We start from the raw sequence: 110,707 nt of genomic DNA, 5'->3' as shown, positions 1-110,707 counted from the left end.
GGGTGCGCTGGGCGGCATCCTGCTCGCGTCCGGGCAATGGCAGGCTCCCGGCTCCGTTTCCGGCTGGACCTATCTTTTCCTGCTGTTGTCCGGCCTTGCCACCGGCGCCTCGTGGCTGTGCTACTTCCGAGCGCTGAAACTTGGCGATGCCGCCCGCGTCGCGCCGCTCGACAAGCTGAGCGTCGTACTTGTCGCCGCGTTCGGCGTTCTTTTTCTCGGGGAGAAGCTGTCGGCAGCCAACTGGCTTGGCGTCGTCATGATCGCCGGCGGCGTCATCCTCTTGACGGTCCGGCTCTGATGGCAGCGGGAGAGCATCTGGCGGCCGGGGCGGAAGCCTTTCCGCATATCCGCATCGTCATGGGCATGGTGATCGGCCTCGGCGTTACGCGGCTGCTCTCCGGTGTCGCCCGCATCATCCAGCACCCGGCCCAGTACCGGCTCTATCCCGTGCATCTGGCGTGGGTGGCTTCGGTGCTTTTGATGCTTGTCCACTTCTGGTGGTGGGAGTTCGGCCTGTTCGGCATCACGCAATGGACCTTCGGCGCCTATCTGTTCATCATCGCCTATGCGGTGCTGCTGTTCCTGCTGGCGGCTCTGCTTTTCCCCGATAGCATGTACGACTATGCCGGCTACGAGGACTTCTTCATCTCGCGGCGGACCTGGTTCTTCGGCGTGCTGGCCGCAACCTACGTGTTCGACATCGTCGACACGCTGATCAAGGGCCAGGCGCATTTCGCGCGTTTCGGTACGGAATATCTTGTCCGCACGCCGGTCCTCGTCGCCCTCTGCATCGCTGCCGCATGGACGAAGAACCGCGCATTTCAGGCCGTTTTCGTCGCCGGAACGCTGCTCTACCAGATCTCCTGGATCCTGCGGCTCTTCGACACGATCGTCTGAGTGGCCCTCGCTTTGCCTACACGTATCATTGTGAAATAGTCTTCCCCTCTGTGGTCAGGAAAGGCAGAGTTCGAATGTACAAAGCCGTTGGTTCGCCCGGTTCCCGTGTCGGCCGCGTCCTGTGGATGCTGGAGGAACTCGGGGTACCTTACGAGTTCGTGAAGGCCGACATCCGGTCGCCGCAGATGTATGCGCTGAACCCGTCGGGAAAATCGCCGGCCCTGGTCGACGGCGATGTCGTCGTGACCGATTCCGCGGCGATCTGCGTCTATCTGGCGGACCGGCATCCCGACAAGGGAATGGGGTCGGAGCCCGGCTGCGCCGGCCGCGCCGCCATGGATTCCTGGATGCATTATGCGCAGTCGGAGTTCGAAGCGCCGCTCTGGAACAAGCTGCGCCATCGCTTCATCCTGCCGGCCGAGCTGCGGGTCGACGTCGGGCCCGCGACGGCCCACGATTTCCGTGAAGAGGTCCAGACCCTGGAACGGCGCCTCGGCGACAGGCAATATGCGCTGGGGGATCGTTTCAGCGCTGTCGACGTGCTGTTGGGCGATATGGGCGCCTGGGCGCGGGGCGGCAAGTTCGCGATCGAGTCCGACAACGTCAACGCCTATTTCGATCGCGTCCTGTCGCGCCCGGCGCGGGCGCGGGCCCAGACCGTTGGGGCAAAGTGATGGTGCATGCGGTAGCTGTCAGGCGCGGGAGCGGAACCCCTCTGGCCGAACCCTTCGACGTCGCCGTGCCCGCTCGCGGCGAAAGGCGGCGACGCGCGGGCATGTTTGGCAGCGGCGGAAAGTGTTCGCCATCACCCCGGAGCGGATCGGATCTGTTTCGAATATGAGCCTGCTGGCCGTCATCATCGCGATCCCGCTCACGGCAATCGCCGCACTGCACGCCTATTGGGGTATTGGCGGCGTCTGGCCGGGCGCCGACCAAAGGTCCTGCGCCCGCGCCGTTGCCGGCTTCAAGGGCATAGACACCATGCCGTCCCCGGCCGCCTGCTTCGCGGTTGCGGGCCTGGTCGTCGCCGTGACACTGGTCGTGCTGGCGTTGGGCGACCTCTTCGCCTCTCCGTTCGCACGGCAATCCCTTGCCGGTGCGGCCTTTTTCGTGGCGCTCGTCTTCCTCTTCCGCGGCCTCCTCGGCTTTACCTCCTACTGGCGGCGGCTCACGCCGGAAATGCCGTTCGCCCGGCTCGACGCGCGCTACTATTCGCCGCTCTGCCTCGTGGTCGGGGCGGCCCTTGCGGTTCTGGCCTTCGAGGGACTCGCAACATCGTGATCGGAACCCCCCGCTTTGCCCGACATCGCCGATCTCGCGCTCAACGTGTTCTCGGGAGCATCACCTGTCGGACCTCCCTCGTCATCGAGAAGAGCAATCAGGCACTTCGGCTTCACCCGCATGTGGCGCGGCAAGGGTCTGGCTGAGGTCGTCGCCTCCATCGTCGAGGATGGCGGCCTGAGGCTGGACAAGCGGCGCGGTGCAGCCGGACGATCGCTTGGTCCAGGCCCCGACGCTGTCGGATTTGGGATTGCGAGACGGCCGAGCGCACTGCAGTGTCGAGGGAAAATCCGAAGCCGCTGCCAGGGAGGTCCCGTGAGCATCGCCCGTCTGCCCGTCCATTCGAACCTTCCTTATTACGAGGAAAGGGTCGATCTCGCCTGCGCCTTCCGCTGGACGGCACGGCTCAACATGCATGAGGCTGTGGCCAATCATTTTTCGCTTGCCGTGGACGACGAGGGCAGGCGGTTCCTGATGAACCCGAACCAGGTCCACTTCTCGCGCGTCAAGGCGAGCGACCTGCTGCTGATCGACGCCGACGATCCGGAGACGATGAACCGGCCCGACGCGCCCGACCCAACCGCATGGGGGCTGCACGGCGCCATTCACCGCAACTGCGCCCATGCGCGCTGCGTCATGCATGTCCACTCGATCCATGCGACCGTGCTTGCCTCGCTCGCGGATTCGAGGCTGCCGCCGATCGACCAGAATTCGGCGATGTTCTTCAACCGCCATGTCGTCGACGGGCTCTATGGCGGACTGGCCTTCGAGGAAGAGGGCGAGCGTTGCTCGAAACTGCTTGCCGATCCGAAGGTCAAGGTCATGGTGATGGGCAATCACGGCGTGCTCGTGATCGGGGATTCGGTCGCCGACACCTTCAACCGCATGTATTATTTCGAGCGTGCGGCCGAGACCTACATCAAGGCGCTGTGGACGGGACGTCCGCTGCGCATGCTTTCCGACGAGATAGCGGAAAAGACCGCGCGCGAACTGGACGATTATCCCGGCCAGGCAATACGGCACCTGGCGGAACTGAAGGCGATCCTGGATGAGCAGGAGCCGGAATACAGGAGTTAGCGAATAGCGAGTAGCCAATAGCGAATAGGGGACGAAAGAGGTTGCGCTGCCAAGCAGCCCCGCGATCCGCTTCGCTACTCGCTACTCGCTACTCGCTATTTTCCCCAACAGCCTCAACAACGTTCCTGCCTCCTTCGGCGACAGCGGCGCCATCGTTTCCGCGGTTATCTTCTGAGCAAGCGGGATCAGCCGCTCGACCGCCTGCCGCCCTTCGTCGGTTAGGCTCACCAGGAGCCGGCGCTTGTCGCCGTCATGCTTGGCGATCTCTACGAAACCGCGCGCCTTGAGCCGGTCGATGACGCCCTTGACCGTCGCGGCGTCCATGGCGATCAGCGCGCCGAGCTGGTTCTGCGAGGTCTCGCCGATGTCCTGAAGCTTGGCGAGTGCGGCGAATTGCGGCGGTGTGAGGTCGCCGATATGTGAGGCGAAGATCGCCACATGGCGCTGATGCGCCTTGCGCAGGATGAAGCCCACCTGATCCTGAAGATGATAGCCGTCGTCGGCCCTGTCGCTTTCGATCCGGCGCAGCATGTTCTCGCCGCTCGTCACCGTAGGCCGTCCCATGCCTTTATATCCTTGGCTTCCAGGCCGCCCATGCGATTGTGGATGCGCGGGCCGCAGCTCATGGCCAGTACGAACAGGATCTCGTCGGGGCGGGGGCCGTCGCTGATGCCGACCTCCATGGCGTCGAAGTGGCTGCGCACATAGGCCGCGTTGATGTGACCGATCGGCACGTCGAGCCGCGCACCGAAGGCGCCGACCTTCTTGGCCGACGGAACGATGGCCTTGGCCTCGCCCAGCCTTTCGCGCATCGCATCGCCGCCCGGCACGTGCCAGAGCGCACCATGCTCGAGTTCGCCCGCCGTTCCCACTATGGCGCCCTTGCCGTAGCCGTCGATGACAGAGGGATCGCCGCCGAGCGCGTCGATCAGCCTGTCCGACAACATGAGGCCGAGTGGCTTGAGGTCTTCCATGGCGCCTTGCACTTCCGCGACATAGCGACCTGCGAACGGGTTGCCGACGAGCGCCATGGCCGCCGCGCGCCGGCGCGGTTGATCTGCTGCCGGCCCACCCTCGTGGAATATCTCTTCCACGAGCATCGCGATCTTGCGGATCGGAAACTCAACCATGGGAAAGCTCCTCCTGCCGGATCCTAGCATTGCCGCGGTCCGACGCATCCAGCATCATCGGGCCGCTGATACGGTTGTCGCCGCACAGGAACAAGGCGGTAGCGACGACAACGTCCTTGTCGCGCATTTCTTCGGCGACGGTCCAACCCCTGTCGAGGGCCTCGGCGATATCTTCCGGCTGAAGCTTGCCGACGCCTCGGGTGACCAGCCGGTCGCCGAGATCGTTGTCCGGGGAAAGGCTGCGCGCAGGCAGGCGGACAATCGCCGGATGGCCGGGCAGATCGACCGCATTGGCGATCACCGTCGCCGCCGCATCGGCTTCTGCCGCACTCCCGGCCAATACTGTCACTGCATCGGCGATGCCCAGCGAGAAACTGCGGCCGCGCCAGCCGCTGGTGGCTATGCCGCGCACCGGATCGGCGTGGCGGATCAACAAGCGGTCGGCGAAGCCATGACCGGTACCGGCGATTGCTGCGCGAACTTCCGATTCCGGGGAAAGATGGAGGGCGATGTCGCCGCCATTGTTGACATAGGCCTTATCGAGCCTTCGTCCGGCGAGCATCGCAGCCATCATCTCGTCGGCCACCGAGCCGGCAACCGCCGCCATCGGCGTTATGAACGAGCATGAATGAGGCGACACGGCCGCCTCCATGCGCCTGGCGGTCGGCCCTCGGAACGCTCGCGGCAGAGGCCCGGCGGGCCGCCGCAACCCGTCGAGTTCCTCGACCAACTCGCCGAGGATGGTCTGGAAGCGCTCTTTGGCCTGCACATAGGCCGCGTCGCGCTCCTCTACTGCCCCAAATGCCTCGATAATGAGGTCGATCGGCCCATGATTGAGATGCAGCCGGCGGCCATCCGGCAGCAGACTTGCCTGGGGGCCTGTCATGGCCGTCGGTCCATGCGGCGAGCTCGGCTCTTCTGCGAGCACCCCTCATCCGTCCGCGCTTCGCGCGGCCACCTTCTCCCACAAGGGGAGAAGAGAAGGCGCTGCCGCAGCGTTTCCGCCAGTCGTCGACGTTGGTGACTTGCACAACCGGCCAAGCCAGGCACCTGTCTTCTCCCCTTGTGGGAGAAGGTGGCCTCGCGAAGCGAGGTCGGATGAGGGGTAATCTTCTCGTCCGTTCTGGAAGCGAAATAACGCTTGCTGCTCATGGCTTCCGCCCATCCACTGCAAAGCGCTGAAGCTGCGCCAGCGGCGGCCATGGGTTCCGTCCGGAAGCAACAGCGCCATGTCTGGGATTGGCGTATTCCCCGCCATGCGCCACGATACCGTCGATGCTTCGGATCTCCGCCGCGTAGCCGCCGAGCCTGACATAGTCGTCGCGGCGCATGGTGAATTCGATCGGCGCGACGAGCGCGGGGGTCGGTACATAGCCAAAGGCATTTTCCGGGACGCGGGTGACGTCGACCATCAGCGTGATGCCGCCGCCCGGCCAGACATAGACCGGCGCTCCCCCGACGGTGACATAGGTCTGCAGCCGCTGCACGGAGCGGGTGAGATTGACGGGATTTTCGGTGACGCCCGCGCGCAGCGACCCGCCCGCGCCGCCGATGAAGAGAACCGTGCAAAGGGCCGGCTCGCAATTGTCCTCGATCAGGCCGACAGACTTGCGCAGCCGTTCGGGAAACGCTTTCTCGACAGGCTTCAGCTGCTCGTCGAGCTCGTAATAGGCGAACTGCTCGCCTGTCGTCGAAACCATCAGCAGGGATAGGCCTGGTCGCGCGCCCTTCTTCGGGTTCCACTCGCCCAGTATCGCAAGCGGGTCGGAGATCGTCGTGCCGCCCCAGCCGAGGCCGGGTTCGGACACCTTGAAATAGCGGCCGGGCGTCGACCGCCGGCCGATGATCCTGATGCCGGTGTCCTCCCAGCCCAGCACCTTGCCGGCCTGGTGCTCGGAGACGACGCCGGTGATGTGGTCGTCGACGACCACCACCTCGTCCACCAGCCCGCGCCATTGCGTTGCGAACATGCCGATGGTGGCGGAGCCGCAGCCGACCCGCATCCGGTGCTCGGCCTTGCCGTCGATGACGGGTGCCTTGCCCGCCTCGACGATCACGGTCGCACCGCCGTCGATCGCAAGCTCGACGGGCTTGCGGTTGCAGAGGTTGAGCAGCGTGTCACAGGTGACGCGCCCCTCGGATTTCGAACCGCCGGTCAGATGGGTGACGCCGCCCAGCGACAGCATCTGCGAGCCGTATTCGCCCGTCGTCACATGGCCGACGGCTTCCCCCTCGGCACGTACTGTGGCGGTCTCGGGGCCGATATGGCGGTCCGTATCGATCTTCACCTTGACGCCGCAATAGCTGAAGATGCCCTCGGTCACCACGGTGACGAGTTCGACACCCTCGACTTCCTGCGAGACGATGAAGGGCGCCGGCTTGTAGTCCGGATAGGTTGTCCCCGCGCCGATGGCCGTGACGAAGCGGGGGCCCGTGTTCAGCAGCGCTCCGTCCCATTCGTCCTCGCCGAGGAAGGGCACGATAGCGCCGCCGGCTTCCTCGGCGTGGTTGAGGATGACGAGCGGATCCGAGCGGACGATCCTGCCGCCCACATTGCCGTAGCGGTCGCAGGCTCCGGTCCGTCCCTCTGCGATGTAGCACATGACCGGGCAGGCGTCGCAGCGGATCTTCTCGCCCGCCTGCTTGGCGCCGGGCTCATGGGTTTCGAAGCGTTCGGCGAGCTCGCTCATGGAGCACTCTCCGCGGTCGCCCGGATCGCCGCCAACACGCGGCTCGGGGTCGCCGGCACCTTGGTCACCAGCACCCCGGTCGCATGGCGGATCGCGTTCAGGATCGCCGGCGCTGTCGGGATCAGCACATGCTCGCCCAAGCCCTTGGCCCCGAAGGGTCCTTCCGGATCCGGAACTTCGACCAGAATGGTTTCGATCGGCGGGATGTCGCCGAAGGTCGGGATCAGATAGTCATGCAGGTTCTCGGTGCGGCCGGGCACATATTCCTCCATGAGCGCCATGCCGATACCCTGCGCGATACCGCCCTCGATCTGCCCTTCGGCAAGCAGGGGGTTGATCGCCTTGCCGACGTCATGGGCGGCGGTGATCTTCACCAACCGGACCGTGCCGAGCGCGATATCCACCTCCAGCTCGGCGATCTGGGCGCCGTAGCCGTAGACCGCGTAGGGGCGGCCCTGTCCCTTCTCGTCGAGCGCCTGCGTGGGCGCGTCATAGGTCTCCTCCGCGACGAAGACGTAGCCCTCACCGTTCCAGGGAAGGGAGGAGAGCGCGATCCGGCGCATCGCCTCGCCTTCGCGGATGATGAGCGCGTCGTTCTCGAACGCAAGCGTCGCCTGCGCCGAGACATTGGCAAAGCGCAATATGTCATCCCGCAGGGCTCGCGCAGCCGTCTCGGCCGCCTTGCCCGAAATGAAGGTCTGCCGCGAGGCCGAGGTCTTGCCGGCATCAGGCGTGACCGCCGTATCGGCGTCCTTCAGCCGGAAGGCCGAGAGCGGCAGGCCGAGCGCGTCGGCGGCGATCTGGGTGATCACGGTGTTCGCGCCCTGGCCGATGTCGACCGCTCCCTGGTGGAGCACGACAGCGCCGTCGGCCGAGATGCCGATCTTGATGGTCGACGGGTTCGGCAGGGCGGTGTTGCCGCAGCCGTACCAGCAGGACGCGACGCCGACGCCGCGCTTGACGCCGTCATGCGAAGTATTGAACGCTTGGGCTTCCGCCATTGCACGACGCCAGTGCGGCGCCAGCGCACCGAGGCACTCGGCTATGCCGACGCCCTGCTCGAGACGATGGCCCGTGACCGTTTCGCATCCGTTGCGAAGTGCGTTGCGCAGGCGAAACTCCAGCCGGTCGATGCCGAGCTGGCCGGCGAGCTCGTCATAGAGCGTCTCCTGCATGATCGTCGCCTGGGGCACGCCGAAGCCGCGGAAGGCGCCGGAGATCGGCCCGTTTGTGTGCACCGCCCGGCCCCGCGCGCGATAGTTCGGCGTCAGATAAGGCCCCGAAGCGTGAACCGGCACCCGGTTTGCTACCGTCGGCCCCCAGCTCGCATAGGCCCCGGTGTTGAAGTCGCCCTCGAAAACCATGCCGGTCACCATGCCGTCGGCATCGGCGCCGATCGTCGCACTCATCGAGGCCGGGTGCCGCTTGGTGGTCGACATCATCGATTCGGCGCGCGTATAGGCAAGCGCGGCGGGGCGGCCGGTCTTCAGCGCGACGAGACCGATGAAAGGCTGAACCGAAAGGTCGAGCTTGGACCCGAAGCCGCCGCCCGTCGCCATGGGCACGATGCGGACCTTGGACGGATCGAGGCCGAGCACTTTGGCGGTGTCGTCGCGGTCCAGATAGGGCGCCTGCGTGCAAGCCCGCACCACGAGCGTGTCGCCCTCCATCTCGGCCCATCCCGCCTCGGGCTCGACATAAGCGTGCTCGACATAGGACGTCTCGATGCTGCCGGTGACGGTTGCCGCCGCGCCGGCCAGCGCCTGTTCGGGATTCCCCTTCTCAACGATGCCTTCGGCCAGCACATTGTGCGGTCGGTGCGGATGAAGCAGAAAGCCGTCCGCAGACCGGGCCTCCGCGGGATCGAGAAGCGGCGGCAGTTCGGTCCATTCGACCGGAAACTCCGAAAGGTCGAGGTCGCGGATCGTGTCGCGCTCGCCGGCGACCACGGCTACGGCCTCGCCGCGGAAACGGACGATGCCCTCTGCCAGTGCCGGCTGGTCGGCGAAGGTCGGTATCGCACCGAAACGGTTTTCCCCCGGCAGGTCGGACGCGGTGTAGACCGCCGTCAGCCCGGGATGTGTCGCGACGAAGGCCTGGAGATCGCCGAAGCGGAAACGCGCATGCCAGTGTGGCGAACGCACGACCAGCACAGCAAGCGCATCCCGGGGAAAGCCGTCGGCGCCGAACCGGTCCGTCCCGGTGACTTTGGCGACGCCGTCGAGCCGGACCGGCGACGCACCGATCGCACGGCCGGCGCCGGGCGTGCGGAGGTCGAGATCGGCAGTGCGGGAGGATGCCAGCATCACCGCGCGCACGATCTTCTGATAGCCGGTGCAGCGGCAGAGAATGCCGCCCAGCGCGTCCCGCACTTCGGTTTCGCTGGGATGTGGCCTGCGCTCGAGCAGCGCCGTGGCGGCCACCAGCAGCCCCGGCGTGCAGATTCCGCACTGGGCCGCTCCGTGCTCCAGAAAGGAAGCCTGCAGGGCCGACAGCCTGCCATTGGCCAGGCCCTCCACGGTGCGCACCTTCCGGCCGGCGGCCGAGGCGGCGGGCATCAGGCAGGCACAGACCGGGTCGCCGTCGACCAGCACCGTGCAGGCGCCGCAATCGCCGGCATCGCAGCCGACTTTGGTTCCGGTCAGCCCCAGCTCGTCGCGCAGAACCTGTGAAAACCGGGCGAGCGGCGGAACATTGAGGCTGACTGGCGAGCCGTTTATCTCGCAACCGATCGAACTGGTTTCGGCGCTCATGCCGCGACGCCTTCGAGAGGTTCGGCGGCGGCGGTCGCAAGCGCGCGTTTCACGATCGCGCGCGCCGCCTGTCGCCGATAGTCGGCACTGCCGCGCACATCGTCGATGGGCGCGAGGGGTGCCAGATGTCCGTCTTCAACGATACCGGGCGCGGCGGCCGCGGTGCGGCCAAGCAGCGCCAGCTCCAGCTGGCCGAGCCGCTGGGCGACCGCCGAGCAGGCTCCGACCGCGACGGCCGCACCTGTGATGGTTCCGTCCGGGGCCGACACGATCCGGGCGGCCGCCATGGCGATCGAGATGACCAGATAGCGTCTGGCGCCGAGCTTCACGAAGGCCGAGCTGCCGGTGGCGGACCCCTTGCCGATGCGGATGGAAGTCATCAGTTCGCCGTCCTTCAGAACCGTGCGCCGGTTGCCAAGGATGAAGTCGGGGAGGCCGACATGCCTGATGCCGTCGCGCGAGCGGAGCTCGACCTCGGCGTCGAGAATCAGCAGCGCCGGCACGCCGTCGGCGGCAGGCGAGGCGTTGCAGAGATTGCCGGCCACGGTTCCGACATTCTGGATCTGCACGGAGCCGACCTCCCGCGCTGCCAGCTTCAGGGCATCGAAGGCCGGCGGAAGCGGCTGGCGCAAGAGCTCCGTCCATGTCGTGCGCGCGCCGATGACGAAATGTTCCGCGGTTTCGGAGATGCCGCGCAAACCATCGAGGCCGTTTATGTCGAGCACATTCTCGCGCAACGGGCGGTTGCCGAGCGCAGGGTAGAAATCCGTGCCGCCCGCCAGGATCCGCCACCGATCCTCGCCGAGGAGCCGCAGCGCTTCATCGATTGCCCTGGGTTTCGCGTAACGGATCACGCAATGCCTCCGGCACCGGAGAATTGTTTGCACGCAAATGATATCAAGGTGGCCGCGCTTGTCAAAGAGGACGTCGTGTTTCCCGGCCGGCAGGGTTCTTGCCGAAAGCGGTTGACGCGGCCCGGCTTTTTCGTTCCCGTGGTTTCGGTCGGTCGAAGCAGGTTTCGGTAAAATGTTCCGCGGTTTTCCGATGAAAACCTGCGGCAAAGGAATAAGCTAGGCAGGTGATGCGTGGGCGAAGCCACGCAGGCCGTTAGCGACTGGAGGCGTCCATGGCCGGTTCTGCTCTCATCATCATCGACGTTCAGAACGATTTCTGCCCCGGCGGCTCGCTGGCCGTGGCAGGCGGCGACGAGGTCGTTCCCGTCATCAACGGGCTCTCGCAACATTTCGAGCATGTCCTGCTGACGCAGGACTGGCACCCGCATCACCATTCGAGCTTCGCTTCCAGCCATCCCGGGCGCCAGCCCTTCGAAACGGTACGGATGGCCTATGGCGAGCAGACCCTGTGGCCCGACCATTGCATCCAGGGGTCAGGCGGCGCCGCGTTCCATCCGGGCCTCAACCGAACCAAGGCCGAACTTATCATCCGAAAGGGTTTTCGTCCCGCCATCGACAGCTATTCGGCCTTCTTCGAGAACGATCACTCGACGCCGACCGGGCTCGCCGGCTATCTGCGCGAACGCGGTATCCGCGACATCACGCTGGTCGGGCTGGCGACGGATTTCTGCGTCGCCTATTCGGCGCTCGATGCCGTCGCGCAGGGTTTCGCCACGATGGTGCGCCTCGACGCCTGCCGGGCTATCGACCTCGGCGGCTCGCTGGACGCGATGCTGGGCCGCATGCGGCAAGCCGGCGTCACGCTCGCCTCGAATTGATGTCGCCGCCGGCCGGATAAGGGTGGACCGGGCGGACCGCATGGGCTAAGCGCCCTCAACCAAACCGCTCAGCCGGCATCTCGCCGGCGCTCGATCCGGGGGATGGACTGCTGATGCTGAAGTCGAGAAGCATCGTGGCAGGTGCCGCGATGATCATGCTGCTGTCGGGCGCTCCGGCGGCTTTCGCCGCCGAGGAACACGCGCTGCCGGGAGCGGCCATGTCGCTCCTGTGGGCGCTGCCTTTCCTCGGGCTGCTCCTGTCGATCGCAACCGGTCCGCTGCTCTATCCTCATTTCTGGGAGCACCACTACGGCAAGATCACCGCGGCCTGGGCGGCGCTGATCGTGCTGCCGCTCGCGGCGTCCTTCGGCTGGGCGGCCGCGTCGGGCGCGGTGCTGCATACGCTGCTGCTCGAATACATGTCGTTCATCATCCTGCTGTTCGGGCTGTTCACGATCTCGGGCGGCCTCCTGGTCGCCGGAAACATCCACGGCACGCCTCTGGTCAATGCGGCACTCCTGGTCATCGGAGCGGTGCTGGCCTCCTTTGTGGGCACTACGGGCGCGTCGATGATCATGATCCGGCCGATCATCCGCGCCAACGACAACCGCCCGTTCAACGCGCATGTCATCGTCTTCTTCATCTTCCTGGTGTCCAACATCGGCGGCTCGCTGACGCCGCTCGGCGACCCGCCGCTCTTCGTCGGCTTTCTGCGCGGCGTCGGCTTCTTCTGGACATTCGAGCACCTCTTCTACGAGATGCTGCTGGTTGGCGGCATCGTGCTCGCGGCTTTCCTCGCGCTCGATACCTTCCTCCACTACCGCGAGGCAGGCCTGCCGAAGGTCAAGGATCCGACCCCGGACTCCAAGGTCCGCATTCGCGGTCTCGTCAACGTGCCGCTTCTCGCCGGCGTGATTGCCATGGTCCTGCTTTCCGCGGTGTGGAAGCCCGGCGTTGCCTTCACCATCCAGGGCGTGCCGGTCGAACTGCAGAACCTGGTGCGCGACGGCGTGATCGTCGTGCTTGCCCTGGTTTCGCTGGTAGCCACGCGCAAGGAGTATCGCCGGGCGAACGGCTTCTCCTGGGGGCCGATCGTGGAGGTCGCCAAGCTCTTTGCCGGCATCTTCATCTGCATCGTGCCCGTTATCGCCATATTGCGGGCGGGGCCGGAAGGCGTGCTCGCGCCGCTGGTCGCGCTGGTCACCACGCCGACGGGTGAGCCGAACAACCTCGCCTATTTCTGGCTGACGGGCATATTGTCCTCCTTCCTCGACAATGCGCCGACCTATCTCGTCTTCTTCGAACTGGCGGGCGGCGATCCTCAGCGCCTGATGACGGAATATGCCAGGACGCTCGCGGCCATCTCGGCCGGCGCCGTCTTCATGGGAGCCAACACCTATATCGGCAATGCGCCGAACTTCATGGTCTATGCGATTGCCCGGGAACGCGGCATCCGCATGCCGAGCTTCTTCGGCTACATGCTGTGGTCGGGAGCGATATTGATCCCGAGCTTCCTCATAGCGAGCTTCATCTTCTTCGGTGGGTGAGGCCGCCGATCAGCCCACGCCGACATAGCGCCGGACCATGCCGGGGTCGGCGCGCAGGGCTGCGACCTCGACGGTCTCGCGGTTGCGGCCGTTCTCGATGAAGGCGACGCGGTCGGCGACGGGCAGGACCGCGTCGACGCGCTGCTCGACGAGAATGGTCGAGACGCCGCGCCTGCGCAGTTCCGCCACCGCCTCGCGGATCCGGTCGATCATCGAGGGCATCAATCCTTCGGTCGGCTCGTCGAGAAGCAGCACCTGCGGTTCGATAGAGAGCGCGCGCGCCATGGCGAGCATCTGCTGCTCGCCGCCCGACAGCGTGCCGGAGCGCTGGCCGAGCCTTTCGCGCAGCACCGGGAAGAGGTCGAGCACCGCGTCGCGCGTCGCCTTGCCGGTGCCCCGCGCCATCAGGCCGATCTCGATGTTCTCGGCGACGGTCAGTTCCGCGAAGAGCCGGCGGCCCTGCGGGACATAGGCGACGCCTGATTTCGGCACCTGATGCGCCGGCAATGCCGTCAACTCGCGATCGCCGAGGCGGATCGAACCCGCGTCGGCCGGCACCAGGCCCATGATCGCCTTGAGCAAGGTGGTCTTGCCGGCACCGTTGCGGCCGAGCAGGCAAAGCACTTCGCCTTTGCGCAGGACGAGATCCACGCCATGCAAGACGCGCACGGCGCCGTAGCTGCAGATCAGGCCGGAGATGGCGAGCGCCTCAGCCATGCGCTCCCGTCCCGAGATAGGCCTCTTGGACCGCGACATCCGCGCGGATCGCCTCCGGCGTGCCTTCCGCCAGCACCCTGCCGGCATTCAGCACGGTGATGCACCCGGCGAGCGCCATCACCACCGGCATGTTGTGCTCGATCAGCAGCACCGTCGCATCCCGGGCGATTTCGCGCACCAGTCCGATGAAATTGTCGATCTCCCCGTCGGAGAGCCCCTGCGTCGGCTCGTCGAGGATCAGCAGCCGTGGCCGCAGGGCGAGGCCCATCGCCACTTCGAGCAGGCGCTGGTGGCCGTAGGACAGATTGCCCGCGACGTGCCCGGCGCGTCCGGCAAGGCCGGTCCGCTCGAGCGCCTCCATCACGCCGGCGCGCAGCGCCTTTGCCCCGGGGCGCTCGCCCCGCCGGTCGAGCAGCCGTCGTTCGACGGCAAGCGCCACATTGTCGAAGGCGGTCAGATGGGAGAAGATACTGGTGACTTGGAACGTGTAGGCGATGCCGCGCCGCACCCGCCGATGCGCGGGAAGCGTGGTGATGTCCTCGCCGTCGAAGACGACCGAGCCCGAACTCGGCTCGATGCGCCCGCAGATCAGGCTGACGAAGGTGGTCTTGCCGGCGCCGTTCGGCCCGATGATGGCGCGGATCTCGCCGGCGGCGAGGCTGAAGTCGACGCCGTCGACGGCACGCAGCCCGCCGAAGCTGCGCCTCAGTTCCCGCGTCGCGAGCAGGGGCGTCACGGCAGCCATGGCAGCCATTTCTCGCGCATCGTGCCCAACAGGCCCTTCGGGAAGAACAGTACAAGCAGGATAAGCGCGACGCCGACGACCAGCAGCCATGCGGTCGTGAAACCGCTGGTGATGTCGACGACGTAATACATGAACAGCGTGCCGACGAGCGGGCCGAGGGTCGTGGCGACCCCGCCGAGCAATACCCACAGCAGCGGCAGGATCGAATATTGCACCGAGGCGAAGGTCGCGCCGACATAGCCGAAGAGCAGCGCATAGATCGCACCAGCTGCCGCGCAGACGGTCCCCGACAAGACCACGGCGATCAGCTTGTTGGCGAAGGTGTCGTAGCCGAGCATCCGCGTCCGCTCCTCGTTCTCGCGGATCGCCACCAGCACGCGCCCGACAGGGGCGCGAACCACAGCGAGCAGGGCGACAAGCACGACCGAGAACAAAAGAAGCGCCGTGAAATACCGGACCGTCGGGTCGGTCAAGTCGAAATGCGTGGCGCCCAGGCTGAACACCCGTTGCTGCTGCGGCAGCACCAGCCCCTCGTCGCCGCGGGTCCATGAGCCGAAATAGAAGGTCGTCAGATAAAGTACCTGGGCGAACATCATGGTCACGATCATGAAGGCGACGCCGGTTGTCCTCAAGGCGAGCAAGCCGATCAGCAGCGCCAGCGCCGCCCCCGCGGCGACGCCCGAGGCGAAGGCCGTCGCGGTGCCCCAACCCAAATGATAGAGCGGCAGGCCGGCCCCGTAGAGGCCGGCGGAGAAGAACATCGCGTGGCCGAGGCTGAGCAGCCCCGCATAGCCGAAAAGAAGATTGTAGCCCATCGCGAAGACCGCCAGCACCATGACGCGGGCGAGCACGCCATGGTGATAGTCGGGCAGGACGAACTGCAGCAGAAAAAGCAGGAGAATGACGCCTGCATGCAGCGCGACGATGCGTCTGTCGCTCATCGCACCGCCGTTCCGAACAGGCCGGTCGGCCGGAAGACGAGCACCAGCGCGACGAGCAGCGTGGCGATCATCTTGGCCAGTGTCGGCTGGAAGAAGGCCGAGATGATGCCATCGCTCAAACCGATCAGGACGGCGGCGACGACGGTGCCGCGCAGCGAACCCAGCCCGCCGATGATCACGACGATGAAGGACAGGAGAAGCGGATCCAGTCCCATCAGATAGTGGGCCTGGCTGATCGGCACGATCAGCACGGCGGCGACCGCCGCGAGCATTGCGCCCAGCGCGAAGACGCCGGCATAGACCTTGTCCACCGGGATGCCGAAGGCCTGCGCCGTCTCGCGGTCATACTGGGTGGCGCGCATCACGAGCCCCAGGCGGGTGCGCGTCAGCACGAACCAGGTTGCCGTGAGCAGCAGCGCCGAAACGGCGATGATCGACAGCTTGTAGCCGGAATAGCCGAACCACGGGAACAGCACCCGATAGCTGAACGGTGCCTGGACCGGCCGCGCATCCGGGCCGTAGAAGGTCAGGGCGAGCTGCTGGATGATGTAGAGCAGGCCAATGGTGGCCACGATGGTGGCCTCGGGATTGTAGTCGAGACGCCTCAGCACCAGCCGTTCGGCAAAAAGCGCGATCGCGCCCACGACCAGGGGGCTTATGACGAGCGCCAGCAGGAAGCCCAACGCCGGATGGCCCGTGGCGAGGGAGGACGCCCACCAGGCGAGCACGGCGCCCAGCATGAAGAACTCTCCATGGGCGACGTTGACGACCCGCATGACGCCGAAGACCAGCGACAGGCCGAGCGCCATCAGCGCCAGCACCGCCGAGGTGACGAGCCCTTCCAGTGCGGCGAGCAGGAGGTGGGGACCAAAGGCCATCCGTCGTCGTTCGGTCCCTTACAGGCCCGCCGGGTCCAGCCGGCTCACAGCGGCTGCGTCGTGTAGTCGCCTTCCGGCTCGTACATGCCGTCCTGGATCGACGTTCGATGGACGACTACCAGCTTGCCGCCTTCGACCTTGGAGATGTTCTGGTGGCCGAAACACTGATGGATCTTGCCGTTGAAGATCTTGTCGCCCTGCGGATGCTCCGGTCCCGAGGCGAAGGCGGTGAGCGCCTCGGTCGCCTCGACGAGCTTCGCGCGGTCCTCCGGTCCCCTGTAGCCGGCATCCTCCATCGCCTTCTTGATGACGTAGAGCGTCTCCCAGCAGCCGAACATGTGAGCCGCGGTCGAGACGTCCTTGGGGTCGCCGATCGCGGCGCCGTTGTCGTCGATGCCGACCGCGGCGCGATAGGCTTTTTGCGCTTCGGTGTCGTCGGGCTGGGAATAGCGCGGCGAACCTTCCCAGAAATGGCTGCCGTCGAGGAATTCGAGGCCCGGGCTGTTGATGTCGACGGCCTCGAGGGAATCGATGAAGCCGAAGAGTTGCGGCCGGTTCGATCCGTAGAATTCGCCGAGCTCCTTCACGAAGGTCAGCACCGCGGGTCCAACCATCACGTGATAGAGCACCTCGGTTTCGGCCGGGATCTGCGGAAAATAGCGCGTGAAGGAGGTTTCCGTCGGCGGGATGGCGATCTGGCCGATCACGTCGGCGCCCTGGGCCTTCAGCGCCGGCGGCAGGTAGTCGCGGTGGTCGTGGCCGAAGGCGAAGTCGGGGAAGATCATCGTGACCTTCTTGCCGACATTGGCGGCGATCCACGGTGCCATCGAGATCACCTGGCTCTTCACGTCGGTGATGCCGGGCTGGAAGCAGTAGCGGTTCAGCTTGGTGGAGGCCACATGATGGCCCTCGCTGACGACATAGTAGGGCAGCTTGAATTCGCCGGCGACCGGCGCGGAACCGATCACGACATGCGAGAAGAGGGTGCCGTAGGCGACGTCGGTCTTGTGCTGGGTGGCGAACTTGCCGACCACCTCCGCGCCGCGCTTGGGGTCGGTGCCATCGTCCTCGACGATGATCTCGACTGGCCGGCCGTTGATGCCGCCGGCCTCGTTGATCAGCTTGACGGCGGCGTTGGTGGTCTTTTCGTACCAGCGTCCATAAGAGGCGCCGATGCCTGTGCGATGAGCCTGGAAACCGATCTTGATGGGTGCCGAGCTCTGCGCCTGGGAATAGCGCACGAAGCCGGGCGCCAGCGCGAGGCCGGCTGACGCGCCGAGGCCCTTGAGCGCGGTGCGTCGCGACAGTTTTCTTGTGAGCAGGCTTTTCCTGGATGGGCTCTGATCGTTCATCCCTGTACCCCTTATCGAACATGGTCCCGGTCCAGCCGCATGCCGCCTGTCCGGGCTGGAGTTTCGTTCCGTGCAAGCTAGACCATCAAACTTTTGCATGGCAATAGGAACTGAAGTCAGGGCTGCCTTGCAACCGAACAGGGGCTCTCGTCATGCTCCGGTCGGCGTCGATAGAAGCCATAGTCCGAACACCGTGTAGCCCATCATCAGCAGCGTCAGAGGCAGTTGGCTTATCGTCGCGATCCGCCCTTCCGGGTGCAGGCGGTACGCCATCATATGCGCCGCCAGGACGGCCAGCATATGCCCCAGCACGATCGCGCCGGCCTGCAGGTTCCAGATCAGCCTCGCCGCCTCGGGTCCCATGGTGACGCCGGTGAATATCTGCATCTGAGCGGTGCCGAACAGGTTCCAGCCTCGGGCGAAAGGGTCCGACAGGGCGACCATCGCATATTGGCCGTTGATCAGGAGCACGGTCAGATAGTGCGCGAAATGGTATGCGAGCGCGATAGGCACGATCGACCAGACGAGCAGGCCGGCCGCCACGACCAGCCGGTGCTTGCCGCGCGCCAGCCATTCGCCCAGCGCCACTGTCGCCAGGAAGACGGCGGACAGTGTTGCGAAACTGAGCAGCAGGCCGGCCGTATTGATGCCGGTCATCGCTGTGCGGCCGGGGAATTCGAGCGGATTGATGCCGTTGGCACCGAGCCACAGGAAGGTGCGCGACAGGCCGTCGAAGGACACCGACGCCAAGGTGAGGAGCAGGAACAGGATGCCACTGAGCGTCAGGGGCGCAGCGTAATTGAGCTTGGCGCCGGGCAGGCAGAGCGCGAACCACGACCGCCCGTCCTTGTCGGACCATTCCGTCACCGAGAAGCGGGCGATCAGGCTGAAGAAGGCGGAAAGGCATTCGCCATGACGGCTCCAGTTCGCATGGCCGAATGCGAGCATCGCGAGCAGGTTCGCCGTGAAATAGACGGTGGCGACGTCAGCCAGGCGAGCCGGGTCGTCAGGGGCCGGATCGATCAGCTCGAACCAGGCGAAGGCGAGGAACAGCAGGACGGCCGGCCAGTACCCGATCGCCGCGGGCAGGGGCAGAAAAGGCGCACCGTCGCGGCGGCCAAGAAGCCGCAGGACGATGCGATATGGTCCGTACCACGGGTTGAGCCATGACCAGGCATTGCCGAGCACGCCCTGGACGATGGTGAGCCCGACCCAGAGCAGGGTCCAGACGGTGAGCGGCAGGGGATTGGAGAGCGGATCGCGGCTTCCCCACCAACCCGCCAGGATGAGCGTCACGAAGACGGCGAAGGAAAACAGGCTGACGGCCGTTCGTCCCCGCGGCGCCAGGCCGGTGAAGAGCGTGAGCCGCCTTTCGGCCTGCCGCTCGACCGCGTCCGGCGGCAGCAGCACCAGCGCCAGGAAACTCGCCGCGACGGCGAGCGCGCCGCCGGCGAAATAGTGCCCGGTCGGCAGGAGCATGACGAAACCACGGTCCGACACATGCGCCGAGGCTTTGCCGCCGAGGCCGCCCAGCATGGCGGCCGCCGGGAACAGCAGCCGGCCCACCGTACTCCGGCGACGCCGTCCGTCGTCAGACATAGACCGCGTGCTCGACCCGATCCTCCTCGCCGAACAGCTTCAGATAGCGCTTGATCTCGCGTTTGTCCCCTGTGGCCTTGGCCGGGTTGTCGGAGAGCTTCACGGCCGGCCGGCCATTGGCGCTGGTCACCTTGCAGACCAGCGAGATGGCTTTGAGCCCGTCAGTATCGACCGGCGCGCAATCCTCGAAATCATTGGTCAGGTTGGTGCCCCAGCCGAAGCCCATGCGTACCTTGCCGCGGAAATGGCGGTAGGTGTCGATGATGGTTTCGACGTCGAGCCCGTCGGAGAAGATCAGCAGCTTCTGCTTGGGGTCGTAGCCGCGCTTGCGCCACCAGTCGATGATGCGCTCGCCGCCCTCGATCGGCGGCGCGCTGTCCGGGCGGAAGCCGGTCCACTGCGCCACCCAGTCGGGTGCGTTGCGCAGGAAGGCTGCCGTGCCGAAAGCATCAGGCAGCACGATCAGCAGGTTTCCGCCGTAATAGCGCTGCCAGTCCTGCAGCACCTTGTAGGGCGACTGGATCAGTTCCTCGTCGGTCCTCGCCAGCGCCGCGAGCACCATTGGCAGCTCATGCGCATTGGTGCCGAGCGCTTCGAGGTCGGTGTCCATGGCGAGCAGCACGTTGCTGGTGCCGGTGAAGGCGTCGCCGATGCCTTCCTTGAGCGCTTCGACGCACCATCGCTGCCACAGGAAGCTGTGGCGGCGGCGCGTGCCGAAATCCGAGATCTTGATGCCCGGCAGTGCCTTGAGCCGCTCGGTCTTGGCCCACATCCTGGCCTTGGCGCGCGCGTAAAGCACATCGAGCGCGAACGGACCGAAGGCCTTCATCGCGGAGCGCGAGCGCAGTTCGTTGATGATGGCGAGCGCCGGGATCTCCCAGAGCGTCGTGTACATCCAGGGCCCGCTGAATTCGAGCTCGTACTGGCCGTCCCGTTTCCTCAGCTCGTATTCGGGAAGCTGGAAATTTGCGAGCCAGGTCAGGAACTCCGGCTCGAAGATCTGCTTGCGCCCGTAGAAGGTGTTGCCGGCAAGCCAGATCATCTCCTTCTTGGAGAAACGCAGCGTTTGGGCATGGTCGAGCTGGGCGCGCAACTCGCCTTCGTCGATCTCGTCCGCCAGTCGCACCGAGGTGGTGCGGTTGATCAGCGAAAAGGTGGCGTCGACCTTGGGGTAGAGGCCCCAGATCATCTGCAGCATCAACAGCTTGTAGAAATCGGTGTCGAGCAGGCTGCGCACGATCGGATCGAGCTTCCAGGTGTGGTTGTAGACCCGCCGCGCAATGTCGGTTTTCGCCATGATATGCCTTTCACCGTCGCGGCCCGTCCGTCCGCCGCCCGCCTATAGCACCGAATCCGGGCGCAAGGCGCAACGGCGATTTATGCTGGCGCGATGAAATGTCCGGCTTGGCGTGATGGGGCATCACGGAAAATCGGTGTCGTCGGCAATCTCGTCCGGCCAGATCTGTGCTCCGTGGAGGACACGCAAGATGCGAATCCTGTCGGACGTCACGACATAGGCAGCGATGTAGGGCGTGCGAGGTACAACCATCTCGCGTGTTCCTGCGACCCGGCCGGGACGTCCGCTTTCGGGAAAATCGAGCAGGCGCCTCACCGCACGAGCGATTTGCTCGTCTACTCGAACCGCTGCCCTCGGATTGTCGGCTTCGATGTGGCCGAAGATTCTGACGCGATCCGTAACGGCAAATTGTGCCCAGACAAGCTTCACTGTTTGCCGGTCTTGCCCAAAGCGGCCAGCCGTCGGGCCACAAACTGCGTCTCCGCTTCGTCGTCGTCCACGTCCGGCCGCGCATCCTCAAGCGCCTGCAGGACCTTTGCGCGGAACCAGGCATCATGGGCCTCGCTGTTGGTGACGAGTTCGAGCGGCAAGGCGCCTTCGTTCGCGGTACGTGTCAGCAGAATGCGGACCGCATCGGAGACCGTGAGGCCCATGTTCTCGAGCACAGCCGTCGCGCGGTCCTTTATATCGGCGTCGATGCGTGTCTGGATCAGTGCGTTTGAAACCATCGTCATGTCTTTCTCGACACCGAATGTAATGCAATTGAATGACCGTTTCCAGCGACCTTCTCATCAGGCTGCGGGGAGGGTTGTGTCGGGTCTCACCCTCCGAAGGGAAGCGCGTCCGGTATCTCGAAACGTTCGGCCTTGCCGATGCGGATCATGTTGAGATCGGCCTCGCGGGTCCAGCTCAACGGCTCCTCTGCATCGGAGGTGTCGGCGCGGCCGTTCCGGAAGCTTATGACGCGCTCGCCGCCGTCGGGCCAGGTCACCGTCACGGTCGCCTCGCCATCGCTGCCGCGTTGCACGATAGCCGCGCACATGCTCATCGGCTTGCCGTAGTAGCGTGAGCAGGGGATCTCGGTCGTCGCGCCATCCGGGGCGAGCGGTGGAACTTCGGCGGGCATAGATGTCACTGCCGCCTGCTGCTCGGGTGTTTCGGTCGGACCCACCTCCGTGCCGGTGTCGGCCGCGCCGACGTCTGCCATGGGCACGTCAACCAGGTAGCGGGCGGGAGCCCAACCGGCCACCGAGGCATCCTCGGCCGATTCCACCTTGCACCACTTCACGCCGTTGGTTTCACTGCAGCCGTGATTGTGCAGCGCCGCGCCGTTCGGCAGGCGGCCGACGAGCTTGCCCGTGGCCGAGGCGGCCTCCCGGATGTTGAGCAGGTCGCCTTCGGCAATGCCCTGCACGACGAAGAAACCGCCTCCGGCGTCGGCCGGAGCAGCCGGGGACTCCGATACGGTCGGGGCGGCAGTGTCCTGAGCCAATGACGGACCGGCCGGAATCGAAAGAATGAGGGTCGCGAATGCCCCCAAAAATAGGTGGCGCATGGCAGTCCCCTTGCGAAACGGCAGCGAAGCTGCCGCCACTTTAAGTCAGCTTTTGGGCACTTCCGAGGGAAAAGGCGCGGCCGGATCCGGGATATTGACAGCGATAGAGCGTCCTTTGCGCGTCCAGGCTGACAGGCGGTGCTCTATGCTATCTCCTCCAGTACCTGTCTCAGCCGGGGGGCGAGCGGCTTTGGCCGGCGGCTCTGCCGGTCGACATAGACATGGATGAAGAACCCTTCGGCGGCGGCCTGCTCCTCGGCGTTGCGGAACAGCCCGACCTCGTATCGCACCGAGGAACTGCCGAGCTTCGCCACACGCAGTCCGGCGGTCACCACATCGGGGAAGGCGAGCTCGGAAAAATAGCGGCAGCCGGTCTCGACCACGAGGCCGATCTGGTCGCCGGCATGGATATCGAGCGCGTTCCGTTCGATGAGCCAGCCATTAACCGCCGTATCGAACAGCGAATAATGCACCACATTGTTCATGTGGCCGTAGATATCGTTGTCCATCCAGCGCGTGGTGATCGTGCGGAAGGTTCGATAGGCGCTTCTGGGCGACGGTTCGGGCCTGCTCATCAAAGCGCGGCCTTGTAGATGGCGAGCGCGTCTGTCTCCGTCACCGGACGCGGATTGTTGACGAGGAGCCGCGTCTGCTTCATCGCGTCGGCCGCCATGCCGGCGAGATCGTCGGCGCCGATGCCGACCTCGGCAAGGCGCGTCTGCATGCCGAGCCGCTTCGAAAGGCCAGCGAGTTCCTCGATGAAGGCGGCGCAGCGCCCCTGGTCGCCGTCTTCCCGCGACAGATGCGGGAAGGCGTCGGCCGCGATCTCGGCATAGAGATGCGCCGCGTCGGGCGCGTTGAAGCGCAGCACATGCGGCAGCACAAGCGCGTTGGAAAGCCCGTGGGGGACGTGGAACGTGCCGCCGATCGGATAGGCGAGCGCATGCACCGCGGCCACCGGCGAATTGGCGAAGGCCTGGCCGGCGAGCATCGAGCCCAGCAGCATGGCGCCGCGCGCCTCGATGTCGCCGCCTTCGAAGACGGCCTTCTCGATGTTGGCGCCAAGCAGCCGCAGGGCCTGGTGGGCGAGCATTTTCGACAACGGGTTGTTGTTGGGGCTCCGCGAGGCATAGGCCTCGATCGCGTGGACCATGGCGTCGACGCCGGTCGCGGCAGTGATCGCAGGCGGCAGGCCGAGCGTGAGGGCTGCATCGAGCACGGCGATGTCGGGCAGGATGACCGGGCTGGAGACGCCGCGCTTCTCGTCATCGCCGACGGTGATGATGGAGACCGGCGTCACCTCCGAGCCTGTCCCCGCCGTGGTCGGCACCAGCACCAACGGCAGCCGGGGGCCCTTGGCCTGGGCGACGCCCCAGGCCTGGTCGAGATCCTCGCCGGAACCGAGGAGCAGGGCTGCGAGCTTCGCCACGTCGAGCGACGAGCCGCCGCCGAAGCCGACGACGCCGGTTGCGCCCGCCGCACGACCGGCCTCCACCGCCTTCATCAGCGTTGCCCGCGAGGGATCCGCTTCGACGGCGTCGAACACCGCCGGCTTCCCGCCTTCCGCCTCCAGCGAGGCGAGTGCGGGTTCGCACAGGCCCAGCCGCCGAAGCCCGGGGTCGGTGACGAACAGGATCGAGGGTCCGAGGCGCCTCCCGGCCAGAGCGCCGAGCCGCGCGGAAGCTTCGGGTTCGAAGACGATCGATGGAGTCGTATTGAAGGTAAAGGGCGTCACCGGCTGTCTCCTCTTGCAGCTTCCTGCCAGTTAGCGCATCGGCCGGAAAATCGGAACGGCTTTTGGAACGCACGTCATGTGAAACAGATGTGTGAATTGCGGATGGTGGAGCGTTTCATCGGTTTCCAGGGCAACGTCTTGCGCGGCGGAAGTCCGACCGTACCAGCCCGCCTATTCCAGGCGTGGCGTCTGCTTGCGCGGCGTGGGCGCGCGCTTCTTGCGGATGGCGATCTGGCCCGCCAGCGGTGCTTCGATCGTGCCGGCCGCCACCTCTTTTTCGGCGAAGATCCAGTCGATGAAGGCCTTTACCACCGGCACGGAGCGCAGGTCGCTGCGGCACACCACATAGAAATCGTCTACGGCAGGCACGGAGAGGTTGAACGGGGACACAAGCTGGCCGCGCGCCAGCAAGGTGCTGGCCGTCACGGTGTCGCCCAGCGCCACCCCGTTGCCGTGCACGGCGGCCTCGACCGACAGGCGCGCATCGGCGAAATGATGTTCCTGGAACCGGCCGAGATCGAGCGCGTCGGCTGCAGCCAGCCAGGTGTGCCATTCGCGCCCGTCGTCGCCATGCAGGATCGTCTGGCCGGCGAGGTCGCGCACGGTTCGGATCGGCCGGTTGTTGATCAGTGTCGGACTGACGACCGGGAAGAGCTCCAGCTCGGACCATTTCTTCAGCCAGCAATCGGTCCAGCTCCCGTTGCCATAGAGCACGCAGACATCGACGTCGGCGGATCTGATGTCGCCGGGATCGTTGGACGCGTTGAGCGTCAGCTGGATGCCCGGATAGAGGGCCGTGAAGGAGCCGAGCCGCGGGATCAGCCAGAAGGAGAGCAGCGCCGGCACGCAAGTGATGGTCAAGGCGCCGGAACTCACAGGCCGGCGCAGGCGCGCGGTGGCGGCCGCGATCCCGTCGAAGGCACTCGACACGGCCGGCAGCAGTTCGGCGCCGTGCGGGCTGAGCTTCACCCTCTGCCCGTGGCGCTCGAACAGCTGGACGTCGAGCGAGGCCTCCAGCGCCTTGATCTGGTGGCTCACCGCGCCATGTGTGACGTTCAGCTCGGCCGCCGCCTTGGACAGCGATCCATGACGGGCAGTGGCCTCGAAGGCGCGCAGTGGATTGAGCGGCGGCAGGCGTCTCGCCATTGTTACTATTTGTGAGATTTCCTCACAGATAACCCTATAACAATATCAATTGTCTTTTCAATATCGCTGCGGCATGAATCTGCGATCGCTGCTCGGCATCGGGAGGGTTCGAAGCATGACATGGGATCCCCGCAAGCTCGACGATCTGCGCCGCAAATTCGGCGAAGCCCATGGCGGAGAGGTTTTCGACCCCAGGTTCCGTCGTGTCGCGGACAAGATCTTCTCCAAGAGCGGAACCCGCCTGGCGCCCTATTCCGGTGTCCCCACCTTCCTGTCGGCGCCGTATCTGGCCGTCGATGCCGACAAGCCCGATTTCGGCGATCTCCAGGTCGCTATCGTCGGCGTGCCGATGGATCTCGGCGTGACCAACCGCAACGGCTCGCGCTTCGGCCCGCGCGCCCTGCGCGCCATCGAGCGTATCGGCCCCTACAATCACGTTCTCGACTGCGCGCCGACCCACGATCTGCGGGTCGCCGACATAGGCGACGTGCCGTTCGCCAGCCGTTTCCGCCTCGAACAGAGCCATGACGACATCGAGCGGCGCATCGCCCAGATCGTCGAGGCCGACGTCGTGCCGCTTTCGGTCGGCGGAGACCACTCGATCACCCATCCGATCCTCAAGGCCGTCGGCAGGCAGCGGCCGGTCGGCATGATCCATATCGACGCCCATTGCGACACCGCCGGGTCGTTCGATCAGACGAAGTTCCACCACGGTGGACCGTTCCGCAACGCCGTGCTGGACGGCGTCCTCGACCCCAGCCGCACCATCCAGATCGGTATCAGGGGCTCGTCGGAATATCTGTGGGAATTCAGCTACGAGTCCGGCATGACCGTGATCCATGCCGAGGAGATTTCCGGCCTCGGCATAGCGGCCGTCGTCGAGAAGGCCAGGCGCGTCGTCGGAGACGGGCCGACCTACCTGTCCTTCGACATCGACAGCCTCGATCCGGCCTTCGCGCCTGGAACCGGCACGCCCGAAGTCGGCGGGCTCACCACCCGCGAGGCCCTGGAGATCCTGCGCGGCCTGAAGGGCGTCAACCTCGTCGGAGGGGATGTCGTCGAGGTCGCTCCGCAGTATGATGCCACGACGAATACGGCCCATGCCGGCGCCCAGGTGCTTTTCGAGATTTTGAGCCTGATGGTCTTCAGCCCCTTCGTGAACGGCGAGCGCGGCTGACGACACGTCCAAGAAAAAGAAAAACGCGAAGCACGGGAACTGCCGGGCGTCCGGCGTCAGTTAGAGGAGAAATAGATGAACAGGATCATCGATAGCAAGTTCAGCCGCCGGGCGGTGCTCGGCGCCGGTCTGGCGACCGCCGGCGTGCTCGCCATGCCGTCGGTGCTGCGTGCGCAGGACAAGTCGCTGAAGGTGGGCGTCTATGGCGGCTACTTCAAGGACTCCTTCGACAAGCACATCTTCCCGGAATTCACCAAGGCTACCGGCATCGCCGTGGAATCGGTGGCCGAACCGACCGGCGAGGCCTGGCTGGTCCAACTGGAGCAGGCCGCCAAGGCCGGGCAGGCGCCGGCCGACCTGTCGATGATGTCGCAGACCTCGACGCTCAAGGGGCAGGCGACCGAATTGTGGACGCCGCTCGACACGTCGAAATTCAAGCATTTCGACAGCCTGCTGCCCCAGTTCGTCAACAAATACCCCGACGGCCGCGTGGCCGGCATCGGAGCGGTGGCATGGTACATCACGCTCGTGACCAACACCGACGTCTTTCCGACCGCACCGGACTCCTGGGCCGCACTCTGGGATCCGGCCAATGCCGACAGGCTCGGCCTGCTCGCGCTCGCCTCGAATTCATTCCTGCTCGAAGTGACCGCGACGACCTTCATGGGCGGCACCAACGCGCTCGACACCGAGGAGGGCCTCCTGAAGGCCTTCGAGAAGCTGGCAGAAGTCAAGCCGAACGTCCGCCTCTGGTATCGTGACGAGGCGCAGTTCGAGCAGGCGCTGAAGTCGGGCGAGATCCCGATGGGCCAGTATTACCACGACGTCACCGGCCTCGCCGCCAAGGACGGCCAGCCGGTCCGCTCGACCTTCCCCAAGGAAGGCGGCATACAGGATTCCGGCAACTGGGTCCTTTCGCGGGCGTCGAAAAAAATCGACGAGGCGCATGTCTTCATCGACTATATGAGCCAGCCTGCGGTGCAGGCCCTGATGTCGCGCAATGTCGGCACCGCTCCGACCCTGAAACGCGACGTGCTCGACCTGAGCGCCGAGGAATTCGCGTCCGTTTCTTCCGAGATCCCGCCGATCATTCCCCGCTATGACCTCTATACGAGCAAGGCGGACTGGATCAATCAGAAGTGGACGGAGCTTATCGTCGGCTGACGGGATCGACAGACGCGCATCCTTGAACGCCGCCGGGCACGGCCCGGCGGCCGTGTGCAACGCTTTTGATCAGGCGGATGAGACATGTCGGGACTGACGCTAAGCGCCGTTACCAAGCAGTTCGGAACCTTCAATGCGGTCGATCATGTCGACCTTGCGGTACCTCACGGCACCTTCGTATGCCTGCTCGGCCCCTCGGGCTGCGGCAAGACCACCCTTCTGAGAATGATCGCCGGGCTCGAGGAGCCGACGGCGGGCACGGTCGTTCTCGACGGCCGGGACATCACGCCGGTTCCCACCCACAAGCGCGATCTCGGCATGGTGTTCCAGTCACTGGCGCTGTTTCCCCATCTCTCGGTCGGCGACAACATCTCCTATCCGCTGCGCATCCGCCGCGCGTCGCGTGACGAGCAGGCGAAGCGCGTGGAGGAACTCCTCAGGATGATCCATCTGCCCGGTTTCGCCGACCGGCCCGTGGCTAAGCTCTCGGGCGGGCAGCGCCAGCGCGTCGCGATTGCCCGGGCATTGGCGATCTCGCCGAAGCTTTTCCTTCTCGACGAACCGCTCTCGGCGCTGGACGCCAAGCTGCGCGAGTCCATGCAGGTCGAACTGCGCCAACTGCAGCAGAAGCTGGGGATCACCACGATCGTGGTCACCCACGACCAGCGCGAGGCCATGACCATGGCCGACCTCGTCGTCGTCATGGGCCAGGGCAGGATACGTCAGGCGGCCGCGCCGATCGAGATCTACCGCAAGCCCGCCGACACCTTCGTCGCCGACTTCATCGGCTCGACCAACCTGCTCGACGTCGAGGCGGATGGCGCCGGCCGCGCCTCCGTGCTCGGCCGCGTCGTTCCCGGCCTGGCGATGCCGGCTGGACTTGCCAGGGCGTCCGTCTCGATCCGGCCGGAAGACATCCGCATCACCGCCCCCGGCCAGGGCACCGTCGACGGGACCGTCACCTTCGTGCGCGACCTCGGCGGTACCATCGAGACCTTCGTCGATGCCGCGGGCACGACGATCATTGCTGTTTCGACCCCGCGCGAGCGCCCCGAGGTGGTCGCCGGGCAGACGGTCGGCGTGCAGCTTCCGACCGAAAGCTGCGTGGTGCTGAAGCAATGAGACGCGAGGTCCCCAAGGCGCTTGCCGACTACACGCCGCTGGTCTTCCCGGGGCTGATGCTGACCGTCTTCTTCGTGGTCCCGTTCTCGATCATGATCGCGGTGAGTTTTTTCAAGCGCAATCCGTCGGGTTTCTACACGCCCGATTTCGTTTTCGACAACTACGCCCGCTTCCTCTCCGCCTTCTTCGGCGGCGTGCTGGCCTTCTCGCTGATGCTGGCGATCGCTGTCGCGGTCGCCTGCGTGGTCATCGCCTTTCCCTTTACCTACCTCCTGACGAAGCAGTCGCGCCGCGTGCAGACCGTGTGGTTGGTCGGGCTCTTGTCGATCCTGTCGCTGTCCGAGGTCATCATCGGCTTCGCCTGGTCGACGCTGTTCTCGCGCACGGCAGGGATCACCAATCTGTTCGTCGCGCTCGGGCTGATGTCGGAGCCGAAGGCGCTGCTGCCGGGCTTCGGCGCGGTTCTGACCGGCATGGTCTACCAGGCATTGCCCTATACGATCCTCGTCCTCTATCCCGCCCTGGTGCGCCTCGACCCGACCTTGCTGGAGGCGGCCCGCACGCTCGGATCCTCGCCCCCGCGGGCCTTCGTCAACGTCGTCGTGCCGGCGCTGCGCAACACCATCGTCGCCACGCTCATCATGGTGTTCGTCTTCGCGCTGGGCTCCTATCTGTTGCCGCAGATCCTGGGCAGGCCGCAGCACTGGACCTTGTCCGTGCTCATCACCGATCAGGCGATCTACCAGTCCAACATGCCCTTCGCGGCGGCGATGGCGGTGTTCCTGGTGCTGATCTCGCTGGGTCTGGTCGGCCTCACCCTCCTCATCGGACGCAGGGAGCACGCCGCATGAGCCCGAGCTTCTTCCGCCGCCTCTATTTCACCGCCGTCGGGCTGTTCCTGGCCGCACCCATCATCGTCGTGCTCGGCGTCTCGGTGAACGAGAAGCAGGATCTGGCCTTCCCGCCGAAAGGCTTCTCCCTCGCCTGGTACGGTCAGATCTTCCAGAATCCCGAATGGCGGAGCGCCTTGATCGCGTCGCTGCTCCTGGCGCTGACGGCCGCCGCGATCGCCGTCGCCATCGCCCTGCCGCTGGCCTGGTTCATGTGGCGGCGCATCGCGCCCTGGGCCAATGTCTTCCAGGTCCTGGGGCTCGCTCCCTTCATCCTTCCGCCCGTCATCACCGCCCTTGGCTTCCTGAGCTTCTGGGCTACGACCGGTTTCTACGGCCAGCCCTGGACGGCGGCGATCAGCCATTCGATCTTTTTCGTGACGCTGCCGCTGGTCACCTTGTCGCTCGGCTTTGCCTCCATCGACCGGTCGCTGGTCGAGGCGGCGTCGACCATGGGCGCCGACGACCGCACCGTGATGCGCACGGTGGTCCTGCCGTTGATCCTGCCCTACCTGGTTTCCGGCTACGCCTTCGCTTTCGTGCTGTCGCTCAACGAATATATCATCGCCTATATGACGGTCGGCTTCACCATGGAGACGCTGCCGATCAAGATCTTCAACGCGCTGCGCTACGGCTATACGCCGACCATGGCGTCGGTATCGGTGTTCTTCGTCGCAATCGCCGCGCTCGTCTTCGGCCTCATCGCCAGATTCGGCGACATCAGGCGGCTGTTGGGTGCGATGTCGTCGGACGGCAACTGATGCGCATCGCGGCCCTCCAGATGCAGGCGGCGGCCGGCGATCCGGCCGCCAATCTCGCGCGCATCGAAAAAGCCGCTGCCGAGGCGGCGGAAAAAGGCGCTTCGATCCTCGTCGCTCCGGAACTCGCCGTGACGGGCTACGGTGCGGGCGAGGCCATCCTCGACCTGGCCGAACCGGCTGACGGGCCGATGGCGGGGCGCCTGGGGGCGATCGCCCGCGCCGCCGGCGTCGCGATCGTGACCGGTTTTGCCGAGCGCGGCGGAAATGCGGTCTACAACAGCGCGCTTTTCGTCGATGGCGCCAGCCTGGCGGTCGTCTACCGCAAGTCGCATCTCTATGGCGACTACGAGCGCGCACTGTTCCGGCCGGAGAAGCCGAGCGCCGGCATCATAGAGCATGGCGGCCTGAAACTCGGCCTGCTGATCTGCTACGACGTCGAATTCCCGGAGAATGTAAGGCGTCTTGCGCAGGCCGGGGCCCAGGCTGTGCTCGTGCCGACGGCACTGCCGGCCAGCGACCATGCCGCCCTGATCGCCCAGAAGATGATCCCGGTCAGGGCCTTCGAGAACCAGATATTCGTCGCCTATGTGAACCATTGCGGCACAGACGAGCGTTTCGCCTATGCCGGCCTTTCGGGCATTGCGGCGCCCGACGGCAACCTGCTCGCCAAGGCCGGTGCCCGAAACGAGGCGCTCCTCCTCGCCAGGATCGAGCCGGAAGCCTATCGAGCCTCGGCTGCCGAGAACACCTATCTGGCCGATCTGAAGGTGTGATCGCGCCGGGCTTTCGGCAGCCTTGGGACATATCGGCGCTCACCGAGCGCTGAAGCCTCGCTTCTGCTGCCCATGTCAGACATCGTTTGAAGCGGCGCTACCGAAGACGGCGAAGACCGGTTGTGGGCTTCGAACATTATCTCCTGCGTCTCGCGCGGACAGGTCCGCAAGAACATCATGCGGCTCTGGCGGTGCCGGACAAGGGCCACCGTCACTGTACCGTCGCGCCGATGATCAGGGCGACCTCGTGTCACCAGCCGAACATTGCCGGGAAAGCGGTCGTCTGGCTACAGCCCGATAAACGCAGTAGCAGATCAAGCATTTGATATCCAATCGCTATCTTAGAAAATGACACCATATCAATTTATATTGACATGGTGTCAAATATGTGGATTCATAGAGATGCGAACAGGATCAGTGATATGCCCGAACAAGCTTTCAAACCCCTGGCCGGCCTGCGGGGCGCGCAATGGAACGAGGATCGTCTTCCCGCAGACCTCGTTGCCACCGTGCACACGCTGACGACCGTCGATGGGGCCAACGCCACGGGCTATCTCTACCGCCGCGGCGGAGAGAGGGCAGTTTGCTGTCTGATGCATCCGCGGGAGATTCTGGCGACCCACTACCTCGTGCCGGAGCTTCTGGAAGCCGGAGCCGCCGTCTGGGTCCAGGGTTCCAGAAGCGCGGGCAACGACCTGCGTCTGGAGCACGAACTGGCGGTGCTCGACGTGGATGCGGGAACGGCGTTCCTCAGGGACGCTGGCTACGACCAGATCGCGCTGGTCGGAAATTCCGGCGGCGGCGGACTCTACGCCTACTATGCCGAACAAGCGAACCTGGCCTCTGCCGACCGTGAAACAAAGACGCCTGCTGGGCGGCCGGTGAAACTTGCCGACGCTCCAATGGCGCGCCCTGATCTCATGATTTTCGTGGCGCCGCATCCGGGGCAGGGATTGCTTCTGATGAATTCTCTCGACCCCTCTGTCACGGATGAAAACGACCCCCTGTCGCTCGATTCTTCACTCTTTCCGTTCGCGGCAGCCAACGGTTATGCGCCGGAAGGCGCGCGCTACGCGCCGGAATTCGTCGCCCGCTACCGCGCGGCACAGCGGGCGCGAGTCGAGCGGATCGACGCGAAAGCCCGCGAAATGGTCCGAGTACGCATGGCGGCGCGCAAGGCCGAAAGGGCTGGCTACTCGGACGAGATCACCCGGCTGGCCGCCGGCTGGCAGCAGGTTTTCGAGGTGCCGCGAACCGACGCCGATCTCAGGAACTGGGATCTCGCGATCGACCCGACAGACAGGAGTTTCGGTTCGCTCTGGGGCCGCGACCCGTTCAAGACGAACATGAACGGCGTCGGCTTCGGCAAGGTCTGCACGCCCGAAAGCTGGCTTTCTACATGGTCCGGTCTCACTTCGAAGGCGGGCGTTCTGCGCTGCGCCCCGACCATCGAGCAGCCGACTTTCGTGATCCGCTATACCGCCGACGCCTGTGTATTCCCCGAGGAGTTGGAGGAAATCTTCGGCGCCTTCGCCGCAACCGACAAAGACCTCGCGGTGGTGCGCGGCACCCATCACGGCCAGCCCATCGCCGCGGGCGAACCGAGCGGTCAGGAGCTGGCGGGAAAGGCGATCCGTAGCTGGCTCAAAGACAGGCTGTTGACCTGACGAGGTCAGAGGGAGGAGAGCATGACATTCGCGCCCAAACATCCCATCGAAGGCGTGGTCTATCCCGATCCGGCGGATCTGGAACGCTGGTACGACGCAGGGGCGCTGAGCTTGGAATCGCTTGGCGACGGTTTCCGTACCGCCGCCCAGGCCCACCCGGACCGCGACGCGATCATCTGGCTCGAGGGCCATATCAGCTATCGCGAGCTGGATGAGACCACCGACAAGGTTGCGGCTGGTCTCCTGGGTCTGGGGCTTGCGCCCCTCGACCGCGTGGTGTTCCAACTGACCAACACACCGGAAACGCTGATCTCGTTTCTTGCCTGCTGGAAGGCCGGGATCATTCCCATCTGCACGCTCGCGGCTCACCGCGAAGCCGAAATCGGCTACCTCGGCTCTTTCGGTGGCGCGAAAGCGCACTTCATCGAAAGCGACGCTGCCAAGTTCGACTTCCACGCCTTCGCAAAGAAGATGCAGGGCGAGGTGCGGGGGCTGGAGTTGATCGTCTCGACCCGGGGGGAAGCGGGCAGGGGTGCCCTGTCTCTTGCCGATCTGATGGCAAGCGATCTGGAAGACGCCCGGCGCAGGCTCTCCAAGGTTCCCCAAGATCCCTGGCAAGTCGCGACCTTCCAGTTGTCAGGCGGCACGACGGGGGTGCCCAAGATCATTCCCCGGATCCACGCAGAGTACCTCTACAACATGCGTCAGGTCATGGCCTTCAAAGGCTGGACGGCCGAGGATCGTCTCTTCGTGCCGATGCCGTTTGCACACAACCTCAACATGGGCTGCGGGTGGGGCCCGTTCATCATGTCGGGCGGCACTGTGATCGCCACGCCGCGCGTCGATCAGGACGCGATGCGCGATGTGCACAACGCGCTGTCGCCCACGGTCATGGGCGCGGCAAAGCCCATCGTCATGCGGATGAAAGCCGAGATCGCCGAAGGCCGGATCCCGACGGGCAATCTGCGCGAGATTTTCTCCACCGACGCCGCCGAGATCGTCAGCAAGGACATGGGCGTGCCTGGTCATCACATCTTCGGAATGACTGAAGGGACGATCATGTTCACCCGCGAGGGCGACAGCGACTTCGTGCGGTTCGAGACATGCGGGACGCCGATCTCGGAGCACGACCAGGTACGGCTGCTCAAGCCTGGCGCCGAGGACGAGGTTCCGGTGGGCGAGATCGGCGAGCTGGCCGTCTTCGGCCCCTACACGATCCGCGGGTACTACAACGCTCCCGAGCGCAACGGCGAGACCTTTACCTCGGACGGCTTCTACCGTTCGGGGGATCTGATGATGTGCCATCTGATCGACGGCGTAAGATTCTACTCGTTCGAAGGTCGCCTCAAGGACGTGATCGACCGCGCGGGCGAAAAGGTGAATTGCGAGGAGGTCGAACGCGCCGTGATGGCACATCCGGCCTTCAGCGACGTCGCCGTCGTCGGTATGCCGTCGCCCACCCATGGCGAGCGCATCTGCCTCTACGCCGTAGCGCGGCCGGGCGCGACGCTGCCGGATGTCAAGGAACTGGGCGCGTTCCTCAAGGACGCGGGCCTCGCGATCTTCAAGTGGCCCGAGCGGATAGAGCGCATCGACGCGCTGCCGCTTACCAAGGTCGGCAAGCTCGACAAGGGCGCGCTCAGACAGCGGATCGCGGACACTCTCATGGCCGAGGAAGCTGCGGCAAACGGCTGAACCGCACCCATCGGCAAGGAGCACTGGCATGAAGATCAATATTCTAGGCGGCGGGCCGTCGGGACTCTATTTCGCCTATCTGGCGCGCAAGCAACTGGGCGACATCGAGATAAACGTCCACGAACGCAACGCGCCCGACGCGACCTTCGGTTTCGGCGTGGTCTTGGCGGGCGCTGGTCTCGCGCGGCTTCAGGCGGCGGATGGTGAGAGCTTCGACCGGCTTCAGGCAATCACCAAGGTTCTGGGCAACCAGGAGATCATCCTGAACGGCAAGCGTGTCTTGATCGAGGGGCCGGCGTACGGCGGCGCGGTCGAGCGGCTGACGCTCCTGAATATGCTGCAAGACATCTGCGCCGAAGCGGGCGTGAACGTCACACATCACGACGAGATCAACGATCCCCGCGTGCTGGAAGACGCGGACCTCGTAATCGGGGCGGACGGGGCGAATTCCACGCTGAGGCGCGCCCACGAGGCCGAGTTCGGCACATATGGCAGCCAGCTCTCCAACGCTTTCGCCTGGTATGGCGCCGAGCGGCTGCATGACCGGCCGACGCTCAGCTTCCGCAACGCCGGCGGCGGTGCCTTCTGTGCCCATTACTATCCCTACACCGACCGGATGTGCACCTTCGTGATGGAATGCGACCGGGCCGCCTGGGACGGCTGCGGATTTGCAGATATGGCCGACGATGAGCGCCAGGCATTCGTCGAGGACCTCTACGCCGAGGATCTTCAAGGCCAGTCGTTGATCTCGAACAAGTCCGAATGGCGGAACTTCCAGCCGGTCTGGAACGACAACTGGACCTTCGGCCATCGCGTGCTGATCGGTGACGCCGTCCGGCGCGCGCATTTCTCGATCGGCTCCGGCACCCGCATCGCGATGGAGGATTCGATCGCGCTGGTGAAGGCGCTCAAGCAGGAAGATGACACCGAGGCAGCGCTCGCCGCCTATGTTGCCGCCCGAAAACCAGCGGCCGACATCCTGATCGGCGCCGCGCGCGAAAGCTACACCTGGTACGAGGAGATGGGGCGGCACATGGCCGAAGCCAGATCGCCGCATGGCTTCGCCTTCACCTATCTCACGCGCACCAGCCGTGTCGATGCCACCCGTGTCGCGGCCGACCACCCGGATTTCATGGCAGCCTGCGAGGCCGAACGAGAAGGGATAGAGCAATGACCATCCCCTACGCGTTCTTTCCGCCGACCGAGGAAGTCATATCGGACGAGCCGCTCGTGCTCAGGCGCGTGGTTCGCTGGGGCGACTGCGACCCGGCCGGCGTCGTCTACACGCCGCGCTTTCTCGACTATGTCGTCTCGGCGCACGAAGCCTTCGTCAGCCTGATGCTTGGCGGGCCGATCCACGTGTTCAAGGACGAACTCGCGGTCGATTTCCCGGTGCGGGGCGTCGAGATCGATTTCCGCGAGCGTCTGCCGCTCGACACCCAATTCGACATGGAGGTGCGCGTGGGCGAGATCCGCACCCATACGTTCGACCTGCAGATTCGCGCCCACAAGCTGGAGGCCGGAGTCAAGCGCCCGGGCCCTCTGGCGTTCCTTGCACGAATCTCGCCCGTGACTGTCAGCCATGAGACACGCGCTGCAGTAGCGCTTCCGCAGGGTCTCAGGAAGCGGGTGGCCGAATACGCCGCGGCATATCCTGCGCAGAAGGAGGAAAGCTGATGCGCGCCCATCGCGTGGGCCAGATCGTGCCCTCATCGAACATCACGATGGAAACCGAGATCCCTGCAATGCTGCGAGCACGCGAGACGATCCGACCGGAGAGGTTCACCTTCCATTCGAGCCGCATGCGTATGAAGAGAGTGACGCAAGAGGAGCTCACGGCGATGGACCGGGATTCGCTGCGCTGTGCGCGGGAGCTCGCCGACGCCGACGTGGACGTGATGGGGTATGCATGTCTCGTCGCAATCATGAGCCAGGGCCTTGGCTATCACCGCGTGTCGAAATCCAATCTGGAGGGCGCTATCGCGAAAGAGGGCAAGGAGATTCCAGTCGTGTCCTCGGCCGGTGCGTTGGTGGAGGGGCTGAAGAAACTTCGCGCCAGGCGGGTCAGCCTGCTGATGCCCTACATGAAGCCGCTGGCCAACCGCGTCACTGACTACATCGCAAGCGAGGGCTTCGAGATCCATGACAGCCTGGCGCTGGAGATCGAGGACAATCTCGAGGTCGCCGCCCGCGACCCGATGGCCCTTGTCGAGGACGTCAAGCGCCTCGATACGAACGGCGTCGACGCGGTGGTGCTGTCCTGCTGTGTGCAGATGCCGTCGCTGCCGGCGCTGGCACCCGTCGAGGCGCGCCTCGGCATCCCGGTCACCTCGGCCGCCGCATGCACAGTGCGGGCTATGCTGACCGAATTGAACCTCGAACCGGTAGCCCCAGCCGCCGGGGCAATCCTTGCGCCCGCACTACAGCCGGCCGTCTGAATTCAAAGCAAATCAAAGGCGCCGACGATCGGCGCAAACAACGGGAGGAGCCCAAATGAAGAACCTTGCAAAGCTGCTTGCCTGCACCGCACTCATCTCCATCGCCAACATGGCATCGGCTGAAACCATGGTGCGCATGCTGAAGACCTGGGATGAGCGCTATCCGGGTTCAGTCGTGATTTGTGACCGCTATGCGCAGCTCCTGACCGAAGCCTCCGGGGGCCAGATCGTCGTTCAGATGTCAGGTCCCGAGACTATTCCGCCGCTCGAACAACTGGAACCCACGCAGAATGGTTTGTTTCAGGTGCTTTGTACGTATCCCGGCTTCCATACCGGCGCGGTAACCTTGCTGACAGGTTTGGAAAGCATCCGGCCCGATCCCGAGCGTTTCCGTTCCAGCGGCGCTATGGAGATAGTCCGTGAGACTTATGGCAAACTTGGCCTCTATGCCATTTCGGTACCGCTTGCCCATGGATACTGGATGTTTCTCAAGCACGGGCTGTCCGAGGCGGGTGACCTTGGCGGCATGCAGATCCGCGCCCTGCCGCCGCAGCACCCCTACATCACGGCAATCGGTGGTACACCAGTAGTGTTGCCCCCGCCGGAAATGTTCAGCGCCCTCGAACGGGGCGTCGTCGACGGAGCTATTTTCCCTGCCGCGGGCGCGACCGGCTATGGTTTTCCGGAGGTCACGAATCGATATTTCGACGCCGGGGTAACCTCTCCGCATGTGATCCTCGCCAATCAGGCTTTCTGGGATGGTCTATCCGAGGACATCCGTCAGACCTTTCTCGAGCAAGCGAAAATTCTCGAGGATGAGACCCCGCGGATCTACGACAAGCTTATCGCCGAAGAGCAGGAAAAGGTGGCCGGCGCAGGCATGGAACAACTCGCGCTGGACGACGAAGCTGCTTCCAAGCTTTCCAAGGCGATCGTCGAAGGTTCGTGGAGCTTCGCTGCAAGCCGGGACGCGGCGGCCGCGGAGCAACTTCGCGCCGCCATTGAGCAAGCGGACCTGCTGACCAAGTAGATCTGCGCGGCCGCCGGGCGGTGTCGTGCTGTCCGGCGGTGCAAGGGGAGGAAAGCAATGCTCTCATTGATCGGGAAAGCTCACGATCGCTCCAGCGAGATTGGCCTCTGGTTGGGCGTTGCGGCGCTCGCCGCCGTTGCCTTTCTTTCTTTCGTCGCCACCATGTCGCGCTACTTTCTGTCTGCGCCGATTGGTTGGGTGCCGGATTGGGCCGGCTATTTGCTCGCCGCTTCGGTCTTTGTCACCGCACCCGCCGTGACCCGACGCGGCCAACACGTCGCCATGGACATCCTGGCGACTTACCTTACGGCGCCCGCCGCTCAGCGGCTTCTCGCCAGTGTGGCCCTTGTTCTGACGCTGGCAATCCTCGCCACCATGAGCTGGGTCGTCTGGCAATCGCTCATCGCTGCCTATCGAGCCGGCACGTGGACGGCAGCTGGATACCCAATTCCGCGTTGGTGGCTTCTCGCTTTCGTTTTCTACGGATTTGCATCGTCCAGCGTGCACGTTCTGCGAATACTTTGCGAAGTTCTGGGCGGTAGGCCCGCCGACCTCGCCGTCCCTCACCCCGACCCGGAAGGATTCTGAACATGCCAATCTCGGCTGCTGGCGTTCTCCTTCTCACCCTTTTCTTTCTCGGGGTACCCATCTTTGCGGCCTTCTTCGGCTTCAACATCCTTGCGGCGCTGATGCTCATGGGGCCGCAGATGCTGTCGATCTTCTCGGCCTCGATCCTTGATACCGTCACCACTTCCGAACTCGTTACCGTGCCGCTTTTCATCCTGCTCAGCGAGCTCTTGTTTCGCTCCGGCTGTATTACCATCCTGTTCGACTCGGTTGATGACATTGTCGGCCGCATCCGTGGGAGACAATATGTCATCATAGTCCTCATCTCGGTCCTGCTTGGGGCGCTCTCAGGTTCCGCCATTGCTGTCGCGGCAATGCTTGGCCGAACCGTTATGGCCGAGGGGATCGAACGCGGCGGCGACAAGAAGCTCTTGTCGGGCCTCGTACTTGGAGGTGCCTGCCTGGCTCCGATCATTCCACCAAGCTTCCTCGTGGTCTTGATCGGGATGCTATCCGGGACTTCGATCTCGGCCCTGCTCGCCGCCGGCGTGTTGCCCGGAATAGTCGCGGGTGGGCTGTTCTTCCTCTACGTTCAGGTGCTTCTCTGGCGCGATCCGTCGCGCGACATCACGCGTACAAGTGACAAGCCGCGTGGTCCGATGTGGAAGGCGATCCTGTCGCTTCTACCGTTCTCAATCGTGATTTTCGCGGTCCTCGGATTGATCCTGCTCGGCGTTGCCACGCCAAACGAGTCGGCAGCTTGTGGTGTCTTTGGTGCTCTCGCCGTTGCTGCGGTCTACCGCAGGCTCTCCACTTCAATGTTGATCGAGGCGCTCAAGGGCTCGATTCTGATGTCCTCGATGATCCTTCTGATCATGGCGGCATCGAAGATTCTGACGCAGCTCATGGCGTTCTCCGGCCTGACGAATGATCTCGTCGCTGTCTTCACCGCGCTCGACTTCCCGGCGGTGGCAGTGCTTGCAGTGCTGATGCTTATCCCCTTTGTTCTTTGCATGTTCCTTGATCAGATCGCGCTCATGCTGATCCTGATTCCGATCTACAAACCACTCTTGGACACCTTCGGCTTCGATCCCCTGGTGTTCTGGACACTGTTCCTGTTGAACCTTACGCTCGGAGCGATCACCCCGCCATTCGGCTATGCACTCTTCGCGCTTAGCGCCTCCAGTCCGCGCGAAATAGGTCTCAGAGATATATATGCCGCGTCCTGGCCATTCATCGGGCTGATCGTTCTGACGCTCGTCCTGGTATGGGCGTTTCCGCTGCTGGCCACTTGGCTACCGTCGCGGCTATGATCGGCGCAGTGGTTCGAAATGATCGAGGAGCGCCTTGAGCCCAAGCTCGAAGGCATCGTCAGCGCGCACCCGGGCAAAGGCGCGCAGCCCGAACTCCAGCCCGGGCATCTCGCCCGGGCGATAGGCGTTGGCCCTTTCCGTGAGAAAACTCTCATGGGCTGCGGGCTCGAGTCGCGTATTCGCCGACGTGGCAGCTGATAAGCAATGAAGTGCCAGCGTGTGATAGAACACTGCGGCAGTTTCTGCATCGAAGCCTGCGTCGCGGAGCATCGAGAAGATCCGGTCGAGATACCGCGCCCCATAATCCGTCTCACCATCGCGTACTTTCTGGAACACTCGGAACCTCGCATGCCGCTGAATGTGCTCTGCCGCGCCGACATGGCCACGTTGGCAATTCATAAGCGTGCGGGCAAATAGTGTCAGATGCTCCCGCCATCCGAGGTTGCTTGGTAACTCATCGAGTCGGGCAAGAAGGCCCTTGTAGAAGCGATTTAGGATGGCAGAGGCGAGATCGTCCTTGGTGCCGATGTGGTAATGCAGTGCGCCAGGCTTCACGCCCAGTTCCCGGGCCATCTGAACGAACGAAACATTGTCGATCGATTGGGTTCGCGCCTGGTCGTATGCCAGGTCAACGATCATCTGGCGGTTTACCAGCCCTTCGACTGCGTCACCGTTGGACCTGGGGCGGCCGCGGCCGCGCCTTTTTTCACGAACTGCGTTCATCTGCATTTTATTGCCATACTCACAATTTCCTTGGCAATCGGATTAAATTGAGATACTATCAATAAAGACCGGTAAGATCCACTCGCAAAGGGAGACACGGAATGTCAGAAAAACTGGGAACCCGTGACGACGCGTCGTCCGCAAGGAGTTTCAATGATGCGATGGGTGTCGGCACCGGTGACATGACGGGAACCCGACATGCTTCCGAGGACGGTGTGCAGCTTGTGCTTCACGGCGTCGACCACACCGCGCGGCCGACATGGAAGCTGAACGAGACGGTGGAGTTCTATCGCGACATCCTCGGCCTGCCGCTCGTTCACGCGATCAGCGCGCGCGGTTGGGGACCGCCGGGCCATCATGACTTCCTGCATTTCTTCTTCGATGCCGGAAAGGGCGCAACGATCGCGTTCTTCTATTACATCGGCAGCGAGCGGCCCGAGAGATACGTGCCCGAAGAGCATCACTTCTACTTCGCGACCCATACGGCCTGGGCGGTGGAAACCGAGGACCAGCTCATCCAGTGGAAGGAGACGCTCGAAAACCGTGGCATCAAGGTTTCGCCCTATACGAAACACGAGATCCTCGAGTCGATCTACTTCACCGATCCCAACGGCTACCCGGTCGAGATCACGCGGCGGCTGAGGGAAACCGAGCTGATCGACGAGGTCGATGCGAGGTTGACGATTCAGGCCGCGCTGGAAATCGAGACAGAATGCCGCGAGGCCGGCCGCCTGATGCCGGACATCGACACCGTCTGGCGTCGCAAGGCCAAGCTGGTCGATGCCTACAGGGAGAGCGCCTGATGATCGAGGTTCATGTTATCGACGTACCTGAGTTTCGGCCGATGGTCGAAACTCAGCGCGACAATCCCGAGGTGACGATTTCGGGCCCGTTGAAGGGTTACTGGACGATCCGGGCACCCACCCAGCTCACCTTCTCCCGGAAGGCGATGACGATGAAGCCGGCTGTCTGGTACGGCATTTTCACAGGCGGGCTCAACGGCGAGATCGCCGAATGGGGGCGGGACGAGGTTCGCGTGATCGGAACGAACAGGCCGCTCTGAGACAAGGATCGTGCGATGCTCCGGATAACGCCGGAAGGCCAAGGCGGCCATCAGGCCTTGGCGCCGGTCCCCTCGCACGGGAGACACTGCGCAGGAAGCGTATCTTAAGGGGAGGAAGTCGTGAAACAGCACTTCGAGGTGCCGACGCAGGAAGGTCCCGTCTCAGGGATCGTCGGCCGCGCATCCGCCGGCTCCGCTCGGCAGCGGAATCTGTTGATCGCCATCCACGGCGGAACATACAATAGTGCGTATTTCGATATTCCCGGGTCGTCCCTGATCGACCGGGCGATGGCCGCCGGGTTCGACATCGTCGCTCTGGATCGGCCCGGCTACGGGACGACCCGGACCCTGGACGACGGGCCCGCGATGCTCGACCGCAATGCGACCCGGATCTCGGCGGTCTTGCCCGAATTGCTGCTCGCCCTCGGTCTGCCGGCTGCGGGCATCGTGTTGATAGGGCATTCGATGGGTGGAGTGATTGCCTCGACCATCGCCGCAAGCCAGCCGAGCTGGACGCTGAAGGGTATCGCCGGGACCGGGTTCGCGCAGCATCTGCCTCGGCACCTTGCCGAGGGGTTCGCCGCTCTGCCTCAGCAGTATTCCGTCGAACTGCCGACGGAGATGAAGGATCAGCTTATGTTCGGCCCGCCGGATACGCTGGACGCGACCATGCCTGGCGCGAGCCATGCCGCGAACACGAGCATGCCTCGGGCTGAAGCAATCGACATTGCCTTCGAATGGGGCGGCCGCGCGCCGGGGATTCTGAAGGGGGTCACCGTGCCGGTCTATTACAAGCTTGCCGAGTTCGAGAAGCTTTGGGACATTGCCGATCGTGAAGCGTTCGCGGGGCTCTATTCGCACGCCCCCGGGGTCGAGACCGGCGTCTTCATCGGGGCCGGCCATTGTATCGACTTCCACAAACGGGGCGCGTCGTTCCACGACGAACTCCTGCGTTTCGCGGCCACGGTTTGACGAAGCCGGCCGCGGATCGCTGACGCCGAGGAAAGCCGATCGACCCGGTTGCGCGTCCCCGCATATCTTCTGCTGTTGTGCGGCCGGGGGGCCGTCGCAGGAATTCCCGAATGCATCGGTCCGGCGGCACGCTCATCCCTGCGCGTCTTCGTCGAGCCTGACAGCGGGTCGCTACACCAGCGCCGCAGCCGACATTAGCTCCTGCGCTCCCGGAGCCTGGAACATCCGGCGGCCGCCGCCGGGAACCTCGGTGAAGCACCAGCGCACGACGCCGTCGCGGTCGAGAAGGAATTCGCCGACGAGCTGGCCCAGGCCGGTCGCTATCATCTTTTCGTCGGCTTCCATGACCTCGTAGCCGTCCTTCTTGTCGAGCGCTGCCGCGGCGTCGAAAGAACCCATGGTCTCGGGCAGTTCGCCAGGCATGCTGACCGGCAGCGCAGCGGCTCGCGCCATGCTGACCTTGTACGGCCAGTCGTCCTCGTTCTCCGTGAATTCGAGATTGGGCAGGCCGAAGGCGCGATGCGAGAGGCGCTCGGGATCGGCGGCAGCCACGAGATTCGGGTGCGGATGGAAGCGGAAATAGAGACGGGCCCGCTCGATCGGCGTGTTGACGACCGTAAGCGTCTCCACGCCCTTCTCGCGCAGGCTCGACCCGAGCTGCGCCATGGCCGCGATGTGGCGCCGGCAGAACGGACAATGCAGTCCGCGAAACAGTCCGACGAGCACGGGTTTCTGCCCGCGATAGTCGGCCAGCGCGATCTTGCCGTCGCGCGTGATGGCGTCGAGCACGATGTCGGGCGCGCGGTCTCCCGGCTGCAGCGGCTTGTCGGCAGGAGATTCGGACATGGCCAGTTCCTCCGTGGCTGGAGCATCGGCCCCGAAAGTGGATGCCGTTTTCGGGAAGATCCGATGCTCGATCAAACAAACAGACAGGGTGGCAGCGCCGACTTGTCGGCGTGTCGGCCGCCCTGAAGCGCGTCGCGATCTTTCAGATTCGCTTTACGCGCTTTAGGTCCTTGTTCTTGCGCATGTCTTTGTCCCGAAAACCGGTTCCCACTTTCGGGAGACATGCTTTAGTCGAGAAACGGCAGCACGACGAACGATCCGGGATCGATACCGTGCTTGGCGCAAACATCCTGCGCCAGGCCGAAATAGCGTTCCGCCTCGTCCAGCTCATCCAGATCGAGGTTGAGCGTCGCAAGGCCATCATAGCATGGAACCAGGAGCTGAGGCTCGCCGGTTTCCCGGGCCAGTTCGAGAGCCTCGGTGTAGCAACGCGACGCCAGATCCGGCTGGCCGTGGCATTGGTGGATCTGTCCGAGCGCGATCAGCGGCACGGCCAGGTGCTCGCGCTGATCAAGCGCGCGGTCGATCTCGATCGCCTCTTGCGCGGCCGGAGCGCCTTCGTCGGCGCATCGATCGGTGAAGGTGCAGGAGGCGACCGCCAGATTGGCGAGCAGCCGCGCCTGGATGCCGAGATCGCCGATACGGCGGGCGACGTCGAGGCCGCGACGGCAGACGTCGATCGCCTTTGCCGGGTCGATTGCGCTGTAGAGAACGCCGAGATTGGTGTAGCCGCGGCAGGCGGCGCGCAGCAGGCCGGCCGTCTCGGCCACCGCCACGCTGTCTTCGACATCCCTCAGGGCTTCGTCCGTACGCCCGAGCCGTGCAAGCGCGGCCCCCCTCGTGTTGAGGGCCTCGGCTCTCGCGCGCTCGGCCTCGAGCCGGATCCCCGCCGGCGTGTCTTCCGGCAGGGACTGGACGACATCGAGCGCCTGCTTCGCATAGCGAGCGGCGGCGCGATGGTCGCCGAGCCGGAACGCCAGTCGCCCGCGCTCCTGGAGGAGATGCGCCTGTTCGATCGGCGCATTCATGCCGTCGAGCAGCGCCGCGGCCTCGGCATAGCGCGCCGCCGCCTGGTCGCGTTTGCCGGCGTCCCACAACAGGCTGCCGATCTTGCGGATCACCCGGGCCGCTCCGACCCGGTCGCCATCGGCGGTCAATGCCTCGAGCACCGACCGGTAGTGGTCATGGGCGGCATCCCGCTTGCCCGCGGGCCCGCATAGGTCGGCGATCCGCTCGCACAGGGCAAGCCGCTGCGACCGATGGGCGCCCCCTTCCGGCAGTACGCGGAGCGCCTGATTGAAGAGGCGCAGCGCGTCGTCATTGGCGTGGATGGCCCGGGCCCGGTCACCCGCCGCGGCCAGATAGGACGCCCCCTTCGCCTTGGCGACGCCGTGGCTGAAATGATGGCCGAGCCGGGTAAGATCGTCGAGCCGGGCCGGGTCGTCGCCGCAGATGCGCTCCAGGGCAGCCCCTATGCGTTCGTGCAGTTCGGTGCGGCGCTGCCGCAGAAGGTTCTGATAGATCACGTCCTGCAGCATGGCCTGGGTGAACCGGTAGGATCGGGCCTCGAGCGGCCCGGCACCCTCGCTCTCCTGGATGACCTCCGCATCGCACAGAAGGTCCAGGCCGAACTCGACATCGGCCGTGCCGGGCGAGATGGCGGCGAGCAGGCCGGCGTCGAAGCGCGGACCGATGACGGCCGCCTGCTGCGCGAGCCTGCGCACCGCCTGCGGCAGCCGGTCGATGCGGGCGAGCAACATCGTCTCGATGCTGGCCGGGATGGCTGCCGTCGCTTCGTCGGCCGTGACGCGCCAGGCCGGGCCGTCGCGCACGATCAAGCCGTCCTCCACCAGGCTGCGAACGATCTCCTCGATGAACAGGGGGTTGCCGCCGGCGCGCTCGAGAATGCGTCGGCGCAGCCCCGCAGAAGAGCTGTTCCGACTCCCGCCGAGCAGCGCGTCCACGAGTGCCTGGGAGGCGTCGGTCCCGAGCGGCGCCAGGCGCAGGGTCGAGTGGCTGATCCGTCCCGAATCGAGCTGCTCCATGTCGAGCGTCGGGCGGTGCGTGACAAGGAGCATCAACCGTCGGCGTTCGAGGCGATCCATCACGAAACGGAGTGCCTCGATCGAAACGGTATCCGCCCAGTGCAGGTCCTCGACAATGATCAGCAGCGGCGACAGTTCCAGGCGCCGCTCGAAGATGGTGCGGATCGCATGCAGGATCTGGCGCCGGAGCTGATCCGGCTCGACATGGCGCAGCGCCCCGGTGGGATCGCCGAGGCCGCAAACATGCAGGAAGAGCGGTGTCATGCGGGCCGCCTCGTCCTGAGCAATCCCGAGATCGGTGAGCGCGGCGACCAGCTTCGTACGCGTCTCTTCGGCGGAATCCTGATCTCCGATGCCATAGGCGCTGCGCAGGATCGCGGCCAGGGCGCCATAGGACTGCTCTCCAAGGGGCGAACAGGTGGCCTGGCGAACCGCCACTGCCGCGAAGCGATCATCGTCGTTGATGCGCGCGACGAACTCCTCGACGAGGCGCGACTTGCCGACGCCGGCTTCGCCGACGAGCTGAACGAGCTGCGCCGCGCCGTCGCAGGCCATGCCGAGCGTGTCGAGCAGGCGCGACAGCTCGGCGTTGCGCCCGACCAGCGTCGCGGTGAGCCCCAGCGCCTCGAGCCCACGGGCCGCGCGCGGCGCCGCGAGCGGTGCCAGCAGCCGATGCACCGGCACGCGGCCGGACTTGCCGCGCAAGGCGACATCGCCGAGCGCCGCATAGGAGAAGGCGTGCCGGGTGAGGCGGTGGGTGAGGGGACCGACCAGGATCTCACCCGCCGCGGCCAGCGCCTGAAGCCGCTGCGCCACGTTCACGGTGTCGCCGGTGACCGAATAGGATTTTGCCCCGCCCGCACCGAATGCGCCGGTCACGACCTGTCCGGTGTTGACGCCGACATGCAGCCGCAGGGGACCATCGGCGGCAAGGTCGAGCCGCTCGCCGACCCGCGCGGACCGGCGCATCATGTCGAGTGCTGCCCGCAGCGCCCGCTCGGGATCGTCCTCATGTGCGGCGGGCGCGCCGAACAAAGCGAGCAGGGCGTCGCCGAGGAACTTGTCGACGAAGCCTCCGAAGGCCTGCACGGCATCGGTCAGTTCCTCGAAAAGCTGGTTCTGCAGGGTCTGCATGATTTCGGGGTCGAGGCGCTCGCTCATGGCAGTGAAGCCGGTGAGATCGGCGAACAGGACGGTGACCGTGCGACGGTCGGCTTCGCCGTCGGACCCCTCGGTTTCGCGGCGCAGGAGAGCTGCGCCCGCCATCTTCGCGGACGGTTCCGGTGCCCGCACGGGCGACTGTTCGGTCGCGGCTTCGCCGCCGATCCGCGATCCGCATTTCGGGCAGAAGGAGAAATCGGGTGCGCAGACGAAGCCGCAGGCGGCGCAGGACTGCGATTGCCGTCTCCCGCAACGGGGGCAGAAGGCAAAGCCGTTCTGAAGCTCGTAGCCGCAGCCTGCGCAGTTCATCGACGCCGCTCGCACCGATGACGATCGCTCGGCAATATAGACGGGTTGAGGGCCTGTTGGCCAGCAACCGGACGTTTCGCTGCCGTCAATGTGCGGTCAGGAGCCTCGATCCCTGAGGCGCCCTGGCCAAAATGCGGTCGCGGCGCAGCCAGCGGAGCAGCAGGAGCATCGCCACCACGATCAGCCCGACCGACAGGCCGATCCAGATGCCGACGCCGCGCATGCCGTAGTGGAAGGCGAGCATCGCCCCGAGCGGCATGCCGACGCCCCAGAAGCCGGCCGCCGCATAAAGCATCGGCACGGTGGTGTCGTGCAGGCCGCGCAGCATGCCTGCCGCCACCGCCTGCGCGCCGTCGGCCACCTGGAACAGGGCGGCGAAGACGAGGAAGCTGACAGCGAGGGCGACGACCGTTGCGTTGGCCGGATCGTGGGTGTCGATGAAGGCGCCGACCAGCGACTGCGGCCATGCGAGCATGACCAGCGCGGTCAGCATCATGAAGCCGACGCCCATGCCGTAGGCGGTCCAGCCGGCGCGGTTGACGCCGGCGCGGTCCTGTGCGCCGTAGGCGAGCCCGACGCGGACCGTCACCGCCTGGTTGAGCCCCAGAGGCACCATGAAGCTGATCGAGGCGATCTGGATGGCGATGGCATGGGCGGCCAGCGACGCGGCGTCAATCAGGCCCATCAGCAGCGCCGCGGCGTTGAACACCATCACTTCGAAGGCCAGTATGCCCGCGATCGGCAGGCCGAGCCGGAACAGGCCCCGGAAACGCGGCCAATCGGTGCGCCAGAAACGGCCGAACAGCCGGTAGCGCCGGAAACGCCGGTCGCAAAGAACGACCGTGGTCAGGCCTGCGAACATCAGCAGATTGGCCAGCGCGGTCGCCAGGCCCGAGCCTGCGATGCCCATGGCCGGCGCGCCGAGATTGCCGAACACCAGCACCCAGTTGCCAAGGGCATTGAAGACGACCGCGCCGAAGGCCACCACCAGCGCCCAGCCGGGCCGCTGCAGGGCGGAGATGAAGGAGCGCAGGACGATATAGCCGTAATAGGGCAGCAGTCCCCATTGCAGCCAGTGGACATAGGTGCCGGCCATGGCCGCCAGCGCCGGCTCCTGGCCCATGGCCGTCAGGATCGTTTCGGTCTGCCACAGCAGAAGCCAGATCGGGACGGTGACGCAGACGGCGATCCAAAGACCCTGGCGCACGGTGCGGCGCACGTCGCGTACGGAATGGCGCCGGCGGCCCAGCTCGGTCGCGATCATCGGCGAGGTTGCCAGCATCAGCCCGAGGCCGAAGATCATCGGCCCGAAATAGAGGTTCGACCCGAGCGCACCGGCGGCGAGCGCCTCCGCCCCGAGCCGTCCCATAACGAGCACGTCGGTCGCGGTCATGGCCGTCTGGGCGAGGTTGGTGAGGACCATCGGCCAGGCCAGCACGAGCGTTGCGCGGACCTCGTCGCGCCAAGAGGTCGCCGACGCTTTCGCGGCGGTGTCGAGCGAAGACATTTTGATCTATCCAGGGGCGAAACGGCCAGGGGCGGCCCGCATTTCGCGCAGTTCCTTCGTGCCGACATATCCCGTTCCGGCACGACAGGACGCTCATTTGGAGCAAGCCAGGGGCAATTACAAGCCCTGGTCGATTGTGCCAGAACGTCGCGCGGGAGCTGAAGAGCGTGGCCTTGGCAGGGGCGCCTGGCGCCACCACCAGTCGTTCCGGAGCGTTGCTGTGGGCCAGTCGGGTTCCGCCAGCATCGTGGGCCATCGAGACCTATCGCCCGAACCCCGCGCTGGTCGGCAGCCACAGCGAAAGCTGCGGGAACGCCCAGAACAGGATGAGCCCGCCTATCAGAAGCGCGACGTAGGGAGCCGACCCGCGAATGATATCGGCCAGCGGCGCGTTGGCTATGCCCTTGATGACGAACAGGTTCATGCCGACAGGCGGCGTGATCAGCGCCAGCTCGAGATTGATCATGAGCAGGACGCCGTACCAGATAGGATTGATATCGAGTGCCAGCATCGCCGGCAGGATGATCGGTGTCGTGATGAGGATGATCGCGATCGTCTCCAGGAACATGCCGAGCACGAATATGGCGATCATGACGACGAGGATAAAGCCCGTCTGGGAGAGGCCGAGGGCGGTGACCGTCTCCATGATCTCCGCCGGCAGGCGGATGATCGTCACCGCATGGCCGAAGAGCCCTGCGCCCGCAATGATCATGAACAGCATGGCGCTGGTGCGCATCGTCTGCCAGGTGCAGTCCCACAGATCGGCAATCGATACGTTGCGATAGACGATCAGGGCGACCGCCAGCGCATAGACGGCCCCGACCGCGGCGGCTTCGGCCGCCGTGAAGATGCCGAGATAGATGCCGCCCAGAATGATCGGGGGCATCGCTACCGCCCAGAACGAATTGAGCAGCGCCCGTGCCACCGCGCGCGTTCCGGGCCACGCCTGCGTCTGCGTTTCGCCGTGCCTGTTGGCCTGCATCCAGGAGAAGACTGCGAAGACGAAGGCCATTATCAGGCCGGGGATCATGCCGGCGAGAAAGAGAGCGCCGATGGATGCGTCCGTAACGATCGCATAGAGGATCATCGGGCCGGAAGGCGGGATGAGAATGCCAAGGGTACCGCCGGCTGCGATGATCCCGTAGGTCTCTCGCGGTCGATACCCGAAGCGTCGCATCTGGGGGATCGCCGTTGAACCGATCGTCAGCGCCGTGGCAACCGAGGAGCCGGAGATCGTCGAGAAGATCGTGCAGGACAGGATGGTGGCGAAGCCCAGGCCTCCCTTCACGTGGCCCACCAGCTTGTTGGCCATGTCATAGAGGTCGTCGACGACCTCCGCCTTGACCATCACATGCGCCATGAAGGCGAACATGGGGATCGTCGCGAGCAGCGGATTGTTCAGGCTGGCAAAGACAGTGTCCGCGATCGAATCGATCTTGCCCTCGAAGATGAGCAGGACAGCGACCGACGAAAGGCCGAGCGCGGCGAAGATCGGCATGCCTGTCAGAAGCAGGATGACGAGGGAAAGGAGGATGAGCAGGATCGTCAAGTCCGCCGCCCCGTAATGTGCTCGAGCAAGGCGGCGAGCGCGGCCACAATGAGCAGCAGCGCACCGACGACCATTGTCGATTGTGGAATCCACATCGGCACCGACAGGTACCCCGTCGAATAGGCGCCGAAAGCCCGCGAGAACAGGACCGTATGCCACGCCGCAACCAGGAGGAGGGCGGAAAAGAGGATCACGCTGGCCAGCGACCACAACTCCAGATGCCAGCGCAAGCGCGGTCCGGCATGGTCGAAGAGCAGGTCGATGCGGATGTGGTCGCCTCGCCGCAAAGCCTCGGCCGCGCCAAACATGACTATGGCCACGACCAGGAAGCCGGTGCCCTCGTCAACCCCCATGATCGGCTTGCCGAGAACGTAGCGGTTGAACACGCTGACAAAGGTGACCGCCAGAACAATGAGGATCAAGGCGGCGCTCAGGGCCCCGCCGATGCGGGAGAGAACCTTCGCGCCTCCTTGCAGAAGCGAGGAGACGCGCCGCGCCTCCTCGTGCGTTGCCGGTTCGCCGGACATCGCGGCCTACTGGATCTTCTCGATGAGACCGAGCAGAGTCTTGCCGTCGTCGCCGGTCTCTTCCGCGAAGCCCTCGGCAAAGGCCGGCTGCATCGCCGCCTTGAATGCCGCGTTTTCCGCGTCGGTGGCGGTATGCACCTTTACGCCTTTCTCCTCCAACTGCTTCGGAGCGTCGGCGGACGCCTGGATCGAGGCATCCAGCGCCCACTGGGCGGCCGACTTGCCGGCCTGATCGAGCGCCGCCTTGGACTTGTCGCTCAGACCGGCGTACCAGGACGGGTTGACGTAGCCATGCAGATAGGCGGCAAGCACCGGGACCACGGTCATGTGGTCCTGCACCTCGTAGTATTTGCGCGAATAGGCGGCCGCGACATCGGTGATCGCCGCATCGACGACGCCTGTCGCCAATGCCTGATACACTTCGCTGCCCGGCATCGAGACCGTCGTCGCGCCCATTGCGGTCAGGCCGCGATCGAAGGCCGGCCCGATGCCACGCATCTTGATGCCACGGAAGTCTTCGGGAGTGACCAGCGCCTTGCCCTTCGAGGTGAACACGCTGACATTGGTCTGGAACATCCAGGCGACGTTCTTCACGCCCTTCTCGAGAAGCTTCTCCTCCAGGAAGGCGGCCGCTTCCGATGTCGGCCATTTCTTCCAGGCCTCGATCGAGGACATGGTGTACGGCCCCACGGTAACGTTCATCAGCGGCAGGGTCTTGCCCCACTGGAAGTTCAACGAGAACGCACATTCGATGTCGCCCTTGGCGACGGCAAGAATGTTGTCATTGGCCTTGACGAGGCTGTCGGCACCAAACACCTGTACGTCGAGCTCGCCCTCGGAGAGTTTTTCGACCTCCGCCGCCCACTGGTCGACGACCTTGGCGATGTGGTGGGCCGGCGGCAGTTGGTGGCTGCAGCGCATCGCGGTTTGCGCGTTGGCCATGCCGACCGCGGAAGCGGAGAGCAGCAGGGCCGCAGCCAGCAATCGTGTCGTTTGTTTCATTTGTACTCCTCCCTAAAGATGATGTTCGGATGTCGGAACGGGGTCTCCGGCCCTCGCTCAGGCCCGCCAGTCAAGCGTCGCAGGCGGGCCGGCGCGCGCAATTCCTCCAAAGAAGCTTTCCCTGGGCATCGCCTTCTCCGCCACGCTTCGAACCGCTGCCAGCGCGGGAAGATCGATACCGGTGGCGAAGCCCTTCGTCTCGCACAGATAGACCAGATCCTCGAACACGACGTTGCCTGTCGCGCCCGGCGCGAACGGGCAGCCGCCCAGCCCGCCCAGCGATCCGTCGAGGATGCGGCAGCCCGCGTCGAGCGCGGCGGAAGCGTTGGCGATACCCATGCCGCGCGTATCGTGGAGATGGATGATGAACCCGCCGTCGCCCACGAGAACGCGCATCCCGCTCGCCAGCCGTGTGACCTGCCGGGGGCCGGCAAACCCGACCGTGTCGGCGATCCCGATCACATCGGCTCCGGCAGACATGCACGCTTCAGCAAGGCGGAGGACTTCATCGGGCTCCACCCTTCCGGCGATCGAGCATCCGAAGGCCATGGCAATGCCGGCATTGATGAGGGCGCCGTGGCCGCGCTCGTCACGCATTCTCGCAACCGAGCGGACGAGACCGATCGCATCATCGCGCGAGCGGCGCATGTTTGCCTGACTGTGCTCCTCGGTCGCCGAAATGACGCAGACGATCTCGTCGACCTGCGTTTCCAGCGCATCGGCTGCGCCACGCTCGTTCAGCGCGAGGGCGGCCGAACGCGCGCCGTCAAGCGTGCCGACCGCCTCGATCATCGCCCGAACGTCTGCGAATTGCGGCATCCGGCTCGCCGGCAGGAACGAACCCACTTCGAAATGCCTTGCACCGGCCGCATGTTCGCGAACGAGCCAGTCCCGCTTTTCTTCCGTGGTCGGCCAGGACTTGACGAGTTGCAACCCGTCGCGCAGGCCAACTTCGCGCAGGCTCACCCGGTCCGGCGGATATGCGGTCCCGAGGCGGCTCATGCTGCGTTCCTCACCGTTCCCCGCGCCTTGCCGATCGCTTCCGCGTCAAGCCCGAGCGCCGACAGCACCGAGGTCGTGTCCGCCCCGAGCGCGGGGACATCGCCTGCCGCATTCATCATCATGCCGTCGACATCGACGGGGAGCGACGGCGCGCGAAAGGTCTGTCCGTCGGGCATTCGCGACGCCGCCAGTCCACCCGGTCGCATGACATGGGGATCGGAGTACATGTCCGAGGGCTTCGCGATTGGCGAATAGGGGATGCCAAGCGCCTCGAAGTTCTCCGAGAGCTCGGCGGAGAGGCGCATGGAGATTGCTGCGGCCACGACCGGTATGGTGCGATCGCGGGCATTGATCTGGTCCATCCGCGTCTGCAGCGCTGGGTCGGCGAGAAGGTCGTCCAGTTCCAGCAATCGGCACAGCGCTGCCCACTGGCTCTCGGTCACTGCCCCGACGAACATCTGCTTTCCGTCGGCGGTGTCGAAGATGTCGTAGACCGGCCACGAAAATGTCCGTTCGGGCATCGGGGGCGGGTTCACGCCCTCCAGTTCGAACTGCACCATATGCTGGGCCACGAGCAGCAGGCAGTTTTCGAACAGGCCGATCCGAAGGCTGCGGCCCTTGCCGGTTTCCTTGCGCTCCATCAGGGCGGCCACGACCGAGAGCGCGCCGAACAGCCCACCCATGATGTCGTTGGCCGAGGAGCCGACGCGCAGCGGACGTCCCGTCGGCCCTGTCATGTAGGCCAGGCCCGTCATCATCTGCACGACTTCGTCGAGCGCCGTGCGGTCCTGATAGGGTCCCGACAGGAACCCCTTGTGCGAGGCCAGCACGAGCCTGGGATATCGGCGACGCAGTTCGTTAGGATCGGCACCCATTCTCGCCAGGGAGGCATCGCGGAAGTTGTCGATGAACACATCGGCGGTCGCCAGCAGCGCGTCGAGCGCCTTGCGGCCACTGTCCGACTTCAGATCGAGCTGGACGGATTTCTTGCCGCGATTGAAGAGCGGGAAGAACGGGCGTCCCATTCCGGTCAGATTGCGGGTCTTGTCGCCCTCCGGTGGCTCGACTTTGATCACTTCGGCGCCGAGCATGCCGAGGAACATGCCGCAGGATGGACCCATGATCATGTGGGTCATCTCGACCACTCTGACACCCTCCAGGGGCTGGAAGTCCCGTTCCATTCACGCCTCCACGATGGCCCCTAGCCTAGCGTTGCCCGAGAGGTCGGAAAATTATAAAGTTTCTAAGCAAACATTCGAAAATCCAGAAAGGTCGCGTGACATGGATTCGCGGCAGCTGCGCTATTTCGCGGCCATCTACGAGCAGGGTACCTTATCGAACGCGGCGGAGACCTGCCGCGTCGCGGTATCGGCGCTGAGCCATCATCTCGCCAATCTGGAATCAGAGTTCGGCACCGATCTCTTCGTGCGCAAATCGCGGGGGCTTCGTCCCACCGCAGCCGGCGAGCGGCTCTACGGGCATGCCAAGGCCATCCTCAAGGCGATGTCCGCGGCACAGAAGGACATCCGCGAAGCCGGGGACGAACTGTCGGGCGACGTGTCGGTGGGTATGGCCTACTCGGCCGTGAAGGCGATCGGCGTCGACCTGTGCCGCCGTATCGTCGACGACTATCCCAAGGTGCGCCTGTCTCTGTCGGAGAGCCTTTCGGGATCGACGCTGCTGCACCTGATGGCTTCGGAAGTCGACCTCGCGCTCGTCTACAATCCGCCGGCCGACCCTCGGCTGAAGACGCAGGCGGTGCTGGAAGAACAGATGGTGCTGGTCGGCACCCGGGAGATCATCGGCGACAGCGATGCTCCGGTTCGTTTCGCCGACATTCTCGACCTGCCGATGATCCTGCTCCGCCAGGGAATTTCCGCACGTGCGCTTATGGACGACACGAACCTGCTCAAGAAGCTCGAGGGGCGCGCCAAGCTGCAGATGAACTCCGTGCATGCGATAGGCGCCTCCCTGGCCGCCGGGCTGGGCTGCGCGATCGGCACGAAGCTGTTCATGTACGAGCATATCGAAAGCGGGCTGCTGCACTATCGGCCAATCGTCGAGCCGGAGCTTTCGCGCACCCTCTACATCTGCGAGATGGCCGACCGCCCGGCTACCTACGCCCTCGAAATGGTGGGAAAGCTGATGGTGGAGCTTGTTCGCGCTGCCGTCACCGATGGCCGGTGGGAGGCACGAATTGTCGACTAGGCGAGGTCGTGCTTATCGCTTGGGGCCCGACGCTGCGCCTTCACAATCGGCAGACCTGGACTACCCGATGTCGCAACATCGGCCCGAACCTCACGACCGGCAACGGACAATCTGAATTGAAAGCGGTCCGCCCTCGCCGAGCCGCCCAAGCCGACGGACGCGGCAGCCTCTGCTTACGGCAGCGGGTCGACGAGATAACGCTGAATGGTCCCGCCGACCATGTCCACCATGGTCGAATGCGGTACGTCTGCGTCCGAGATGCCGAGTACGTAGCGCGCATAGGCCAGCCCCAGGATCTGGGTCGCGATCAGACATGCGCGCTCTCGTGCGCGAGCCGGCCCGGCGACCCGCTCGACCATGGCGCTCACCTGCTCGGCAAGGATCGCCCTCACCCGCGACGCCGCTTCCTGATTGGTTGCGGCGGTCCGGATCAGGACACGTAGAAGGTCATCGTCATGGCCGCCCTCCCAGCGGCGGAAGAAATGGGCGATCAGAGTTCTGCCGAACTCGTCCCGCTTGGTCCTGGAAAGGTCCGGAAACGCCAGATCGATCGATACCGCCTCCGCGAAAAGCTGTTCCTTGCCTCCGAAATAGCGGTTGATGAGGGCAGGATTCACCTTCGCGTCGGCTGCTATCTCGCGAACCGTCGTCCCCTCGTAGCCGTGCTCCGAAAACGCCTTGCGCGCCGCGCCGACCAGCCGTTTCCGCGTCGCCTGCGCATCTCTGATCATTGTCGTCGCTCCGATGTAAACAACTGTTGACTTGCGGCTGGGCCTGGCTTAAGTAAACATCTGTTTACATGCTTGAAGGAGTGTTCGCAATGGCTGTCATCACCGACGTCCTCGTGGTCGGTGCGGGCCCGGCAGGGCTCGCCACCGCCATAGGCCTGGCGCAGAGAGGCATCGATTTCCGTATCGTCGATGCACTGCCTGAGGCGCAGAACACCTCGCGCGCGGCGGTTATCCATGCGGCGACCCTGGAAAGCCTGCGCGGACTGCAGGTCGAAGGCCGCCTCATCGCGCAGGGGATCAAGGTTCCCAATTTCAGAATGCGCGACCGCGACTCCGTCTTGCTGCATGTCGACTTCACCGGTCTCCCCTCGCCGACGCCTTATGCGCTCATGATTCCGCAAGACGAAAGCGAGCGGATCCTCATCGATCGTCTCGCCGCGCTGGGGCACGTTGTAGAGCGTCCGGTTCGCCTTCAAGGCATCGAGATCACCGGCGGGCGGATCCGGGCCGGATGCGTGGGCCCGCACGGTGAATTGGTGATCGAGGCGCGCTATATCGTCGGTGCCGACGGCGAGAAGAGCACCGTTCGTACCCAGGCCGGGATAGGCTTCCCGGGCGAGACATACGGATCGTTCCTGCTCGCTGACGTCAGAATGGACTGGCCAATTGCCAAGGACGAGGTCACGCTGTTCTTCTCCGAGGCCGGAACGTTGGTCGTTGCACCCATGTCGGGTGATCGCCACCGCGTCGTCGCGCAACTGCCGGACGCGCCGTCGGTTCCAACGGTCTCGGACGTCCAGAAGGTGATCGATACCCGCGGTCCGCGGTCGGGAGCGGGGGTGCGTGAAATCCTGTGGGGTTCCCGCTTTCAGGTTCACCACAAGCTTGCCGACCGTTTCCGGGACGGCTCCGTCCTCCTCGTCGGTGACGCTGCGCACGTTCACAGTCCGGCGGGCGGACAGGGTATGAATCTCGGCCTGCGCGATGCAGCCGCGCTGAGCCAGGCGCTGGCCGAAGCCATTCGCAATGGTTCGGATGCCGCACTGGACGGTTATGCCGCTACACGCCGGTCGGCCGCGGCCGAGGTGCTCGCGACGACGGACCGGCTCACTCGCGTCGCGACGCTGTCCGATCCGGCGTCACGCTGGCTCCGCAACCGGGCGATCGGTGCTCTCGGCTTCCTGCCTGTGGTGAGAAGCTACGCCGCGCGGAAACTGGCCGGATTCAGCTGAGCAACGATATCTTCAAGGGAGACTGGCATGGTCGAGCGCTGACAAGTCGCGTTCATGTCGAGGGAACCGTTTGTTGCCTGCAACGTCACCGCCTGAACCTGTCGCGTCGGATCGATGGGTCCAGGCTTAGCCCCGGTCGGCTTTCTCTCCACCACGGGCGCAGATGAAGCCGGGCGCGGGGCGCGAGAAGGATGGACCGCGCCAGATGCCAGGCGAAGCCGGCATAATGGCCGGCGGCGAGCCGGGCGGAGGCCTGCTCGAGCTGCAGATAGGCCGCGAGCTTGCGCCCCGCACCGGCCGGCAGCCGCTCTCCCCGGCCCGGGGCCAGCCATTTGCGGCGCAGGGCGGCGGCCGCGATGTCCAGTTTCGCCGGATCGGGCTTGTGGCCGACCTCGATGTCGGCGCCGATGAAGGGGGCGACCTTCAGCCGGCCGCCGATCAGGCCGAAGCGCAGGAACCAGTCGAGGTCTTCCAGGCGCGGCAGCGTCGTGTCGATCGGGCCGATGGCACGCGCTGTGTCGCGATGCATCAGCATGGTCGAGCCGGGACAGAACCAGCAGGCCGCCGCGAAATCGCTCGCCGATCCGCTTTCAATCGGGATCAATCTCCGCCGCTTGCCGGTGGCGGGATTGCCGAGCACGAAGCCGGTTGCATAGCAGGCAGGCGGCCTGGCCCCGTTGCCGGCCGCATCCGCCTCGGCGAAGTCGAGCTGGCGCGCGAGCTTGCCCGGCAGCCAGACATCGTCGGAGTCGAGAAAGGCGAGCCACTCACCCGCGGCCTCGCGGATCGCCGTGTTGCGGGCCGCGGCGGCACCGCGGTTCTCGGGGTGCCGGATGATACGCACCCGATCGTCCACCTCCGCCAGTGTGAAGGGTGTTTCCGAGCCGTCGTCGACGACGACGACCTCGAGTTCGGCGACATCCTGCGCCAGCACCGACGCCACGGCTCGCGCCGTCTTCTCCTGGCGATTGAAGACCGGAATGACGACGGAGACCTTTGTCATGGCCGTGCGTTCATTCTCACTGCGGCAAGGGGGCGTCGCCGGAGCCGCTCATTCGGCATACCCGTTCGGATTCTTCGCTTGCCAGTGCCACATGTCCTGGCACATCTCGCGCAGGTTCTTCTCCGCCGACCAGCCCAGCAGGGCGTTGGCGTGCGAGGGATCGGCATAGCAGGCGGCGACGTCGCCCGGCCGGCGCCCGGCCACAACATAATCGACCTTGCGGTTCGAGGCGTGCTCGAAGGCCTTGATCACTTCGAGCACGCTGTAGCCCTGGCCGGTGCCGAGATTGACGGCGAAGCAGCCCTGCTCGCCCAGCCGGTCGAGCGCCTTCAGGTGGCCCCTGGCGAGGTCGACGACATGGATGTAGTCGCGCACGCCGGTCCCATCAGGCGTCGGATAGTCGTTGCCCCAGACGCTGAGTTTCTCGCGCCGGCCGGAAGCGACCTGCGCGATGAGCGGCATCAGATTGTTCGGGATGCCCTTCGGGTCCTCGCCGATCAGGCCGCTCTCATGGGCGCCGACGGGGTTGAAATAGCGCAGGATCGCGATGCTCCAGCTCGGATCCGAGGCATGAAGGTCGCGCAGCATCTCCTCGACCACCAGTTTCGTCCGGCCATAGGGGTTGGTCGCCGAGAGCGGGTGGTCCTCCTGGAGCGGCAGCCGCTGCGGATCGCCATAGACCGTGGCCGAGGAGGAGAAGACCAGCCGCTTGACGCCGGTCGCGTTCATCGCCTCGAGCAGCCGCAGCGTGCCGTTCACGTTACAGTCGTAATAGGTCAGCGGCTTCTGGCCGGATTCGCCGACCGCCTTGAGGCCCGCGAAATGGACGACGGCCGTGCAGCCGTGCTGCTTGAGGACGCGTTCCAGGAACGCCCGGTCGCGAATGTCGCCCGCCTCGCTCGCCGGCTTGCGGCCGGTGATCGCCGCGATGCGGTTGAGTGCCTCTGGATGGCTGTTGTCGAAATTGTCGACGACGACGATGTCGTGGCCGGCGCCGATGAGCTCGACGGCCGTATGGGAACCGATGTAGCCGGCCCCGCCGGTGACGAGAATTGACATGCTGATCCGATCCGCTTCCGATGTGAATGTCATGAACTGGCTATATCAGGCGCCGGTGTCTTTCAATGCGCCGCCAGGCAGGCTTGGGTGGCTTCGCCTGCTTGGACTCTTCCGCCGCGGGTTTTCCCATAGGAGATACCTGCCCGGGCCACGCCACCGCCGGGCGGCTTTTCGGGAGCGGGCAACCTGTTCAATTCGTGATGCAAGGCGGCAACCGAAATTGACCGGACGATCCGCAGCGCGTCCGGCATGTGGCGATCCGTAAGGCTGGATTAACCACTGCCGGGCGAGATTACGGAGTGGTTTTTCGGGAATGTCGCATGGGCACGATCACACGGTTCCGCGAACGCAAGGTCTCGGACGAGGGCAGAGCCGAACGGGCCGGCGAGCTGGTTGCCCTGCGCGATATCGATATCGACTGCGTCATCGAAACCGTACGGGCGCTGCGCTCGCTCGACGATCCTTCGTTGCTGGACTGCTTCAATCGAAAGGATCGGGCCCGCCGGGCGCTCGCGGACGACTGACCCTCCTTAAGGCTGAGCCGCAATATGCGATGAACCCTCTTGAGACACGGGAGTCGGGCATTGTATGGTTAGCAAATCAGCAACCAACGCGCCGCCTCGATGTCCGCCCGAATCCTGCGTTTTCCGGGTGCAATCCCGAATCACCCCCCAGCAAGGCTTCGGCTCATCGAAGACGAATATGCCGCCAAGGTGACCGCCGATGCGGACCGTCGCTTCTGGGTCCGGGTCGAACGCGAAGGCGGTGACACGATCGTCGTCAGCGACTTCGCCGTCGGCGAGCTTTCCGAGAGCGACTTGATCGAAGGCCTGCGCCTTGCGTTGCGGGCGCTCGACCATAGGGGACGCGCCGCGATACGCTTCATGGACATCGTCCCGGGCGGCATGGACAAGCCGCTTTTCGGAATGCGCCTGGAGCGGGCGGCGGAACTGGTGAAGCGGCTCTCCTGGGCCATCGCATCGGACAGCGGCCGCAGGATCACGGCCTTCAACATCTGCCAGCGTGGCGACAAGATGGACGCGGTCGCCCGGTTCAGCTAGCCGATGCGTCGGTTCAGAAAGCGGGTGCCTGTCTCGGGAACGACCTGACATGGGCAGTGGGATCGACGGCGTCGCTGGTTTCTGTCGCCGGAACTCCGACCCATGATTGCAGCGACGACCACCCGCAAACGTGTTCTGGAGCCGATCGACCGGATATCGGAAGTGCTGTTCGGTCTGATCATGGTCCTGACCTTCACCGGATCGCTGAGCGCGGCGGAGGCGGGGCGATCCGAAGTACGGACGATGCTGATCGGCGCGCTGGGCTGCAATCTGGCCTGGGGGCTTATCGATGCCATCATGTATCTCATGGGATGCCTGTCCGAGCGTGCGGCCGGCTTGCGCACCCTGGTGGCCGTGCAACGAGCGACAACGACGGAAGAGGCGCAGGGCGTCATCCTCCAGGCCGTGCCGCCGGTCATCGGCCGGGTCCTCACGCCTGCCGACGTCGAACGAATCCGCGACGAACTCACCCGGACAAGACTGCCCGCAAACCGGGCTCGGCTCGTCGGGGAGGATTGGCTGGGCGCCGCCGGGGTGTTCCTGCTTGTGTTCGCATCCACCATCCCCGTGGTGGTGCCGTTCATGCTACTCGACGAGGCGACGGTGGCGCTGCGCCTGTCGAATGCGATCGCGATGGCCATGATGTTCGCCTGTGGCTACGCATTCGGCCACCTTGCCGGTTATCGGGGCTGGCTGACCGGTGGTTCCATGGTGCTGCTCGGCGGCTTGCTGGTCACCCTGACCCTGACCATTGCGCTGGGCGGCTGACAAGAATGCCTGATATCGCCCTACAGCGCGTCGCGTAGATCCTTTTTCACGCGACGCGCTGTAGCCGAATTCAGCCGGGCGCCATGCGTTCGAATTTCTGCAACGAGGGATCGATCGGGTCCCATGCATGGCCGCGGATGCTGTAGGTGAGCGCTTGCGGGTTGAATTGGCCTGGGTCGTCGAGGCTGGCCGCGTGGACCGCTATCAGTTCCGGCATTGCAGCGAATGTCAGGTAGACCGGTGTTCCGCATGTCGGGCAGAAGGCATGGATCTTGTCATTCCCGCTGTCCCCGGCCACCCTCCACAGTGACGCTTTGCCGGCAATTCTTACGTCGGCTTGCTGCGGGAAGGTCAGATAGGACCCGTGCCCGGTACCGCTTCGTTTCTGGCAATCCCTGCATTGGCAGTGGTTCTCGAAGATGGATTCGCTGCTCGTTTCATAACGGATCGCGCCACACGCGCATCCGCCTGAATAGGACTTGGCCATGATCATGCTCCCTTGGGTGTTCTGACGCCGCACTGATCAGGCCGCCTTTGGCTTGGCGAAGACGTCGAGCCCACGGCCGGTTTCCAGGAAGGATTTCAGGCTGGAGAGAACCACCGGCCAACCTTTCCTGATGCCGTTCGCCATCCCGCTGCCGGCTTCGAGCTCGTCATGGGCGACGGTCAGCCGGACCATGTTCTCGTATTCTTCGATCTCGAATGTCACGCGGCTGTAGCTTGCCGGGTCAGACGCCTGCGAAGCATTCGCCCAGGTGATGACCAGGCGGGTCGGCGGCGAGACCTCGACGACCTTGCCGACGAGCTCGACCGTCCGTTTGTCATCGGCACGGATATGTTCCCATTTCGATCCGGGTCTCCAGTCGGAGACGTTCTCATGCCCCCAGTAGCGTCTTGCGAGGTCCGGTTTCGTTATGGCCTCGAACACCTTTTCCGGCGTCGAGAGGATATAGGTCACATAAAGAAAGCTGGTCGTCTCTTTGGTCATGATCACTCTCCTTCGAGTTCCTTCTTCAGATCGTGCAGCAGGCTGAGCCGCTCACGTTCGAACTTCCGCACCCACCGCTCGTAGACCTCGTGGAGCGGCACGGGATTGATGAAGTGCAGCTTCTCCCGGCCCCGCCTGACGGTGCTCACCAGATTGGCCTCCTCCAATATCCCGAGATGCTGCGTGGCGGATTGCCGGGCCATTTGCAGGTTCTCGCAAAGCTGGCCGAGAGGCTGCCCGTTGCTCTCGTAAAGAAGGTCAAGCAGCTTTCTGCGTGTCGGGTCAGCCAGCGCCTTGAAAACCTTGTCAGCGTCCATCGATCTCACTCACATGCCATGACTATATGCAGGTAATCACCTGCATGTCAAGCGCAGGCATTTACCTGCATGTAGACGGCAGCCAAGCCGGCATCATCCCTCTGGAGTGAGGGTGCTGGAATTCTGACGACGTTGGGACGAGCCTACCGGACGCGGCGGGCGAGCGGCAACGGCGGGGCGAGGGCCTCGACCATCTTCGGTCGCCCGGCGCGCTTGCGGGTGATGTCGCGGGTCACGGCGCCCAGCATGTGCGCAGGCGCCCGAGCTGGCTTGAACTGCCTGACGTAGGCATGGCGCCGCAGGTTGATCAGCGCGATCTGCCGGACCGGCATAGGGCTGGCGCGGCACGACTCCGTGCTCCCTGGTCGGCTTGACCGGCCGCTCGCGGGCGCGGTTCATCAGCTTGGCGTCGGTCGGGAGGGTAACTCTGACGGACCGTGGAGGAGAAGACAAGCGGCCGCGACCGCTTTATCCAACCTGCAAGAATGCGCGCGCACCTTTGGGGGACATGCTTCAGATGCCGTTGGCATCAGTGCGAGTCGCGTTTCACTTCAGAGCCGCGGGACCCGACGAGGAAGTCGAAGTCCGCGCCCTTGTCGGCCTGCGTGACGCGCTCGACATACAGCCCGGCATAGCCTGTCGAAGGCATCTGGGGCGGCGTCCAGGCGGCAAGCCGAGCGTCGATCTCGGCCATCGGCAGGTCGAGATGCAGCCGCCGGTTGGGCACGTCGACCTCGATGATGTCGCCGTCGCGCACGATCGCCAGCGGGCCGCCCGCCGCGGCCTCGGGCGCGGCATGCAGGATCACGGTTCCGTAAGCCGTGCCTGACATTCTGGCGTCGGAGATGCGGATCATGTCGCGCACGCCCCGCTTCAGCAGCTTGGGCGGCAGCCCCATATTGCCGACCTCGGCCATCCCCGGATAACCCTTGGGCCCGCAGTATTTGAGCACCAGGATCGACGACTCGTCGACGTCGAGCGCTTCGTCCTTGATGCGGGTATGATAGTCCTCGATGCTGTCGAACACGACCGCGCGGCCGCGATGCCTGAGCAGGTGCTCCGATGCCGCTGATGGTTTCAGCACGGCGCCGGCGGGCGCCAGATTGCCGGTCAGCACGGCGATACCGCCGGAGCGCGTCAGTGCCTTTTCCGGCGGCAGGATCACCGCCGCATCGTGGTTGGGTGCGTTCTTCACGCCGTCCCAGATCGTCTCGCCCGACACGGCAAGCGCATCGCGGTTGAGCAGGCCGAGCTCGCCCACCGCGCGCATCACCGCCGGCAGTCCGCCGGCATAATAGAATTCCTCCATCAGATATCTACCTGAAGGCTGCAGGTTGACGATGGTCGGCACGTCGCGGCCGAGCCGGTCCCAGTCGTCGAGCTCGAGCTTCACGCCGACGCGCCCGGCGAGCGCCAGTAGGTGAAGCACCGCATTGGTCGATCCGCCGATGGCGCCGTTGACGCGGATAGCATTCTCGAAGGCCTCGCGGGTCAGCACGTCTGACGGCTTCAGGTCGTCCTTGACCATGTCGACGATCCGCCGGCCGGACAGCTGGGCAAGCACGCGGCGGCGCGCATCCACCGCCGGGATCGCCGCATTGCCCGGCAGCGTCATGCCGAGCGCCTCGGCCATGGAGGCCATGGTCGAGGCGGTGCCCATAGTCATGCAGCTGCCGGCCGAGCGGGCCATGCCCTGCTCGGCATCCATGAACTCCTCCAGCGTCATCTCGCCGGCCTTGACCATTTCGGAGAACTGCCAGATCGCCGTGCCCGATCCGACATCCCGGCCGCGCCATTTGCCGTTGAGCATCGGCCCGCCCGAGACCACGATCGCCGGGATGTCGACGCTCGCTGCCCCCATCATCAGCGATGGCGTCGTCTTGTCGCAACCTGTCAGCAGCACCACGCCGTCGATAGGGTTGGCGCGGATCGCCTCCTCGGCATCCATGGCCGCGAGGTTACGGAACATCATCGCCGTCGGGCGAAGCGTGCTCTCGCCGCAGGAGAACACCGGGAACTCGACGGGGAAGCCGCCGGCCTCGTAGACGCCGCGTTTCACCCGCTCGGCGATATCACGCAGATGTGCATTGCAGGGCGTCAGCTCCGACCAGGTGTTGCAGATGCCGATGATCGGCCGCCCGTCGAACGTATCGGCCGGCAGGCCCTGGTTCTTCATCCAGGAGCGATGCATGATCGCGTTCTTGCCGGTTCCGCCGAACCAATCCTGCGAGCGCAGCTTGCGCGGCCAGGGCGCCTTCTTCCAGGACGTCATCGCATCGCTCCTCAAAGTGCCGTGACCGGCGCCGCGGCTGCCGGCGCGACATCAAGCACGTTCCGCAACGGAAGGCCGAAATCCGGCGCGGAGATCTCGAACACGTCGCCCGGTTCCGCCCTGATGCCGTCGGCGAAGGACAGCGTGGCCGTGCCGAACATATGGACGTGGACGTCGCCGGGCTGGCGGAAAAGCGGATATTTGAAGTGGTGGTGCTCGAGGTTGGCGATCGTATGCGACATGTTCGCCTCACCGGAGAGGAACGGCTTCTCCCACAGCGTCTTGCCTCCGCGCAGGATGCGCGACGTGCCGCGTATGTCGGCCGGCAGGTCGCCGACCAGGATCTCCGGCCCGAAGGAGGCGTTGCGCAGCTTCGAATGCGCCAGATAGAGATAGTTCATCCGCTCGGTCACGTGGTCGGAGAACTCGTTGGCGAGCGCGAAACCGACGCGGAGGGGCGTGCCGTCGTCGCCGATGACATAGATGCCGGCGATCTCGGGTTCCTCGCCGCCGTCCCTGGCGAAATCGGGCGAGACCAGCGGCGCGCCGGGCGCCACCGCGGTGACGCCGTTGCCCTTGTAGAACCATTCCGGCTGGACGCCGATCTCGCCTGTTGGCGGCTTGCCGCCTTCGAGCCCCATGCGGAACATCTTCATGGAATCGGTGAGCTGTTCCTCGCCGGCGAGCTTCTTGTGCATGGCGTCGCGCGTCGCGGCCGAGCCGAGATGGGTGAGGCCGGTGCCGGTGAGATGGAGATGCGCAGGGTCGGCATGGCTGATCGGTGAAACGAGCCGACCCTCGGCATAGGCCGCTTCGAGATCGACCTTGTCGCCGAGCCCCTTGCGCTCGACCAGCGCGGCGAGCTTCCCGCCGCTGCGTCCCGTCTCGAGCGCCAGCGCATGGACGCTGGCCGTATCGCGGACGATCCTCGCTACGCCGTCGCGCCGCACGACCACGCGGAGCGTGCCGCCGGCGTCCAGAATCTGTGAAACTAGCATGGTGTCTCCTGGCATTTGGCAGCCTGAGTCGGCCGGCCGCCGGGCTCCTCAGGCCTTGTTCTTGTTGTAGACGTCGAAGACCACGGCACCGAGCAGCACCAGCCCCTTGATCACCTGCTGCCAGTCGATGTTGACGCCCATGATCGACATGCCGTTGTTCATGACGCCCATGATGAAGGCGCCGATCACGGCCCCGGCGACCTGCCCGACGCCGCCCATGGCCGACGCGCCGCCGATGAAGACGGCCGCGATCACATCGAGCTCGAAGCCGAGGCCGGCCTTGGGTGTGGCCGTGTTGAGCCGGGCCGCGAAGATGAGGCCGGCCAGCGCCGCCAGCATACCCATGATGACGAAGATGGAGAAGGTCAGCCGCTCGGTCTTGATGCCGGAAAGGGCGGCCGCCTTGACGTTGCCGCCCATCGCATAGATGCGGCGGCCGAAGGTCATCCGCTTGGTGATGAAGACGAAGAGCGAGATCAGCACGCCCATCACGATCAGCACGTTTGGCAGGCCCTTGTAGGAAGCCATCATGTAGACCAGGAACAGGACGATCGCGGAGATGAACACGTTCTTGATCACGAAAAGCGCGAAGGGTTCGGCTTCGTAGCCGTGTCTCTCCCGGTTGCGGCGGCTCTTCAGGCTGAAATAGAGCATGGCCGCGACGATCGCGATGCCGATGACGAGCGTGGTCGAACGTAAGGTGGTGGCGCCGATCGTGACCGGTCCGATGACGTCGGGGATGAAGCCGGCGCTGAGCAGCTGGAATTCGCGCGGGAAGGGGCCGACCGACCTGCCGCCGAGCAAAGCGAGCGACAGGCCCTTGAAGACGAGCATGCCGGCCAGCGTGACGATGAAGGACGGGATCTTCATATAGGCGATCCAGTAGCCTTGCGAGGCGCCGATGATGCCGCCGACGATCAGGCAGATCAGCCCCGCCAGGATCGGATTGACGCCGTATTCCACCATCAGCACCGCAGCCACCGCGCCGATGAAGCCCGCAACGGAACCGACCGAGAGATCGATATGACCGGCTACGATCACCAGCAGCATGCCGAGCGCCATGATGATGATGTAGGAGTTCTGCAGCACCAGGTTGGTGAGGTTCACCGGCTTGAACAGCGTGCCGTTGGTGGTGAACTGGAAGAACACCATGATGGCGATGAGGGCCAGCACCAGGCCGTAGTCGCGGAGGTTGTCCTTGAGTGCGGCCTGGGCCGTCGCCCTGGCCGGATTGGCCGTGGTTCCTGCCGTTTCGGTGCTCATGATGCTGCTCTTCCCTCAGCGCGGACGATGGCGCGCATGATCTTCTCCTGCGAGGCGTCGCCGGCGGCCATTTCGCCCACGATGCGCCCCTCGTTCATGACATAGATGCGGTCGCAAATGCCGAGCAGTTCCGGCATCTCCGACGAGATCACCAGGATGCCTTTGCCTTCCTCGGCCAGCCGGTTGATGATCCCGTAGATTTCGTATTTCGCGCCGACATCAATGCCGCGCGTCGGCTCGTCGAGAATCAGCACCTCGGGATTGGCGAACAGCCACTTCGACAGCACGACCTTCTGCTGGTTGCCGCCCGACAGATTGCCGGTCACCTGATAGACGCTGGAGGAACGGATATTGGTCTTCCGGCGGTAGTCGTTGGCGGCGTTCAGCTCGCGTATGTCGTCGATCACGCCGGCATTCGAGACGCCCTTCAGATTGGCGATCGTGACGTTGTGCTTGATGTGGTCGATGAGGTTGAGGCCATAGGTCTTGCGGTCCTCGGTGGCATAGGCGATGCCGTGTGCGACGGCCTTGCCGACGCTGGAAACGTCGACCCTCCGGCCGTGCAGCAGGACGTCCCCGCTGATATCGGTGCCGTAGCTCCTGCCGAAGATGCTCATGGCGAATTCGGTGCGCCCGGCACCCATCAGCCCGGCGATGCCGACCACCTCGCCCTTGCCGACGCTGATATCCACGCCCTTGATCACCCGCCGCTCCGGATGGAGCGGGTGATGCACGACCCAGTTCCTTACCTCGAAGATGGTCTCGCCGATCTTCGGCACACGCCTGGGGTAGCGGTCCTCCAGCGGCCGGCCGACCATGGAGGTGATGATGCGATCCTCGTCGATCTGCCCCCCGTCCAGCGTCTCGATCGTGCGTCCGTCGCGCAGGATGGTGATCCGGTCGGCGACCTTGCCCACCTCGTTGAGCTTGTGGGAGATCAGGATCGAAGCGATGCCATGGTCCTTGAACTCGATCAGCAGCTTGAGCAGCGCCTCGCTGTCCTTCTCGCTCAGGCTCGCCGTCGGCTCGTCGAGGATGAGCAGCTTCACCTCCTTCGACAGCGCCTTGGCGATCTCGACGAGCTGCTGCTTGCCGACGCCGATATTCGTGACCAGCGTATCGGGGTCTTCGCCGAGGCCGACCTTGCGCAGCAGCGCCGCGGCCCTGGTGCGCACCGCGTGCCAGTCGACGATGCCGAAGCGCGCCTGCTCGTTGCCGAGGAAGATGTTCTCGGCGATCGAAAGCAGCGGCACCAGCGCCAGTTCCTGATGGATGATGACGATGCCGCGCCGCTCGCTGTCGTGGATGCCGTGGAACCGGCATTGCTCGCCCATGAACGTGATCTCGCCGGCATAGGAGCCGGAGGGATAGACCCCGCTCAGCACCTTCATCAGCGTCGACTTGCCGGCGCCGTTCTCGCCGACAATGGCGTGGATCTCGGCGGCGCGCACGGTGAGGTTCACGTCCTGGAGCGCCTTCACGCCGGGGAAGGTCTTGGTGATGCCCCGCATTTCCAGGATGGTCTGGCTCATTCGCAGTACTTGTCCAATTCGGACAGGCGGCATCGAGGCCGCCGATTTCCAGGGAAGCGGGCCGAAGGGCAGGCACCCTCCGGCCCAGACAGATGTCACTTCAGCTCGTCGGCCTTGATGTAGCCGGAGCCGACGACGATCGGCTCGTAGTTCGCCTTGTCGACCGAGACGGGAACGAGCAGGTAGGAAGGAACCACCTTGACCCCGTTTTCGTAGGTCTTGGTGTCGTTGATCTCAGGCTCCTTGCCCGAGAGCACGGCGTCGACGAGATTTGCGGTCACCTTGGCCAGTTCGCGGGTGTCCTTGAACACGGTCGAATACTGCTCGCCGGCGATGATCGCCTTGACCGACGGAACCTCCGCGTCCTGGCCGGTCACGATCGGCCAGGGCTGGTCGGCGGTGCCGTAGCCGACGCCGCGCAGCGAGGAGATGATGCCGCGGGAGAGACCGTCATAAGGGGCGAGCACGCCGTCGACGCGGCTGCCGTCGGAGTAGTTTGCCGACAGGATGTTGTCCATGCGGGCCTGTGCGACCGCGCCGTCCCAGCGCAGCGTGCCGACCTTCTCCATGCCCATCTGGCCCGACTTCACGACCAGCACGCCCTTGTCGATGAGCGGCTGCAGCACCGACATGGCGCCGTCGTAGAAGAAGAAGGCGTTGTTGTCGTCGGGCGAACCGCCGAACAGCTCGATGTTGAACGGCCCCTGCTTCTCCGGGTAGCCGAGGCCCTTCAGCAGCGAGTCCGCCTGCAGCACGCCGACCTTGAAATTGTCGAAGGTGGTGTAGAAATCGACATTCGGGCTGTCGCGGATCAGGCGGTCATAGGCCACGACCTTGACGCCCTTGTCGGCGGCCTGCTGCAGCACGGCCGAGAGCGTTGTGCCGTCGATCGAGGCGATGACCAGCACCTTGACGTCCTTGGTCACCATGTTCTCGATCTGGGCGAGCTGGTTGGGGATGTCGTCCTCGGCATATTGCAAGTCGGCAGCGTAACCCTTCGCCTCCAGTGCCTTGACCAGTTCGTTGCCGTCGCTGATCCAGCGCAGCGAGGATTTGGTCGGCATGGCGATGCCGACGGTGCCCTTGTCCTGCGCGCTCGCCGGCAGGGCGATCGCCGCGAAGCCGACCGCCAGCGCGGCGATGAATGATGTGAGTGATTTCAATGTCTCTCTCCCTGGTTGATCGTGCGCGGCGGCCCTGGCGCGAAACGCTTCCGACAAAATTCCCGGCCCGTCCGAATAGTCCTCCCGTGTCATGGACGGCCCCGGCACGCGACCAATCCCGCCGATGACCGCCGAGGTCCATGACGGTGAGACGTTGGATGCGATTGATATAACTGTCAAATGCAATCTATGATGCTTCGCATACCGGATCTGATATGTCATGCGTCTCGCCGCCGCCGGGCGGGCGCATGGGGAGGCCTCCATTCCGAAAAGACAACCGAGCCCCGCGTCCAGCTCCCAGGAAGACGGCGAAAGCCTGCTGCGCAGCGGATTGAAGTTCAGCCACATGCGCATGATCGTGGCGCTCGACGACCACGGAAGGGTCAGTGCGGCGGCGCATGTGCTCAACATCTCGCAGCCGGCGGCTTCACGCATGATCGCCGAGATGGAGGCGATCCTCGACGTCAAGCTCTGCGATCGCCTGCCGCGCGGCGTCGCGTTGACCTCCTATGGCAAGGCGTTGGCGCGGCGGGCCCGGGCAATCCTGCTCGAGATGCGCGAGGCCGACCGCGAGATCGCCGATCTCAAGAGCGGCAGGGGCGGTGCGGTGTTCGTCGGCGCCGTCACTGCTCCGGCGATCGATCTGGCGGTTCCGGCGATCCGTGACGTGCGCAGTCTCTACCCGCGCATCGAGATCAACATTCAGGTCGAGACCAGCAATGTCCTGGCGCGGGAACTGCTTGCGTCGCGGCACGATTTCATCATCGGGCGCATCCCCGACGACCTCAATCCGCGGCTGTTCGAGAGCCGGGTGATCGGCATCGAGAAAGCCTGCCTGATCGTGCGTCGCGGCCACCCGTTGCTCGGCGGGGGTGCGCCGGTACCCCTCGAACGGCTGACTGCCTATGACTGGGTCTTCCAGCCGGGCGGCTCGCTGCTGCGGCGCACGATCGAGGCGCTGCTCATCGCCGCCAATGTGCCGTTGCCCGATCAAGTCCTCAATACGAGTTCGCTGCTGCTCACGCTCGTCATGGTCGCGCAATCCGACGCGATCGCGCCCGTGGCCACGGAAGTGGCCGACTTCATCCGCGCCGAGCAGGGCCTGGCCGGCGCGATCGAGATCCTGCCCGTCGACGTCGATATCGAGGTGCAGCCCTACAGCCTGATCATGCTTCGCAACCGGGCGCTCTCGCCGGCCGCCCAGATATTGCACGATTTCATCGTCAGGCGCGCGAACATGCCCGGATAGGGCGCGCGCCAGTTGCCGCGGACAACGCTACCAGTTGCTCTTCAGCTTCTCCCAGCCGTCCGACGAGGTCATGATCGCCACGGCCGTGGCCATGGTCTCGGCGTCGCGGGGACCGGTCAGGCTCCAGGAGCCCGAAAGCAGGAAGACGACGCCCATGGCTGCCGTGCAGCCGCCGCGCGCCGAATCCACGAGGTCGCGGCTGACCTGCTCCTTGGGGCGGGTCTCACCCTTGGCTGCGGAATAGACCTTCTTCCCGAGCGAATGGAACCCCTTGAGGATGGCCGAGACTCCGAGCGTGCCGACGCCGACGGCCACAAGCGCGACGTTCCGTTCCTTCTTGTCGATGATGTATTGGATGTTCTTGGCGCATTTGCCGCAATGGCAGCCGTAAAGGACAGGACTCTTGGCGCTTTTCAACGCATCGTCGCGCAGATCGTAGAGATCGAAGATCTTTCCCGCCTGGGTCGCCACCATCGCCGCACCGATCCAGGGTGAGAGTGCGGCGCCGATCGGCGCCAGGGTCAGCCCCACCCCGCCGACGCTCGCGATCTGCAGCCCGCTCGTCACGCCGACCGCCGAAACCGCCTTCGTCACGCCGGTCTGGGCGGCCATCGGCCCGAGCTTCAGCATCAGCGACTTCATCACGCTGGAGAACTTGCCCCAGACGCCGTGACACAGTCGGCCCTGCTCCTCGATCTTGCCGCTTAGTTCCGCAAGCTGTTCCGGCGACGGCAAACCCATCGGACCCCACCCTCCAATGACTCGCCGCACCCTACCACGCTTTTCGTTAAGCCATGATGAACCCGCCGGAACACGAAAAGGTCCCGTGCGGCGCTGTCATCTTGACGGTCGCACGGATCTCAGATGGCCGAGAGCCCTACGTCGATCGCCGAGACGATCGTCCCGACGTCGGCGGCCGTGACGATCAGCGGCGGCGACAGGATGATGGTGTTGCCGGAAACCCGGACCATCACGCCCTGCCGATAAGTCGTCTCGAAGACCTTGCCGATCAGCTTCTTGTCGATCGGCTTCTTGGTCTTGCGGTCACCGACGAGTTCGATGGCGACCATCAGCCCCTTGCCGCGCACGTCGCCGACGCTCTCATGCCGCTCCATCAGCGCCGCGCAGCCCGCGATCAGCTCCGCGCCGCGCGCCGCGGCATTCGCGGCAAGCCCCGCCTTCTCCATCTCGGGCAGGCAGGCGAGCGCGGCCGCCGCGCCGACCGGATGGGCCGAATAGGTGTAGCCATGGCCGATGGCGCCGAAGGAGTCATTGTTAGTCTCGAAGGCTTCCGTGACCTTCTCGCCGATCATCACGGCGCCGAAGGGAAAATAGCCGTTGGTGATCGCCTTGGCGGTGCACATCAGATCGGGCTTGACGCCCCAGAGCCGCGAGCCCGTCCAGGCGCCGGTGCGTCCGAAAGCGGTGATCACCTCGTCGGCGATCAGCAATATGCCGTGGCGGTCGCAGATTTCGCGCACCAGCGGCATGAAGCTCTCATGCGGCGGGATGACGCCGCCGGCGCCGAGCACCGGTTCCATGATGAAGGCTGCGATCGTGTCGGCGCCCTGGAAGGCGATTTCATCCTCGAGCGCGGCTGCGCAGAGCTGGGCGAGCCGCGCCGGATCGGTTTCGCCGAAGGGGTTGCGGTAGAGATAGGGCGCCGTTGCCTGGAAGCAGCCGGGCAGAAGCGGCTCGTAGTTGCGCCGGAAATTGCTGTTGCCGTTCACCGAGGCGCCGCCGAAATGCGTGCCGTGATAGCCCTTCTTCAGGCTGAGGAATTTCGTGCGGTCCCGCTCGCCGCGGATCTTGTGGTACTGGCGGGCCAGCCGGAGCGCCGTCTCGACGCTGTCGGAGCCGCCCGAGGTGAAGAAGGAGCGCACCAGCCCGTCCGGCCGGAACCACTCGGCGAGCGCATAGGACAGTTCGACCGCCGGCCCGGTCGCGGTGCCGCGGAAGGCCGAATAATAGGCGAGCTGGTCGAGCTGGCGGGAAATCGCCTGTTTGATCGGATCGCAGGAATAGCCGAGATTGACGTTCCACAATCCGCCGACAGCGTCGAGCGACTTGTGGCCGTCGACATCGGTCAGCGTCACGCCCTCGGCCGCGGTGATGACCTTCGGCGGATTGGCGCGCATCTCCGCCGGATGCGCCATCGGATGCCACATGTGGCGCGCGTTGTTTTCCTTGAGGAAATTGTTGTCATGCAACATCATGGCGTCCCTCCGCTGGGGGTTCGATGCCGAGCAGCGCGAGCGCTTGCCGATAGCCGTCGGCGGGTTGGCGTACGTCGAAATGCACCGTGCGCATGCCGGCCCGGACGGCCCCCTCGATATTGCGCTTCTGGTCGTCGACGAAGACGCAGGCGCCGGCCGGCACGCCGAGCGCGGCGGTCACGGCCCCATAGGAGCGTGGATCGGGCTTCAGTATGCCGGTGTAGGTGGCGTCGACGATGGTTTCGAAAAGGTCGAGCAGCGGCAGCCGGCCACGGAAGTCCGCGCCGTAGAAGAGATCCAACTCGTTGGAGAGGATCGCCAGCCGCACGCCGTTGTGATGCGCCAGCCGGATCGCCATGTCGGCCTCGGGTCTGACCACCGCTTCGGGATCGGCGCCGCGCGCCCGGCGAACGAAGGTCTCCATCGCATCCCAATCCTCGCCGACCAGACGGCCCGCCTGCCGGGTCCGCTGGAGCCAGTAGTCGCGCTCGGTGATCGCGCCGGCCTGCATGGCTTGCCACAGCGGGTCGCCCGACGGGTCGAACGGCCCGCGCCAGGCGAGCGTGCCTCGCGCCAGGCCCAGCGCCTGTTCCGTCAGCGCATGCGTCTCGAAGAGCGTGCGGGTCACCACGCCGCCGAAGTCGAGCACCAGGACCTGCGCAGGAGGAGGCGTCATGCCCCGGCGCCTTCCATGGCGACGCCCGGCTCGACGATGCCCTCAATCACCCAGCGGTCGAAGATCTCCAACGCCTTCGCCGCGAAGGCGTCGCTGTTGATATGGGCGGCGATCTCGTGAAGCTCGACACCGGCCGGCACGCTCGCCCGCATCTCGTCGACGAAGGCCGCCAGCGCTTCGGGCTCGTGCAGCGGCTCGCCTTGCTGGTCCCACTGCTGAATGCCGTCGGCCGGCAGGATGAAGGCGACCGGCCCCTTGGCCGCGCCAAGCTTGCGGGCAATGGCGCGGGCCGTCGCGCGCCGACCCTCCACACCAGTCGTCGCCGAGGCGATGAGCCGGTTATGCGCGTGGTAAGGACGATCGGCGAAGGCGGCCGGCGCGTCCTGCCACGCGGCGAAGTCGATCATGTCGATCGCACCCGGGGCGACGATCTGTGGGATGCCGCGCCGTCCGGCATTCTCGAGCCGGTCGGCTCCCGATGTGGTGACGACACCGTTGATATGGTTGGTGACCTCCTGCAGGCTGAGGTCGAACACGGCCGCGAAGCCGCCCTGCGCCGCGACCTGCTCGAAGGCCCGGCCGCCCATGCCGGTCGTATGAAAGACGGCGACGTCATAGCCACGTCGTTCCAGCGCCGGCCGCAGCCGACCCATATAGCTGAGGCAGCTCGAACCGAGCGAGGTCATGCCGATGGCCGGTCGCGGCCCTGACGGCTTCTGCACTGCCCTCGCGGCACCGACCGCCGCGCCGCAGGCCTGCGACAGCACGGATTTGCAGATGCCGCTCAGGCCGTGAAGCCCGCCGGCCCACAGGATCATCATCAGGTCGGGGGCAATGCGTTCGGGTGGCACCAGATGTGAATAGGCGATGGTCGATACGACCAGCTTCGGCACGCCGAGCGGCAGGGCCAGCGCGACGTCGAGCGCGAGATCGGTGCCCATCGAACCGCCGAGCGCGATGAAGCCGTCGATGTCGCCGCGGTCGTGGAGCGCCCTGGCGAGGCGCGAGGCTCCAAGCGCCATCAACGCCATGGCGGAGTTCTCGTCGCCGCTCGTCGCCACAGCTTCGATCGTCGTGTCCGCCGCCGCCGCGACCGCGTGCTTGTCGTGGTCCGGCCGGAAACGCGGGTTGCCGAGCACGCTGACGTCCATCAGCACGGCTTCGCCGCCGGATGCCTCGATCGTGGCGCGCATGAACAGCAGTTCGGCGGCCTTCGTGTCTCCCGTGCCGATGACCAGGATCCGCGGCCTTGTGGTTGCACCGGCCGTCATGCCTGCCGCCTCAATGTGTTCAGGTTCTCGCCGTTGAGGCGCGCCGAGATCGCGCGGGCCGCCTCGGCCGCGGCCAGACCCCGCTCCTTCACGGCATCGGCCGGCGTGCGCGCCAGCGGGGCGGCGATCGCGATGGTGCCGATGGCGAAGCCGTCGGTGCCGAGGATGGCGGCCGCGACGCTGATCACGCCCTCCTCGAAACCCTGGTCGCCGATCGAATAGCCGCGTTCCCTGGCGGCATCGATCGCTCGGGCGACCGCTGCGGGATCGGTCAGCGTGTGTGGGGTGAAGGCCGTCAGCGGCCTGGTCAGCCGGGCCTTCACGACGTCGGGGCGCGCCGCCGCCAGAAAAGCGATGCCGGAGGCGGTCGAATGCAGCGGCAGCGGTTGGCCGATGTCGACGAAGACGCGGTTCGCCCGCGCCGGGTGCTCGACATGCACCGTCACCAGCCCGTCCAGCCCGGGCTCGGAAAGATGTACGGTTTCGGCGGTCGCTGCCGCAAGCTCGCGGATGAAGGGCGTTGCGGTCTGCAGCAGCGGAAAGCGTGCCTCGCGGATTCGCGCCAGCCGCGAGAGACCGGCCCCGAGCCGGTAGAGGCGGGATTCGATGTCCTGCTCGACGAAGCCGTGCGCGGCGAGCGAGACCAGCAAACGGCGTGTCGTCGCCTTGTCGAAGCCGGCGCGCCGGGCGAGGTCGGAGAGCCCGAGTTCGGGCGTCTCCGTCGTGAACAATTCCAGCAGCGTGATCGCTTTGCCGACCGTGCCCAATAACGCCTCCCACGCTGAGCCATTCAGTTAACGCGTGAATTAACTTGACAGGAACCGGAGTCGTTTGCAAGTCTATATTCAAAATAGCGGTTCAAATAAAGAACCGGTACTTCACATGAGATGCGGGACCCGAGAGGGCCCTGGGATTGGAACGGCTGGAGCGCTGCGTGGCCATTCGGCATGCACGTGACACTCCGGCTCTGTGAATCGACGCATCGTGCCCTGCTGAAATCGCGATGCGGACTCTGGAGGAGGATTTCATGGCAGCCATCACCGAACAAGCGCCGGCGAACCGCTTGCGCAGCAACAGCCTCGGCGTCGGCGCGATCACCTTCATGGTGATCTCGGCCGCAGCGCCGCTCACGGCCGTCGCCGGGGGCACGCCGCTCGGCATGCTGATGGGCAACGGCGCCGGTTTCGCCGGCACCTACCTGATCGTCACGCTGCTGCTTCTGCTCTTCGCGGTCGGCTACGTAACCATGGCTCGCTATGTGGGCAATGCCGGAGCATTCTATTCCTATGCCGCGCGCGGTCTGGGCGGCCTGGCTGGCGGCGCCGCCGCGCTCGTCGCCATCCTCTCCTACAATGCCATGCAGATCGGCGTGATGGGGCTTCTCGGCGCCGCCACGTCAGGGCTCTTCGCCGGCTGGGGCATCGATCTGCCCTGGTGGGTCTGGTCCTTCGCGGCGATCGCCGCGGTGGCCGTGCTGGGCTATCGGCAGGTCGATCTGTCGGCGAAGATCCTCACGGTGCTGGTGCTCGCCGAATACGCCGTGGTCATCATCCTCGACCTCGCCATACTTGGCACCGGCGGCGACGGAGGGCTGAGCATGGCGCCGTTCTCCTGGAGCCAGATCACCGGCGGCGCGCCTGCCATCGCCATCCTGTTCTGCTTTGCCGCTTTCATCGGCTTCGAGGCGACGACCATCTATGCGGAAGAGGCGCGCGACCCGAAGGTCACGGTGCCCCGGGCAACCTATCTCTCCGTTCTGCTTATCGGCGTCTTCTACACTGCCACCGCCTGGCTGATGGCGGTCGGCGCCGGTGTCGACAAGCTGCTGCCCACCCTGCAGGGGCTGCAGGACCCGACCACCTTCCTGTTCGGCCTGTCCGACCGTTACGCCGGAACGCTGTTGTCGCAGGCCATGGGAATATTGTTCGTTTCCAGCCTGTACGCCGGCGTGCTGGCCTTCCACAACGCGGTCGCCCGCTACATCTACGTCGCCGGCCGCGAGAAGCTGCTTCCGGAGACGCTCGGCGTCACCCATGCCGTGCATCAGAGTCCGCATATGGGATCGGTCGTCCAGACCGTTCTCGCCGCGCTCGTCGTCGGCCTCTTCGCGGTGCTCGGGCTCGATCCGGTGCTGGCGCTGTTCTCCTGGCTCACCAATGTCGGCACGCTCGGCGTCATCACGCTGATGGCGGCGGCTTCGCTCGCAGTGGTGATGTTCTTCCGCGCCAATCCGGACACGGGCGAAAGCGCGTTCAAGACTACGCTCCTGCCGGGTCTGGCCTTCGTCGCCTTTGCCATCGTCATCTGCCTGATCGTGGTGAACTTCGGCAATCTGTCCGGCGCCTCCGGCTTCCTCGGCGTCTTCCTGCCGAGCCTGGTCCTGATCGCGGCCGTCGTCGGCTTCCTGCTCGCCGGCTCGCTCCGCGGCAGGAATCCGGCCGCCTTCGCCAGGCTGGGTCAGCCGATGAAGGGCTGAGAGCGCCGACGTCCTTCGTCTTCGTTTTGGAGCGCGCAAATGATCAGCCAGGAAGCCATCGCCCGCCTGCGTGCCGCCGAGATCGGGCCGCGCAAATTGTTCATCGACGGGGCGCATGCCGATGCCGAGAGCGGCGCGGTCCTGCCTGTCGTCTCGCCGATCGACGGACGCGAATTCGCGGCCATTCCCGATGGTGGTGCGGCCGATATCGACCATGCGGTCCGGGCGGCCCGGAGCGCCTACGACAAGGGCTCGTGGTCGCGCGCGGCTCCTGCCCAGCGCAAGAAGGTGCTGCTCAGGCTCGGCGAACTGATCGAGGGCCATGCCGACGAACTCGCCGTGCTCGGCGTGCGCGACAATGGCACCGAAATCGCCATGGCCTACAGGGCCGAACCGCTCTCCGCCGCCGGCACATTCCGCTATTACGCCGAGGCGGTCGACAAGGTGTTCGGCGAGGTCGCGCCGACCGCCGAGGGGGTGCTCGGCCTCGTCCACAAGGAGCCGCTGGGCGTCGTCGGGGTCATCGTGCCCTGGAACTTCCCGATGATGATCGGTGCCTGGAAGATCGCCCCGGCACTGGCGGCCGGCAATTCGGTCGTGGTCAAGCCGCCCGAAATCGCCTCCCTCACTTTGCTGCGCCTGGCCGAACTCGCCGCCGAGGCCGGGCTTCCGGCGGGCGTGCTCAACGTCGTCACCGGTCGCGGCGCGACCGCGGGTGAAGCGCTCGGCCTGCATATGGATGTCGACGCCATCGCCTTCACCGGATCGGGACCGGTCGGCCGGCGGCTGCTCGAATACGCCGCCCGCTCCAATCTGAAGCGGGTCCATCTGGAACTCGGCGGCAAGTCGCCCAACATCGTCTTCGCCGATGCGCCCGATCTGAAGCAGGCGGCGAAGGTTTCCGCGAATGCCATTTTCCGCAATTCGGGGCAGGTTTGCGTCGCCGGATCCCGGCTGCTCGTGCAGGCCAGCGCCTATGATTGTTTCATGGACGAACTGCTGCGTGCCACCGAGGCGCTCAAGGTCGGCGATCCGCTCGATCTGGGGAGCGATGTCGGCGCCGTGGCGAGCGAGGGGCAACTGGAGAAGAATCTCGATCATGTCGCGAGCGCCGAAGCCGAGGGCGCACGCCGGCTCACCGGCGGCACGCGCATTCTCGCCGAGACCGGCGGCAGCTACATGGCGCCGACGATCTTCGAGGACGTCGCGCCGACCATGCGGCTGGCGCGTGAGGAAGTGTTCGGACCGGTTCTCGCCGTCATGCGCTTCGACACCGAGGAAGAAGCCATCCGCCTCGCCAATTCGACCGACTACGGGCTCGCGGCGGCCGTCTGGACCGCGAACCTCTCAACCGCGCATCGCATGGTGCGGGCAATCAAGGCCGGCGTGGTCCACGTTAACACCTATGGCGGGGCCGACATCACCGTGCCGCTGGGCGGGGTCAAGCAGTCCGGCTTCGGCCGTGACAAGTCGCTGCATGCCCTGGAGAAGTTTACGGAGTTGAAGACCGCCTGGATAGCGTTGTAGCGGTGGCCTCAGGCGCTGAACGAGCGGAGCTCGCGGGTCTTTTCGGCGGCATCCGCGGCGAGTTCGGCGAAAAGGTCCTCGAGCCGTTCCGCGGCGAGGATCACATCCGGGTCGAAGCTGTTGTCTTCGAGCTGGCGCACGAAGCGCTCCATGAAGGCGGCCTGTTTCTCCAGCGCCTGATAGAGCTTCGTCGCCTGGTCCAGCGTCAGCTCGGGAGCCGTCAGCGTGCGCGGAATCTCATTCGCCATCTGGTCGCCGAGCGCGCGCTGCTCCTTCAGCATCGTCATCCAGTCGGTCATGCGAACTCCCTTCAGTGGCGAAACTTGGCAACCCTGGGGGCGAAGTCAACCCGCCCTGCCGCCTGGCCAAAGCGCGTATCTTGCGCGTTCGAATGAACGCCGGCGCGTTGGCCGCGCGAGGCGGGCTCCGGGCCTGCTTCCAAACCATGCCTGCATGGAGCCTCTTCCATTACCTCTCGGGTAATCGACCCCCGGTGCGAAAACGACGAAAAAATCCGCGTTCACTCGCACTCAAGGAGCTTCAAGATGAACGCCGAAACCCTCGCTGCTGCCTATATCTCCGCCTGGAACGAGACCGATCCGGCGCGTCGGCGCACTTTGGTGGAAAAGACCTTCAGCGGCGCGATCAGCTACGTCGACCCCGTGATGGCAGGCGACGGCCGTGACGGCATGGATGCCCTCATCTCGGGTGTCCACCAGAAGTTCCCGGGTTTTCGCTTCAATTTGCTGCCGGGGGCCAATGGCTATGGCAAGCATATCCGCTTTTCATGGGAACTCGGGCCGGCGGGCGGCGAGGCGCCGATCCAGGGCTCCGACGTCGGCGTGATCGAAGACGGCCGCTTTGCCCGCATCATCGGCTTCCTGGACCGGGTGCCGGCGTAAGGACGCGACAAAAGGCGGCGCCTGAGAGGCGCCGCCTCACCCATAGGGCGAAGTTTACTGGACCGAGCAAGAGCAAATAGTATGATAATATAACATGCGGCGGTCAAGCCGGTATCGGTGGGAGCGCATCATGGAGATGCACGAGATCCGGTATTTTCTGGCGGCATGCCAGACGCTCAACTTCCACAGGGCGGCCGAACTCGTCCATGTGACACAGCCTGCGATGACGCGGGCGATCCAGAAGCTGGAGGCCGATCTCGGCGGCGATCTGTTCCACCGCGATGCCGGCCACGTGAGGCTCACCGACTTCGGATGCCTGATGCGAACGGAGCTCGACGAGATCCTGCGCCGCTCCGAGGACGCCAAACGCGCGGCGCGGAGTTTCCTGAGGCTCGAAGCGCGGCCACTGACACTGGGCGTCATGTGCACCATCGGCCCCCAGCGCTTCGTCGCCTTCCTCGATGCCTTCCGGCGCCGTCATCCCGGCATCCGCATCAGCATGGTGGAAGGCGTGGCGAACCGGATCACCGATCTCGTCATGGCCGGTCGTGTGGACGCCGCCCTGCTTGCCAGGCCGCAGCCTTTCGACACCAGGCTGCGCGTCGAGCCGATTTATTCGGAACGCTTCGGGCTCGCCTTTGCCGAGGGGCATCGGTTCGGGATGCGCAACACGCTGCACCTTTCCGATATAAGGGGCGAGACCTATCTCGACCGCGCCAATTGCGAATATGCCGGCCATATCGAATGGCTTTGCCGCAGCCGCGGCATCGAGATCGAAAGCGCCTATCGGAGCGACCGCGAGGACTGGATCCTGGCGATGGTCGCGGCCGGCATGGGGATCTGCTTCATGGCCGAGTTCCCGGCGCGCCGGCCGGGTGTCTGCCACCGGCCCGTCGCCGATCCCGAGATCGTGCGCCAGGTGTCGCTCGTGTCGGTCGCCGGCCGTGCGCATTCGCCCGTCGTGCCGCTTCTGGGGGAGGCGTTGCGCGAGCATGATTGGGGCTGATGGTACATGCGGATGGTCCCTGGCGGGAGAATCCGGCCCGGTCCGAAGCGGAGGTACTGGACTCCAATAGGGCTCAGGGCGATGGCCCGATCCTACCGGACGTTCGGTGTCGACCACAGAGGGCGGCTTCCTGTTGGCCGTCATTAGCAGGGGCCGGCCGCCGTTCGGCGTCACGCACCTGCACACAGGGGCCTCCTTCGACGGCGGCGCCTTCGGCGCGCGGCTGACACCGCGAGACGCATACCGCTTCGCGCGGCGAGGAGATCACGGCCTCAGCGGCCAGCCGGTCAAGTTGTCGAGCGTTGTTCGGCAGGGCTAGGCGCGCTGACCCTTGATGACCGCTCCCCCCTTCATGATGATCGGAATATGCTCGCCTTGACCCGCAAGTAGCGACAAGTCGGCGAGTGGATTACCGTGAACGACGATCAGATCGCCGAATGCGCCGGGCTGGACGCAACCGATCTTGCCTTCCATGCGCAACAGACGCGCTGCGATCCGGGTGGTCGAGTCGATGACGGCCTGGGCTGGCAGAACCGAACCGCGCAGCGCGAATTCCCCCGATTGATGGCGGTGCATCGCGCCGAGTAGGTCCGAGCCATAGGCCATCGGCAGACCGGCCTCATACATGATCCTCAGCGATTCAAGCCCCTTGAGACGGACATCATCCACCTTGGCGACCGAGGCCGGCGGCAGGCCGACCGAAGCGCCCTCGCTCGACAGCTTGTCGTAGGTGATCAGCGTTGGGACCGCGATGCAGCCCCTTTCGGCGGCAAAGCGCGCAGTCTCGGCTTCGATCAGGTTGCAGTGCTCGAGCGAGTGCACACCGAGTTCTACCGCGCGGCGGATCCCCTTGTCGGTGTAGAGGTGCGCCGCAACATATGTGCCCGCATTGTCGGCTTCCTCGACTGCGGCGAGAATTTCTTCCCGAGCGAAGCCGAGGAAGTGGATCGGATCGGTCGGCGAGGAGACGCCGCCATTGGCCATGATCTTGATGAAGTCGGCGCCGCCCTTGATTTCCTCGCGGCAAGCGCGGCGAACGTCCGCCACGCCGTCGACCACGCGACCAAGCGAGCCAAGCGGAATGTAGGTCGAGGGCATGGGGGTGACATCGAACGGCCCACGCTGGTCGGTATGACCACCGCTTTGCGAGATGGCGTTGCCGGGAAGATTCAGGCGTGGGACCGGGATGGGCGAGTAGCGCACGGCCTCGCGAACAACGCCGGTTGCGCCACCAAGATCGCGCACGGTGGTGAAGCCGCGCAGCAGCATCTCGTTCATCAGGTTGATCGAGCGGACGATGACGACGGCGTCGGGCAGTCGTGCATTGAGCTTCAGATCCGCTTCTACGGCGACGACGTGGACGTGGGCGTCGATCAGGCCAGGCATCAGGGTCTTGCCCGAAACTTCGATGACGCGCGCATCGGACGGCGTCTTGACGTTCGTCCCAACCGACTGGATCAGCCCATCGGCAACCAGCACATCGACCGGATCAAGCGGGCGGTCCGCCGTGCCGTCGACAATGGCTGCATTCTTGAAGAGTGTGACGGTCATGGCTGCTCCTTATCGTGCATTGTTCTCGAAGCGCGCGGCGAGGAATGCTGGCACGAGCACCGGTCCGAGCTGATTGGCGATTTCGAGATCTTCGTTGGTCAATACGCCTTCCGGCGCCAGCAGATTGATCGTGCCGATCACCTTGCCGTTGTAGATCGATGGGATGTTGATGCAGGAGCCGAGGCCGAGCGAATAGATCAGTTCGTGATCGAAGAACGCCCACTTGATGCCGGCGCGATCCGGCAGCAGCAGGGGCTTCTTGTCGCGCAGAACGTGATCACCCCAGGGCGTCGGTCCCATCTTCTTGCGGCCCGAGACCGGGTAGGCCTCCGGATCGGACGAATATATGCGCGCCACTTCGTCGCCATCGACAAACAGCAGCGTGAACAACTGTTGTCCGATTGCCTTGCGGCTGGCCTCTTCGGCCGCATGGAAGGTAGTTTCTGGCTGGCCGGGTGCAGCCAGAATTGGGAGAAGTTGCTCGATCATGTCTTCACCTCGGCAGTCTTGATGTGCGGTGCGGTCATGCGCTTTTCGGGGAGGATGCCCTGCGGGCGGAACTGGAGCACCAGGACCAGTGCCAGGCCGACCATCATTTCGCGCACCGACGCCGCCTGCGCGAGCGAGATGCCCGGAATGAGTTCGGCGAGGAAGCGCGTTCCCTCGAGGAAAGCGATCACGACAAACGCGCCCGCAACGCCGCCAAACGGCCGGCCTACGCCGCCTGCGGTCACAGCGAGGAAGATGTAGATGGTCAAGAGCGGCTGGAAGTGGTCAGGCGAAATGTAGCTCTGGAAATGGCCATAAAGGCCGCCTGCAAGTCCCGCCAAGGCGGCGGAGATAGCAAAGGCGATCATCTTGAAGCGCACGACCCGCTTGCCGGCAAAGCCGGCCAGTTCCTCGTCCTCGCGAATGGCCTTCAGCACGCGGCCGAACGGCGCAGTGTCGAGCCGGCGCATCCCCAAGAATGTGACGGCGAGGATCGCCAGCACGAGCAACAAGTAGAAGATCGGGAAATTCTGCGACCCGAGTTCGGCAAAGAACGGGCGCGGAATGCCCGGAACGCCGTCTGAACCGTTCGTCAGCCACCGTTCGTTCAGCGCCACGAGGCGCACGACCTCGGCGAAGCCAAGCGTTGTGATTGCAAGATAGTCGCCCCTGAGCCTTAGCGTCGCCGACGTCGCCAGAACGCCGACTGCGGCGCCGATGACGATCGAGCCAAGCAGGCCTGCCCAGATCGGCAGGCCGCCCATGGTCGTCAAAAGGGCCGAGGCATACGCGCCTACTGCAAAGAAGCCGACAAGGCCCAGGTTGACCATACCGGCGGAACCCCAGATCAGGTTGAGGCTCAGCGTCAGCAAGCCGTAAATGCCCGCGGTGGTGACTATGAAGATCAGATAGCTGGTCATCTCAGCGGCGCTCCCCAAACAAGCCTTGCGGGCGGATGGAAAGCACCAGCAGGATGACCACGAAGCCGATGGCCGAGCGATAGGTGGGCGGGATGGCCAGGAGAGACAGCTCTTCTCCCAGTCCGATCAGCAGCGCACCAAACAACGCGCCGGGAATCGATCCCAGACCGCCGAGGACGGCGGCGGCGAAAATCGGCAGCAGCAGGCGCGAACCGGTCATTGGTTCGATCGCGGAATCGAGGCCAAGCAGCACGCCGCCGATACCGGCAAGTCCGGAGCCAAGCGCGACTACCGCAATGGCTATCCTTGTCGGGTCGATCCGGTAGATGCGGGACAGGTCAGGATTGTCCGCCACGGCGCGCATCGCTTTGCCATAGCGGCTGAAGAGAAAAAAGGCGAACAGGGCCGACATGATGACGACAGCGATCACGGCGGTCTGCAACTGTTGAGGACCGACGCGCAGCCCCCAGAAGAACCAGTCGCGCACCAACGGCGTATCGAACGACCGCAGGTCGTTGCCGAAGAAGAAGCGCACAAGGTTTTCGAGCACGATCATCGCCGCGATCGAGCCGATCGCGACGGTGAGCGCGCCGGACGGCCGCAACCGCGCCAGCGCCAATTGCTCGATGGCGACGCCAGTCACCGCCGAGACCGCAAATGCGACGACGACCGCCGGCAAGACGCCAACGCCATAGTGAACGTTGAGGACCCAGGCCGTGAACGCTCCGACCGTCGCCAGCGGCCCAACGCAGAAATTGGGATAGCGAAGGACGGAAAACATGGCGGTGAGCCCGACGGCGGGGATCGCCAGCAGCGCCCCCGCCATGATGCCGTTCAGGATCGCCTGAAGCAAAGCGGTCATTCGTCAGCCTCAGGCCGTCTTGATCAGCTTCAATGCGCCACCGGCCACCTGCTCGTAACGGAACTGGCAGTCGAAGATGTCGCCGATGTCGTTGAAGTCACACGGGCCGGAAGCGCCGACATAGTCGATCGTCTTGCCGTCCTTGAGCGCTGCAAGACCCTCGGCAAGGCTCGACACCTTCACGCCGTCCTTGCCCTGGCTGACGGTGCGCAGCGCGGTCTTCACGTCCGTGCCGGTGGCCTGGCCGGAGGCGGCGATCGCGAGCAGGATCAGATTGATCTGGTCGTAGACCTGGCAGGTGTAGGTGTCAGGCTGGGCGATACCAATCAGCTTGGTCAGGTTGGTGTAGCCGTTCGAGCCCTCGGCCGGGGCGGGGGCGATCGTGTAGATGCCTTCGACGACTTCCTTTGGCAGCCCCTCGATCAGCTTGGCGTTGACCGAATACGCGAAGGCCACCTTCTTGCCTTCGTAGCCGGAGCGGAAGATGTCCTTCAGAAGGATCGTGGTGTCTGGCATGTAGCCGCCCAGAACGACCATATCCGGCTTGAACGCCAGCATGTCGTCGACCTCCGAACGGTAGGACGATTTCTTGTCGTCGTAGACCAGCAGCTTGGTCTCTCCGCCCACGCCTTCGACCTTCGCCTTGATGCCGGCATACTGGGTGTCGACGAATGGAGTCTGCGGGCAAAGGAAGAAGACGCGCTTTGCGCCTTCGTCGACACAGAACTGGCCAAACTTCTCACCTTGCAGCACGGTGTTCGGCTGCGTACGGAAGAGATAGCCCTGGTGCGGCAGGCGGGTGATCGGGTCAGCGCCCGAGACGGTCGCCAGCACGACCTTTGATTCCCAGCAGAGCGGCGCTACGGCGGTTGTGACCGCTGATGCCCAGGTGCCGACGATCGCTTGCACCTTGTCGACATCGATCAGCTTGCGGGCGGCGCGCACTGCTGCTTCGGGGTTCGTCTGATCATCTTCGGAGACGAGCTGGATCTGCCGCCCGAGAATGCCTCCTGAGGCATTGGCCTGGTCAACGACCGCCTTCACCGCCTGGGCCATGACCGGCCCGTAGGGCCCGCCAGCGCCTGTCAGCGGGGTGAGGGTCGCGATGTGGATCGAACCGCTGTCCTGGGCGAGGGCGCGGATCGGGGCAGTACCGGAAAGCGCGAGAATCGCGGATGATGCAACGAATTGGCGGCGACTAATGTTCACTGCAGTTCTCCATCTGGTTGTCAGCCGCCCAGGAACAGGCGACGTATTTCCGGGTCTTCGGCCAATTGCGGCCCCGCACCCGTTGCGGCGTCCCTGCCCGAGACCAGCACATAGCCGCGGGTGGAGATCCTGAGCGCTTCCAGCGCATGTTGTTCGACCATCAGGATTGGCATGCCGGTGGCCTGAAGGGCGAGAATCGCGTCGAAGAGTTCGTTTGTGGCCTTCGGCGCAAGTCCTGCTGTCGGCTCGTCGAGCAACATGATTTTCGGCTTGGTAAGCAACGCCATCGCCATTGCGAGGATTTGCCTTTGACCGCCTGAAAGCGTTCGCGCGAGTTGGCCGCGGCGTTCGCCGAGCACGGGATAGCGGGCGATGATCTCGTCCTTGACCCCGGCAAAGCCGCTGCGCGGCCCGGCATAGGCGAGTTCGAGATTGTCCTTGACCGAGAGTGCGCCGAAGACGTTTCGTTCCTGCATGACGAAGGCGAAGCCTGACTTGGCCCGGTCCAGCGCCGACATCCTTGTCACATCCCTTCCTTCCAGAAGGATTGTGCCCCCTTTGGGGGGAACAAGACCGGCAATGGTCTTGAGGAAAGTCGACTTGCCGGCACCATTCGGACCGATAATGGTGACAAGTTCGCCCGCCTCGACATGCAGCGATGCGCCCTTGAGGATTTGCTCGGCCGCCCCGTAGCCAGCGATGATGTCCCGGGCCTCAAGCATCGACTTTGCGCGCTCCAAGATAAGCCTCTTGCACTTCGAGGTTGTTGACGACTTCCTCGAACGTGCCTTTCATCAAATGGCTCCCTTCGGCCAGCACCGTGACGGGATTGCAGAGCTCGCCGATCAGCGGCATGTCGTGCTCGATCAGGCATACCGTGATGCCGTCCCGGTTCAGCGCGAAGAGATGTTCGGCGATCTGGCGGGTGAGGGTCGGATTGACCCCGGCCATGGGCTCGTCGAACAGGATCATCTTCGGCCGGCTCATGAGTGCGCGCCCGATTTCGACCAGCTTCTTCTGGCCGCCCGAGAGCGCAGAGACAGGGATGTCGATCACGCCATGAATGTTCAGGCGGCGCGCGATCGACAGGGCCTCCTCCGATGCCGCTTCCTCCGACTCGCGCCCGGCGCGGGTGCCAAACAGCGAACTCAGGAAACCCTCGCCGAGATTGTCCTGCGCATAAAGCATCAGGTTCTGAAACACGGTCAGCTTCGGGAAGCCGCGCGCAAGCTGGAAGGTGCGCACAAGACCGAGCGCAACGCGCTCATGCGCCGGCATGCGGGTAATGTCGCGGCCGGCGAATTCGACAGTTCCGGAATCGGGGATGAACAGCCCTGAAATCGCGTTGTAGAGCGTCGACTTGCCGGCGCCATTCGGGCCGACCAAGCCGGCGAACTGGCCCTGCTCGACGCTGAAGTCGACGCCGTTCAGGACCCGGGATCCATAGAAGGCGTGTCGAAGATCGCTGACCTTGAGAAGGCTCATCCGGCGGCGCCCCTGTTCTGCGCGACATTGCGGATGTGCGTCTTGAGCAGCAACTTCCACTCGATCAACATCCGGTCGAAATAGGGTTGGTCTTTGCGGACGATCGATTGGGCGACCATGCCTCTGATCAGGCACATCGTCAGGTTGATCAGAACAGGCGCTTCATCCGAAGGCAGGTGGTAGCGCTGCGCCACGATCGCCCAGATGCGCTCAAGCTCGGCATGGAAGCGCTTGACAACCGGAGTGATCTCCTCACGAAAATCTTCATTGACGCGGGCTTCGGGCAGGTATTCCATTGTCAGTTGAAAAAGGCCATTCGACATCATCTGCCAAAGATATTCGACTATCGTGTCCGTATCTGCGGTTTCCGGATCGATGGTCTCAGCGAAAGCTGACAAACCTTCGATGACGGCCCGCAGATGGCTGTCGATCGCAGTTGTGATCAGGTGTTCCTTTGAACGGAAATGGTGGGTCAGCGCGCCGCGAGAAACGCCTGCGCGTTCCGCAACCGCCGCCGTTGTCAACCTTGCGTAGCCAATCTCAAGCAGAAGATCTTGCGTGGCAAGAAGAAGTGCGGCGACGGTCGCTTCCGACTTCTGCGCCTGACGTGAAACCCGCTCGCCTGGACGAGCGACATTCGGATTGTCTGCTTGCTTCGTCAATTCAAGAGCCTTGCGGTCCACCGTGCTAGTCTATCGGAGCAACTTCCAGCCACGGCTCGCAGTCTCGAGACCGGCCACGCCAGCTCCACGATAGGCAGGGCCGATCCGCAACGCAACAAAAAAACAAACTAGTCGGTATTTTATCTGGAGGGCGAATCTGACACAGAGGAAGGGATTGAGCAGCCCGACCCAGGTTAGGCGCCGGCACGCGATCCTGGCTCTGACGCCAGATGGGCATCGACAAACTCGCTGTTGTGATTGCGAAATGCCGCTTCCGCCTCCCACAACTGGATGCAGGCCCGCCACGGCGCCTCAGGTGTCCAGTCGCGCAGATTGGCGCGCGGCACGCAGCAGCCTTCGCTCTGGCGCGACCGCTCGTCCCATTTCGCGCCCGCCGATCGCTCCAGCCGTAGCCGGCGGGCGTCGGGGATCATCCGCCAGACGGATGGCGTAGCGGGCGAACCGCGGCCAAGCAACCGGCCGGGCATAGGATCACCGCGCCTCTGAGTGTCCATTCAGGACATGCCGGCCGCCGATGCACGCCCTGCATCGATGCGATGAATTTTCGGCATTTCCCGCCTTTTCCGGCCCGGCCTAGACTGCCCGAGGCGTCCGGGGCTGGCCCGCCGGGGCGGTTTGCGGCTTGCGGGCAGGAGCGAAGGAGCATCCCGATGAACGATCTCAGCCTCTCCACATTGGATGGAGGGCAGACGAAGGTCGCGGCGCCTGCCGTCGAAGCCTTTGCCGCGCAACTGCGCGGAACCGTGCTGCTTCCGACCGATCCCTCCTATGATGCGACGCGTGCCGTCTGGAACGGGATGATCGATCGCAGGCCCGGCCTCATCGTTTGCTGCCGCGGCGCGGCCGACGTGGTCGGTGCGGTGCGTTTCGCCCGTGACCACGGATTGCTCGTCGCCGTCCGTGGCGGGGGTCACCACATCGCCGGCAACTCCGTCTGCGACGGCGGGATGATGATCGACCTCTCGCTCATGAAGTCGGTGCGGATCGATACCTCGGCAAAGCGTGCCTGGGTGGAGCCGGGCGCGCTGCTGGCCGATGTCGACCAGGAAACCCAGGCCTTCGGGCTGGTCGTTCCCAGCGGCATCAACTCCACGACGGGCATAGCCGGGCTGACCCTCGGCGGCGGTTTCGGCTGGACGACACGCAAGTTCGGGCTGACGCTCGACAATCTCGTCGCGGCCGATGTCGTCACCGCAGCGGGGCAGGTGGTGCGCGCGAGCCTCGGCAAGCATCCGGACCTCTTCTGGGCGATCCGCGGCGGCGGCGGCAATTTCGGCATCGTCACCGCTTTCGAGTTCCAGCTCCATGCCATGGGGCCGCAGATTCTGTCGGGCCTTGTCTTCCATCCCTTCGCGGCGGGCGAGAGCGTTCTCAAGGCCTATCGGCGAGCCCTGGAAACCGCCCCCGACGAGCTCACCTGCTGGGTGGTGATGCGGCAGGCGCCGCCGCTTCCCTTCGTGCCGGCCGAATGGCACGGCAAGGAAGTGCTGGTGCTGGCCATGTGCTGGTGCGGCGATCCCGCCATGGGCGAGAAGGCTGCCGCGCCGCTGCGCTCGATCGGTCAGCCGATTGCTGACACCTTCGGTCCCATGCCCTTCACGGCCTGGCAGGCGGCCTTCGATCCGCTGCTGGCGCCCGGCGCCCGCAACTATTGGAAGAGCCACGACTTCTCGTCGCTTTCCGACGGCGCGATCGCCATCCTGCTCGACGGGATCGCCAAGCTTCCTGGTCCCGAATGCGAGGTTTTCATCGGCCATGTCGGCGGCGCTGCCGGACGTGTCGCAGCCGACGCCACGGCCTTCCCGCAACGCAACTCGCATTTCGTCATGAATGTCCATGCGCGCTGGCGCGAGCCGGCCATGGACGAGGCCTGCATCGGCTGGGCGCGCGGCCTGTTCGACGCGACAAGGCCATACGCCGCCGGGACGGCCTACGTGAACTTCATGCCCGAGGACGAGCTCGACCGCGTCGAGACGGCCTATGGCGGCAACTATCAGCGGCTGGTCGAGATAAAGCGCAAATACGACCCGTCGAACCTGTTCCGAATGAACCAGAATATCCGGCCCGTCGCGGGCTTGCGCGCTGCGTGAAGCGGGAAGGGCCGGACGGGGCGGCAGCGGCATGCCCGGAAACGCGGCATGCCGCTGCCGGCAACGTCTTCCTCGTCGATTCCAGCGTTCGAAGGTATCCCCGGGCACTCGTTGCGGCCACATCGGGCGCAAGCCTGAAGCGCGTTGCGTGAAAACGGACAACACGCCGAAGGTCTTCGATTTGACGCATGTCTTTGTCCCGAAACCGGTACCCACTTTCGGGAGACATGCTTAACATGATGTTATTCAACCCAGCCGTCTTGGTATTTGCAGTTATCCGGCTTCCGGCTCCATAGTCGCCCGCATCCGATGCAGGGCTCGGCCGTGCGCGGACCCTTGGGCCGGAGCGTGTCCGGTGTCGGGACATCCGAGGCGCAACGGACGGGCAGGCCGGTTGTGCCGCGGTACGGCCGTCCGCGGGAGGCTTCAGCCATGAAGACGTCAATCGCCACCGTGTCGATCAGCGGCGAGTTTTCCGAGAAGCTCGCGGCCATCGCGGCAGCCGGCTATGACGGCCTGGAGATTTTCGAGAACGACTTCCTCGCCTTCGACGGCTCGCCGCGCGATGTCGGTCGCATGGTGCGTGATGCCGGCCTGGAAATAAGCCTGTTCCAGCCGTTCCGCGATTTCGAGGGCCTGCCCGAGCCGCAGCGCGGCCGTGCCTTCGACCGCGCCGAGCGCAAGTTCGACGTGATGCAGGAACTCGGCACCGACCTCATGCTGGTCTGCTCCAGCGTCTCGCCGGTGTCGCTGGGCGGCATCGACCGGGCGGCGGCGGATTTCCGTGAGCTTGGCGAGCGTGCGGCCAGGCGAGGCCTGCGCGTCGGCTATGAGGCGCTTGCCTGGGGTCGCCATGTCAGCGACCATCGTGACGCCTGGGAAGTGGTGCGCCGCGCCGACCATCCCAATGTCGGGCTGATCCTCGATTCCTTCCATACGCTGGCGCGGAAGATAGACGTCGGTTCGATCCGCGCCATTCCCGGTGACAGGATCTTCATCGTCCAGCTCGCCGACGCACCGCTGATCGACATGGACCTGCTTTACTGGAGCCGACACTTCCGCAACATGCCCGGCGAAGGCGACCTGCCCGTCAAGGACTTCGCCCGCGCCGTGGCCGCCACCGGCTATGACGGCTATTTCTCGCTGGAAATCTTCAACGACCAGTTCCGCGCCGGCTCGCCGCGCTCCATCGCCGTCGACGGCCGCCGTTCGCTTGTCCATCTCATGGACCAGGTCAGGCGCGAGGAGCCCGGTATCGCGGTGGCCGTGCCCGACATGCCCGATCGCATCGCGGTCGAAGGTGTCGAGTTCGTCGAGTTCGCGGCCGACCAGGATGGCGCCGAGACGCTCGCCGCACTGTTCCACGCCATGGGCTTCCGCAAGGTCGGACGCCATGTCTCGAAGGATGTGACCCTGTTCCGACAGGGCGACATCAATCTCGTCGTCAACACCGAAGGCGAGGGCTTCGCGCATTCCTCCTATCTCGTCCACGGCACCTCCGTCTATGCGATCGGGCTGAGGGTCGAAGATGCGGCCGCGACCGTTCAACGCGCCCGGGCGCTCGGCGCCGAGCCGTTCGAACAGGCTGCGGGGCCTGGTGAACTCACCATCCCGGCCATCCGTGGCGTCGGCGGCGGGGTCGTCTATTTCGTCGACGGCAAGTCGGAACTGGCGAAGGTCTGGGACGTGGAATTCACGCCGACTGCCGATCCGCAGTCATCGCACGAGGTCGGGCTCAGCCGTATCGACCACGTCGGCCAGACCATGAACTACGAGGAGATGCTCACCTGGCTGCTCTTCTACACCGCGATCTTCCGCACCCGGAAGACCCCGATGGTCGACGTGATCGACCCGGGCGGCGTGGTGCGAAGCCAGGCGATTGAGAGTGAAGATGGTAAGCTGAGGCTTACATTGAACGGTGCCGAAAACCGCAGGACCCTGGCCGGACATTTCATCGCCGAGAGCTTCGGATCGAGCGTCCAGCACCTGGCCTTCGCCACCGGCGATATTTTCGCGACCGCCGAAGCGCTGAGCGCGAACGGTTTCGAGGCGCTGCCGATCTCTCCCAACTATTATGACGATGTCGAGGCCCGCTTCGGCCTGGAGCCCGATCTGGCCGATCGGCTGAGGGCCGGGAACATCCTCTACGACCGCGACGGCGACGGCGAATATTTCCAGCTCTACGCTCCGACCTGGGGCGAGGGCTTCATTTTCGAGATCGTCGAGCGGCGCGGCGGCTACAAAGGTTATGGCGCACCCAATGCGCCGTTCCGCATCGCCGCGCAGCGCAGATATCTGCGGCCGAAAGGAATGCCGAGAGGGTAGCGCATGCAGGATGAAGCTCAGGGCCTTGCCCAATCCGCCACATGGCGGATCATGTCGGGGCGGCGGGCCGGATCGTCCGCGAACGCGGCCAGTTCGGAGAGCCGGTGCATACCGGTCAGCACGTCGATGCGCCTGTGGTCGAGCTGGCGTCCGGACAGAGCCTCGTAGTTGTCGGCGATGCGCCTCGTCAGATCGGGCGAGATGAAGTTCGAGTAGATGAATTCCTGGTGCAGCGGGCCGAAGCCGGAATCGGCGAAATCGTAGATGCCACAGAGCGTGCCGCCACCATGGTCGAAAGCCATGTTCCAGCCATGGCCGTCGAAGAAGCCGTAAGTCGTGCCATAGGGGTCGGGCGGCATATCCCGCCATTCCGCTACGGTTTCCTCGGCGAAGCCGCGCAGTTCGACCGGAAGCGCCGGTACGGCCCTGGCGAGGATCTCCTCGGCGCTGAGCCAGGCCTCGACCGGACCGGCTCCGGCCGCCCTCACGGCGTCATGGTCCAGCCTGTGGAGTTGGGCATAGAATTCGCCCAACCGCCGGCCCAGCGCATCCCGTGCCGGCTCGGGGAGCCGGTCATACTGCGCGGCGACGAGATGGTCGCCCCTGAGCTTGCGGTGCCGCGAATACATCGGCGGCCCCTCATGGAGAGTGAGGTCGGGCACGGACATCGTCACGGCGGGACGCACCAGCGCGAGCAGGCTCGCCTCCTTGATGAGCGCGCGCTGCGCCGTTTCGTGGCGCGGGAACTTGAAGATCAGCCTGTCGCCGACATCCACGGCGACCGAATGCCAGCCTGCGGTCAGTGGTTTGAATTCGGCTTTCGCCAGTTCGGGGAAGTCGCGAAGGATTGTCGTCCGCAACTCGGGCAGGTCGATTTCCCGGGTCATGCAATCGCTAGCGTCCGAGGCGCCTGGTCAGCTCCAGCGCCGGAAGACGACACTGGCGTTGACGCCGCCGAAGCCGAAGCCGTTGGAGATGGCGTGCTCCATCGCCATGCGCCGCGCTTCGCCGCGCACCAGGTCGACGCCGTCGCAAGCCGGATCGGGGTCGTCGAGGTTGAGTGTGGCCGGAGCGATCTGATCGCGCAGCGCCAGCACGGTGAAGATCGCCTCCAGCCCGCCGGCCGCGCCGAGCAGATGCCCGGTGGCGGATTTCGTGGCGCTGACGGCGATGCCGCCCCGGCGGCCGAACACCGTCTTGATCGCTTCGATCTCGCCTTTGTCGCCCACCGGCGTCGACGTGGAGTGGGCGTTGAGATGCTGGATATCGGTCGGCGCAAGGGCGGCACGCTTCAGCGCCAATGCCATGGCGCGGGCCGCGCCCCGGCCGTCTTCCGGCCCCGCCGTCATGTGATAGGCGTCGGCCGTCGTGCCGTAGCCGACGAGTTCGGCGATCGGCGTGGCGCCGCGCGCCAGCGCATGGTCCAGCGCCTCGATCACGAGCACGCCTGCCCCTTCGCCCATGACGAAGCCGTCGCGGGCCGCATCGAAGGGCCGCGACGCCTTTTCCGGGGTCTCGTTGAAGCCGGTCGAAAGGGCGCGGGCCGCGGCGAAGGCCCCGAGGCTCACCTTGTCGATACAGGCTTCCGCGCCGCCGCACACCGCAATGTCGGCCTCATCGGTCGCGATCAGCCGCGCCGCGTCGCCGAGCGCCTGGACGCTCGCCGCGCAGGCCGTCACCGGGGTGCCGATCGGCCCCGTGAAACCGTGCCTGATGGTCACATGGCCGGCCGCGAGATTGGCCAGGAAGGAAGGCACGGTGAAAGGCGAAAGCCGCCGCGCGCCACGCGTCTCGGTCGTCCGGACCGCGTCGGCGATCGCCGGGAAGCCGCCGATGCCCGATGCGATCACGGTCGCCGTGCGCTCGCACTCGACGGTGCCTGCCGGTCGCCACTGCGCCATCGCCAGGGCCTCGTCGGCCGCCATCAGGGCGAACAGGATGAAACGGTCCATCTTGCGCTGGTCCTTGGGCGGCGCGGCCTGGTCCGGATCGAAGCCCGCTTCGGGATCGACGGCGCGGTCGGGGACGAGGCCGGCGATCTTCGCCGGCAGGTCGCCGGCCACTTCGGCGGGCAAGGCGCGAACGCCGCTCTTGCCCGCGGTCAGCCTGGCCCAGGCAGTCTCGACGCCGCAGCCCAGCGGCGATACCAGTCCCATGCCCGTGACGACGATCCGACGCATGTCAGCACCCTTTCCGTTGGTCTCAACCATGTTGTTTCAGTCGCGCCGCGCGCCGACGAGGCGGATGCGCTCCAACGTTTTCCCGGTCGCGGCCGGGCCCGGGAGCAGCATGGTGTTGTCTGATGTGATCGGTTCGCCCGTCTCCGCGTCCACCACGATCGCACGCCTTTCCCGACCGGTCGTCCGGTCGCCGAGGCGCATGGCGATCTGGTCCGGCGCCAGGTGCCGATTGCCCCAGGCAAAGAGCGCGACCGCCACCGGATAGAAATCCCGGCCCTTGTCGGTCAGCACATAGTCGTAGCGCGGTGGACGGCTCGCATAGAGGCGGCGCTCGAACAGGCCCTCATGGGCGAGGTGCTTCAGCCGGCGGGACAGGATGTTCGGGGCGACACCCAGGCTCTGCTGGAATTCGTCGAAGCGGGTCAGCCCCTGAAGCGCATCCCGCAGGATCAGGATGCTCCACCAGTCGCCGACGCTTTCGAGAGCGCGGGCCGCGGGGCATTCGAAGGCGAGAAAGCTCGTCCGTTGCATGGCCGCCAGTCCTATCGCAGTGACTTTCATCATGCAAGTCTTGTTCATGACGGTCTCGGCGAGGCAGACCGGCCGGGAACGGCTTCGTGATGGATCGGCCATATGGCTTCGACGTTGATGGGGAAGCAGCAATTCCGGTCATGCTTGAAGGAAGCCGCGATCTCCCGCATAAGGGTGCCGTATGCCGCCCCTTGCGGGAGCGGACGCGGCGGGGATCTCGGAGCAGCGCGATGGATATCCAGCACGATGCCGGCCACGGCGACGGAACTGAGGCGAGGCTGCTCGCCCGGGTCGGCTTGGGCGCGGTCACGCGGATGGCTGCGCTCGCCGGTATGTGCCTGCTGCTCGCCCAAAACGCGGCCGCCGCGCCGGATTGCCAGACCGCGCCCGCTCCGGGTCTGGATTGGCGCGGCTGCGACAAGAGCAACATCGTGCTCCAGGACGGCAATCTCGAAGGCGCCGACCTCGTGGGGACCGATTTCAGCGCCTCCGATCTGAGAGGCGCCAGGCTGGCTTCGGCCAACCTCGAGCGCGCGACGCTGGTGCGGACGGCGCTTGCCGGAGCGAATGCCACGAAGGCGAATTTCGCCAAGGTCCAGGCCTACCGGAGTAGCTTCGCGCATCTCTCTGCCGAGGGGGCTTCATTCGCCGGGGCCGAACTGCAGCGTTCCGATTTCAGCGGCGCGCGCCTGACCGGCGCGGATTTCGAGAAGGCCGAACTCGGGCGAGCCAATTTCGACAAGGCCGTGATCACCGGCACCCGGTTCTCGCTGGCAAATCTCGCGCGGGCTGATCTCAGCGGCGCCGTCTTCGAGGGGTCGATCGAATTCGGCAAGGCCTTCATGTACCTGACCAGGATCGAGGGGCTCGATCTTTCGGCCGCCATCGGCCTGCGGCAGGAGCAGATCGATTTAGCCTGCGGCAACGCCGATACGAAGCTACCCGCCGGCCTGTCGAAGCCGGCGAACTGGCCCTGCACCTTCGACTAGCCTGATCAGTCGAAGATCGGAATCGCTTTCCGACCGGGGCCGCTTCTAGATTGAGGTTCCAGCCGCGAGGGCTGGCCCGGTGATCGCGGGAACAAGACGGCCGGAGGCTGAAACGAGGCTGGGAGGATGACATCAGGCGTCATTCCGCTTCCTTCGGCGCTGGGGCGCCGCGTGGATGATTTTGCCCGAACGCTGATGCGCCAGCCGCCCGGATACCACGTCGATTTCCTGCGTCCCGTCGGGGAGCCGGCCCTGCTTCCACCGGCTTCGCTCTCCTGGCGCATTTTCAAGAACCCGGTGACGGTCTTCATCGGCGGGGTCGCAGCCGTGCTGCTCGAACTGGCCGAGCCGCGGGTCCGCGACGCCGTATGGCAGCACAGCGGTTTCCGCACCGACGCGCTGTCGCGCCTCCGGCGCACCGGGGCGGCAGCCATGGTCACCGTTTACGGCCCGCGCAGCAAGGCCGAGGCCATGATCGCCGGCGTGGTGAGGATGCATGGCCGCATCCGCGGCCGCACCAGCGAGGGCGAGGCCTATGACGCCAATGATCCCGAACTCCTGGACTGGGTACAGGCCACGGCGGGTTTCGGCTTCATGCAGGCCTATCATTGCTATGCACGCCCGCTTCGAGCGGAGGAGCGCGACACTTCGCTGGCCGAATGCCGCCCGATCGCGCTTCTCTACGGCGCTGCGGGCGCGCCCGGATCGCAGGCAGATCTCTACACCCTGTTCGAGGCGCGCCGGCACCGGCTCGCCGCGTCGCCGATCGTGCTCGAGTTTCTCGACATCATGGCGAAGGTCCCCGCCTTGCCAGCCTCGGTCCGGTCGTTGCAACTGCCGCTCCTGAAGGCCGCCATCGACATCCTTCCCCTATGGGTGCGTGAACGGCTGGGGCTCGGCGACCGCTGGAACCTGAGGCCGCAGGCGCGCGCCGTGGTCGCCTCGATGGCTGGCATCTGCGAACGCATCGTGCTGCCGTCGTCTCCGGCGGTCCAATCCTGCCGGCGGCTCGGGCTCGCCGACGACTTTCTCTATCGTCGGCATTGAGTTCGCGGCCGTCGATAGAAATTCACCACCTGGCTGTCGAGCGGCATCGGCCGTCTTCTTGTAGCGTTGACGTGACGAAACCTGCACCAGCGAATGGTCGTCAGCCTGGCGTCCCGCCTTCGTCGCCATCCTTCGCGGCAACGGCGTCCCAATGTGCGTCGCACCAGCGGTCGATCTCATCGAAGATCGGCTGAAGCGCATAGCCGGCCGGGGTGAGGCAGTATTCGACCCGCGGCCGAGTTTCGGCATGGACTGTGCGTTCGACGAGCCCGTTTGCTTCGAGGGCCCGCAACTGGGTGGCCAGCATTTGCTGAGTGACGCCCGGCAGGTTGCGGCGCAACTCTCCGAAGCGGCGCGTTCTCTCAGCCAGCAGAAGCATGATCTCGCATTTCCAGCGCCCCGCCAGGAGCCTCAGCAGCGTCGGGTTCCGTTTCTTGGCCTGTGCCGGAACACCGTCTTCGACCGTTGCCGCCGGTCGGCCCGCTCCGCTTTCGTCTGCGACGGTCGCGGGCTTTCTGGTTTCGCTTTGCATTCTATCTCACGGGGTTTGTTCCGTTTCGTACATCGGAGGCTCCTTCGGAGAAAGTCAGCAACTTGTAGGAGTGTGCCGTTCCGTATCGCCCGATCGGGGGCTTGCCATGTTGCGGCCCCCTCCACTTGGCGGCGTGCGCGAGGCCCTTTGAAGAAGGAGGCAGGGGCGGGGGCTCCTGGCGCTTCGCAATTTCGGCCTTGCCTCAGCCAGCTTTCATGCGCAACAGGCGCAGAGCGAAGACCGCGGCGAGGACGCAGAGCGGAAACTGGGCGATTCCAGTAAGCTCGAAGACAAGATCGTTGGGCATTTCATAGGTGGGCGGCGGGAACAGCTCTTTGGCGCTTTCCGCGCCGAAGCCGAAATAGACGAGGTTCTTCAGGACGTGATTGTAGCCGCCCTCGAAGACGCCGATCGCGGCGACAGGGAAAGCCATGATGATGGCGATCGCGGCCCAGGTGGCGAGGCGCCCGCCGGGTTTGCCGCCGCGGGTGAAGCCGATGAACAGCAAAAGCGCGATCGCGACAGCCGCCGGCACGGCGACGTGAAGGATGTGCAAGCGCCATGGGGTCTCGTAGATCATCGCGCCATAGGCGTGATGGACGGATGTCAGGACCAGCGTGAGGATCGCGGCAGTGCCGGCCCTGAAATAGGCATTGGTGGGCCGAAGGCTCATTGTCAGGCCGTTCATTGTGCTTTCTCCGGACTTGATCGGACTGGTCCGGCCTAGCAAGATATCGAACATGATGTTCGGAAATTTCCGGACAACAGCGCCGCGAAAGTGCGGAAACGGACTTCGGCTCGTTCCGTGTCCGGAAATGCCGTGGAGACCGGAGGCAAGACAACATGGCGATCGATCGCCGCGTGGCCCGTACGCGGAGGGCCCTTTACGACGCGCTCGTCGCGCTCATTCGCCGCAAACCGTATGAGGAGATCACGGTCGAGGACATCCTGCGCGAGGCCGATGTCGGCCGCGCAACCTTCTATGCCCATTTCACCACCAAGGACGACCTGCTCGAGCGCAGCCTCGACAGGCTTCGCGATCTTCTCCTGGCCGCACAGGGCTACGGCGAAACCGCGCCGTTTCCCTGGGACCGCTCGTGGAGCCCGAGCCGGGTTCTCTTCGAGCATATCGCCGAATTCGCCGATGTGCGCTTCGCGCTGTCGGGGGGCCGGGGCGGCCCGATCCTGCGCGACGCGGTCGACCGCGTGCTGGCGGGCGTCTTCCGTGCGGCGATGCCGAGAGAGATGGCCGGCTCCCTGCCGCGCGAGCTCGTCGTTCTCCACATCGTGTCGACCGTCAATGCGACCTTGCGTTGGTGGCTGGAGCATCATCCGGACATGAGCGCGGCCGAGATCGATGCGCTCTTCGCCCGGTTGCTCACGGGAGGCTTGCCCGAGGCGTCCTGCGCCTTCTTCCTGAGACCGGCCGCCCTTGCAGCCGGGCGTCGGACCGGTGCGGGCAGCATCCCCGGCATCACAGGTTCGCCGCCAAGCGGGCCGGCGCCGGAGCGGTAGAACCGTTCCGTTCCTGCCCCTTCGAGCCGGGTATGTCGCGTTTCACCCATTGCCCCCGGGCGCCGCCGCGGCCTAAACCATCACGCGACGCGCTGCTCGGCGCCAGCCCCCCGCACGTGCCTGCAGGAAAGAGATCCAAGTCATGACGATGTGTCCCGCCGATGCCTTGCCCGACGATCTCGAGATCGCCGCCGATGCCGAGATCCGCATCCGCCAGGATCTGGCGCTGGTGGCGCTGGGGCGGCGGCCCGCCGACCGGGCCCTGCGGGTGGGCAGGCTGCTCGACGTCCACACCCGCACCTGGCGCGACGACCAGGAGATCGTCATCAAGGGCAGGCGCATCGCCTGGGTCGGTCCGGCAGGCGCATATCAGGGCAGTGTGGCCGAACGCGCGCACGAGCCCGATCTGATGGCAGTCCCCGGATTGGGCGAAGTCCACAAGCACATAGAGAGCTCCCATATCACGCCCGAATGGGAAGCAGCCCTCGTTGTGCCGCGCGGCAACACCTGGACCTGCGAGGCAAGCCACGAATTCTCGAATGTCGACGGCGCAAACAACCTTGCCTTCTGGCTCGAGGCGCGCCGGCGCGGGTCGCCGATGAAGATCTTTCCCCTGCCGGGTTCGGCAGTACCGCCGACCGCCTATGAGCATGGCGGCGGCTGGTTCGGCTACGGCGAGCAGAAGGCGTTCCTGTCGCAGAGCCTGATGGTCGCGGGCCTCGACGAGGTCATGGACTGGCCGGCCGTGTGGAACCCCGACAATCCTTCCTATGACCGCTTGTGGGGCATGATCCGCGCCACTTTCGAGCAGCGCGGTGTCGTCGAAGGGCACGCGGCGGGGCTGCGCGATATCCCTTCGATCAATGCCTTCGCCGCGGCCGGCCTGGCTTCGGATCACGAGGCCTGGACCGTCGAGGAGTTCTGGGAAAAGCTGTCGCGCGGCCTGTTCATGGAACTGCGCGTGCACAGCCTTCCCGAGGTGATCCGCGGGCTGCTGGACAAGGGACTGGCCGACTGGTCGCAGGTGGCCTTCGCCACCGACGACCGCAGCGCTTCCGACACGCTGCGCCTCGGCGCGACGGACTACAATGTGCGCCTCGCCATCGAGGCCGGGCTGCCGCCCGAGATCGCGATCCAGGCCGTCACGATCAACCCGGCCCGGCATATGCGGCTGACGCCCTGGGTCGGCAGCATCGCGCCCGGCCGCTATGCCGATATCGTACTCCTGTCCGACCTCGCGCGCTTCGAGATCGCCAAGGTCTGGGCGGACGGCCGGCAGGTGTCGCACGGCACGGACTATCTCGCACCCGTTCCCGATATCGCCTGGCCCGGCTGGGCGACGGATACGATCCGCATCGGGCGGGATCTCACGGCGGAGGATTTCGTGATCCCCGCGCAGCCCGGGCGCACCACCATGAACGCCGCCCTGCTGCGGCCTTTCCACTGGACCGACGATTTCATCACCCGCGAGCTTCCGGTCGTCGACGGCCAGGTCGCGCGCGATGCCGACGCCAATGTCACGAAATTCGCCGTGGTCGATCGTTTCTCCGGCGAGGCGGGCGTGTCGCGCATGTTCTGGCTCGGCTGCGGCCCGCGCACCCCTGATACGGCGCTCGCCTGCTCCGTCGCCCATGACAAGCACAATGTCTGGGTGGTCGGCTCGTCCGACGAGGCCATGGCCGCCGCGGTCAATGCGCTCGCCCGCAACAAGGGCGGCTGGGCGCTGGTGCGCGAGGGCGAATTGGTCGCCACGGTGCGATATGAGGTGGGCGGCCTGATGTCATGCCGTTCGGCACAAGAACTGCATGAGGAGATGGAGAAGCTCTATGCCGAGGGAGCCAGGATCGACTGGCTCTACGAGCCGAGCTTCCACCCGCGCTGGGGCCCCGGTTTTCCCGAGCGGCTCTCCTTTGCGACGCTGACCTGCGCGCCTTGGCGCTGGGTGCTGGTCGCGCCCGGGCCGGAGGCGCCGGAAGGCTTCGTCAATGTGCAGACCGGAGCAACCCACCCGGTGGTGTGGTAGCCGGTCACCGCGCCAGATGCCGCTTGATGAAGGCGCCAGCTGAAGCGGTCGCCTGGCGGCCCGCTCTCAGGCGGGCCGACCATAGATGCCAGGCATGGATCATATGCGGCCAGACCTCCAGGCTGGCCGCCACGTCGGCCGCACCCAGCCGTCCGACGATGCGGACGGCATCGTCGAGCAGCGTCTCCGCCGATCCGACCTGCACAAGGGTGGGGGGCAGCCGCGAGAGATCAGCATAAAGCGGCGAGGCGAGCGGGCTGAGCGGATTTGCCCGGCCAAGATAGGACGAGGCCAGTTCCTGCAGATACTCGCGGTGGATCAGCGGATCGACCGCCTCCTTGGTGTCCATGCTGGCCCCGCTCATCTCCAGGTCGACCCAGGGAGAGACGAGCCAGGCGCATCCGGGCAAGGGCTTGCCAAGGTCGCGAAGGCGGGTCATGGCCGCCAGGGAGACGCCCCCGCCGGCGCTGTCGCCCGAGATGGCGATGTGGCCTGCGCCGATGCCGCGTCCGAGCAGGTACTCGAAGGCAGCCACCGCATCCTCGAGCGCGGCCGGGAACGGGTTTTCCGGCGCCAGCCGATAGGCCACCGCCAAAGTGCGGATGCCTGCCGCCCGCCCCGCCTCGGAGACCATGCGGCGGTGGCTGCGGATGGAGCCGGAACAATAGCCGCCTCCATGGAAGAAGAGCAGCACGCGGGAGGCGTCGCTGCCGGGCGCCAGCGACCATTCCGCCTCGCAGTGGCCGACGGTCTCCGGCTCGAAACTGATGTCGGCGGCGACGCCGTCCACCGATGCGACCGTATCGAGCCGTTCGCGCCGCTCGGTGAGGCTCGTCGGTCGTGGAAGCGACGCCAGCAGCGTCCTGACGCCTTCGATTTCCCTGCCGCTCATCGAACCCACCCCTGATGTGATGTTCGTCGGTCGATCGTCCGTAATCTATCATGGAAAACGGTGCTGCCACATCCGATCCTTCGAGGCTCGCTGCGCTCGCACCTCAGGATGAGGAACGCAGTGCCAAGCCTCCTTTGTCCTGAAGTGCGTAGTTCCGACGTCCTCCAACTCGCCTGGCGCCGGCCTCCCTCATCCTGAGGTGCTCGCGAAGCGAGCCTCGAAGGACGCACCGTATGTCAGCTTCCTCCGCCGACCCGCATTGGTGCCGGGTTTACGCGCATGGTGAAAATTGATAGAGCGTTCGGATAATTTTATCGAGCTGCCGTGTGGGAGAACGGCTCGGCTCGGCCTTGAAGGCGAAAAAGGACCGGGAAGGCGAAAAGGACCGACATGGCACGCACGCGCGCCCAGGATTATGACGCGAAGCGCCTCGCCATCTTGCAGCGCACCGCCCAGCTCTTCGCCCAGTTCGGCTACTCCGGCACCTCGATCACCATGATCGCCGAGGCCTGCGGCGTCTCCAAGGCCCTGCTTTACCACTATTATCCCGACAAGGAGGCGTTGCTCTTCGACATATTGTCGGCGCATCTGGAGGAACTTGTCGAGGTCGTGGAGAGGGCTGCCGCCACGACGTCCGAGCCGCGAGCCCGTGTCCATGCCATCGCCCAGGCGCTGCTCGAAGCCTATCGCGACGCCGATGCCGAGCATCAGATCCAGATCGCCAATCTCAAGCTGCTTCCGGAGCCCCGCCAGGAACAGTTGCGGGCTTTGGAACGGGTGCTCGTCAAGCTCCTGTCGGATGCGCTCGCGGAGGCGTTGCCCGGCATCGGACGGAGCGCATCCCTCAAGCCGCTCACAATGTCGATGTTCGGCATGCTCAACTGGCACTATCTCTGGTTCCGCAAGGGGGGCGGAATGTCGCGTGACGACTATGCGCGTTTCGCTTCGGAACTGATCCTGAAGGGCGCCGACGAAGCGGCCGCCGCAGTATCCGCTGTCGAGAGCGAGCCGGCCCGGCGCCGCGGGGCATGACCATGACCGACGCTCCGGCGCCTGCTGTTCGCGCAGGCGATCCGCGCCGCTTCAACGAGGTTCTCGACGCGACGCTTGCCGGCCTGCGCGAACAGCCCTCGCGCACATGGTCGATCATCATCACCATCTATGGCGACGCGATCGTGCCGCGCGGCGGTTCGGTATGGCTCGGCACGCTGCTCTCCTTCTTCAGAGCGATGGATGTCGGCGAGGGCGTGGTTCGCACGGCAATGTCGCGGCTCGCCAGCGACGGGTGGCTCGAACGCAGAAAGTCCGGGCGAAACAGTTTCTATCGGCTGGCGGAAAAAGGCAGCGCGACCTTCGCCCACGCTACGCAGCACATCTATTTCCCACGCCCCTCGTTGTGGGACGGCCGGCTCGACCTCATCGTCACCGCGGGAAGCGCCGATCGTGAGGCAGTGCGCGGCGCGCTGCAGTCGGCGGGCTTCGGCAGCCCGGCGCCCGGCCTCTGGGTCGGACCGCCCGGCGAGGAGATCCCGGCTGCGGCAACCAACGAGCTCAAGCTGAAGGCCAGCGGCGATACTGCCGAGTTGAGCGCTCTGGCGGCGCGAAGCTGGCCGCTCCAGGCGATCGGCGAGGCCTATCGGCGTTTTATCGCAGCCTTCGCGCCGATGCGCGCGGCGCTCGCCGGCGGCACCGTGCCGACTGATCTCGACGCCCTGGTCGCCCGCGTGCTGCTCATCCACGAATATCGGCGCGTTGTCTTGCGCGATCCGCTCCTGCCGGCGGCGATCCTGCCGGAGCATTGGCCAGCCGAGGAGGCCCGCCTGCTGTGTGGCGAGCTCTACCGCGCGCTGCTGAGGCCCTCTGAACGCTGGCTCGACGCCCATGCGTTGGGCGAGGATGGCGAGCCGCTCAAACCGGCGTCCGACATCAACAAGCGCTTCGCGGTCTGATGCGGCCCGCATCAGTGGCCGTCCACCCTGCCATATCGCAATATGTTACAGAAAATTGTTGCATTCAGAATTCTTGTAACATAGAATCTTTCTAATCTGAGGAGGATGCCATGTACACGCAGGCTCTCAACGCAAATCCAGATGCTGGCGGTCAGGTAGAGGACGCCGCATTGCTCGAACGTTTCCAGGAGCGCGTCGATGCCGAGGAGCGTATCGAGCCGAACGACTGGATGCCGGCCGCCTATCGCAAGACGCTGACCAGGCAGATCTCCCAGCATGCCCATTCCGAGATCGTCGGCATGCTGCCGGAGGGCAACTGGATCACGCGCGCGCCGTCGCTCCGCCGCAAGGCCGCCCTGCTCGCCAAGGTGCAGGACGAATGCGGTCACGGCCTCTATCTCTATGCCGCCGCCGAGACGCTCGGGACCTCGCGCGAGGGGCTCGTCGACCAGATGCTGTCGGGCAAGGCGAAATATTCCTCCATCTTCAACTATCCGACACTGACCTGGGCCGACATCGGCGCGATCGGCTGGCTGGTCGACGGCGCGGCGATCATGAACCAGATTCCGCTCTGCCGGTGCTCCTACGGCCCCTATGCGCGCGCCATGATCCGCGTCTGCAAGGAGGAGTCCTTCCACCAGCGCCAGGGTTACGAGATCATGCTGACGCTTTCGCGGGGCAACGAGGCCCAGCGCGCCATGGCGCAGGACGCCTTGAACCGCTGGTGGTGGCCCTGCCTGATGATGTTCGGTCCGCCCGATGCGCAGAGCCAGCATTCGGATGCCTCGACCCGCTGGAAGATCAAGCGCTTCTCCAATGACGAACTCCGGCAGAAATTCGTCGACGCCACGGTGCCCCAGGCTGAATATCTCGGTCTGTCGATTCCCGATTCCGCGCTGAAATTCAACGAGAAGACCGGCCATTGGGAATATGGCGAGATCGACTGGGAAGAATTCCGTCAGGTGATTTTGGGCAATGGTCCCTGCAACCGCGACCGGCTCGCGGCCCGCCGCAAGGCGCATGAGGACGGCGCCTGGGTGCGCGACGCAGCCCTGGCCTATGCCGCGAAGAAGCGCCGTCAGGCCGCCCAAGCGGCATAGAACTTGAAAGGACGCTGAGATGGCAACCACTTCTTTTCCGCTCTGGGAAGTCTTCATCCGTTCCCGCAACGGCCTGAGCCACAAGCATGTCGGCTCGCTGCATGCCAGCGACGCGACGCTGGCGCTGCAGGCGGCGCGCGACATCTATACAAGGCGCGGCGAGGGTCTTTCGATCTGGGTCGTGCCGTCGGCGGCGATCGTCGCTTCCGACCCCGCCGACAAGGGCATGATGTTCGAGCCGACCGCCTCGAAGATCTACCGCCATCCGACCTTCTACGAAGTGCCGGAAGACGTCGGTCACATGTGACATCCCCGCCCCCGTAGTGGGGCAGGGCAGCAAGATCGATCGATCAGGAGGAAGTCATGGCTTCGGGGTCCATAACGGTGGAAGAGACGCCGCACGTCCTCTACGTGCTGCGCCGCGCCGACGATGCGCTGGTGCTCGGCCATCGCCTGTCCGAATGGTGCGGCCATGCACCGATGATGGAAGAGGACATGGCCCTCGCCAACATGGCCCTCGACCTGATTGGCCAGGCGCGCTCGCTCTATGCCCATGCGGGCGAGATCGAGGCCGCCGGCCATGACGAGGACGCCTTCGCCTATCGCCGCGACGAGCGCGACTACCGCAACCTGCTCCTGGTCGAACAGCCCAATGGCGATTTCGCCCGGACCATCCTCAGGCAGTTCCTCTACGCGGCCTTCGCCGACCTCTATTGGCGCGCGATGATGGCGTCGAAGGATGCCACGCTCGCCGCGGTTGCCGCCAAGGCCGAGAAGGAAATGGCCTATCATGTGCGCCATACGGCCGAATGGGTGATCCGGCTGGGCGACGGCACGGACGAAAGCCGTCGGCGGATTCTTGATGCGCTCGAACTGCTCTGGCCCTTCACCGGCGAGCTGTTCGAAGTCGACGAGGCGGATCGCGCCGTCATCGAGGCCGGCATCGGCGTCGACCCGGAAGAACTGCGGGTTGCCTGGCGGGAGGCGATCCGGCCGGTCTTCGAGGAAGCGGGCCTCGCCGTGCCCGCCGACGGCTGGATGCAGAAGGGTGGCCGTTCAGGTCGCCACAGCGAGCATCTCGGCCATCTGCTCACCGAACTGCAATATGTGCAGCGCGCCGTCCCGGGAGCGGTCTGGTGATGTCCGCCAGTCCGCATCCGGAGCCTTCGGCGCTGGCTGCGGCCCGCGGCCTGCCTGATCTCGCCGAAGTGAGGCGCATCGCGGGCGCGGTCTGCGACCCCGAGATTCCGGTGCTGTCGATCGAGGATCTCGGCGTCCTGCGTGACGTGCGGTATCGCGACGGCAACATCGAGATCGTCATCACCCCGACCTATTCCGGTTGTCCGGCCATGAACATGATCGCGCTCGAAATCGAGTTGGCTCTGGCCAAGGCCGGTTTCGATCACGTCAAGGTGGTCACTGTACTATCGCCGGCCTGGACCACGGACTGGATGAGCGAGGAAGGCAGGACAAAACTGCGCGACTACGGCATCGCGCCGCCCGCGCGGGCTGCCGGCCGGCGCGCCTTGTTCGGCAAGGACGAGGTCGCCTGCCCGCGCTGCGGCTCGACCTCGACCTCGCTGCTCGCCGAATTCGGCTCGACCTCCTGCAAGGCGCTCTGGCGCTGCGAGGCCTGCCGCGAGCCCTTCGACTACTTCAAGTGCCACTAGGTTTCCGATATGTCCGCCGCCATTGAACAGAACCTCGATCCGTCCTCGTCCCGATCCGTCGGTCCGTCGCCCCATTTCCACCGGCTTGTGGTCGCCGATGTGAGGCGCGAGACCGAGGATGCCGTCTCGATCGCCTTCGCCGTTCCGCGCGAGCTGGCCGAGGCCTACCGCTTCCACTCCGGCCAGTATCTGACACTGCGCGCCATGGTCGACGGCGAGGATCTGCGCCGCTCCTATTCGATCTGCTCGGGACCCGGCGAAGGCGAACTGCGTGTCGCCGTCAAGCGGGTCGAGGACGGCGTGTTCTCCGGTTGGATCAACGACAATCTCAAGGCCGGCGACGAGATCGACGTGATGACGCCGACCGGACGCTTCGGCCTCGGCGAGGCAGTCGGCGACGGCCGCATCCATGTTGGCTTCGCCGCGGGCTCCGGCATCACGCCGATCCTGTCCATCCTGCGCGGGGTGCTGGCGTCGGAGCCGAACAGCCGTTTCTTCCTCTATTACGGCAACCGCTCGACCCGGGACATGCTGTTCCGGACCGAGCTCGAGGAACTGAAGGATGGTTTCCTCGGCCGCCTCTCGGTCTTCCATGTGCTCAGCCAGGAAGAGCAGGATCTGCCAATCCTCAACGGCCGGCTGGACGGCGAGAAGGTCCGCATCCTGCTTAGCGCCCAACTGCCCGCCGCGGCGGTCGACCATGCCTTCGTCTGCGGGCCCGCCACGATGATCGAAGATATCGAGGCGGCGCTGAAGGATGTCGGCCTCGCGCCGGAGAAGATCCATGTCGAGCGTTTCGTGTCCGTCCATGGCGGCCGCCCCCAGATCAGGCCGAAGGTCGCGGCCGAAGCGCCGGCGGCTCATGTCGCCGCGCTAACCGTCGACGGCAAGCGCCGCGAGGTGCCGGTGGCCGAGGGCGAGACGATCCTCGACGCGGCGCTGCGCGCGGGCATGGACCTGCCCTTCGCCTGCAAGGGCGGCATGTGCTCGACCTGCCGGGCCAAGGTTCTGGACGGCGCGGTGGAGATGGACGTGAACTATTCGCTGGAGCCCTGGGAGATCGAAGCCGGCTTCGTGCTCACCTGCCAGTCGCATCCGAAGACGCCGCGCGTGGCGGTGGATTTTGATCAGATGTGAGAAGGGAGCGAATAGCGAGTAGCGAATAGCGAATAGGGAAAAGAGAAATGGCTTGCTACTCGCCTACTCGCGTGGCAAGTCATTGGTTTATTTCGCTATTCGCTATTCGCTATTCTTTCGGCCTCTTGTCCACCACGCGCCGCGCCTTGCCGGCCGAGCGTTCCACCCCTTCGGGCTCGCGGATGACCACGGCGGTGCTGATGCCGATCGTGTTCTTGATCGTCTCGACGAAGCGCTGTGCGTGTTCGGTCAAGCCTTCGCCGTCCCAATGTTCGGCGCGTGCTTCGGCGAGCACAGTCATGTGATCCATGCGGCCTTCGCGGGTGAGCTCGATCTGGAAGTGGCCCGAACACCATTCGGTCGCCAGCAGCGCCTCCTCGATCTGGCTCGGGAAGACGTTGACGCCGCGAAGGATGATCATGTCGTCGGAGCGGCCGGTGATCTTCTCCATCCGTCGCATGCCGGGGCGCGCAGTACCGGGCAAGAGCCGCGTGAGATCGCGGGTGCGGTAGCGGATGATCGGGAAAGCTTCCTTGGTGAGCGAGGTGAATACCAGTTCGCCCGACTCTCCGTCGGCGGCGGGCTCGCCCGTCTCGGGGTTGATGATTTCGGGCAGGAAGTGGTCTTCCCAGACGTGCAGCCCGTCCTTGGTCTCCACGCATTCCTGCGCGACGCCGGGGCCGATCACCTCCGACAGGCCGTAGATGTCGGTCGCCTGCATGTCGAAGGACCGTTCGATCTCTTGGCGCATGGCATTCGTCCAGGGTTCCGCACCGAAGATGCCGAATTTGAGCGACGTGGAGCGCGGATCGATGCCGGCCTTGCGGAATCCGTCCAGGATGGCGAGCATGTAGCTCGGCGTGACCATGATCACGTCGGGGCGGAAGTCGGCGATCAGCTGGACCTGCCTTTCCGTCATGCCGCCCGACATCGGCACCACGGTGCAGCCCAGCCGTTCGGCGCCGTAATGGGCGCCGAGACCGCCCGTGAACAGGCCGTAGCCGTAGGCGACATGGACCATCATGCCCGGCCGTCCGCCGGCGGCGCGGATCGAGCGCGCCATCACGTTCGCCCACATGTCGATGTCGGCCTTGGTGTAGCCGACCACGATGGGCTTTCCGGTCGTGCCGGACGAGCCGTGGATCCGGACAAGCTTCTCGCGCGGCACGGCGAATAGCCCGTAGGGATAGTTGTCGCGCAGGTCCTGCTTCACCGTGAAGGGGAACTTGGCGATGTCGGACAGGTCGCGGAAATCGGAGGGGTGGACACCCGCGGCGTCGAATTTCTGCCGGTAGAAGGGCACATTCTCATAGGCGTGGCGCAGCGACCAGGCGAGCCTTTCGCGCTGCAGGGACTGCACCTCGTCGCGCGAGGCGCGCTCGACCGGATCGAGGCTTCCGAGGTTCATGTCTTCGGGATTGAATGCCGGCAGCGCCATTGGTCTTCTCCTCCGTAGTCCGTCGTGCCGGGCCTGGTCAGGCCCCGGCCTTGTCGATGCCAGTCTTGTCGATGACAGTCTTGTCGATGCCAGTCTTATCGATGAAAGAGCCGCCGACCGTCCGGGAATGTCCGCGGAACTCGGCGACGATCTCGGCGCCCGCCCGTATGGTGACGTCGTAGATGCCCGAGCGCCCGAAGCGCGTGACCTCGCGCGCTTCGGCCACCAGCGTCTCGCCGAGCCGGCCGGGCCTGATATAGGTGATGCTGCAGTGAGCGGCGACCGTCGTCAGGCCATGAGAATTGCAGGCGAAGGCGAAAGCACTGTCGGCCAGGGTGAAGATGTAGCCGCCATGCGCTGTCGCATGGCCGTTGGTCATCGCCTCGCCGACGCGCATCGACAGCGTCGCGCAGCCGGGTCCGACCTCGACGATTTCCATGCCGAGGTCCTGGCTGGCGCGGTCCGCCGCCCACATTGTGTCGGCGGCGCGCCGTGCCGTGGCTTCGGGCGAGGGGTCTTCGCGGTTCACTCGGGTTTCCCCGTGAATGCGGCCGGCCTCTTCTCCATGAAAGCGCGTACGCCTTCGGCATAATCCGGCGTGCGGCCGGCACGCCGCTGCAGATCGCGTTCGAGGTCGAGCTGGGTGTCGAGATCGTTGGCCGCCGAGGCGTTGAGCGCCTCCTTGGCGAGAGCGAGGCCCTGCGTCGGCTGGGTCGCCAGATGGGCGGCAAGCGCCTCGGCTTCGGCCATGAGCGCCTCGTCGTCCACGACCTTCCAGATCAGCCCCCAGGCTGCCGCCTGTTCGGCCGACAGCGGCTCGGCCAGCATGACCAGCGCGCGTGCCCGGGCGTCGCCGATGAGGCGCGGCAGGAAGAAGGTGCCGCCGGAATCGGGCACCAGCCCGATCTTGGAGAAGGCCTGGATGAACCTGGCCGAGCGCGCCGCCAGCACGATGTCGCAGGCGAGCGCGATATTGGCGCCGGCGCCGGCCGCGACGCCGTTGACAGCGCAGATCACCGGCTTGCGCAGCGCGCGAATGCGGCGGACGAGTGGATTGTAGAAGGTTTCGAGCGTATGGCCGAGATCGGGCGGGCCGTCGGATTTGACGCGGTCGGACAGGTCCTGGCCGGCGCAGAAGCCGCGTCCGGCCCCCGTCAGCAGCACGGCCCGACATGTTTCGTCCGCTGCGGCCTCGTCAAGTGCGGCGGCGAGCGCCCGGTGCAGGTCCTCGTTGAAGGAATTCAACCGATCGGGTCGATTCAGCGTTATGATCGTCCAGCCGGGGCGGCGGTCCACCAATAGAGTTTCCGTCACCTTGTCCTCCCATTGCACGCATTTTCGCGTAAGGTACTTGAATTAACCGATCGTTCGGTCAATAATTGATCAATGCATCGCTTTTGTCAACCGGCAAAGGCGTCGGAGGAGCCCCGCAGCGGTGGAGATGGACACATGCCCGAGATCCTGAAGAGTTATGTCGAGGACCGCTGGTTCGCGCCGGAGACCGGCCTCGTGGACATCGCGAGCGCGATCGACGGCCACGTCGTCGCGCGCGCTTCCACCGCCGGCATCGACTTCGCGGCCGTGGTGGCCCACGCCCGCACTATCGGAGGACCGGCGTTGCGCGCGCTGACCTTCCATCAGCGGGCCGCGATGCTGAAAGCGATCGCCGAGCATCTCACCGCCCACAAGGAAGAACTCTACAGGATCGCCGCCGACACGGGCGCCACCCGGCGCGACAATTGGATCGACATCGATGGCGGCATCGGGACGCTTTTCGCTTATGCGTCGCGCGGTCGG

112 protein-coding genes and 1 pseudogene (2 of these 113 cut by a window edge) are annotated in these 110,707 nt (G+C 65.2%); 49 read left to right on the top strand and 64 right to left on the bottom strand.

Annotated elements, in window-relative coordinates:
* The 5 genes from JN280_RS02600 to JN280_RS02580 form a co-directional block, all read left to right on the top strand.
* Positions 1 to 298 carry the 3' portion of an EamA family transporter gene (locus JN280_RS02600; protein ID WP_202309975.1) on the top strand. The gene continues 140 nt to the left of window position 1, outside the view, so 298 of the gene's 438 nt are visible here — the last part of the coding sequence; its start codon lies beyond the left edge, outside the window; it ends in the stop codon at positions 296 to 298.
* A complete protein-coding gene (locus JN280_RS02595; RefSeq protein ID WP_202309974.1) occupies positions 298 to 897 on the top strand; it encodes a hypothetical protein in 600 nt (199 codons plus the stop codon). Before JN280_RS02600 ends, JN280_RS02595 begins: the two co-directional genes overlap by 1 nt.
* Positions 898 to 971: 74 nt before the next feature.
* On the top strand, positions 972 to 1,571 hold the full coding sequence (locus JN280_RS02590; RefSeq protein WP_202309973.1) for a glutathione S-transferase family protein: 600 nt from the start codon (positions 972 to 974) through the stop codon (positions 1,569 to 1,571).
* A gap of 163 nt (positions 1,572 to 1,734) precedes the next feature.
* Positions 1,735 to 2,178: a DUF3995 domain-containing protein gene (locus JN280_RS02585; RefSeq protein ID WP_202309972.1), complete on the top strand. Its 444-nt coding sequence runs from the start codon at positions 1,735 to 1,737 to the stop codon at positions 2,176 to 2,178.
* A 315-nt stretch (positions 2,179 to 2,493) separates the two neighbouring features.
* Positions 2,494 to 3,255: a class II aldolase and adducin N-terminal domain-containing protein gene (locus JN280_RS02580; RefSeq protein ID WP_202309971.1), complete on the top strand. Its 762-nt coding sequence runs from the start codon at positions 2,494 to 2,496 to the stop codon at positions 3,253 to 3,255.
* 81 nt (positions 3,256 to 3,336) lie between these two features.
* Here the strand turns inward: JN280_RS02580 and JN280_RS02575 are convergent, their stop codons facing one another.
* From JN280_RS02575 to JN280_RS02550, 6 genes are all read right to left on the bottom strand, one after another.
* The gene (locus tag JN280_RS02575) at positions 3,337 to 3,819 is read right to left on the bottom strand and encodes a MarR family winged helix-turn-helix transcriptional regulator (RefSeq protein ID WP_202309970.1); all 483 of its coding nucleotides are present in this window, start codon (positions 3,817 to 3,819) and stop codon (positions 3,337 to 3,339) included.
* The gene (locus JN280_RS02570; RefSeq protein WP_202309969.1) at positions 3,801 to 4,385 is read right to left on the bottom strand and encodes an amino acid synthesis family protein; all 585 of its coding nucleotides are present in this window, start codon (positions 4,383 to 4,385) and stop codon (positions 3,801 to 3,803) included. The genes JN280_RS02575 and JN280_RS02570 overlap by 19 nt, the downstream gene beginning before the upstream one ends.
* Positions 4,378 to 5,271 (bottom strand): UPF0280 family protein, encoded by an 894-nt coding sequence (locus tag JN280_RS02565; protein ID WP_202309968.1) that lies wholly within the window; start codon positions 5,269 to 5,271, stop codon positions 4,378 to 4,380. The genes JN280_RS02570 and JN280_RS02565 overlap by 8 nt, the downstream gene beginning before the upstream one ends.
* A 262-nt stretch (positions 5,272 to 5,533) precedes the next feature.
* The gene (locus tag JN280_RS02560) at positions 5,534 to 7,075 is read right to left on the bottom strand and encodes a 6-hydroxynicotinate reductase (RefSeq protein ID WP_202309967.1); all 1,542 of its coding nucleotides are present in this window, start codon (positions 7,073 to 7,075) and stop codon (positions 5,534 to 5,536) included.
* A complete protein-coding gene (locus JN280_RS02555) occupies positions 7,072 to 9,828 on the bottom strand; it encodes a molybdopterin-dependent oxidoreductase (protein WP_202309966.1) in 2,757 nt (918 codons plus the stop codon). Before JN280_RS02555 ends, JN280_RS02560 begins: the two co-directional genes overlap by 4 nt.
* Entirely contained in the window at positions 9,825 to 10,682 is an 858-nt protein-coding gene (locus JN280_RS02550) for an FAD binding domain-containing protein (protein ID WP_202309965.1), read from the bottom strand. The genes JN280_RS02555 and JN280_RS02550 overlap by 4 nt, the downstream gene beginning before the upstream one ends.
* Before the next feature lie 272 nt (positions 10,683 to 10,954).
* Between JN280_RS02550 and pncA the strand changes: the two genes are divergently transcribed.
* Together pncA and JN280_RS02540 are read left to right on the top strand one after the other, a co-directional pair.
* Complete coding sequence (gene pncA / locus JN280_RS02545; protein WP_202309964.1) at positions 10,955 to 11,560, top strand: bifunctional nicotinamidase/pyrazinamidase; 606 nt, start codon at positions 10,955 to 10,957, stop codon at positions 11,558 to 11,560.
* 149 nt (positions 11,561 to 11,709) lie between these two features.
* Positions 11,710 to 13,107, top strand: coding sequence for a sodium:proton antiporter (locus tag JN280_RS02540; protein ID WP_244743450.1), 1,398 nt, complete (start codon positions 11,710 to 11,712; stop codon positions 13,105 to 13,107).
* 9 nt (positions 13,108 to 13,116) lie between these two features.
* On the opposite strand, the gene JN280_RS02535 is transcribed toward JN280_RS02540, so the two are convergent.
* From JN280_RS02535 to gcvA, 13 genes are all read right to left on the bottom strand, one after another.
* Entirely contained in the window at positions 13,117 to 13,824 is a 708-nt protein-coding gene (locus tag JN280_RS02535; RefSeq protein WP_202309962.1) for an ABC transporter ATP-binding protein, read from the bottom strand.
* Positions 13,817 to 14,560, bottom strand: a complete 744-nt coding sequence (locus tag JN280_RS02530) for an ABC transporter ATP-binding protein (RefSeq protein ID WP_202314478.1) — start codon at positions 14,558 to 14,560, stop codon at positions 13,817 to 13,819. Before JN280_RS02530 ends, JN280_RS02535 begins: the two co-directional genes overlap by 8 nt.
* Positions 14,557 to 15,510 (bottom strand): branched-chain amino acid ABC transporter permease, encoded by a 954-nt coding sequence (locus JN280_RS02525; RefSeq protein ID WP_202309961.1) that lies wholly within the window; start codon positions 15,508 to 15,510, stop codon positions 14,557 to 14,559. Before JN280_RS02525 ends, JN280_RS02530 begins: the two co-directional genes overlap by 4 nt.
* Complete coding sequence (locus tag JN280_RS02520) at positions 15,507 to 16,388, bottom strand: branched-chain amino acid ABC transporter permease (protein ID WP_202309960.1); 882 nt, start codon at positions 16,386 to 16,388, stop codon at positions 15,507 to 15,509. Before JN280_RS02520 ends, JN280_RS02525 begins: the two co-directional genes overlap by 4 nt.
* Positions 16,389 to 16,432: 44 nt before the next feature.
* Complete coding sequence (locus JN280_RS02515; protein ID WP_202309959.1) at positions 16,433 to 17,740, bottom strand: ABC transporter substrate-binding protein; 1,308 nt, start codon at positions 17,738 to 17,740, stop codon at positions 16,433 to 16,435.
* 150 nt (positions 17,741 to 17,890) lie between these two features.
* Positions 17,891 to 19,339, bottom strand: a complete 1,449-nt coding sequence (locus JN280_RS02510; protein WP_244742824.1) for a hypothetical protein — start codon at positions 19,337 to 19,339, stop codon at positions 17,891 to 17,893.
* Complete coding sequence (gene pncB, locus JN280_RS02505; RefSeq protein ID WP_202309958.1) at positions 19,332 to 20,636, bottom strand: nicotinate phosphoribosyltransferase; 1,305 nt, start codon at positions 20,634 to 20,636, stop codon at positions 19,332 to 19,334. Before pncB ends, JN280_RS02510 begins: the two co-directional genes overlap by 8 nt.
* Positions 20,637 to 20,759: 123 nt before the next feature.
* A complete protein-coding gene (locus tag JN280_RS02500; protein WP_202309957.1) occupies positions 20,760 to 21,065 on the bottom strand; it encodes a type II toxin-antitoxin system RelE/ParE family toxin in 306 nt (101 codons plus the stop codon).
* Positions 21,062 to 21,364 carry a type II toxin-antitoxin system RelB/DinJ family antitoxin gene (locus tag JN280_RS02495; RefSeq protein ID WP_202314476.1) on the bottom strand — a complete coding sequence of 101 codons (303 nt, stop codon included), beginning with the start codon at positions 21,362 to 21,364 and terminating at the stop codon, positions 21,062 to 21,064. Before JN280_RS02495 ends, JN280_RS02500 begins: the two co-directional genes overlap by 4 nt.
* Before the next feature lie 92 nt (positions 21,365 to 21,456).
* A complete protein-coding gene (locus JN280_RS02490) occupies positions 21,457 to 22,230 on the bottom strand; it encodes an SH3 domain-containing protein (protein ID WP_202309956.1) in 774 nt (257 codons plus the stop codon).
* A gap of 104 nt (positions 22,231 to 22,334) precedes the next feature.
* Positions 22,335 to 22,766, bottom strand: coding sequence for an acyl-CoA thioesterase (locus JN280_RS02485; protein WP_202309955.1), 432 nt, complete (start codon positions 22,764 to 22,766; stop codon positions 22,335 to 22,337).
* Positions 22,766 to 23,926: an iron-containing alcohol dehydrogenase gene (locus tag JN280_RS02480; protein ID WP_202309954.1), complete on the bottom strand. Its 1,161-nt coding sequence runs from the start codon at positions 23,924 to 23,926 to the stop codon at positions 22,766 to 22,768. Before JN280_RS02480 ends, JN280_RS02485 begins: the two co-directional genes overlap by 1 nt.
* 171 nt (positions 23,927 to 24,097) lie before the next feature.
* Entirely contained in the window at positions 24,098 to 25,072 is a 975-nt protein-coding gene (gcvA, locus tag JN280_RS02475; RefSeq protein WP_202309953.1) for a transcriptional regulator GcvA, read from the bottom strand.
* 115 nt (positions 25,073 to 25,187) lie between these two features.
* Between gcvA and speB the strand changes: the two genes are divergently transcribed.
* The 14 genes from speB (at position 25,188) to JN280_RS02405 (ending at position 39,669) form a co-directional block, all read left to right on the top strand.
* The gene (gene speB / locus JN280_RS02470) at positions 25,188 to 26,249 is read left to right on the top strand and encodes an agmatinase (RefSeq protein ID WP_202309952.1); all 1,062 of its coding nucleotides are present in this window, start codon (positions 25,188 to 25,190) and stop codon (positions 26,247 to 26,249) included.
* 75 nt (positions 26,250 to 26,324) lie between these two features.
* Positions 26,325 to 27,413 carry an ABC transporter substrate-binding protein gene (locus JN280_RS02465; RefSeq protein WP_202309951.1) on the top strand — a complete coding sequence of 363 codons (1,089 nt, stop codon included), beginning with the start codon at positions 26,325 to 26,327 and terminating at the stop codon, positions 27,411 to 27,413.
* 84 nt (positions 27,414 to 27,497) lie between these two features.
* Complete coding sequence (locus JN280_RS02460) at positions 27,498 to 28,535, top strand: ABC transporter ATP-binding protein (protein WP_202309950.1); 1,038 nt, start codon at positions 27,498 to 27,500, stop codon at positions 28,533 to 28,535.
* Positions 28,532 to 29,386, top strand: coding sequence for an ABC transporter permease (locus tag JN280_RS02455; RefSeq protein WP_202309949.1), 855 nt, complete (start codon positions 28,532 to 28,534; stop codon positions 29,384 to 29,386). The genes JN280_RS02460 and JN280_RS02455 overlap by 4 nt, the downstream gene beginning before the upstream one ends.
* Positions 29,383 to 30,186 carry an ABC transporter permease gene (locus tag JN280_RS02450; RefSeq protein WP_202309948.1) on the top strand — a complete coding sequence of 268 codons (804 nt, stop codon included), beginning with the start codon at positions 29,383 to 29,385 and terminating at the stop codon, positions 30,184 to 30,186. Before JN280_RS02455 ends, JN280_RS02450 begins: the two co-directional genes overlap by 4 nt.
* Positions 30,183 to 30,959: a carbon-nitrogen hydrolase family protein gene (locus JN280_RS02445; protein WP_202314475.1), complete on the top strand. Its 777-nt coding sequence runs from the start codon at positions 30,183 to 30,185 to the stop codon at positions 30,957 to 30,959. Before JN280_RS02450 ends, JN280_RS02445 begins: the two co-directional genes overlap by 4 nt.
* 422 nt (positions 30,960 to 31,381) lie before the next feature.
* Entirely contained in the window at positions 31,382 to 32,626 is a 1,245-nt protein-coding gene (locus JN280_RS02440) for a hypothetical protein (protein ID WP_202309947.1), read from the top strand.
* Positions 32,627 to 32,647: 21 nt separating this feature from the next.
* On the top strand, positions 32,648 to 34,321 hold the full coding sequence (locus JN280_RS02435; protein WP_202309946.1) for an AMP-binding protein: 1,674 nt from the start codon (positions 32,648 to 32,650) through the stop codon (positions 34,319 to 34,321).
* Positions 34,322 to 34,349: 28 nt separating this feature from the next.
* Entirely contained in the window at positions 34,350 to 35,495 is a 1,146-nt protein-coding gene (locus tag JN280_RS02430; protein ID WP_202309945.1) for an FAD-dependent monooxygenase, read from the top strand.
* Positions 35,492 to 35,998 (top strand): acyl-CoA thioesterase, encoded by a 507-nt coding sequence (locus JN280_RS02425; RefSeq protein ID WP_202309944.1) that lies wholly within the window; start codon positions 35,492 to 35,494, stop codon positions 35,996 to 35,998. Before JN280_RS02430 ends, JN280_RS02425 begins: the two co-directional genes overlap by 4 nt.
* The gene (locus JN280_RS02420; RefSeq protein ID WP_274609088.1) at positions 35,995 to 36,759 is read left to right on the top strand and encodes a maleate cis-trans isomerase family protein; all 765 of its coding nucleotides are present in this window, start codon (positions 35,995 to 35,997) and stop codon (positions 36,757 to 36,759) included. Before JN280_RS02425 ends, JN280_RS02420 begins: the two co-directional genes overlap by 4 nt.
* A 55-nt stretch (positions 36,760 to 36,814) precedes the next feature.
* Positions 36,815 to 37,789, top strand: a complete 975-nt coding sequence (locus JN280_RS02415) for a TRAP transporter substrate-binding protein (RefSeq protein WP_202309943.1) — start codon at positions 36,815 to 36,817, stop codon at positions 37,787 to 37,789.
* Positions 37,790 to 37,846: 57 nt separating this feature from the next.
* Complete coding sequence (locus JN280_RS02410; RefSeq protein ID WP_202309942.1) at positions 37,847 to 38,377, top strand: TRAP transporter small permease; 531 nt, start codon at positions 37,847 to 37,849, stop codon at positions 38,375 to 38,377.
* A 2-nt stretch (positions 38,378 to 38,379) separates the two neighbouring features.
* Positions 38,380 to 39,669, top strand: coding sequence for a TRAP transporter large permease (locus JN280_RS02405; protein WP_202309941.1), 1,290 nt, complete (start codon positions 38,380 to 38,382; stop codon positions 39,667 to 39,669).
* Here JN280_RS02405 and JN280_RS02400 read toward each other — a convergent pair.
* Entirely contained in the window at positions 39,664 to 40,398 is a 735-nt protein-coding gene (locus JN280_RS02400; RefSeq protein WP_202309940.1) for a TetR/AcrR family transcriptional regulator, read from the bottom strand. The two genes, JN280_RS02405 and JN280_RS02400, sit on opposite strands and share 6 nt — an antisense overlap.
* A 95-nt stretch (positions 40,399 to 40,493) precedes the next feature.
* Between JN280_RS02400 and JN280_RS02395 the strand changes: the two genes are divergently transcribed.
* From JN280_RS02395 to JN280_RS02385, 3 genes are all read left to right on the top strand, one after another.
* Positions 40,494 to 41,195, top strand: a complete 702-nt coding sequence (locus JN280_RS02395) for a VOC family protein (RefSeq protein ID WP_202309939.1) — start codon at positions 40,494 to 40,496, stop codon at positions 41,193 to 41,195.
* Positions 41,195 to 41,455 (top strand): hypothetical protein, encoded by a 261-nt coding sequence (locus JN280_RS02390; RefSeq protein WP_202309938.1) that lies wholly within the window; start codon positions 41,195 to 41,197, stop codon positions 41,453 to 41,455. The genes JN280_RS02395 and JN280_RS02390 overlap by 1 nt, the downstream gene beginning before the upstream one ends.
* A gap of 120 nt (positions 41,456 to 41,575) precedes the next feature.
* Complete coding sequence (locus JN280_RS02385; protein ID WP_202309937.1) at positions 41,576 to 42,427, top strand: alpha/beta hydrolase; 852 nt, start codon at positions 41,576 to 41,578, stop codon at positions 42,425 to 42,427.
* A gap of 171 nt (positions 42,428 to 42,598) precedes the next feature.
* Here JN280_RS02385 and JN280_RS02380 read toward each other — a convergent pair whose 3' ends face one another.
* The 8 genes from JN280_RS02380 to JN280_RS02345 all read right to left on the bottom strand — a co-directional run bounded on the left by JN280_RS02380 (position 42,599) and on the right by JN280_RS02345 (position 53,556).
* On the bottom strand, positions 42,599 to 43,273 hold the full coding sequence (locus JN280_RS02380; RefSeq protein WP_202309936.1) for a peroxiredoxin-like family protein: 675 nt from the start codon (positions 43,271 to 43,273) through the stop codon (positions 42,599 to 42,601).
* Positions 43,274 to 43,500: 227 nt separating this feature from the next.
* The gene (locus tag JN280_RS02375) at positions 43,501 to 46,788 is read right to left on the bottom strand and encodes an adenylate/guanylate cyclase domain-containing protein (protein ID WP_202309935.1); all 3,288 of its coding nucleotides are present in this window, start codon (positions 46,786 to 46,788) and stop codon (positions 43,501 to 43,503) included.
* A gap of 85 nt (positions 46,789 to 46,873) precedes the next feature.
* Positions 46,874 to 48,295, bottom strand: a complete 1,422-nt coding sequence (locus JN280_RS02370) for an MATE family efflux transporter (RefSeq protein ID WP_202309934.1) — start codon at positions 48,293 to 48,295, stop codon at positions 46,874 to 46,876.
* A 262-nt stretch (positions 48,296 to 48,557) separates the two neighbouring features.
* Positions 48,558 to 49,844: a TRAP transporter large permease gene (locus JN280_RS02365; RefSeq protein WP_202309933.1), complete on the bottom strand. Its 1,287-nt coding sequence runs from the start codon at positions 49,842 to 49,844 to the stop codon at positions 48,558 to 48,560.
* The gene (locus JN280_RS02360) at positions 49,841 to 50,371 is read right to left on the bottom strand and encodes a TRAP transporter small permease (RefSeq protein WP_202309932.1); all 531 of its coding nucleotides are present in this window, start codon (positions 50,369 to 50,371) and stop codon (positions 49,841 to 49,843) included. Before JN280_RS02360 ends, JN280_RS02365 begins: the two co-directional genes overlap by 4 nt.
* Before the next feature lie 6 nt (positions 50,372 to 50,377).
* Positions 50,378 to 51,373: a TRAP transporter substrate-binding protein gene (locus tag JN280_RS02355; RefSeq protein WP_202309931.1), complete on the bottom strand. Its 996-nt coding sequence runs from the start codon at positions 51,371 to 51,373 to the stop codon at positions 50,378 to 50,380.
* A gap of 57 nt (positions 51,374 to 51,430) precedes the next feature.
* Complete coding sequence (locus JN280_RS02350; RefSeq protein ID WP_202309930.1) at positions 51,431 to 52,375, bottom strand: hydroxymethylglutaryl-CoA lyase; 945 nt, start codon at positions 52,373 to 52,375, stop codon at positions 51,431 to 51,433.
* Complete coding sequence (locus JN280_RS02345; RefSeq protein WP_202309929.1) at positions 52,372 to 53,556, bottom strand: CaiB/BaiF CoA transferase family protein; 1,185 nt, start codon at positions 53,554 to 53,556, stop codon at positions 52,372 to 52,374. The genes JN280_RS02350 and JN280_RS02345 overlap by 4 nt, the downstream gene beginning before the upstream one ends.
* Positions 53,557 to 53,656: 100 nt before the next feature.
* Here JN280_RS02345 and JN280_RS02340 point away from each other — a divergent pair, with 100 nt between their 5' ends.
* Entirely contained in the window at positions 53,657 to 54,583 is a 927-nt protein-coding gene (locus JN280_RS02340) for a LysR family transcriptional regulator (protein ID WP_202309928.1), read from the top strand.
* A gap of 173 nt (positions 54,584 to 54,756) precedes the next feature.
* Here JN280_RS02340 and JN280_RS02335 read toward each other — a convergent pair whose 3' ends face one another.
* A complete protein-coding gene (locus JN280_RS02335) occupies positions 54,757 to 55,314 on the bottom strand; it encodes a TetR/AcrR family transcriptional regulator (RefSeq protein ID WP_202309927.1) in 558 nt (185 codons plus the stop codon).
* 89 nt (positions 55,315 to 55,403) lie between these two features.
* On the opposite strand from JN280_RS02335, the gene JN280_RS02330 reads away from it, so the two are divergent.
* Positions 55,404 to 56,546, top strand: a complete 1,143-nt coding sequence (locus JN280_RS02330) for an FAD-dependent monooxygenase (protein WP_202309926.1) — start codon at positions 55,404 to 55,406, stop codon at positions 56,544 to 56,546.
* Between the two features lie 85 nt (positions 56,547 to 56,631).
* On the opposite strand, the gene JN280_RS02325 is transcribed toward JN280_RS02330, so the two are convergent.
* Both JN280_RS02325 and galE read right to left on the bottom strand, forming a co-directional pair.
* The gene (locus JN280_RS02325; RefSeq protein ID WP_202309925.1) at positions 56,632 to 57,549 is read right to left on the bottom strand and encodes a glycosyltransferase family 2 protein; all 918 of its coding nucleotides are present in this window, start codon (positions 57,547 to 57,549) and stop codon (positions 56,632 to 56,634) included.
* Between the two features lie 48 nt (positions 57,550 to 57,597).
* Entirely contained in the window at positions 57,598 to 58,608 is a 1,011-nt protein-coding gene (galE, locus tag JN280_RS02320) for a UDP-glucose 4-epimerase GalE (protein WP_202309924.1), read from the bottom strand.
* A gap of 320 nt (positions 58,609 to 58,928) precedes the next feature.
* Between galE and JN280_RS02315 the strand changes: the two genes are divergently transcribed.
* The 3 genes from JN280_RS02315 to JN280_RS02305 all read left to right on the top strand — a co-directional run bounded on the left by JN280_RS02315 (position 58,929) and on the right by JN280_RS02305 (position 60,437).
* Positions 58,929 to 59,132: a hypothetical protein gene (locus tag JN280_RS02315; protein WP_202309923.1), complete on the top strand. Its 204-nt coding sequence runs from the start codon at positions 58,929 to 58,931 to the stop codon at positions 59,130 to 59,132.
* A gap of 99 nt (positions 59,133 to 59,231) precedes the next feature.
* A complete protein-coding gene (locus JN280_RS02310; RefSeq protein WP_202309922.1) occupies positions 59,232 to 59,669 on the top strand; it encodes a hypothetical protein in 438 nt (145 codons plus the stop codon).
* A gap of 162 nt (positions 59,670 to 59,831) precedes the next feature.
* Positions 59,832 to 60,437 carry a VIT family protein gene (locus JN280_RS02305; protein ID WP_202309921.1) on the top strand — a complete coding sequence of 202 codons (606 nt, stop codon included), beginning with the start codon at positions 59,832 to 59,834 and terminating at the stop codon, positions 60,435 to 60,437.
* Positions 60,438 to 60,507: 70 nt separating this feature from the next.
* Here JN280_RS02305 and JN280_RS02300 read toward each other — a convergent pair whose 3' ends face one another.
* The 9 genes from JN280_RS02300 to chvE form a co-directional block, all read right to left on the bottom strand.
* The gene (locus JN280_RS02300) at positions 60,508 to 60,924 is read right to left on the bottom strand and encodes a GFA family protein (RefSeq protein ID WP_202314471.1); all 417 of its coding nucleotides are present in this window, start codon (positions 60,922 to 60,924) and stop codon (positions 60,508 to 60,510) included.
* Positions 60,925 to 60,960: 36 nt separating this feature from the next.
* Positions 60,961 to 61,425, bottom strand: coding sequence for an SRPBCC family protein (locus tag JN280_RS02295; protein ID WP_202309920.1), 465 nt, complete (start codon positions 61,423 to 61,425; stop codon positions 60,961 to 60,963).
* Between the two features lie 2 nt (positions 61,426 to 61,427).
* Complete coding sequence (locus JN280_RS02290; protein ID WP_202309919.1) at positions 61,428 to 61,742, bottom strand: ArsR/SmtB family transcription factor; 315 nt, start codon at positions 61,740 to 61,742, stop codon at positions 61,428 to 61,430.
* 143 nt (positions 61,743 to 61,885) lie between these two features.
* Positions 61,886 to 62,074, bottom strand: a complete 189-nt coding sequence (locus tag JN280_RS02285) for a hypothetical protein (RefSeq protein ID WP_202309918.1) — start codon at positions 62,072 to 62,074, stop codon at positions 61,886 to 61,888.
* Positions 62,075 to 62,271: 197 nt separating this feature from the next.
* Positions 62,272 to 64,014 carry an IlvD/Edd family dehydratase gene (locus JN280_RS02280; RefSeq protein WP_202309917.1) on the bottom strand — a complete coding sequence of 581 codons (1,743 nt, stop codon included), beginning with the start codon at positions 64,012 to 64,014 and terminating at the stop codon, positions 62,272 to 62,274.
* Between the two features lie 11 nt (positions 64,015 to 64,025).
* On the bottom strand, positions 64,026 to 65,012 hold the full coding sequence (gene araD1, locus JN280_RS02275) for an AraD1 family protein (protein WP_202309916.1): 987 nt from the start codon (positions 65,010 to 65,012) through the stop codon (positions 64,026 to 64,028).
* A gap of 48 nt (positions 65,013 to 65,060) precedes the next feature.
* Positions 65,061 to 66,275 (bottom strand): multiple monosaccharide ABC transporter permease, encoded by a 1,215-nt coding sequence (gene mmsB, locus JN280_RS02270; protein ID WP_202309915.1) that lies wholly within the window; start codon positions 66,273 to 66,275, stop codon positions 65,061 to 65,063.
* Positions 66,272 to 67,807 carry a multiple monosaccharide ABC transporter ATP-binding protein gene (mmsA, locus tag JN280_RS02265; RefSeq protein WP_202309914.1) on the bottom strand — a complete coding sequence of 512 codons (1,536 nt, stop codon included), beginning with the start codon at positions 67,805 to 67,807 and terminating at the stop codon, positions 66,272 to 66,274. The genes mmsB and mmsA overlap by 4 nt, the downstream gene beginning before the upstream one ends.
* A gap of 95 nt (positions 67,808 to 67,902) precedes the next feature.
* Positions 67,903 to 68,970, bottom strand: a complete 1,068-nt coding sequence (gene chvE / locus JN280_RS02260) for a multiple monosaccharide ABC transporter substrate-binding protein (RefSeq protein WP_202309913.1) — start codon at positions 68,968 to 68,970, stop codon at positions 67,903 to 67,905.
* A gap of 220 nt (positions 68,971 to 69,190) precedes the next feature.
* On the opposite strand from chvE, the gene JN280_RS02255 reads away from it, so the two are divergent.
* Positions 69,191 to 70,219 (top strand): LysR substrate-binding domain-containing protein, encoded by a 1,029-nt coding sequence (locus JN280_RS02255; RefSeq protein WP_202309912.1) that lies wholly within the window; start codon positions 69,191 to 69,193, stop codon positions 70,217 to 70,219.
* A 27-nt stretch (positions 70,220 to 70,246) separates the two neighbouring features.
* Here JN280_RS02255 and JN280_RS02250 read toward each other — a convergent pair whose 3' ends face one another.
* The 5 genes from JN280_RS02250 to JN280_RS02230 form a co-directional block, all read right to left on the bottom strand.
* On the bottom strand, positions 70,247 to 70,960 hold the full coding sequence (locus tag JN280_RS02250; protein WP_202309911.1) for a hypothetical protein: 714 nt from the start codon (positions 70,958 to 70,960) through the stop codon (positions 70,247 to 70,249).
* Positions 70,961 to 71,079: 119 nt separating this feature from the next.
* Positions 71,080 to 72,429: an aspartate aminotransferase family protein gene (locus JN280_RS02245; RefSeq protein WP_202314469.1), complete on the bottom strand. Its 1,350-nt coding sequence runs from the start codon at positions 72,427 to 72,429 to the stop codon at positions 71,080 to 71,082.
* Complete coding sequence (locus tag JN280_RS02240) at positions 72,422 to 73,111, bottom strand: HAD family hydrolase (protein WP_202309910.1); 690 nt, start codon at positions 73,109 to 73,111, stop codon at positions 72,422 to 72,424. Before JN280_RS02240 ends, JN280_RS02245 begins: the two co-directional genes overlap by 8 nt.
* A complete protein-coding gene (locus JN280_RS02235) occupies positions 73,108 to 74,382 on the bottom strand; it encodes a Tm-1-like ATP-binding domain-containing protein (RefSeq protein ID WP_202309909.1) in 1,275 nt (424 codons plus the stop codon). Before JN280_RS02235 ends, JN280_RS02240 begins: the two co-directional genes overlap by 4 nt.
* Complete coding sequence (locus JN280_RS02230) at positions 74,379 to 75,149, bottom strand: IclR family transcriptional regulator (protein WP_202309908.1); 771 nt, start codon at positions 75,147 to 75,149, stop codon at positions 74,379 to 74,381. Before JN280_RS02230 ends, JN280_RS02235 begins: the two co-directional genes overlap by 4 nt.
* Positions 75,150 to 75,409: 260 nt before the next feature.
* On the opposite strand from JN280_RS02230, the gene JN280_RS02225 reads away from it, so the two are divergent.
* Both JN280_RS02225 and JN280_RS02220 read left to right on the top strand, forming a co-directional pair.
* The gene (locus JN280_RS02225) at positions 75,410 to 76,858 is read left to right on the top strand and encodes an APC family permease (RefSeq protein ID WP_202309907.1); all 1,449 of its coding nucleotides are present in this window, start codon (positions 75,410 to 75,412) and stop codon (positions 76,856 to 76,858) included.
* A 39-nt stretch (positions 76,859 to 76,897) separates the two neighbouring features.
* Positions 76,898 to 78,385, top strand: coding sequence for an aldehyde dehydrogenase (locus tag JN280_RS02220; protein WP_202309906.1), 1,488 nt, complete (start codon positions 76,898 to 76,900; stop codon positions 78,383 to 78,385).
* An 8-nt stretch (positions 78,386 to 78,393) separates the two neighbouring features.
* Here the strand turns inward: JN280_RS02220 and JN280_RS02215 are convergent, their stop codons facing one another.
* Positions 78,394 to 78,684, bottom strand: a complete 291-nt coding sequence (locus JN280_RS02215) for a hypothetical protein (protein WP_202309905.1) — start codon at positions 78,682 to 78,684, stop codon at positions 78,394 to 78,396.
* Positions 78,685 to 78,930: 246 nt separating this feature from the next.
* Between JN280_RS02215 and JN280_RS02210 the strand changes: the two genes are divergently transcribed.
* From JN280_RS02210 to JN280_RS02200, 3 genes and pseudogenes are all read left to right on the top strand, one after another.
* A complete protein-coding gene (locus JN280_RS02210) occupies positions 78,931 to 79,287 on the top strand; it encodes a nuclear transport factor 2 family protein (RefSeq protein ID WP_202309904.1) in 357 nt (118 codons plus the stop codon).
* Positions 79,288 to 79,417: 130 nt separating this feature from the next.
* The gene (locus tag JN280_RS02205; protein ID WP_202309903.1) at positions 79,418 to 80,293 is read left to right on the top strand and encodes a LysR family transcriptional regulator; all 876 of its coding nucleotides are present in this window, start codon (positions 79,418 to 79,420) and stop codon (positions 80,291 to 80,293) included.
* A gap of 154 nt (positions 80,294 to 80,447) precedes the next feature.
* Positions 80,448 to 80,591: pseudogene (locus JN280_RS02200) on the top strand (DUF3604 domain-containing protein); the annotation flags it as partial.
* A gap of 17 nt (positions 80,592 to 80,608) precedes the next feature.
* On the opposite strand, the gene JN280_RS02195 reads toward JN280_RS02200, so the two are convergent.
* The 9 genes from JN280_RS02195 to JN280_RS02155 form a co-directional block, all read right to left on the bottom strand.
* Positions 80,609 to 81,844 (bottom strand): metal-dependent hydrolase family protein, encoded by a 1,236-nt coding sequence (locus JN280_RS02195; protein ID WP_202309901.1) that lies wholly within the window; start codon positions 81,842 to 81,844, stop codon positions 80,609 to 80,611.
* Between the two features lie 9 nt (positions 81,845 to 81,853).
* A complete protein-coding gene (locus JN280_RS02190; RefSeq protein ID WP_202309900.1) occupies positions 81,854 to 82,333 on the bottom strand; it encodes a GAF domain-containing protein in 480 nt (159 codons plus the stop codon).
* Entirely contained in the window at positions 82,330 to 83,253 is a 924-nt protein-coding gene (locus JN280_RS02185) for a branched-chain amino acid ABC transporter permease (RefSeq protein WP_202309899.1), read from the bottom strand. The genes JN280_RS02190 and JN280_RS02185 overlap by 4 nt, the downstream gene beginning before the upstream one ends.
* A gap of 1 nt (position 83,254) precedes the next feature.
* Positions 83,255 to 84,115 (bottom strand): branched-chain amino acid ABC transporter permease, encoded by an 861-nt coding sequence (locus JN280_RS02180; RefSeq protein WP_202309898.1) that lies wholly within the window; start codon positions 84,113 to 84,115, stop codon positions 83,255 to 83,257.
* A 9-nt stretch (positions 84,116 to 84,124) separates the two neighbouring features.
* Positions 84,125 to 85,324, bottom strand: coding sequence for an ABC transporter substrate-binding protein (locus tag JN280_RS02175; RefSeq protein ID WP_244742819.1), 1,200 nt, complete (start codon positions 85,322 to 85,324; stop codon positions 84,125 to 84,127).
* A 20-nt stretch (positions 85,325 to 85,344) separates the two neighbouring features.
* Positions 85,345 to 86,046, bottom strand: a complete 702-nt coding sequence (locus JN280_RS02170) for an ABC transporter ATP-binding protein (protein WP_202309897.1) — start codon at positions 86,044 to 86,046, stop codon at positions 85,345 to 85,347.
* The gene (locus JN280_RS02165) at positions 86,039 to 86,809 is read right to left on the bottom strand and encodes an ABC transporter ATP-binding protein (RefSeq protein ID WP_202309896.1); all 771 of its coding nucleotides are present in this window, start codon (positions 86,807 to 86,809) and stop codon (positions 86,039 to 86,041) included. Before JN280_RS02165 ends, JN280_RS02170 begins: the two co-directional genes overlap by 8 nt.
* Positions 86,806 to 87,492 (bottom strand): TetR/AcrR family transcriptional regulator, encoded by a 687-nt coding sequence (locus JN280_RS02160; RefSeq protein ID WP_202309895.1) that lies wholly within the window; start codon positions 87,490 to 87,492, stop codon positions 86,806 to 86,808. Before JN280_RS02160 ends, JN280_RS02165 begins: the two co-directional genes overlap by 4 nt.
* Positions 87,493 to 87,665: 173 nt before the next feature.
* Positions 87,666 to 87,986, bottom strand: a complete 321-nt coding sequence (locus JN280_RS02155; RefSeq protein WP_202309894.1) for a hypothetical protein — start codon at positions 87,984 to 87,986, stop codon at positions 87,666 to 87,668.
* A gap of 156 nt (positions 87,987 to 88,142) precedes the next feature.
* On the opposite strand from JN280_RS02155, the gene JN280_RS02150 reads away from it, so the two are divergent.
* Positions 88,143 to 89,582: an FAD-binding oxidoreductase gene (locus JN280_RS02150; RefSeq protein WP_202309893.1), complete on the top strand. Its 1,440-nt coding sequence runs from the start codon at positions 88,143 to 88,145 to the stop codon at positions 89,580 to 89,582.
* Positions 89,583 to 90,014: 432 nt separating this feature from the next.
* Positions 90,015 to 91,907: a bifunctional sugar phosphate isomerase/epimerase/4-hydroxyphenylpyruvate dioxygenase family protein gene (locus JN280_RS02145; RefSeq protein ID WP_202309892.1), complete on the top strand. Its 1,893-nt coding sequence runs from the start codon at positions 90,015 to 90,017 to the stop codon at positions 91,905 to 91,907.
* A 17-nt stretch (positions 91,908 to 91,924) separates the two neighbouring features.
* Here JN280_RS02145 and JN280_RS02140 read toward each other — a convergent pair whose 3' ends face one another.
* The 3 genes from JN280_RS02140 to JN280_RS02130 are packed head-to-tail and all read right to left on the bottom strand — an operon-like array spanning position 91,925 to position 94,618.
* Positions 91,925 to 92,794, bottom strand: a complete 870-nt coding sequence (locus tag JN280_RS02140; RefSeq protein ID WP_202309891.1) for a phosphotransferase family protein — start codon at positions 92,792 to 92,794, stop codon at positions 91,925 to 91,927.
* 27 nt (positions 92,795 to 92,821) lie between these two features.
* Positions 92,822 to 94,087: a beta-ketoacyl-ACP synthase II gene (gene fabF, locus JN280_RS02135; RefSeq protein ID WP_202309890.1), complete on the bottom strand. Its 1,266-nt coding sequence runs from the start codon at positions 94,085 to 94,087 to the stop codon at positions 92,822 to 92,824.
* Between the two features lie 36 nt (positions 94,088 to 94,123).
* Positions 94,124 to 94,618, bottom strand: coding sequence for a winged helix-turn-helix transcriptional regulator (locus JN280_RS02130; RefSeq protein ID WP_202314465.1), 495 nt, complete (start codon positions 94,616 to 94,618; stop codon positions 94,124 to 94,126).
* Positions 94,619 to 94,950: 332 nt separating this feature from the next.
* Here JN280_RS02130 and JN280_RS02125 point away from each other — a divergent pair, with 332 nt between their 5' ends.
* Together JN280_RS02125 and JN280_RS02120 are read left to right on the top strand one after the other, a co-directional pair.
* Positions 94,951 to 95,607, top strand: coding sequence for a pentapeptide repeat-containing protein (locus JN280_RS02125; protein ID WP_446720833.1), 657 nt, complete (start codon positions 94,951 to 94,953; stop codon positions 95,605 to 95,607).
* Positions 95,608 to 95,733: 126 nt separating this feature from the next.
* Positions 95,734 to 96,654, top strand: coding sequence for an oxygenase MpaB family protein (locus JN280_RS02120; RefSeq protein ID WP_202309889.1), 921 nt, complete (start codon positions 95,734 to 95,736; stop codon positions 96,652 to 96,654).
* A gap of 100 nt (positions 96,655 to 96,754) precedes the next feature.
* On the opposite strand, the gene JN280_RS02115 is transcribed toward JN280_RS02120, so the two are convergent.
* Together JN280_RS02115 and JN280_RS02110 are read right to left on the bottom strand one after the other, a co-directional pair.
* Positions 96,755 to 97,186, bottom strand: coding sequence for a winged helix-turn-helix transcriptional regulator (locus tag JN280_RS02115; RefSeq protein WP_202309888.1), 432 nt, complete (start codon positions 97,184 to 97,186; stop codon positions 96,755 to 96,757).
* A 202-nt stretch (positions 97,187 to 97,388) separates the two neighbouring features.
* A complete protein-coding gene (locus JN280_RS02110; RefSeq protein WP_202309887.1) occupies positions 97,389 to 97,874 on the bottom strand; it encodes a hypothetical protein in 486 nt (161 codons plus the stop codon).
* 155 nt (positions 97,875 to 98,029) lie between these two features.
* Between JN280_RS02110 and JN280_RS02105 the strand changes: the two genes are divergently transcribed.
* On the top strand, positions 98,030 to 98,701 hold the full coding sequence (locus JN280_RS02105; RefSeq protein WP_202309886.1) for a TetR/AcrR family transcriptional regulator: 672 nt from the start codon (positions 98,030 to 98,032) through the stop codon (positions 98,699 to 98,701).
* Positions 98,702 to 98,843: 142 nt separating this feature from the next.
* Entirely contained in the window at positions 98,844 to 100,724 is a 1,881-nt protein-coding gene (locus JN280_RS02100) for an adenine deaminase (protein ID WP_244742815.1), read from the top strand.
* A gap of 4 nt (positions 100,725 to 100,728) precedes the next feature.
* Here the strand turns inward: JN280_RS02100 and JN280_RS02095 are convergent, their stop codons facing one another.
* Positions 100,729 to 101,616, bottom strand: a complete 888-nt coding sequence (locus tag JN280_RS02095; protein ID WP_202309885.1) for an alpha/beta hydrolase — start codon at positions 101,614 to 101,616, stop codon at positions 100,729 to 100,731.
* Positions 101,617 to 102,006: 390 nt separating this feature from the next.
* Between JN280_RS02095 and JN280_RS02090 the strand changes: the two genes are divergently transcribed.
* From JN280_RS02090 to paaE, 7 genes are all read left to right on the top strand, one after another.
* Positions 102,007 to 102,648, top strand: a complete 642-nt coding sequence (locus JN280_RS02090) for a TetR/AcrR family transcriptional regulator (protein ID WP_202309884.1) — start codon at positions 102,007 to 102,009, stop codon at positions 102,646 to 102,648.
* 2 nt (positions 102,649 to 102,650) lie between these two features.
* Positions 102,651 to 103,565 carry a phenylacetic acid degradation operon negative regulatory protein PaaX gene (paaX, locus tag JN280_RS02085; RefSeq protein ID WP_202309883.1) on the top strand — a complete coding sequence of 305 codons (915 nt, stop codon included), beginning with the start codon at positions 102,651 to 102,653 and terminating at the stop codon, positions 103,563 to 103,565.
* Positions 103,566 to 103,675: 110 nt separating this feature from the next.
* The gene (gene paaA, locus JN280_RS02080) at positions 103,676 to 104,665 is read left to right on the top strand and encodes a 1,2-phenylacetyl-CoA epoxidase subunit PaaA (RefSeq protein WP_202309882.1); all 990 of its coding nucleotides are present in this window, start codon (positions 103,676 to 103,678) and stop codon (positions 104,663 to 104,665) included.
* Positions 104,666 to 104,684: 19 nt separating this feature from the next.
* The gene (gene paaB, locus JN280_RS02075; protein WP_202309881.1) at positions 104,685 to 104,972 is read left to right on the top strand and encodes a 1,2-phenylacetyl-CoA epoxidase subunit PaaB; all 288 of its coding nucleotides are present in this window, start codon (positions 104,685 to 104,687) and stop codon (positions 104,970 to 104,972) included.
* Positions 104,973 to 105,028: 56 nt separating this feature from the next.
* Entirely contained in the window at positions 105,029 to 105,805 is a 777-nt protein-coding gene (paaC, locus tag JN280_RS02070; protein WP_202309880.1) for a 1,2-phenylacetyl-CoA epoxidase subunit PaaC, read from the top strand.
* Positions 105,805 to 106,335 (top strand): 1,2-phenylacetyl-CoA epoxidase subunit PaaD, encoded by a 531-nt coding sequence (paaD, locus tag JN280_RS02065; RefSeq protein WP_202309879.1) that lies wholly within the window; start codon positions 105,805 to 105,807, stop codon positions 106,333 to 106,335. The genes paaC and paaD overlap by 1 nt, the downstream gene beginning before the upstream one ends.
* Before the next feature lie 9 nt (positions 106,336 to 106,344).
* Complete coding sequence (paaE, locus tag JN280_RS02060; protein WP_202309878.1) at positions 106,345 to 107,472, top strand: 1,2-phenylacetyl-CoA epoxidase subunit PaaE; 1,128 nt, start codon at positions 106,345 to 106,347, stop codon at positions 107,470 to 107,472.
* Between the two features lie 109 nt (positions 107,473 to 107,581).
* Here paaE and paaK read toward each other — a convergent pair whose 3' ends face one another.
* From paaK to paaG, 3 genes are read right to left on the bottom strand one after another with little or no spacing between them, the layout of a single operon-like run.
* Positions 107,582 to 108,910, bottom strand: a complete 1,329-nt coding sequence (gene paaK / locus JN280_RS02055) for a phenylacetate--CoA ligase PaaK (protein ID WP_202309877.1) — start codon at positions 108,908 to 108,910, stop codon at positions 107,582 to 107,584.
* A 37-nt stretch (positions 108,911 to 108,947) separates the two neighbouring features.
* Positions 108,948 to 109,385 (bottom strand): hydroxyphenylacetyl-CoA thioesterase PaaI, encoded by a 438-nt coding sequence (gene paaI, locus JN280_RS02050; RefSeq protein WP_202314459.1) that lies wholly within the window; start codon positions 109,383 to 109,385, stop codon positions 108,948 to 108,950.
* A 50-nt stretch (positions 109,386 to 109,435) separates the two neighbouring features.
* Entirely contained in the window at positions 109,436 to 110,224 is a 789-nt protein-coding gene (gene paaG / locus JN280_RS02045) for a 2-(1,2-epoxy-1,2-dihydrophenyl)acetyl-CoA isomerase PaaG (protein WP_202309876.1), read from the bottom strand.
* A 135-nt stretch (positions 110,225 to 110,359) separates the two neighbouring features.
* On the opposite strand from paaG, the gene paaZ reads away from it, so the two are divergent.
* Positions 110,360 to 110,707: the 5' end (the start) of a phenylacetic acid degradation bifunctional protein PaaZ gene (gene paaZ / locus JN280_RS02040; RefSeq protein WP_202309875.1), read on the top strand. Its footprint extends 1,674 nt past the window's final position; 348 of the gene's 2,022 nt are visible here — the first part of the coding sequence; its start codon is at positions 110,360 to 110,362; the stop codon falls past the right edge of the window.

It is taken from the genome of Mesorhizobium sp. L-8-10 (assembly GCF_016756635.1).
In the GTDB taxonomy this organism is placed as follows: Bacteria; Pseudomonadota; Alphaproteobacteria; order Rhizobiales; family Rhizobiaceae.
The sequence above is the reverse complement of the archived record's forward strand: the minus strand, read 5'-3'. Positions and strand labels throughout refer to the sequence as shown.

What these genes read in the sequence shown, in the direction of transcription:
- JN280_RS02595 (WP_202309974.1), top strand. Translation starts at nt 298, where the DNA reads ATGGCAGCGGGAGAGCATCTGGCGGCCGGGGCGGAAGCCTTTCCGCAT.
- JN280_RS02590 (WP_202309973.1), top strand. Translation starts at nt 972, where the DNA reads ATGTACAAAGCCGTTGGTTCGCCCGGTTCCCGTGTCGGCCGCGTCCTG.
- JN280_RS02585 (WP_202309972.1), top strand. Translation starts at nt 1,735, where the DNA reads ATGAGCCTGCTGGCCGTCATCATCGCGATCCCGCTCACGGCAATCGCC.
- JN280_RS02575 (WP_202309970.1), bottom strand. Translation starts at nt 3,819, where the DNA reads ATGGGACGGCCTACGGTGACGAGCGGCGAGAACATGCTGCGCCGGATC.
- JN280_RS02570 (WP_202309969.1), bottom strand. Translation starts at nt 4,385, where the DNA reads ATGGTTGAGTTTCCGATCCGCAAGATCGCGATGCTCGTGGAAGAGATA.
- JN280_RS02565 (WP_202309968.1), bottom strand. Translation starts at nt 5,271, where the DNA reads ATGACAGGCCCCCAGGCAAGTCTGCTGCCGGATGGCCGCCGGCTGCAT.
- JN280_RS02560 (WP_202309967.1), bottom strand. Translation starts at nt 7,075, where the DNA reads ATGAGCGAGCTCGCCGAACGCTTCGAAACCCATGAGCCCGGCGCCAAG.
- JN280_RS02555 (WP_202309966.1), bottom strand. Translation starts at nt 9,828, where the DNA reads ATGAGCGCCGAAACCAGTTCGATCGGTTGCGAGATAAACGGCTCGCCA.
- pncA (WP_202309964.1), top strand. Translation starts at nt 10,955, where the DNA reads ATGGCCGGTTCTGCTCTCATCATCATCGACGTTCAGAACGATTTCTGC.
- JN280_RS02540 (WP_244743450.1), top strand. Translation starts at nt 11,710, where the DNA reads ATGATCATGCTGCTGTCGGGCGCTCCGGCGGCTTTCGCCGCCGAGGAA.
- JN280_RS02535 (WP_202309962.1), bottom strand. Translation starts at nt 13,824, where the DNA reads ATGGCTGAGGCGCTCGCCATCTCCGGCCTGATCTGCAGCTACGGCGCC.
- JN280_RS02525 (WP_202309961.1), bottom strand. Translation starts at nt 15,510, where the DNA reads ATGAGCGACAGACGCATCGTCGCGCTGCATGCAGGCGTCATTCTCCTG.
- JN280_RS02520 (WP_202309960.1), bottom strand. Translation starts at nt 16,388, where the DNA reads ATGGCCTTTGGTCCCCACCTCCTGCTCGCCGCACTGGAAGGGCTCGTC.
- JN280_RS02515 (WP_202309959.1), bottom strand. Translation starts at nt 17,740, where the DNA reads ATGAACGATCAGAGCCCATCCAGGAAAAGCCTGCTCACAAGAAAACTG.
- JN280_RS02510 (WP_244742824.1), bottom strand. Translation starts at nt 19,339, where the DNA reads ATGTCTGACGACGGACGGCGTCGCCGGAGTACGGTGGGCCGGCTGCTG.
- pncB (WP_202309958.1), bottom strand. Translation starts at nt 20,636, where the DNA reads ATGGCGAAAACCGACATTGCGCGGCGGGTCTACAACCACACCTGGAAG.
- JN280_RS02495 (WP_202314476.1), bottom strand. Translation starts at nt 21,364, where the DNA reads ATGGTTTCAAACGCACTGATCCAGACACGCATCGACGCCGATATAAAG.
- JN280_RS02485 (WP_202309955.1), bottom strand. Translation starts at nt 22,766, where the DNA reads ATGAGCAGGCCCGAACCGTCGCCCAGAAGCGCCTATCGAACCTTCCGC.
- gcvA (WP_202309953.1), bottom strand. Translation starts at nt 25,072, where the DNA reads ATGGCGAGACGCCTGCCGCCGCTCAATCCACTGCGCGCCTTCGAGGCC.
- speB (WP_202309952.1), top strand. Translation starts at nt 25,188, where the DNA reads ATGACATGGGATCCCCGCAAGCTCGACGATCTGCGCCGCAAATTCGGC.
- JN280_RS02465 (WP_202309951.1), top strand. Translation starts at nt 26,325, where the DNA reads ATGAACAGGATCATCGATAGCAAGTTCAGCCGCCGGGCGGTGCTCGGC.
- JN280_RS02460 (WP_202309950.1), top strand. Translation starts at nt 27,498, where the DNA reads ATGTCGGGACTGACGCTAAGCGCCGTTACCAAGCAGTTCGGAACCTTC.
- JN280_RS02455 (WP_202309949.1), top strand. Translation starts at nt 28,532, where the DNA reads ATGAGACGCGAGGTCCCCAAGGCGCTTGCCGACTACACGCCGCTGGTC.
- JN280_RS02450 (WP_202309948.1), top strand. Translation starts at nt 29,383, where the DNA reads ATGAGCCCGAGCTTCTTCCGCCGCCTCTATTTCACCGCCGTCGGGCTG.
- JN280_RS02440 (WP_202309947.1), top strand. Translation starts at nt 31,382, where the DNA reads ATGCCCGAACAAGCTTTCAAACCCCTGGCCGGCCTGCGGGGCGCGCAA.
- JN280_RS02435 (WP_202309946.1), top strand. Translation starts at nt 32,648, where the DNA reads ATGACATTCGCGCCCAAACATCCCATCGAAGGCGTGGTCTATCCCGAT.
- JN280_RS02430 (WP_202309945.1), top strand. Translation starts at nt 34,350, where the DNA reads ATGAAGATCAATATTCTAGGCGGCGGGCCGTCGGGACTCTATTTCGCC.
- JN280_RS02425 (WP_202309944.1), top strand. Translation starts at nt 35,492, where the DNA reads ATGACCATCCCCTACGCGTTCTTTCCGCCGACCGAGGAAGTCATATCG.
- JN280_RS02415 (WP_202309943.1), top strand. Translation starts at nt 36,815, where the DNA reads ATGAAGAACCTTGCAAAGCTGCTTGCCTGCACCGCACTCATCTCCATC.
- JN280_RS02410 (WP_202309942.1), top strand. Translation starts at nt 37,847, where the DNA reads ATGCTCTCATTGATCGGGAAAGCTCACGATCGCTCCAGCGAGATTGGC.
- JN280_RS02405 (WP_202309941.1), top strand. Translation starts at nt 38,380, where the DNA reads ATGCCAATCTCGGCTGCTGGCGTTCTCCTTCTCACCCTTTTCTTTCTC.
- JN280_RS02400 (WP_202309940.1), bottom strand. Translation starts at nt 40,398, where the DNA reads ATGCAGATGAACGCAGTTCGTGAAAAAAGGCGCGGCCGCGGCCGCCCC.
- JN280_RS02395 (WP_202309939.1), top strand. Translation starts at nt 40,494, where the DNA reads ATGTCAGAAAAACTGGGAACCCGTGACGACGCGTCGTCCGCAAGGAGT.
- JN280_RS02390 (WP_202309938.1), top strand. Translation starts at nt 41,195, where the DNA reads ATGATCGAGGTTCATGTTATCGACGTACCTGAGTTTCGGCCGATGGTC.
- JN280_RS02380 (WP_202309936.1), bottom strand. Translation starts at nt 43,273, where the DNA reads ATGTCCGAATCTCCTGCCGACAAGCCGCTGCAGCCGGGAGACCGCGCG.
- JN280_RS02375 (WP_202309935.1), bottom strand. Translation starts at nt 46,788, where the DNA reads ATGAACTGCGCAGGCTGCGGCTACGAGCTTCAGAACGGCTTTGCCTTC.
- JN280_RS02370 (WP_202309934.1), bottom strand. Translation starts at nt 48,295, where the DNA reads ATGTCTTCGCTCGACACCGCCGCGAAAGCGTCGGCGACCTCTTGGCGC.
- JN280_RS02360 (WP_202309932.1), bottom strand. Translation starts at nt 50,371, where the DNA reads ATGTCCGGCGAACCGGCAACGCACGAGGAGGCGCGGCGCGTCTCCTCG.
- JN280_RS02355 (WP_202309931.1), bottom strand. Translation starts at nt 51,373, where the DNA reads ATGAAACAAACGACACGATTGCTGGCTGCGGCCCTGCTGCTCTCCGCT.
- JN280_RS02350 (WP_202309930.1), bottom strand. Translation starts at nt 52,375, where the DNA reads ATGAGCCGCCTCGGGACCGCATATCCGCCGGACCGGGTGAGCCTGCGC.
- JN280_RS02345 (WP_202309929.1), bottom strand. Translation starts at nt 53,556, where the DNA reads ATGGAACGGGACTTCCAGCCCCTGGAGGGTGTCAGAGTGGTCGAGATG.
- JN280_RS02340 (WP_202309928.1), top strand. Translation starts at nt 53,657, where the DNA reads ATGGATTCGCGGCAGCTGCGCTATTTCGCGGCCATCTACGAGCAGGGT.
- JN280_RS02335 (WP_202309927.1), bottom strand. Translation starts at nt 55,314, where the DNA reads ATGATCAGAGATGCGCAGGCGACGCGGAAACGGCTGGTCGGCGCGGCG.
- JN280_RS02330 (WP_202309926.1), top strand. Translation starts at nt 55,404, where the DNA reads ATGGCTGTCATCACCGACGTCCTCGTGGTCGGTGCGGGCCCGGCAGGG.
- JN280_RS02325 (WP_202309925.1), bottom strand. Translation starts at nt 57,549, where the DNA reads ATGACAAAGGTCTCCGTCGTCATTCCGGTCTTCAATCGCCAGGAGAAG.
- galE (WP_202309924.1), bottom strand. Translation starts at nt 58,608, where the DNA reads ATGTCAATTCTCGTCACCGGCGGGGCCGGCTACATCGGTTCCCATACG.
- JN280_RS02315 (WP_202309923.1), top strand. Translation starts at nt 58,929, where the DNA reads ATGGGCACGATCACACGGTTCCGCGAACGCAAGGTCTCGGACGAGGGC.
- JN280_RS02310 (WP_202309922.1), top strand. Translation starts at nt 59,232, where the DNA reads ATGTCCGCCCGAATCCTGCGTTTTCCGGGTGCAATCCCGAATCACCCC.
- JN280_RS02300 (WP_202314471.1), bottom strand. Translation starts at nt 60,924, where the DNA reads ATGGCCAAGTCCTATTCAGGCGGATGCGCGTGTGGCGCGATCCGTTAT.
- JN280_RS02295 (WP_202309920.1), bottom strand. Translation starts at nt 61,425, where the DNA reads ATGACCAAAGAGACGACCAGCTTTCTTTATGTGACCTATATCCTCTCG.
- JN280_RS02290 (WP_202309919.1), bottom strand. Translation starts at nt 61,742, where the DNA reads ATGGACGCTGACAAGGTTTTCAAGGCGCTGGCTGACCCGACACGCAGA.
- JN280_RS02285 (WP_202309918.1), bottom strand. Translation starts at nt 62,074, where the DNA reads ATGCCGGTCCGGCAGATCGCGCTGATCAACCTGCGGCGCCATGCCTAC.
- JN280_RS02280 (WP_202309917.1), bottom strand. Translation starts at nt 64,014, where the DNA reads ATGACGTCCTGGAAGAAGGCGCCCTGGCCGCGCAAGCTGCGCTCGCAG.
- araD1 (WP_202309916.1), bottom strand. Translation starts at nt 65,012, where the DNA reads ATGCTAGTTTCACAGATTCTGGACGCCGGCGGCACGCTCCGCGTGGTC.
- mmsB (WP_202309915.1), bottom strand. Translation starts at nt 66,275, where the DNA reads ATGAGCACCGAAACGGCAGGAACCACGGCCAATCCGGCCAGGGCGACG.
- mmsA (WP_202309914.1), bottom strand. Translation starts at nt 67,807, where the DNA reads ATGAGCCAGACCATCCTGGAAATGCGGGGCATCACCAAGACCTTCCCC.
- JN280_RS02255 (WP_202309912.1), top strand. Translation starts at nt 69,191, where the DNA reads ATGCGTCTCGCCGCCGCCGGGCGGGCGCATGGGGAGGCCTCCATTCCG.
- JN280_RS02250 (WP_202309911.1), bottom strand. Translation starts at nt 70,960, where the DNA reads ATGGGTTTGCCGTCGCCGGAACAGCTTGCGGAACTAAGCGGCAAGATC.
- JN280_RS02240 (WP_202309910.1), bottom strand. Translation starts at nt 73,111, where the DNA reads ATGACGCCTCCTCCTGCGCAGGTCCTGGTGCTCGACTTCGGCGGCGTG.
- JN280_RS02235 (WP_202309909.1), bottom strand. Translation starts at nt 74,382, where the DNA reads ATGACGGCCGGTGCAACCACAAGGCCGCGGATCCTGGTCATCGGCACG.
- JN280_RS02225 (WP_202309907.1), top strand. Translation starts at nt 75,410, where the DNA reads ATGGCAGCCATCACCGAACAAGCGCCGGCGAACCGCTTGCGCAGCAAC.
- JN280_RS02220 (WP_202309906.1), top strand. Translation starts at nt 76,898, where the DNA reads ATGATCAGCCAGGAAGCCATCGCCCGCCTGCGTGCCGCCGAGATCGGG.
- JN280_RS02215 (WP_202309905.1), bottom strand. Translation starts at nt 78,684, where the DNA reads ATGACCGACTGGATGACGATGCTGAAGGAGCAGCGCGCGCTCGGCGAC.
- JN280_RS02210 (WP_202309904.1), top strand. Translation starts at nt 78,931, where the DNA reads ATGAACGCCGAAACCCTCGCTGCTGCCTATATCTCCGCCTGGAACGAG.
- JN280_RS02205 (WP_202309903.1), top strand. Translation starts at nt 79,418, where the DNA reads ATGGAGATGCACGAGATCCGGTATTTTCTGGCGGCATGCCAGACGCTC.
- JN280_RS02195 (WP_202309901.1), bottom strand. Translation starts at nt 81,844, where the DNA reads ATGACCGTCACACTCTTCAAGAATGCAGCCATTGTCGACGGCACGGCG.
- JN280_RS02190 (WP_202309900.1), bottom strand. Translation starts at nt 82,333, where the DNA reads ATGATCGAGCAACTTCTCCCAATTCTGGCTGCACCCGGCCAGCCAGAA.
- JN280_RS02185 (WP_202309899.1), bottom strand. Translation starts at nt 83,253, where the DNA reads ATGACCAGCTATCTGATCTTCATAGTCACCACCGCGGGCATTTACGGC.
- JN280_RS02180 (WP_202309898.1), bottom strand. Translation starts at nt 84,115, where the DNA reads ATGACCGCTTTGCTTCAGGCGATCCTGAACGGCATCATGGCGGGGGCG.
- JN280_RS02170 (WP_202309897.1), bottom strand. Translation starts at nt 86,046, where the DNA reads ATGCTTGAGGCCCGGGACATCATCGCTGGCTACGGGGCGGCCGAGCAA.
- JN280_RS02165 (WP_202309896.1), bottom strand. Translation starts at nt 86,809, where the DNA reads ATGAGCCTTCTCAAGGTCAGCGATCTTCGACACGCCTTCTATGGATCC.
- JN280_RS02155 (WP_202309894.1), bottom strand. Translation starts at nt 87,986, where the DNA reads ATGGACACTCAGAGGCGCGGTGATCCTATGCCCGGCCGGTTGCTTGGC.
- JN280_RS02150 (WP_202309893.1), top strand. Translation starts at nt 88,143, where the DNA reads ATGAACGATCTCAGCCTCTCCACATTGGATGGAGGGCAGACGAAGGTC.
- JN280_RS02145 (WP_202309892.1), top strand. Translation starts at nt 90,015, where the DNA reads ATGAAGACGTCAATCGCCACCGTGTCGATCAGCGGCGAGTTTTCCGAG.
- JN280_RS02140 (WP_202309891.1), bottom strand. Translation starts at nt 92,794, where the DNA reads ATGACCCGGGAAATCGACCTGCCCGAGTTGCGGACGACAATCCTTCGC.
- fabF (WP_202309890.1), bottom strand. Translation starts at nt 94,087, where the DNA reads ATGCGTCGGATCGTCGTCACGGGCATGGGACTGGTATCGCCGCTGGGC.
- JN280_RS02130 (WP_202314465.1), bottom strand. Translation starts at nt 94,618, where the DNA reads ATGCAACGGACGAGCTTTCTCGCCTTCGAATGCCCCGCGGCCCGCGCT.
- JN280_RS02125 (WP_446720833.1), top strand. Translation starts at nt 94,951, where the DNA reads ATGTGCCTGCTGCTCGCCCAAAACGCGGCCGCCGCGCCGGATTGCCAG.
- JN280_RS02120 (WP_202309889.1), top strand. Translation starts at nt 95,734, where the DNA reads ATGACATCAGGCGTCATTCCGCTTCCTTCGGCGCTGGGGCGCCGCGTG.
- JN280_RS02115 (WP_202309888.1), bottom strand. Translation starts at nt 97,186, where the DNA reads ATGCAAAGCGAAACCAGAAAGCCCGCGACCGTCGCAGACGAAAGCGGA.
- JN280_RS02110 (WP_202309887.1), bottom strand. Translation starts at nt 97,874, where the DNA reads ATGAACGGCCTGACAATGAGCCTTCGGCCCACCAATGCCTATTTCAGG.
- JN280_RS02105 (WP_202309886.1), top strand. Translation starts at nt 98,030, where the DNA reads ATGGCGATCGATCGCCGCGTGGCCCGTACGCGGAGGGCCCTTTACGAC.
- JN280_RS02100 (WP_244742815.1), top strand. Translation starts at nt 98,844, where the DNA reads ATGACGATGTGTCCCGCCGATGCCTTGCCCGACGATCTCGAGATCGCC.
- JN280_RS02095 (WP_202309885.1), bottom strand. Translation starts at nt 101,616, where the DNA reads ATGAGCGGCAGGGAAATCGAAGGCGTCAGGACGCTGCTGGCGTCGCTT.
- JN280_RS02090 (WP_202309884.1), top strand. Translation starts at nt 102,007, where the DNA reads ATGGCACGCACGCGCGCCCAGGATTATGACGCGAAGCGCCTCGCCATC.
- paaX (WP_202309883.1), top strand. Translation starts at nt 102,651, where the DNA reads ATGACCGACGCTCCGGCGCCTGCTGTTCGCGCAGGCGATCCGCGCCGC.
- paaA (WP_202309882.1), top strand. Translation starts at nt 103,676, where the DNA reads ATGTACACGCAGGCTCTCAACGCAAATCCAGATGCTGGCGGTCAGGTA.
- paaB (WP_202309881.1), top strand. Translation starts at nt 104,685, where the DNA reads ATGGCAACCACTTCTTTTCCGCTCTGGGAAGTCTTCATCCGTTCCCGC.
- paaC (WP_202309880.1), top strand. Translation starts at nt 105,029, where the DNA reads ATGGCTTCGGGGTCCATAACGGTGGAAGAGACGCCGCACGTCCTCTAC.
- paaD (WP_202309879.1), top strand. Translation starts at nt 105,805, where the DNA reads ATGTCCGCCAGTCCGCATCCGGAGCCTTCGGCGCTGGCTGCGGCCCGC.
- paaE (WP_202309878.1), top strand. Translation starts at nt 106,345, where the DNA reads ATGTCCGCCGCCATTGAACAGAACCTCGATCCGTCCTCGTCCCGATCC.
- paaK (WP_202309877.1), bottom strand. Translation starts at nt 108,910, where the DNA reads ATGGCGCTGCCGGCATTCAATCCCGAAGACATGAACCTCGGAAGCCTC.
- paaI (WP_202314459.1), bottom strand. Translation starts at nt 109,385, where the DNA reads ATGTGGGCGGCGGACCGCGCCAGCCAGGACCTCGGCATGGAAATCGTC.